This window comes from Pseudorhodoferax sp. Leaf274 (assembly GCF_001422445.1).
Classification (GTDB): Bacteria; Pseudomonadota; Gammaproteobacteria; order Burkholderiales; family Burkholderiaceae_C; genus Pseudorhodoferax.
In genome coordinates this window covers 1-112882 of record NZ_LMNA01000026.1, presented here as the reverse complement: position 1 = coordinate 112882, position 112882 = coordinate 1, and the positions used below count along the sequence as shown (strand labels likewise).

General features: G+C 70.4%; 107 protein-coding genes, 1 other RNA gene and 1 pseudogene (1 of these 109 cut by a window edge). 69 read left to right on the top strand and 40 right to left on the bottom strand.

From position 1 onward, the window contains the following. Nucleotides 1-207, top strand: partial view of an efflux RND transporter permease subunit gene (locus ASF44_RS21230; protein ID WP_056901243.1) — the final stretch only. The gene continues 3033 nt to the left of window position 1, outside the view; 207 of the gene's 3240 nt are visible here — the last part of the coding sequence; its start codon lies off the left edge, out of view; its stop codon occupies nt 205-207. 11 nt (nt 208-218) lie between these two features. Next, nucleotides 219-1634, top strand: a complete 1416-nt coding sequence (locus ASF44_RS21225; protein ID WP_082524947.1) for an efflux transporter outer membrane subunit — start codon at nt 219-221, stop codon at nt 1632-1634. Between the two features lie 268 nt (nt 1635-1902). Here ASF44_RS21225 and ASF44_RS21220 read toward each other — a convergent pair whose 3' ends face one another. Beyond that, nucleotides 1903-2391 carry a hypothetical protein gene (locus ASF44_RS21220; protein ID WP_056901241.1) on the bottom strand — a complete coding sequence of 163 codons (489 nt, stop codon included), beginning with the start codon at nt 2389-2391 and terminating at the stop codon, nt 1903-1905. 119 nt (nt 2392-2510) lie between these two features. Here ASF44_RS21220 and ASF44_RS21215 point away from each other — a divergent pair, with 119 nt between their 5' ends. From ASF44_RS21215 to ASF44_RS21195, 5 genes are read left to right on the top strand one after another with little or no spacing between them, the layout of a single operon-like run. Beyond that, nucleotides 2511-4028, top strand: coding sequence for an amidohydrolase family protein (locus ASF44_RS21215; protein WP_056901240.1), 1518 nt, complete (start codon nt 2511-2513; stop codon nt 4026-4028). 22 nt (nt 4029-4050) lie between these two features. Further along, nucleotides 4051-5142 (top strand): ABC transporter substrate-binding protein, encoded by a 1092-nt coding sequence (locus ASF44_RS21210; protein ID WP_056901239.1) that lies wholly within the window; start codon nt 4051-4053, stop codon nt 5140-5142. A gap of 46 nt (nt 5143-5188) precedes the next feature. Beyond that, entirely contained in the window at nt 5189-6049 is an 861-nt protein-coding gene (locus ASF44_RS21205; protein ID WP_369820951.1) for an ABC transporter permease, read from the top strand. 23 nt (nt 6050-6072) lie between these two features. After that, nucleotides 6073-6858 (top strand): ABC transporter permease, encoded by a 786-nt coding sequence (locus tag ASF44_RS21200; protein ID WP_056901449.1) that lies wholly within the window; start codon nt 6073-6075, stop codon nt 6856-6858. Next, complete coding sequence (locus tag ASF44_RS21195; RefSeq protein WP_082524945.1) at nt 6855-7694, top strand: ABC transporter ATP-binding protein; 840 nt, start codon at nt 6855-6857, stop codon at nt 7692-7694. The genes ASF44_RS21200 and ASF44_RS21195 overlap by 4 nt, the downstream gene beginning before the upstream one ends. Nucleotides 7695-7726: 32 nt before the next feature. Here ASF44_RS21195 and ASF44_RS21190 read toward each other — a convergent pair whose 3' ends face one another. After that, complete coding sequence (locus ASF44_RS21190) at nt 7727-7945, bottom strand: hypothetical protein (RefSeq protein ID WP_056901238.1); 219 nt, start codon at nt 7943-7945, stop codon at nt 7727-7729. 149 nt (nt 7946-8094) lie between these two features. After that, the gene (locus tag ASF44_RS21185; protein WP_056901237.1) at nt 8095-9009 is read right to left on the bottom strand and encodes a LysR substrate-binding domain-containing protein; all 915 of its coding nucleotides are present in this window, start codon (nt 9007-9009) and stop codon (nt 8095-8097) included. A 78-nt stretch (nt 9010-9087) separates the two neighbouring features. Between ASF44_RS21185 and leuC the strand changes: the two genes are divergently transcribed. From leuC to ASF44_RS21170, 3 genes are read left to right on the top strand one after another with little or no spacing between them, the layout of a single operon-like run. Beyond that, nucleotides 9088-10500, top strand: a complete 1413-nt coding sequence (gene leuC, locus ASF44_RS21180) for a 3-isopropylmalate dehydratase large subunit (RefSeq protein WP_056901236.1) — start codon at nt 9088-9090, stop codon at nt 10498-10500. Further along, a complete protein-coding gene (leuD, locus tag ASF44_RS21175) occupies nt 10497-11159 on the top strand; it encodes a 3-isopropylmalate dehydratase small subunit (RefSeq protein WP_056901235.1) in 663 nt (220 codons plus the stop codon). The genes leuC and leuD overlap by 4 nt, the downstream gene beginning before the upstream one ends. After that, nucleotides 11156-12052 (top strand): alpha/beta fold hydrolase, encoded by an 897-nt coding sequence (locus tag ASF44_RS21170; RefSeq protein WP_056901234.1) that lies wholly within the window; start codon nt 11156-11158, stop codon nt 12050-12052. Before leuD ends, ASF44_RS21170 begins: the two co-directional genes overlap by 4 nt. Nucleotides 12053-12056: 4 nt before the next feature. Here ASF44_RS21170 and ASF44_RS21165 read toward each other — a convergent pair whose 3' ends face one another. Continuing rightward, nucleotides 12057-12983 carry an EamA family transporter gene (locus ASF44_RS21165; RefSeq protein WP_056901447.1) on the bottom strand — a complete coding sequence of 309 codons (927 nt, stop codon included), beginning with the start codon at nt 12981-12983 and terminating at the stop codon, nt 12057-12059. A gap of 130 nt (nt 12984-13113) precedes the next feature. On the opposite strand from ASF44_RS21165, the gene ASF44_RS21160 reads away from it, so the two are divergent. Next, nucleotides 13114-13950, top strand: coding sequence for a zinc-dependent peptidase (locus tag ASF44_RS21160; RefSeq protein ID WP_056901233.1), 837 nt, complete (start codon nt 13114-13116; stop codon nt 13948-13950). Here ASF44_RS21160 and ASF44_RS21155 read toward each other — a convergent pair. Further along, entirely contained in the window at nt 13923-15890 is a 1968-nt protein-coding gene (locus ASF44_RS21155) for an ABC transporter ATP-binding protein/permease (protein WP_056901232.1), read from the bottom strand. The two genes, ASF44_RS21160 and ASF44_RS21155, sit on opposite strands and share 28 nt — an antisense overlap. A 71-nt stretch (nt 15891-15961) precedes the next feature. Between ASF44_RS21155 and ASF44_RS21150 the strand changes: the two genes are divergently transcribed. The 10 genes from ASF44_RS21150 (at nt 15962) to ASF44_RS21105 (ending at nt 26586) form a co-directional block, all read left to right on the top strand. After that, entirely contained in the window at nt 15962-16387 is a 426-nt protein-coding gene (locus ASF44_RS21150; RefSeq protein ID WP_056901231.1) for an acyl-CoA thioesterase, read from the top strand. Between the two features lie 108 nt (nt 16388-16495). Then, entirely contained in the window at nt 16496-17371 is an 876-nt protein-coding gene (locus tag ASF44_RS21145) for a branched-chain amino acid ABC transporter permease (protein ID WP_056901230.1), read from the top strand. A gap of 12 nt (nt 17372-17383) precedes the next feature. Beyond that, nucleotides 17384-18460, top strand: a complete 1077-nt coding sequence (locus ASF44_RS21140; RefSeq protein WP_056901229.1) for a branched-chain amino acid ABC transporter permease — start codon at nt 17384-17386, stop codon at nt 18458-18460. Beyond that, nucleotides 18457-19257 carry an ABC transporter ATP-binding protein gene (locus ASF44_RS21135; protein ID WP_056901228.1) on the top strand — a complete coding sequence of 267 codons (801 nt, stop codon included), beginning with the start codon at nt 18457-18459 and terminating at the stop codon, nt 19255-19257. Before ASF44_RS21140 ends, ASF44_RS21135 begins: the two co-directional genes overlap by 4 nt. Next, entirely contained in the window at nt 19254-20051 is a 798-nt protein-coding gene (locus tag ASF44_RS21130) for an ABC transporter ATP-binding protein (protein WP_056901227.1), read from the top strand. Before ASF44_RS21135 ends, ASF44_RS21130 begins: the two co-directional genes overlap by 4 nt. A 2-nt stretch (nt 20052-20053) precedes the next feature. Continuing rightward, a complete protein-coding gene (locus tag ASF44_RS21125; RefSeq protein ID WP_056901226.1) occupies nt 20054-21910 on the top strand; it encodes a long-chain fatty acid--CoA ligase in 1857 nt (618 codons plus the stop codon). A gap of 49 nt (nt 21911-21959) precedes the next feature. Beyond that, complete coding sequence (locus tag ASF44_RS21120; RefSeq protein ID WP_056901225.1) at nt 21960-23117, top strand: ABC transporter substrate-binding protein; 1158 nt, start codon at nt 21960-21962, stop codon at nt 23115-23117. Nucleotides 23118-23162: 45 nt separating this feature from the next. After that, entirely contained in the window at nt 23163-23639 is a 477-nt protein-coding gene (locus ASF44_RS21115) for a CoA-binding protein (protein WP_056901224.1), read from the top strand. Nucleotides 23640-23641: 2 nt separating this feature from the next. Further along, nucleotides 23642-24961: an O-acetylhomoserine aminocarboxypropyltransferase/cysteine synthase family protein gene (locus ASF44_RS21110; RefSeq protein ID WP_056901223.1), complete on the top strand. Its 1320-nt coding sequence runs from the start codon at nt 23642-23644 to the stop codon at nt 24959-24961. Further along, the gene (locus ASF44_RS21105; RefSeq protein WP_056901222.1) at nt 24958-26586 is read left to right on the top strand and encodes an acyl-CoA synthetase; all 1629 of its coding nucleotides are present in this window, start codon (nt 24958-24960) and stop codon (nt 26584-26586) included. The genes ASF44_RS21110 and ASF44_RS21105 overlap by 4 nt, the downstream gene beginning before the upstream one ends. On the opposite strand, the gene ASF44_RS21100 is transcribed toward ASF44_RS21105, so the two are convergent. Continuing rightward, nucleotides 26583-26816, bottom strand: a complete 234-nt coding sequence (locus ASF44_RS21100; RefSeq protein WP_056901221.1) for an ATP-binding protein — start codon at nt 26814-26816, stop codon at nt 26583-26585. The two genes, ASF44_RS21105 and ASF44_RS21100, sit on opposite strands and share 4 nt — an antisense overlap. Before the next feature lie 45 nt (nt 26817-26861). On the opposite strand from ASF44_RS21100, the gene ASF44_RS21095 reads away from it, so the two are divergent. The 8 genes from ASF44_RS21095 to rnk all read left to right on the top strand — a co-directional run bounded on the left by ASF44_RS21095 (nt 26862) and on the right by rnk (nt 33255). Then, nucleotides 26862-27647 (top strand): enoyl-CoA hydratase, encoded by a 786-nt coding sequence (locus ASF44_RS21095; protein ID WP_056901446.1) that lies wholly within the window; start codon nt 26862-26864, stop codon nt 27645-27647. Nucleotides 27648-27679: 32 nt separating this feature from the next. Beyond that, on the top strand, nt 27680-28105 hold the full coding sequence (locus ASF44_RS21090) for a hypothetical protein (RefSeq protein WP_056901220.1): 426 nt from the start codon (nt 27680-27682) through the stop codon (nt 28103-28105). 51 nt (nt 28106-28156) lie between these two features. Further along, nucleotides 28157-29113, top strand: coding sequence for a LysR substrate-binding domain-containing protein (locus tag ASF44_RS21085; RefSeq protein WP_056901219.1), 957 nt, complete (start codon nt 28157-28159; stop codon nt 29111-29113). Between the two features lie 311 nt (nt 29114-29424). Beyond that, nucleotides 29425-30324: an amino acid ABC transporter substrate-binding protein gene (locus tag ASF44_RS21080; protein ID WP_056901218.1), complete on the top strand. Its 900-nt coding sequence runs from the start codon at nt 29425-29427 to the stop codon at nt 30322-30324. 90 nt (nt 30325-30414) lie between these two features. Further along, a complete protein-coding gene (locus ASF44_RS21075) occupies nt 30415-31173 on the top strand; it encodes an amino acid ABC transporter permease (protein ID WP_056901217.1) in 759 nt (252 codons plus the stop codon). A 1-nt stretch (nt 31174) separates the two neighbouring features. Then, entirely contained in the window at nt 31175-31840 is a 666-nt protein-coding gene (locus ASF44_RS21070; protein WP_056901216.1) for an amino acid ABC transporter permease, read from the top strand. 39 nt (nt 31841-31879) lie between these two features. Next, on the top strand, nt 31880-32617 hold the full coding sequence (locus ASF44_RS21065; RefSeq protein ID WP_056901215.1) for an amino acid ABC transporter ATP-binding protein: 738 nt from the start codon (nt 31880-31882) through the stop codon (nt 32615-32617). Between the two features lie 224 nt (nt 32618-32841). Further along, complete coding sequence (gene rnk, locus ASF44_RS21060) at nt 32842-33255, top strand: nucleoside diphosphate kinase regulator (protein ID WP_082524944.1); 414 nt, start codon at nt 32842-32844, stop codon at nt 33253-33255. A 60-nt stretch (nt 33256-33315) separates the two neighbouring features. Here rnk and ASF44_RS21055 read toward each other — a convergent pair whose 3' ends face one another. From ASF44_RS21055 to ASF44_RS21045, 3 genes are read right to left on the bottom strand one after another with little or no spacing between them, the layout of a single operon-like run. Next, nucleotides 33316-34350, bottom strand: a complete 1035-nt coding sequence (locus ASF44_RS21055; protein WP_056901213.1) for a DctP family TRAP transporter solute-binding subunit — start codon at nt 34348-34350, stop codon at nt 33316-33318. Nucleotides 34351-34376: 26 nt separating this feature from the next. Next, nucleotides 34377-35675 carry a TRAP transporter large permease gene (locus ASF44_RS21050; protein WP_056901212.1) on the bottom strand — a complete coding sequence of 433 codons (1299 nt, stop codon included), beginning with the start codon at nt 35673-35675 and terminating at the stop codon, nt 34377-34379. Further along, nucleotides 35672-36211 (bottom strand): TRAP transporter small permease, encoded by a 540-nt coding sequence (locus tag ASF44_RS21045; RefSeq protein ID WP_156374620.1) that lies wholly within the window; start codon nt 36209-36211, stop codon nt 35672-35674. Before ASF44_RS21045 ends, ASF44_RS21050 begins: the two co-directional genes overlap by 4 nt. 115 nt (nt 36212-36326) lie before the next feature. Between ASF44_RS21045 and ASF44_RS21040 the strand changes: the two genes are divergently transcribed. Beyond that, nucleotides 36327-36827, top strand: coding sequence for an ureidoglycolate lyase (locus ASF44_RS21040; RefSeq protein ID WP_056901210.1), 501 nt, complete (start codon nt 36327-36329; stop codon nt 36825-36827). On the opposite strand, the gene ASF44_RS21035 is transcribed toward ASF44_RS21040, so the two are convergent. From ASF44_RS21035 to ASF44_RS21025, 3 genes are read right to left on the bottom strand one after another with little or no spacing between them, the layout of a single operon-like run. Then, nucleotides 36814-37809, bottom strand: a complete 996-nt coding sequence (locus ASF44_RS21035) for a tripartite tricarboxylate transporter substrate binding protein (protein ID WP_056901209.1) — start codon at nt 37807-37809, stop codon at nt 36814-36816. The genes ASF44_RS21040 and ASF44_RS21035 overlap by 14 nt on opposite strands. Before the next feature lie 31 nt (nt 37810-37840). Continuing rightward, nucleotides 37841-38320, bottom strand: coding sequence for a MaoC family dehydratase (locus ASF44_RS21030; RefSeq protein WP_056901208.1), 480 nt, complete (start codon nt 38318-38320; stop codon nt 37841-37843). After that, nucleotides 38317-39543, bottom strand: a complete 1227-nt coding sequence (locus ASF44_RS21025) for a CaiB/BaiF CoA-transferase family protein (protein WP_056901207.1) — start codon at nt 39541-39543, stop codon at nt 38317-38319. Before ASF44_RS21025 ends, ASF44_RS21030 begins: the two co-directional genes overlap by 4 nt. 101 nt (nt 39544-39644) lie before the next feature. Here ASF44_RS21025 and ASF44_RS21020 point away from each other — a divergent pair, with 101 nt between their 5' ends. Next, nucleotides 39645-40538 (top strand): LysR family transcriptional regulator, encoded by an 894-nt coding sequence (locus ASF44_RS21020; protein WP_056901206.1) that lies wholly within the window; start codon nt 39645-39647, stop codon nt 40536-40538. Here the strand turns inward: ASF44_RS21020 and ASF44_RS21015 are convergent. From ASF44_RS21015 to ASF44_RS20965, 11 genes are all read right to left on the bottom strand, one after another. Continuing rightward, nucleotides 40504-42090, bottom strand: a complete 1587-nt coding sequence (locus tag ASF44_RS21015) for a PepSY domain-containing protein (RefSeq protein ID WP_235579295.1) — start codon at nt 42088-42090, stop codon at nt 40504-40506. The two genes, ASF44_RS21020 and ASF44_RS21015, sit on opposite strands and share 35 nt — an antisense overlap. After that, nucleotides 42087-42365 carry a hypothetical protein gene (locus ASF44_RS21010; RefSeq protein ID WP_056901205.1) on the bottom strand — a complete coding sequence of 93 codons (279 nt, stop codon included), beginning with the start codon at nt 42363-42365 and terminating at the stop codon, nt 42087-42089. The genes ASF44_RS21015 and ASF44_RS21010 overlap by 4 nt, the downstream gene beginning before the upstream one ends. A gap of 4 nt (nt 42366-42369) precedes the next feature. Continuing rightward, complete coding sequence (locus ASF44_RS21005) at nt 42370-44748, bottom strand: TonB-dependent receptor (protein ID WP_056901204.1); 2379 nt, start codon at nt 44746-44748, stop codon at nt 42370-42372. A gap of 132 nt (nt 44749-44880) precedes the next feature. Further along, nucleotides 44881-46038 carry a FecR family protein gene (locus ASF44_RS21000; RefSeq protein ID WP_082524943.1) on the bottom strand — a complete coding sequence of 386 codons (1158 nt, stop codon included), beginning with the start codon at nt 46036-46038 and terminating at the stop codon, nt 44881-44883. Nucleotides 46039-46086: 48 nt separating this feature from the next. Continuing rightward, nucleotides 46087-46593 carry a sigma-70 family RNA polymerase sigma factor gene (locus tag ASF44_RS20995; RefSeq protein ID WP_056901203.1) on the bottom strand — a complete coding sequence of 169 codons (507 nt, stop codon included), beginning with the start codon at nt 46591-46593 and terminating at the stop codon, nt 46087-46089. Nucleotides 46594-46715: 122 nt separating this feature from the next. Beyond that, nucleotides 46716-47897, bottom strand: coding sequence for an amidase (locus tag ASF44_RS20990; RefSeq protein WP_056901202.1), 1182 nt, complete (start codon nt 47895-47897; stop codon nt 46716-46718). A gap of 29 nt (nt 47898-47926) precedes the next feature. Next, complete coding sequence (locus ASF44_RS20985) at nt 47927-48937, bottom strand: ABC transporter ATP-binding protein (RefSeq protein WP_056901201.1); 1011 nt, start codon at nt 48935-48937, stop codon at nt 47927-47929. Between the two features lie 451 nt (nt 48938-49388). Beyond that, entirely contained in the window at nt 49389-50447 is a 1059-nt protein-coding gene (locus ASF44_RS20980) for an ABC transporter ATP-binding protein (RefSeq protein WP_369820947.1), read from the bottom strand. A 5-nt stretch (nt 50448-50452) separates the two neighbouring features. Continuing rightward, on the bottom strand, nt 50453-51349 hold the full coding sequence (locus tag ASF44_RS20975; RefSeq protein WP_056901200.1) for an ABC transporter permease: 897 nt from the start codon (nt 51347-51349) through the stop codon (nt 50453-50455). Nucleotides 51350-51363: 14 nt separating this feature from the next. Continuing rightward, nucleotides 51364-52317 (bottom strand): ABC transporter permease, encoded by a 954-nt coding sequence (locus tag ASF44_RS20970; protein WP_056901199.1) that lies wholly within the window; start codon nt 52315-52317, stop codon nt 51364-51366. A 64-nt stretch (nt 52318-52381) separates the two neighbouring features. Then, on the bottom strand, nt 52382-53932 hold the full coding sequence (locus ASF44_RS20965; RefSeq protein WP_369820950.1) for an ABC transporter substrate-binding protein: 1551 nt from the start codon (nt 53930-53932) through the stop codon (nt 52382-52384). Between the two features lie 368 nt (nt 53933-54300). Here ASF44_RS20965 and ASF44_RS20960 point away from each other — a divergent pair, with 368 nt between their 5' ends. Beyond that, a complete protein-coding gene (locus ASF44_RS20960) occupies nt 54301-55590 on the top strand; it encodes a Zn-dependent hydrolase (protein ID WP_082524942.1) in 1290 nt (429 codons plus the stop codon). Here ASF44_RS20960 and ASF44_RS20955 read toward each other — a convergent pair. The 3 genes from ASF44_RS20955 to ASF44_RS20945 form a co-directional block, all read right to left on the bottom strand. Then, the gene (locus ASF44_RS20955; protein WP_304437998.1) at nt 55587-56867 is read right to left on the bottom strand and encodes an FAD-binding oxidoreductase; all 1281 of its coding nucleotides are present in this window, start codon (nt 56865-56867) and stop codon (nt 55587-55589) included. The two genes, ASF44_RS20960 and ASF44_RS20955, sit on opposite strands and share 4 nt — an antisense overlap. Beyond that, nucleotides 56864-57217 (bottom strand): RidA family protein, encoded by a 354-nt coding sequence (locus tag ASF44_RS20950; RefSeq protein WP_056901197.1) that lies wholly within the window; start codon nt 57215-57217, stop codon nt 56864-56866. Before ASF44_RS20950 ends, ASF44_RS20955 begins: the two co-directional genes overlap by 4 nt. Before the next feature lie 114 nt (nt 57218-57331). Continuing rightward, entirely contained in the window at nt 57332-58285 is a 954-nt protein-coding gene (locus tag ASF44_RS20945; protein ID WP_056901196.1) for a LysR family transcriptional regulator, read from the bottom strand. A 120-nt stretch (nt 58286-58405) separates the two neighbouring features. Between ASF44_RS20945 and ASF44_RS20940 the strand changes: the two genes are divergently transcribed. Together ASF44_RS20940 and ASF44_RS20935 are read left to right on the top strand one after the other, a co-directional pair. Continuing rightward, a complete protein-coding gene (locus ASF44_RS20940; protein WP_056901195.1) occupies nt 58406-59395 on the top strand; it encodes a tripartite tricarboxylate transporter substrate binding protein in 990 nt (329 codons plus the stop codon). 4 nt (nt 59396-59399) lie between these two features. Continuing rightward, complete coding sequence (locus tag ASF44_RS20935) at nt 59400-60920, top strand: amidase (RefSeq protein WP_056901194.1); 1521 nt, start codon at nt 59400-59402, stop codon at nt 60918-60920. A 17-nt stretch (nt 60921-60937) separates the two neighbouring features. Here the strand turns inward: ASF44_RS20935 and ASF44_RS20930 are convergent, their stop codons facing one another. Continuing rightward, nucleotides 60938-61759 carry an IclR family transcriptional regulator gene (locus ASF44_RS20930; protein ID WP_056901193.1) on the bottom strand — a complete coding sequence of 274 codons (822 nt, stop codon included), beginning with the start codon at nt 61757-61759 and terminating at the stop codon, nt 60938-60940. A 135-nt stretch (nt 61760-61894) separates the two neighbouring features. On the opposite strand from ASF44_RS20930, the gene pyrC reads away from it, so the two are divergent. The 5 genes from pyrC to ASF44_RS20905 all read left to right on the top strand — a co-directional run bounded on the left by pyrC (nt 61895) and on the right by ASF44_RS20905 (nt 66127). Further along, on the top strand, nt 61895-62938 hold the full coding sequence (gene pyrC / locus ASF44_RS20925) for a dihydroorotase (protein ID WP_056901192.1): 1044 nt from the start codon (nt 61895-61897) through the stop codon (nt 62936-62938). Beyond that, on the top strand, nt 62935-63873 hold the full coding sequence (locus ASF44_RS20920) for an NYN domain-containing protein (protein ID WP_056901191.1): 939 nt from the start codon (nt 62935-62937) through the stop codon (nt 63871-63873). Before pyrC ends, ASF44_RS20920 begins: the two co-directional genes overlap by 4 nt. A gap of 172 nt (nt 63874-64045) precedes the next feature. Continuing rightward, complete coding sequence (locus ASF44_RS20915; protein ID WP_369820946.1) at nt 64046-64636, top strand: DUF3025 domain-containing protein; 591 nt, start codon at nt 64046-64048, stop codon at nt 64634-64636. Nucleotides 64637-64708: 72 nt separating this feature from the next. After that, complete coding sequence (htpX, locus tag ASF44_RS20910; RefSeq protein ID WP_056901190.1) at nt 64709-65581, top strand: protease HtpX; 873 nt, start codon at nt 64709-64711, stop codon at nt 65579-65581. 234 nt (nt 65582-65815) lie between these two features. Continuing rightward, the gene (locus ASF44_RS20905) at nt 65816-66127 is read left to right on the top strand and encodes a DUF4148 domain-containing protein (RefSeq protein ID WP_056901189.1); all 312 of its coding nucleotides are present in this window, start codon (nt 65816-65818) and stop codon (nt 66125-66127) included. A gap of 61 nt (nt 66128-66188) precedes the next feature. Here the strand turns inward: ASF44_RS20905 and ASF44_RS20900 are convergent, their stop codons facing one another. The 5 genes from ASF44_RS20900 to cysK form a co-directional block, all read right to left on the bottom strand. Then, a complete protein-coding gene (locus ASF44_RS20900; protein WP_200930641.1) occupies nt 66189-66806 on the bottom strand; it encodes a flavin reductase family protein in 618 nt (205 codons plus the stop codon). Then, nucleotides 66803-67894 carry an MBL fold metallo-hydrolase gene (locus ASF44_RS20895; RefSeq protein ID WP_082524941.1) on the bottom strand — a complete coding sequence of 364 codons (1092 nt, stop codon included), beginning with the start codon at nt 67892-67894 and terminating at the stop codon, nt 66803-66805. The genes ASF44_RS20900 and ASF44_RS20895 overlap by 4 nt, the downstream gene beginning before the upstream one ends. A gap of 61 nt (nt 67895-67955) precedes the next feature. Next, nucleotides 67956-69638: an NAD(P)/FAD-dependent oxidoreductase gene (locus tag ASF44_RS20890; protein ID WP_056901188.1), complete on the bottom strand. Its 1683-nt coding sequence runs from the start codon at nt 69636-69638 to the stop codon at nt 67956-67958. Nucleotides 69639-69753: 115 nt separating this feature from the next. Beyond that, nucleotides 69754-70788 carry a J domain-containing protein gene (locus tag ASF44_RS20885; RefSeq protein WP_056901187.1) on the bottom strand — a complete coding sequence of 345 codons (1035 nt, stop codon included), beginning with the start codon at nt 70786-70788 and terminating at the stop codon, nt 69754-69756. 86 nt (nt 70789-70874) lie between these two features. After that, nucleotides 70875-71792 (bottom strand): cysteine synthase A, encoded by a 918-nt coding sequence (gene cysK, locus ASF44_RS20880; protein ID WP_056901186.1) that lies wholly within the window; start codon nt 71790-71792, stop codon nt 70875-70877. A 61-nt stretch (nt 71793-71853) separates the two neighbouring features. Here cysK and rnpB point away from each other — a divergent pair. Beyond that, an RNA gene (gene rnpB / locus ASF44_RS22345) (RNase P RNA component class A) lies at nt 71854-72243 on the top strand. A 35-nt stretch (nt 72244-72278) separates the two neighbouring features. Here rnpB and ASF44_RS20875 read toward each other — a convergent pair. Genes ASF44_RS20875 through ASF44_RS20860 form a run of 4 tightly spaced genes read right to left on the bottom strand, consistent with a single transcriptional unit; the run spans nt 72279 to nt 75302 of the window. Further along, the gene (locus ASF44_RS20875) at nt 72279-72998 is read right to left on the bottom strand and encodes an RNA pseudouridine synthase (protein ID WP_056901185.1); all 720 of its coding nucleotides are present in this window, start codon (nt 72996-72998) and stop codon (nt 72279-72281) included. Then, complete coding sequence (locus ASF44_RS20870) at nt 72988-73623, bottom strand: flavin reductase family protein (protein WP_056901184.1); 636 nt, start codon at nt 73621-73623, stop codon at nt 72988-72990. Before ASF44_RS20870 ends, ASF44_RS20875 begins: the two co-directional genes overlap by 11 nt. 7 nt (nt 73624-73630) lie before the next feature. Next, nucleotides 73631-74362 (bottom strand): GntR family transcriptional regulator, encoded by a 732-nt coding sequence (locus ASF44_RS20865; RefSeq protein WP_056901183.1) that lies wholly within the window; start codon nt 74360-74362, stop codon nt 73631-73633. After that, complete coding sequence (locus ASF44_RS20860; RefSeq protein ID WP_235579293.1) at nt 74349-75302, bottom strand: polysaccharide deacetylase family protein; 954 nt, start codon at nt 75300-75302, stop codon at nt 74349-74351. The genes ASF44_RS20865 and ASF44_RS20860 overlap by 14 nt, the downstream gene beginning before the upstream one ends. A 178-nt stretch (nt 75303-75480) precedes the next feature. On the opposite strand from ASF44_RS20860, the gene ASF44_RS20855 reads away from it, so the two are divergent. The 3 genes from ASF44_RS20855 (at nt 75481) to ASF44_RS20845 (ending at nt 80199) form a co-directional block, all read left to right on the top strand. Beyond that, on the top strand, nt 75481-76662 hold the full coding sequence (locus tag ASF44_RS20855; RefSeq protein WP_056901182.1) for an ABC transporter substrate-binding protein: 1182 nt from the start codon (nt 75481-75483) through the stop codon (nt 76660-76662). Between the two features lie 190 nt (nt 76663-76852). Continuing rightward, nucleotides 76853-77731 (top strand): branched-chain amino acid ABC transporter permease, encoded by an 879-nt coding sequence (locus tag ASF44_RS20850; RefSeq protein ID WP_056901181.1) that lies wholly within the window; start codon nt 76853-76855, stop codon nt 77729-77731. Then, on the top strand, nt 77728-80199 hold the full coding sequence (locus ASF44_RS20845; RefSeq protein ID WP_056901180.1) for a branched-chain amino acid ABC transporter ATP-binding protein/permease: 2472 nt from the start codon (nt 77728-77730) through the stop codon (nt 80197-80199). Before ASF44_RS20850 ends, ASF44_RS20845 begins: the two co-directional genes overlap by 4 nt. Nucleotides 80200-80202: 3 nt before the next feature. Here ASF44_RS20845 and ASF44_RS20840 read toward each other — a convergent pair whose 3' ends face one another. After that, entirely contained in the window at nt 80203-81846 is a 1644-nt protein-coding gene (locus ASF44_RS20840; protein WP_056901179.1) for an MBL fold metallo-hydrolase, read from the bottom strand. A 91-nt stretch (nt 81847-81937) separates the two neighbouring features. Here ASF44_RS20840 and dapF point away from each other — a divergent pair, with 91 nt between their 5' ends. From dapF to ASF44_RS20825, 3 genes are all read left to right on the top strand, one after another. Further along, a complete protein-coding gene (gene dapF / locus ASF44_RS20835; RefSeq protein ID WP_056901178.1) occupies nt 81938-82807 on the top strand; it encodes a diaminopimelate epimerase in 870 nt (289 codons plus the stop codon). Further along, nucleotides 82804-83496 (top strand): DUF484 family protein, encoded by a 693-nt coding sequence (locus ASF44_RS20830; RefSeq protein WP_056901177.1) that lies wholly within the window; start codon nt 82804-82806, stop codon nt 83494-83496. The genes dapF and ASF44_RS20830 overlap by 4 nt, the downstream gene beginning before the upstream one ends. A gap of 97 nt (nt 83497-83593) precedes the next feature. Further along, a complete protein-coding gene (locus tag ASF44_RS20825; RefSeq protein ID WP_056901176.1) occupies nt 83594-84520 on the top strand; it encodes a tyrosine recombinase XerC in 927 nt (308 codons plus the stop codon). 15 nt (nt 84521-84535) lie between these two features. Here ASF44_RS20825 and ASF44_RS20820 read toward each other — a convergent pair whose 3' ends face one another. Then, nucleotides 84536-85069, bottom strand: coding sequence for a hypothetical protein (locus ASF44_RS20820; protein ID WP_056901175.1), 534 nt, complete (start codon nt 85067-85069; stop codon nt 84536-84538). 50 nt (nt 85070-85119) lie between these two features. Between ASF44_RS20820 and ASF44_RS20815 the strand changes: the two genes are divergently transcribed. The 23 genes from ASF44_RS20815 to ASF44_RS32595 all read left to right on the top strand — a co-directional run bounded on the left by ASF44_RS20815 (nt 85120) and on the right by ASF44_RS32595 (nt 111033). Continuing rightward, complete coding sequence (locus tag ASF44_RS20815) at nt 85120-86316, top strand: class I SAM-dependent rRNA methyltransferase (RefSeq protein ID WP_056901174.1); 1197 nt, start codon at nt 85120-85122, stop codon at nt 86314-86316. A gap of 57 nt (nt 86317-86373) precedes the next feature. Beyond that, nucleotides 86374-87429: a GTP-binding protein gene (locus ASF44_RS20810; RefSeq protein ID WP_056901173.1), complete on the top strand. Its 1056-nt coding sequence runs from the start codon at nt 86374-86376 to the stop codon at nt 87427-87429. 273 nt (nt 87430-87702) lie between these two features. Then, nucleotides 87703-88308, top strand: a complete 606-nt coding sequence (gene dksA, locus ASF44_RS20805; RefSeq protein WP_082524969.1) for an RNA polymerase-binding protein DksA — start codon at nt 87703-87705, stop codon at nt 88306-88308. 29 nt (nt 88309-88337) lie between these two features. Next, the gene (locus ASF44_RS20800) at nt 88338-89921 is read left to right on the top strand and encodes an STAS domain-containing protein (RefSeq protein WP_056901171.1); all 1584 of its coding nucleotides are present in this window, start codon (nt 88338-88340) and stop codon (nt 89919-89921) included. Between the two features lie 69 nt (nt 89922-89990). Then, nucleotides 89991-90536: an ATP-dependent protease subunit HslV gene (gene hslV, locus ASF44_RS20795; RefSeq protein WP_056901170.1), complete on the top strand. Its 546-nt coding sequence runs from the start codon at nt 89991-89993 to the stop codon at nt 90534-90536. 3 nt (nt 90537-90539) lie between these two features. Beyond that, nucleotides 90540-91898 (top strand): ATP-dependent protease ATPase subunit HslU, encoded by a 1359-nt coding sequence (gene hslU, locus ASF44_RS20790; RefSeq protein ID WP_056901169.1) that lies wholly within the window; start codon nt 90540-90542, stop codon nt 91896-91898. Between the two features lie 282 nt (nt 91899-92180). Next, nucleotides 92181-92615: a division/cell wall cluster transcriptional repressor MraZ gene (gene mraZ / locus ASF44_RS20785; RefSeq protein WP_056901168.1), complete on the top strand. Its 435-nt coding sequence runs from the start codon at nt 92181-92183 to the stop codon at nt 92613-92615. Between the two features lie 9 nt (nt 92616-92624). Next, the gene (gene rsmH, locus ASF44_RS20780) at nt 92625-93566 is read left to right on the top strand and encodes a 16S rRNA (cytosine(1402)-N(4))-methyltransferase RsmH (protein ID WP_056901167.1); all 942 of its coding nucleotides are present in this window, start codon (nt 92625-92627) and stop codon (nt 93564-93566) included. A gap of 94 nt (nt 93567-93660) precedes the next feature. Continuing rightward, nucleotides 93661-93999, top strand: a complete 339-nt coding sequence (gene ftsL, locus ASF44_RS20775) for a cell division protein FtsL (RefSeq protein ID WP_056901166.1) — start codon at nt 93661-93663, stop codon at nt 93997-93999. After that, nucleotides 93996-95738 (top strand): penicillin-binding protein 2, encoded by a 1743-nt coding sequence (locus ASF44_RS20770; protein WP_056901165.1) that lies wholly within the window; start codon nt 93996-93998, stop codon nt 95736-95738. Before ftsL ends, ASF44_RS20770 begins: the two co-directional genes overlap by 4 nt. Continuing rightward, nucleotides 95738-97261: a UDP-N-acetylmuramoyl-L-alanyl-D-glutamate--2,6-diaminopimelate ligase gene (locus ASF44_RS20765; RefSeq protein WP_056901164.1), complete on the top strand. Its 1524-nt coding sequence runs from the start codon at nt 95738-95740 to the stop codon at nt 97259-97261. Before ASF44_RS20770 ends, ASF44_RS20765 begins: the two co-directional genes overlap by 1 nt. Further along, nucleotides 97255-98634 carry a UDP-N-acetylmuramoyl-tripeptide--D-alanyl-D-alanine ligase gene (murF, locus tag ASF44_RS20760; RefSeq protein WP_056901163.1) on the top strand — a complete coding sequence of 460 codons (1380 nt, stop codon included), beginning with the start codon at nt 97255-97257 and terminating at the stop codon, nt 98632-98634. The genes ASF44_RS20765 and murF overlap by 7 nt, the downstream gene beginning before the upstream one ends. Further along, nucleotides 98624-99802 carry a phospho-N-acetylmuramoyl-pentapeptide-transferase gene (gene mraY / locus ASF44_RS20755; protein WP_056901162.1) on the top strand — a complete coding sequence of 393 codons (1179 nt, stop codon included), beginning with the start codon at nt 98624-98626 and terminating at the stop codon, nt 99800-99802. The genes murF and mraY overlap by 11 nt, the downstream gene beginning before the upstream one ends. Beyond that, the gene (murD, locus tag ASF44_RS20750; protein WP_056901161.1) at nt 99799-101613 is read left to right on the top strand and encodes a UDP-N-acetylmuramoyl-L-alanine--D-glutamate ligase; all 1815 of its coding nucleotides are present in this window, start codon (nt 99799-99801) and stop codon (nt 101611-101613) included. Before mraY ends, murD begins: the two co-directional genes overlap by 4 nt. After that, nucleotides 101610-102869 carry a putative lipid II flippase FtsW gene (ftsW, locus tag ASF44_RS20745; protein WP_056901160.1) on the top strand — a complete coding sequence of 420 codons (1260 nt, stop codon included), beginning with the start codon at nt 101610-101612 and terminating at the stop codon, nt 102867-102869. Before murD ends, ftsW begins: the two co-directional genes overlap by 4 nt. Before the next feature lie 73 nt (nt 102870-102942). Further along, complete coding sequence (gene murG / locus ASF44_RS20740; RefSeq protein WP_056901159.1) at nt 102943-104019, top strand: undecaprenyldiphospho-muramoylpentapeptide beta-N-acetylglucosaminyltransferase; 1077 nt, start codon at nt 102943-102945, stop codon at nt 104017-104019. Next, complete coding sequence (gene murC / locus ASF44_RS20735) at nt 104016-105422, top strand: UDP-N-acetylmuramate--L-alanine ligase (protein WP_056901158.1); 1407 nt, start codon at nt 104016-104018, stop codon at nt 105420-105422. Before murG ends, murC begins: the two co-directional genes overlap by 4 nt. Further along, on the top strand, nt 105419-106393 hold the full coding sequence (locus ASF44_RS20730) for a D-alanine--D-alanine ligase (protein ID WP_056901157.1): 975 nt from the start codon (nt 105419-105421) through the stop codon (nt 106391-106393). The genes murC and ASF44_RS20730 overlap by 4 nt, the downstream gene beginning before the upstream one ends. Continuing rightward, a complete protein-coding gene (locus tag ASF44_RS20725; protein ID WP_056901156.1) occupies nt 106390-107178 on the top strand; it encodes a cell division protein FtsQ/DivIB in 789 nt (262 codons plus the stop codon). The genes ASF44_RS20730 and ASF44_RS20725 overlap by 4 nt, the downstream gene beginning before the upstream one ends. A 21-nt stretch (nt 107179-107199) precedes the next feature. After that, nucleotides 107200-108429: a cell division protein FtsA gene (gene ftsA / locus ASF44_RS20720; RefSeq protein WP_056901155.1), complete on the top strand. Its 1230-nt coding sequence runs from the start codon at nt 107200-107202 to the stop codon at nt 108427-108429. Between the two features lie 194 nt (nt 108430-108623). Continuing rightward, nucleotides 108624-109841, top strand: a complete 1218-nt coding sequence (ftsZ, locus tag ASF44_RS20715) for a cell division protein FtsZ (protein WP_056901154.1) — start codon at nt 108624-108626, stop codon at nt 109839-109841. Between the two features lie 78 nt (nt 109842-109919). Beyond that, the gene (gene lpxC / locus ASF44_RS20710; protein WP_056901437.1) at nt 109920-110843 is read left to right on the top strand and encodes a UDP-3-O-acyl-N-acetylglucosamine deacetylase; all 924 of its coding nucleotides are present in this window, start codon (nt 109920-109922) and stop codon (nt 110841-110843) included. A gap of 13 nt (nt 110844-110856) precedes the next feature. After that, nucleotides 110857-111033, top strand: a complete 177-nt coding sequence (locus ASF44_RS32595; protein ID WP_200930640.1) for a hypothetical protein — start codon at nt 110857-110859, stop codon at nt 111031-111033. A 66-nt stretch (nt 111034-111099) separates the two neighbouring features. Here the strand turns inward: ASF44_RS32595 and ASF44_RS20705 are convergent, their stop codons facing one another. Both ASF44_RS20705 and ASF44_RS31985 read right to left on the bottom strand, forming a co-directional pair. Next, entirely contained in the window at nt 111100-112461 is a 1362-nt protein-coding gene (locus tag ASF44_RS20705; protein ID WP_056901153.1) for a homoserine dehydrogenase, read from the bottom strand. 321 nt (nt 112462-112782) lie between these two features. Next, nucleotides 112783-112882, bottom strand: a pseudogene (locus tag ASF44_RS31985) (IS481 family transposase); the annotation flags it as partial.

Sequence of the window (112882 nt, the reverse complement as noted above, 5' to 3'; positions counted from 1 at the left end):
GTGGCCGTGTTCTCCGGAATGATCGGCGTGACCGCCTTCGGCCTGTTCCTGACGCCCGTGTTCTACGTGTTGCTGCGCAAGCTGGCGGGCAACCGGCCGCTGGCGCACCACGGCGAGGTGCATGCGCCCGTGACCGCTGCTGCGCACGGCGGTGGCGGCGCTTCCATCCAGCCGCTGCCGGCCGCACCGCGCCACCCCATCGAATAAGGAGTCCCGCCATGCGATTTCCCAAGACCGTCCTCGTCCCGCTGCTGGCCGCGCTGATCCTGGCCGGCTGTGCCACCGGCCCGCTGCCGGCCACCCCGGCCGAGCACGCGCTGCCCGCCGTGCCCGCCGTCTTCAAGGAAGGCAATGCGCGCTTTGCCACCGTCGCACCGGCCGAACAGGCCGAGCGCGGCGCCTGGTGGCAGGCCTTCGGCGACCCGGTGCTGGGTGACCTGGTCGAACGTGCCGCGGCGCGCAACACCAGCGTGCAGGAGGCCGCGGCGCGGCTGGCGCAGGCGCGCGCGCTGCTGCGCAACGCCGAGGCCGACCGCGCCCCGCAGATCGGCATCGGCGCGGGCGCCCAGCGTGGCGCCGGGGCCGACACGGCGCAGGGCAGCCAGCCTGCCAGCGTGCTGACCGCCAAGGCCAACTTCTCTTACGAGCTGGACCTGTTCGGCCGCCTGGCGCAGGCGCGCGATGCGGCCGGGCTGGACGCCGATGCGCGCGCCGCGCTGCTGCAGAGCACGCGCCTCATGGTGCAGGCCGAGACCGCGCAGACCTACCTCACCCTGCGGGCGCTGGACGACGAGCGCGCCCTGGTGCGCCAGACGGTGGCCGCCTACGACGACACGCTGCGCCTGACGCAGCGCCGCTTCGACGCCGGCGACGTGGCCGAGCTCGACCTCGTGCGCGTGCAGGGCGAGGTGGCGGCCAACGAGGCCGAGGCGCTGGCGCTGGACCGCCGCCGCGCGGAACTCGAGCATGCGCTGGCCGTGCTGGTCGGCGAGGCCGCGTCGAGCTTCCAGCTGGCACCGCAGGACTGGCGCAGCGCGCTGCCGAAGATCCCGGCCGGCGTGCCGGCCGCGGTGCTCGCGCGCCGGCCCGATGTGTCTGCCGCCCAGCTGAGCCTGCAGGCCGCCCAGGCCCGCGTGGGCGTGGCGCGCACCGCATGGTTCCCCGACATCGCGCTGACCGGCGCTGGCGGCTTCGCCTCCACCGACCTGGGCGACCTGTTCAAGTGGTCGGCCCGAGCCTGGGGCATCGGCGCGCTGCTGTCGCTGCCGGTGTTCGACGGCGGCCGGCGCGAAGCCAACTTGCAGAACGCCGCTGCGCAGCTGGACGTGGCCGCCGCCGGCTACCGCGCCCAGGTGCTGGGCGCCTTCCGCGACGTGGAGGACCAACTGGCCGCGCTGCGCCTGCTCGACGAACAGTCGCAGGCCCAGGGCCGCGCCGTGACGGCCGCGGCGCGGGCCTCGGCGCTGTCGGAGACGCGCTACCGCAACGGCCTCGTGAGCCAGATCGAGCTCTTGGACGCGCGCCGCAGCGAGCTGCGCAACCGGCGCCAGGCGCTGCAGGTCAAGTCTGCGCAGTACCAAGCCACCGTGGGACTGGTGCGGGCCCTGGGCGGAGGCTGGGAGCGCGGCGCCTGAAGCCGTTTGCCGCCGGTGCAGCCCGCGCAATGGCCGCACCGGCGACAGGGCTTCAAATGCGAGTTCTTCTCAACTGGGGTAGGATGGCGCCATCGGGAGTGCAGGCGGCACCGCAGGCGCTCCCCACCGGTTTCATCGTGGGGCGACCCGAGGCTTCGGTCTCCAAGGTCGTTTTTTGCTAGCCAACTTCTCCAGGCCAGCCAAGCATTTTTTCCCACGCATGACACAGGCCGCGCCAGGCGGTTTGTGCAGCCCGGCTCCCCTGTCTTTAGCGCCTGTCGCGGAACTGCCGCGGGTCCATGCCGATCTCGGTGCGCCGTACCCGGCCGGCCGGATCGAAGTAGACGTAGAACATCTGGTCCACCATGCCGCCGCGCCAGCGATAGGTCCAGACCGGTCCGTCCCAGCGCCCGACCGCCCCCACGTAGCCCGGCGGGCCGAACTCGCGGTCGATATCGGCCTGGGTCCAGCTGCCGTCCAGCGGGATGCGCGCGAAGTCGTTTTCATTGAGCACCTGGCGCGCCTGCAGCACGCGGCCTGCGGCGTCGATGTCCACCATCACCACCTCCTGGCCCATGGGCTGGAAGCTGTACTGCAGCCGCTCGCCCTGGGTCAGCGGCACGACGCGCGTGGGCTGGCCCCAGCGTGACAGCACCTCGGCACGCGGCATGCCGGGTTTCAGGCTCTCGACGGTGCCGCAGGCAACGAGCAGGGCGGCGAGAAGGGAGGCGCTCCAGCGCAGAAGGGGGTGGGGCATGGTGCCGCGCAGCTTACGTCTTATCCGTTCTGCACGCATGCACATGCGAAAGCCTTCGTTTGCACGGGGCAGACCGGCTTCGAAGATGCGCGGACCGATTCCATCCAAGGAGCACCCGCGTGAACACCCGACTGAACCCCGCCAAGGCTTCGCGTTCGGCCGCCGTCAAGGCCCGGCTGGACCACCCCGTCATCGACACCGACGTGCATGTGAACGACTACGCGCCGGTGCTGGAGGACTATGTCGCCCAGTACGGCGGCCCCCAGCTCGTGGACGCGCTGCGCAAGGCCCTGGGCGGCCGCTTCGTCACGCGCGACGGGGGCGGCAAGGACTGGTACCAGCAGACGGCCGCCGAGCGCGCCCACCACCGCACGCTGCGCGCGCCCTGGTGGGCCCGCGTCACGCGCAACACCTACGACCTGGCCACCTACACCATCCCGGCGCTGCTGTACGAGCGCCTGGCCGAGCAGGGCTCGGACTACTCGGTGCTGTTTCCCAACGACGTGCTGTCGCCGGCCGCGGCCGGCAGCGAGTACCGCCAGCCGCTGCACCGTGCGCTGAACCACTTCCACGCCGACCAGTACCGCGCCTATGCCGACCGGCTGACGCCGGTGGCCGGCATCCCGATGCACAACCCCAAGGAGGCCATCGAGGAGCTGGAATTCGCGGTCAGGACGCTGGGCCTGAAGGTCATCAACATCCCGGGCGGCGTACGCCGGCCGATCCCGGCGATCGCCGAGAAGTACCCGGCCAAGGACCATCCGGAGATCGCCAGGCACGCGACCTACACCGACTTCTACGGCATCGACAGCCCGCACGACTACGACCCGTTCTGGGCCAAGGTGGTCGAGCTCGGCGTGCCCGTGACCACGCACTACGGCAGCCAGGGCTGGACCGGCCGGCATTCCACCAGCAACTACATGTTCAACCACATCGGCCACTTCGCCGATGGCTCGCAGGCGTTTGCCAAGGCGCTGTTCTTCGGCGGCGTCACGCGGCGCTTCCCGGGGTTGCGCGTGGCGCTGCTGGAGGGCGGGGCCGACTGGGGCTCGCATGTGTTCACGCACCTGGTGGACCGCTGGGAGAAGCGCAACCGCGATGCCGTGCGCAACTACGACCCGGCCGCCGTCGATGTCGACCTGCTGGCCGCGCTGTTCGACCAGCACGGCGCCGATCTGCTGCAGGGCCGCGCGGTGGACAAGTCCAGGCTGGTGCGCGACAGCCTGGGCATCTCGGCGCTGCCGCACAGCCGGGAGCCGAACGACAGCGAGATCGACGACTTCGCGCTGGCCGGCATCGAGAGCGTGGACGACATCCGCGCGCGCTGGGTCGATCCGTTCTTCTTCGGCTCCGAGGCCGACGACCGCACCGTGGCCGCCGCCTTCAACCACCGCGTGCATCCGGGGGGCGTGAAGATCAACGCGATCTGGTCGTCCGACGTGGGCCACTGGGACGTGCCCGAGTTCACCGAGCCGCTGGCCGAGACCTGGGACCTGGTGGAGCAGGGCGTGATCTCGGCGCAGGACTTCCGCGCCTTCACCTTCGGCAATCCGCTGCGCTTCTACACCGAGGCCAATCCCCGCTTCTTCGACGGCACGGCCGTCGGCCGCAAGCTCGACCTGGCGCCCGCCGCCTGATCCCGATTCCAAGGATTTCCGCATGTTCTTGACGACACGACTCGTGAAGGGCTGGGCGCTCGCGCTGGCCCTGTTCGGCGCGCTGGCGCCTGCCCACGCCGCACCCGAGGTCATCCGCATCGGCGTGGCCACGGCCGGCGGTGGCGATCCCGTCACCTGGGGCGGCTCGCCCGGCGGTGTGGCGCGCAGCCAGCAGTGGCTGGAGGAGGAGTTCAAGGGCTCGGGCACCAGGATCGAATGGCTGTTCTTCAAGGGCGCGGGGCCGGCCGTCAACGAGGCGCTGTCCAACAAGCAGATCGACTTCGCCTACCAGGGCGACCTGCCCTCGCTGGTCGGCCGCGCCAATGGCCTGAACACCAGGCTGCTGCTGGCCAGCGGCACGCGCAACAACCTGTACGTGGTGGTGCCGCCGAAGTCCGACATCCAGTCGATCAAGGATCTCAAGGACCGCAAGGTCTCGATCTTCCGCGGCACCAACGGCCACCTGGTCGCCATCAACGTGCTGGCCGCCAACGGCCTGGCCGAACGCGACATCAAGGGCGTGAACCTGGACACCGGCAGCGCGCAGGCGGCGCTGGTCTCCAGTGGCGTGGACGCGGCCTTCGGCGGCAGCGAGTGGTTCAAGGTGCGCGACCAGGGCCTGGCGCGCGTGGTCTATTCCACCCAGGGCCAGGACCCGGCGTACACGCGCCAGGCCGCGCTGCTGGTGCATGGCGAATTCGAGAAGGCCAACCCGGCCGAGGTGCAACGCGTGGTCGACGTGTTCGTGCGCGCCGCCAAATGGGCATCGGACGAGAAGAACCGCGACGAACTGTTCGCCATCTGGGCCAAGAGCGGCACGCCGGTCGCGTCGTACAAGGCAGAGTTCGAGAACCAGTCGCTGGCCGAGCGCAACACGCCGCTGCTCGACGCCTTCCTGCTCGCGCGCTACAAGGCCGTGGTCGACGATGCGCTCAAGCTCAAGCTGATCCGCCGCAGCGTGACGGTGGACGACTGGTTCGAGCCCAAATACCTGCGCGCAGCGCTCAAGAAGCAGGGCCTGGAGAACCATTGGACGGCCTACGACGCCAAGGGCAAGCCGGTGGGGGGCAGCGCGTCCGTCGCCGCACGCTGAGATGGGTGTCGAGCAGACCTTCGTGCCGCTGCTGACGGGCGGCGCACTGACCGCGCCATCGCTGCCGACCCCGGCCGCGCCCCCGTCCACGGCCGCCGTGCCGCGCACGCCGCCTGGGGTGCGCAAGGCGCCCCTGGCGGCTCCCGCGCGCCGCGGCGACGCGCTGCTGCCCTGGCTGCTGCCGGCCGCGCTGCTGGGGCTGTGGTTCCTGGGTGCGGCCCAGGGCTGGATCTCGCCGCAGGTGCTGCCGCCACCGCAATTCGTCTGGGAGACGCTGCGCGACCTGGCCACCAGCGGCGAGCTGTGGATGCACGTGTCGGCCAGCCTGCAGCGCGTGGTGGTCGGTTTTGCGGCCGGTGCGCTGCTGGGGCTGGTGCTGGGCTCGGCGATGGGCCTGTCGCGCAGCGTCGAGGCGTACCTGCTGCCCACCTTCAACGCCCTGGTGCAGATCCCGGTGCTGGGCTGGCTGCCCTTCGTGCTGCTGCTGGTGGGCATCGGCGAGCCGCTCAAGTACATCCTGATCGCCAAGGCCGCGTTGGTGCCGGTGGCGCTCAACACCTTGCAGGGCTTCCGCCAGACGCCGCAAAGCCTGCGCGAGGTGGGCCGGGTCTACGGCTACAGCCCACGCCAGCAGGTGCTGGAGATCGTGCTGCCACATGCGCTGCCGACGCTGTTCACGGGCCTGCGGCTGGGCTTCACCAAGGCCTGGCTGTCGCTGGTGGTGGTCGAGCTGGTGGCCTCCAGCGAAGGCTTGGGCTACCTGATCGTCTACGGCCGCCAGCTGTTCCAGCTCGACCAGGTGATGGCCGCGGTGATCGTGGTCGGCGCCATCGGCTACGCCATCGACCGGGGTCTGGACTGGGCCGAGCGCCGCGTCGCCAGCGGCCGGCCGGGAGCGGCGCGGTGAGCGGCACCGTCGAACGTGCCGAGCTGGCCACGCTGGCGCCGCTCAAGCCGCAGGCCGCCGGCCGCTGGCGTGGGTGGGTGCTGCCGGTGGCGGCCATCGCGCTGTGGTGGCTGGCCGCGCGCCTGGAGCTCGTGAACTCGGCGCTGCTGGTCGCACCCGGCAAGGTGCTGGCCACGGCCTGGGAGCAGGTCGAGACCGGGCGGCTGTGGCGCGCGCTGTCGGCCAGCCTGGCGCGCGAGGCCACGGGCTTTCTGATCGGCACGCTGGGCGGGCTGGTGCTGGGCGCGTTCCTGGGCCTGTCGCCGCTGTTCAACCGCATCGTCGGGCCGAGCTTCAACACCTTCAAGCAGATCTCGCTGTTCGCCTGGATCCCGCTGATCTCGGTCTGGTTCGGTCTGGGCGATGTGGCCAAGGTGGTGTTCCTATCGCTGGCTGCACTGGTGCCGGTGGTGGTCAACACCTGTGACGGCATCCGCACCACGCCCAAGCCCTTGCTGGAGGTGGCGCGCGTCTATGGCTTCACGCGTTGGCAGACCGTCACCCAGGTGGTGCTGCCGGCCGCGCTGCCGGCCATCTTCACGGGCGTGTACCTGGCGCTGATCTACTCGTGGCTGGCCACCATCGGCGCCGAGTACCTGCTGGTGGCCGGCCGCGGCATCGGCAACACGCTGGTCGAGGGCAGCGAGCATTTCCGCATGGACCTGGTGCTGTTCGGCATGGTGGTCATCGGTGCGGTGGGTTGGGGCATGAACGCCAGTGCACGCGCATTGGAACGGCGGCTCGGCCGCTGGTTGGGGAGAACATCTTGAGCGACACGGTCATTTCCGCGAACGAACTGCACATCCGCGGCCTGGGCAAGCGCTACGCCAGCACGCAGGCGGAGGGCGGCGAGCTGCAGGTGCTGCAGGACATCGACCTGCACGTGCCGGCCGGGCGCTTCGTCAGCATCGTCGGCGCCAGCGGCTGCGGAAAGTCCACGCTGCTGCGCCTGGTGCTGGGCCTGGACGACCAGTACGAGGGCCGCATCGAACTCGACGGCCAGGCGATCTCGGGCACCGGCCCGGAGCGCGGCATCGTGTTCCAGGACCACCGGCTGTTCCCCTGGCTCAACGTGGAGCAGAACATCGCGGTCGGCCTGCGCAATGCGCCGCTGACGCCGGCCGAGAAACGCGAGCGCGTGGCCGAGCATGTGGCGCTGGTGGGACTGGAGGGCTTCGAGCAATCGTGGCCGCACCAGATCTCGGGCGGTATGGCGCAACGCGTGGCCATCGCGCGCGGCCTCGTGAACCGGCCGCGCGTGCTGTTGCTGGACGAGCCCTTCGGCGCGCTCGACGCGCTGACGCGATCGCGGCTGCAGAACGAGCTGCAGCGCATCTGGCAGGCCGAGCGCATCACCATGCTGCTGGTCACGCACGACGTGGAGGAGGCGGTGTTCCTGGGCGATCGCGTGGTGGTGATGCAGCCGCACCCGGGGCGCATCCGCCGCATCGTCGACGTGGACCTGCCGCACCCGCGCCACCGCAGCGACCCGCGCTTCATCGCGCTGCGCGACGACGTGCTGGCCGACTTCCTGGAGCCCGGTGCGCTGGCGGTGGAGCGGCCGCCGGTGCCGGTCGGCCCGGGCGGCTGGCGGCTGGCCTGGTGAGCGCTGCCGGCGGCAGTGCCGGCACCTGACAGTCAGCGGCGCGCCTTGCGCTTGGCGGCTGGTTTCGCCGCCGGCTTGGCCGTGGCGCCGGTCCAGAAGTCCAGCACGCTGCGGGTCGCTTCCGTCTGCGTGGTGGCCAGCTGCCGCTTGGTGGCTGCCGTCGCCTGGCCACGCGCACTTCCCACGGCCTTGTTGGCTGCGCTGAGCCACATGCTCATCATGGGGTTCTTCTTCGTCCAGGGATTGCGCATGGGATGCTTTCGGGGTGGGGAGACACACCGGCCAGCATCTGCGCAAAGAGGCCGCGAGGCGCCGGGCCGCAACGCCGTGTCGGCGTGGTTCTCCGCCTACGCGGGGCGGCGCGCCGTCCGTTGCCGTGCGGCGACTGGCGGGCGTGCACTCACCAGCCACCGTCGCCATCGCGGCGGTGGGGCTCGAACGCCGCGAGCAGGAAATCCACGAGTGCACGTGTCTTGGCCGACAAGTGGCTGCGCGTGGGAAACACGGCGTGCACATCGGCGGCCGGCAGGGCCCATTCCGCCAGCACCGGCCGCAGCCGGCCCGAGCGCAGCAGCGGTGCCACTTCCCAGAGCGAACGCATCAGGATGCCGTGGCCGTCCAGCGCCCAGCCCACCACGCTCTCGCCGTCGTTGGCCGCCAGCGGGCCGCGCACCTTGACCTTCTCCGCCCGCCCGCCGCACTGCAGCTGCCAGGTGCCGAAGGTCTCGTCGTGCTCGCGGATGAACAGGCAGGCGTGGCGCGCCAGTTCGCGCGGATGCGCTGGCGTGCCGGCCGCGGCCAGGTAGGCGGCCGAGGCGCACAGCACGCGCCTGTTGCGCGCGAGCAGCCGCGCGGTGAGGTTGGAGTCGGGCAGTTCACCGAGCCGGATCTGCAGGTCCAGGCCCTGGCCGACCAGGTCGACCGGCCGGTCCGTCAGTTGCAGCTGCAGCTCGACGGCCGGGAACTGGCGGGCGAAGCCGGACAGCGCGGGCGCAATGTGCTTGCGGCCGAAGCCCAGCGTGGCGGCCACGCGCAGCAGGCCGGCCGGCTTCTCGCTGCTGCCGGAGACGGCCCGCTCCAGCGCTTCCAGGTCGGCCAGCACGCGCGCGCCTTCGACGAGGTACATCTCGCCCTCGGGCGTGAGGCCGATGCGCCGCGTGGTCCGCTGCAGCAGGCGCACGCCGAGCCGGCGCTCGATGGCGGCCAGCCGCTTGCTGACCGCGGCCGGCGTGTTGCCCAGCTCCTGGGCGGCCCCCGTGAAGTTGCCGGCCTTGACCAGCTGCGAGAAGAAGGCGAGGTCGGTGATCGCGCTCATTGGTGAGTTTCCGGTAATGAAACCTGTGATGGCGGTGCGCATTATTGTTCCGGAGCTCAGCAGTACGATGGCCGGGCCATGCACCCACGCACCCTTTACCGCAAGCTCGTCGACAGCCACACCGTGGCCGCGCTCGACGACGAGAACATCCTGCTGTTCTGTGACCTGCACCTCATGAACGAGTACACCAGCCCGCAGGCCTTCGCGGGCCTGGCCGAGCAGGGCCGCGGCGTGGCCATGCCGGGCCAGAACGTGGCCGTCGTGAGCCACATCATCCCCACGCACCCGGGCCGGGTCCGCGTGATCGCCGACGCCGCGTCGGCGCTGCAGGCCAGCAACCTGCACCACAACTGCACGCGCTTCGGCATCCCGCTGTTCGACACCAACGATGCGCTGCAGGGCATCGAGCACGTCATCGCGCCCGAGCACGGCATGGTCCGCCCCGGCATGGTCATCATCTGCGGCGACAGCCACACCACGACCTACGGCGCGCTCGGTGCCCTGGGCTTCGGCATCGGCACCACCGAGGTCGAGCATGTGCTGGCCACGCAGACGCTGGCCTACCGCGTCGCGCGCAGCATGCACATCCGCATCGACGGCGAACTGCCCGCGGGCAGCACGGCCAAGGACCTGGTGCTGGCCGTGATCGGCCGCATCGGCGCGCAGGGCGCGCGCGGCTGCGTGGTCGAGTACGGCGGCAGCGCCGTCGATGCGCTGTCCATCGAGGCCCGCTTCACGCTGTGCAACATGACCGTGGAGGCCGGCGCGCGCGGCGCGCTGGTGGCACCGGACGGCAAGGCCATCGACTACGTGCTGGCCCGCGCACCCGAGCTGGCCGCGCACCGCGCGGCGGCGCTCGCGGCCTGGCAGGAGCTGCGCACCGACGCGGGCGCCGTCTTCGACGTGGAGCACCGCTTGAACGCCCGCCAGATCGCGCCGCAGGTGAGCTGGGGCACCAGCCCCGACCAAGTGGTGCCCGTCGACGGCCATGTGCCGCAGCTGGCGGACCTGCCGGCAGGCCCCGCGCGCAGCAGCGCGCAGCGTGCCATGGCCTATGCCCGGCTGCCGGCCGGCGCGGCCATCGCCGGCACCCCCATCCAGCACGTGTTCATCGGCTCGTGCACCAACGGGCGCATCGAGGACCTGCGCGCGGCGGCTGGCGTCGCGCGCGGCCGCCAGGTGGCCGCCGGCGTGCGGGCCATGGTCGTGCCGGGTTCGGGCGCCGTGAAGGCGGCAGCCGAGGCCGAGGGGCTGGACCGGGTGTTCCTGGCGGCCGGCTTCGAGTGGCGCAATCCGGGGTGCTCCATGTGCCTGGCCATGAACGACGACGTGCTGGCCGAGGGCGTGCGCTGCGCATCCACGACCAACCGCAACTTCGAAGGGCGCCAGGGCCGCGGCGCCATCACCCACCTCATGGGACCGGCCATGGCCGCGGCGGCGGCCGTGACGGGCCGCATCACCGATGTCCGCACCTTGGAGCTTCTGGCATGACCGCACACCTTCGCATCCAGGGCCGCGCGGCCGCGTTGCGCACCGAGAACCTGGACACCGACCAGATCATGCCCAAGCAGTTCCTGCGCGGCATCGACAAGTCGGGCCTGAAGGAAGGCCTGCTGTACGACCTGCGCTTCGACGCGCAGGGCCGGCCGCGGCCGGACTGCGTGCTGAACCGGGCCGACGATGCAGGCGTGACGGTGCTGGTCGGCGGCTCCAACTTCGGCTGCGGTTCCAGCCGCGAGCATGCCGTCTGGGGGCTGCAGCAGTTCGGCATCCAGGCCATCGTGGCGCCCAGCTTCGCCGAGATCTTCCACGCCAACGCCATGAACAACCGGCTGCTGCTGGTGGCGCTGCCACCCGCGCAGGTCGCGCAGCTCATGGACGACGCGGACGACCCGGCGGCCAACGCCGTCGACATCGACGTGGCCGCGCAGACCCTTGCCAGCCGCAGCGTGCGGGCCCGCTTCGACCTGCTGCCGCGGCACCGGCGCATGTTCCTCGAAGGGCTGGACAGCATCGGCCTGTCGCTGACCTACCGCGCGCAGACCGAGGCCTTCGCGCAGCGGCACTGGGCGCAGCAGCCCTGGCTGCGCGATGTGGCATCGCGCACGCGCCAGCGGCTGGATGGCGGCGTCGCTAGGATCGCACCATGAACGACACCCCCCTGTTCCCGGGCTTCCGTCCGCACCTGGCCGAGGTCGGCGAGGGCATCCACATCCACGCGGAGGTGGGCGGCGACGGCCCGCCGCTGCTCCTGCTGCACGGCCACCCGCAGACGCACGCGATCTGGCACAAGGTGGCGCCGCAGCTGGCCGAGCGTTTCACGCTGGTGCTGGCCGACCTGCGTGGCTACGGCGGCTCGTCCAGGCCGGCCGGCGATGCCGACCACGCCAACTACAGCAAGCGCACGATGGCGCGCGACATGCTGCGGCTCATGCAGTCGCTGGGCCATGCGCGCTTCGATGTGCTGGCGCATGACCGTGGCGCACGCGTGGCGCACCGGCTCGCGGTCGACCATGCCGCTGCCTTGCGCCGCCTGGTGCTGCTGGACATCGCGCCCACGCTGGCCATGTACGAGCAGACCACGGAGGCCTTCGCGCGCGCCTACTGGCACTGGTTCTTCCTGATCCAGCCCGCGCCGCTGCCCGAGCGGCTGATCGAGGCCGACCCGGGCGCCTACCTGCGCGATGTGATGGGCCGGCGCAGTGCGGGGCTGGCACCGTTCGATCCGCGTGCACTGGCCGCCTACGAGGCCGGCCTGCGCCAACCGGGTGCGGCCCATGGCCTGTGCGAGGACTACCGCGCCTCGGCCGGCATCGACCTGGAGCACGACCGCGCCGACCGCTCGGCCGGCCGCAAGCTCACGGTGCCGCTGCTGGCGCTGTGGGGCCAAGAGGGCGTGGTGCAGCGCTGCTTCGATCCGCTGGCCGAATGGCAGCGCGTGGCCGACGACGTGCGCGGCCGGCCGCTGCCCTGCGGCCACTACATCGCCGAAGAGGCGCCGCAGGCGCTGCTGGACGCGGTGCTGCCGTTCCTGGCGCCGTGACCGGCTACAGCTGCAGGCAGATCCCCACCAGCCCCAGCAGCACCAGCGCCAGGCCCCAGCGTTCGCCCGCGCGCAGCTTCTCGCGGAAGATGCGGCGCGACACCAGCAGGCTGAAGAACACCTCGACCAGGCCCAGCGTGCGCACGTCGGCAGCGGGCTGGATCGCCATGGCCGTGAACCAGCCGATCGAGGCCAGCGCGCCCATGGCACCGGCCAGGATGGACACGCGCCACACGCGCGCCGTGGTGGCCAGGGCCACCGGATCGCGCGCCGCGAGCCAGCCGCCCAGCAGCAGGCTTTGCAGCAGCTGCGCCCACAGCACACCCCAGCCACCGATCAGCCAGGGCGCCACGTCGGTCATGGACAGCGCCGCACCGCGAAAGCCCACCGCCGACAGCGCGAAGCACGCGCCCGAGGCCACGCCGTAGAGCACGGCCTGGCTGCCGCCGCTGGCCGCCGTGCCGCCCGAAGCACCCACCCGGGCCGGCAGCGACAGCAGCACCACGCCCAGCGTGGCCAGCAGCATGGCCAGCGCGGCCAGCCAGGTCGGCACCTCGTGCAGGAACAGCGTGGAGAACAGCGCCACCTGCAGCACCTCGGTCTTGGAGAACGCCACGCCGACGATGAAGTTGCGCTGCTGCATGGCCTTGAGCAGGCAGGCCGTGGCCAGCAGCTGGGCCACGGCGCCCACGGCGACCCAGCCGAAGTAGCCGGCATGGAAACTGGGCACCTGCCGGCCCGACAGCTGCTGCGCCAGCGCCACGAACAGCAGCGCGAACGGCAGCCCGTACAGGAAGCGCGCCAGCGTGGCGGAAAGCAGGCCGGCCTGGCCCACCAGGCTGCGCTGGGCCGCGTTGCGCACGGTCTGCGCCAGCGCGGCGGCCAGCGTGATCGGGATCCAGGCCCAGGCGGGAAGAAGGGGGATGTCCATGGTGGGCCGGCGAGCGTAGCGCAGAACCCGCGGGCCCATGCCTCGTGCTTGGCGATGCGGGCCATCGCTCCAAAGCTTGAAATGCGCGCCCGCGCCTCCAGCTGCGCAGATCCAAGTCCTTGCGCCACCGATGCCCACGCTGTCCCAGTCCCTGTTCGGCGCCGTCCTGCTCGGCGCGCTGCTGGCCGTGCTGGGCATTGCGCTGGCCCCGGCCTGGCGGGCCTGGCGCCGCCGGGCGCTGGCGCGCCAGCCGTTTCCCGCGCCCTGGCGCCGCGTGCTGGCGCGGCATGTGCCCCAGGTGCGGCGGCTGCCGGCCGACCTGCAGCTCCGGCTCAAGCAGCGCATGCAGGTGTTCATCGCCGAGAAGCCCTTCATCGGCTGCAATGGCCTGGTGGTGACCGAGGCCATGCGCGTGGTGGTGGCGGCCCAGGCCTGCCTGCTGCTGCTGGGGCGGCCCGACGGGCATTTCGACAACCTGCGCCAGGTGCTGCTGTACCCGGGCGCCTTCCTGGTCGAGCGGGTGCAGCACAGTGCCGGCGGCGTGCTGCGCGACGAGCGCCAGGTGCTGGCCGGCGAATCCTGGTCGCAGGGCCAGGTGGTGCTGTCATGGGACGACGTGCTGGCCGGCGCCGCCGATCCCGCGGACGGCCGCAACGTGGTGGTGCACGAGTTCGCGCACCAGCTCGACCAGGCCGATGGCCAGTCCAACGGCGCGCCGCCGCTGCCGCGCGGCATGAGCGCGGCGCGCTGGACGCGCGTGCTGCAGGCCGAGTTCGACCAGCTGCAGCGGCAACTGGCGGCGGGCGAGGCCAACCTGCTGGGCGACTACGCGGCGACCAACCCGGCCGAGTTCTTCGCGGTGGCGTCCGAGGTGTTCTTCGAGCAGGGGCCGCAGCTGGCGGCCGGGCGCCCGGCGCTGTACGCCGAGCTGCAGACGTTCTACGGCGTCGATCCGACAGCCTGGTGAGCGTCGCCGGCCTGCGCCGGCTCGTTCTGCTGCAACGCCCACATGCGCGCATAGCGCCCGCCGGCCGCCAGCAGCTCGGCGTGCGTGCCGCGCTCGGCGATGCGGCCAGCCTCCATGACCAGGATCTCGTGCGCATCGACCACCGTGGACAGCCGGTGCGCGATGACCAGCGTGGTGCGCCCGCGCGCCACCGACTGCAGCTCGGCCTGGATCGCCCGCTCGTTGGCCGAGTCGAGCGCCGAGGTGGCTTCGTCGAAGATCAGGATCGGCGGGTCCTTGAGCAGCGCGCGCGCGATGGCCACGCGCTGCTTCTCGCCGCCCGAGAGCTTCAGTCCCCGCTCGCCCACCATGCTCTGGTAGCCCAGGGGCATGGCCGCGATGAAATCGTGGATGCGCGCAGCGCGTGCCACAGCCTCGATCTCGGCCTGGCTCGCGCCGGGCCGGCCGTAGCCGATGTTGTAGGCGATGGTGTCGTTGAACAGCACCGTGTCCTGCGGCACGATGCCGATGGCCTGGCGCACGCTGGCCTGCGTGACGGCGCGGATGTCCTGCCCGGCGATGCGGATGCTGCCGCCGCCGGCGCCGGGCCGCCCCAGGCCGGCGGCAGCCTCAGCGGAGGGCCGCGCACCAGGGGCCGCGGGCACGCGTGGGGGCAGCGGGCTGATGTCGTAGAAGCGGAACAGCAGCCGCGCCAGCGTGCTCTTGCCCGAGCCCGAAGGGCCGACCACGGCGACGGTCTTGCCGTCCGGGATCTCCAGGCTCACGCCGTGCAGGATGGGCCGGGCCGGGTCGTAGGCGAAATCGACGTTCTCGAAGCGGATGCCGCTGCCGCGCGTGGTGTCCAGCGGCAGCGCGCCGGGCGCGTCGGCGATCTCGCGCTCGCGCTCCATCAGCGTGAACATCTTGTCCAGGTCGGTCAAGTTCTGCTTGATCTCGCGGTACAGCACGCCCAGGAAGTTGAGCGGGATGTACAGCTGGATCATGAAGGCGTTGACCATGACCAGGTCGCCCAGCGTCATGCGGCCTTCCACCACGCCCTGGGTGGCGCGCCAGAGCATCAGCACCAGTGCCACGGCGATGATGAGCTGCTGCCCGGTGTTGAGCATGGACAGCGTGCTCTGGCTCTTGAGCCGCGCGCGGCGCAGCCGTTCCAGGCTCTCGTCGTAGCGGCCGGCCTCGTAGCGTTCGTTGCCGAAGTACTTGACGGTCTCGTAGTTCAGCAGCGAATCGATGGCGCGCGTGTGGGCGGTGGAATCGAACTCGTTGACCTGCTTGCGGAACTGCGTGCGCCACTCGGTCACCGTCACCGTGAAGGTGATGTACAGCACCAGCGCGGCCAGCGTGATCCAGGCGAACCAGGCATCGAACTTCACGGCCAGGATGGAGAGCACCAGCGCCACCTCGACCAGCGTGGGCACGATGCTGTAGAGCGAATAGGAGATCAGCGACTCGATGCCGCGCACGCCGCGCTCGATGTCGCGCGTCATGCCGCCGGTCTGGCGTTCCAGGTGGAAGCGCAGCGACAGCGCATGCAGATGCTCGAAGGTCTGCAGCGCGATGGTGCGCGCCGTGCCCTGCGTGGCCTTGGAGAACACCAAGTCGCGCAGTTCGGCGAACAGCGAGGTCGACAGGCGCAGCAGGCCGTAGGCCAGCAGCAGCCCCAGCGGCACGACCAGGATCGCGGCCGGGTCGCCGGGCTTGATCGTCATCGCGTCGATGAGGTTCTTGAGCAGCACCGGCACGCCCACGTTGGCGAACTTGGCGCCCAGCATGAAGGCCAGCGCGAACACCACGCGCCACTTGTACTGCCACAGGTAGGGCAGCAGGCGGCGCAGGGTGGCCCAGTCCGAGCGGGGTGGGGCGGCAGGGGCCGCAGGCGCGGCGGGCGCGTTCGGGGCGTTCGGGGCGTTTGGGGGCGTGGCGGGGGCGTAGGAGCGCATGGGGGGCTGGCAGACTCGCGGACTCGCGGACAATGGAAGGCGTCGTTCTCGTTCTGCGGAGATTGTCCCGGATGTCCACCGATCCAAGCGCCCCCGTCCACCTGCCCACCGACATGGAGCTGGTGCTCAAGGTCATTCCCATGCCCGCGGACACCAATGGCAACGGCGACATCTTCGGCGGCTGGGTCATGGCCCAGGTCGACCTGGCCGGCGGCGTGCTGCCGGCGCGGCTCATCGTCGGCAAGTTCGCCACCGTGGCCGTCAACGAGTTCATCTTCAAGCAGCCCGTGCGCGTGGGCGACCTGCTGTCGTTCTTCGCCGCCATCACGCGCGTGGGCAAGACCTCGGTCACGGTGCAGGTGGAGGTCTACGCCGAACGCCGGCACGCCGAGCAGCGCTACGTGAAGGTGACCGAGGCGCGGCTGACCTACGTGGCCATCGGCGACGACGGACGCCCGCGCCTGGTGCAGCCCACGGCGGCCCCAGTGCCCGACTGACCCAGGCAAACCCCTAGACCGGGCTCCGTGGCCCGGCACATGCGGAACAACCCTGAGCGCCGTTGCCCCCGGCGCGGCTATAAACCCGGCACAACAAACGGGGGCCGGGTGCAGTTTCTCCAACTGGTGATCAGTGGCATCGCGCAGGGCTGCATCTATGGCCTGATCGCGCTCGGCTTCGTTCTCATCTACAAGGCCACGGAAACCGTGAGCTTCGCGCAGGGCGAGCTCATGATGCTGGGCGCGTTCGGCGGCTTCGCCGCGATGACCTGGCTGGGCCTGTCGTTCTGGGTGGCGGTGCTGTGCGCGGTGGTGGCCGTGGCCCTGCTGGGCATGCTGCTCGAACGCGTGGTGGTGCGGCCCATCCTGGGCCAGCCGGCCTTCTCCATCGTCATGCTGACCATCGGCATCGGCTACGTGGCGCGTGGCCTGGTCACCATGGTGCCCGGCATCGGCACCGAGACGCACACGCTGCCCGTGCCCTACAAGGACGAGATCTACCGGCTGGGCGGGCTCGTGCTCAACGCCGAGCAGCTGGTCGTGATCGCGGCCACGGGCGCACTGTGCGCCGTGCTGTTCGCGCTGTTCCGCTACAGCAAGCTGGGCATCGCCATGCAGGCGTCTTCGCAGAACCAACTGGCGGCCTACTACATGGGCATTCCGGTGCGCCGGCTCAACGGCCTGGTCTGGGGGCTGGCGGCGGCGGTGGCGGCGCTGGCCGGCCTGCTGCTGGCGCCCATCACCTTCGTGCACGCCAACATGGGCTTCATCGGGCTCAAGGCCTTTCCGGCGGCCGTGGTCGGCGGCTTCGGCAGCCTGCCCGGCGCCATCGTGGGGGGCGTGCTGATCGGCGTGGTGGAGTCGCTGGCCGGCTTCTACCTGCCCGACGGCTTCAAGGACACGGCCGCCTACATCGTCGTGCTGCTGATGCTCATGGTGCGGCCCAACGGCCTGTTCGGCGAACGCCTGCGCAAGAAAGTCTGAGGGCCCGGCACGATGCGCTTTCTCTTCAAGACCGGCTATGCCCAGGACATCGCCCTGGCCAAGCACGAGGGCCACCGCTTCTGGTATGGCCTGCTGCTCGTGGCCATGCTGCTTGCGCCGCTGGCCCTGCCCGAGTACTGGCTGGCGCAGCTGACCTTCGTGCTGATCTACGGCATCGCCGGCCTGGGGCTGATGCTGCTGTCGGGCTTCACGGGCCAGTTCTCGCTGGGGCATGCGGCCTTCCTGGGCGTGGGCGCCTACACCCAGGGCGTGCTGACCAACCTGGGCTGGCCGTTTCCGCTGGCCATGGCCATGGCGACCGTGCTGGCGGCGGCGGTGGGCGTGGTGGTGGGGCTGCCGGCGCTGCGCGTGAAGGGCATCTACCTGGGCATGGCCACGCTGGCCTTCGGCGTGATCGTCGAGGAGGTTCTGGCGCGCTGGGAGAGCGTGACCGGCGGCAACGCCGGGCTGCACATGAAGGCGCCGGCCATCGGCAGCTACAAGCTCGACAGCGGCGAGGGCTTCTACTTCCTGTGCCTGGCGCTGGCGGTGCTGGCCACGTTGGCCATCCTGAACCTGCTGCGCGCGCCGACCGGGCGGGCCTTCGTCGCGATCCGCGATTCCGAGGTGTCGGCGCAGAGCATGGGCATCCACCTGGCGCGCTACAAGACGCTGTCGTTCGCGCTGTCGGCGGCGCTGGCCGGACTGGCCGGGGCGCTGTACGCGCACAAGATCAGCTTCCTGTCGCCCGACCAGTTCAGCGTGCTGCAGTCCATCGACCTGTTGCTGATGGTGGTGATCGGCGGCCTGGGCTCGGTGCACGGCGCCTTCCTGGGGGCGGTGTTCCTGATCGCCATGCCGCAGCTGATCGCGCTGGGCAAGGGCTACCTGCCCGAGGCCATCGGCATGGCGCCCGGCCTGCAGGGCTTCGTCTACGGCCTGGTGCTGATCGTGTTCGTGCTGTTCGAGCCGCTGGGCCTGTATGGGCGCTGGCTCAAGATCCGCACCTACTTCGCGATGTTCCCGTTCTACCGCAAGGGCATGTTCAAGCGGCAGAAGTCGTTCCAGAAGTCGGAGCGCCTGAAATGAGCGCGGTACCGCTGCTGCAGGTCAAGGAGGTCGGCATGCGCTTCGGTGGCGTGCTGGCCGTCAACCGCGTCGGCTTCGAGGTGCACGAGGGCGAGGTGTTCACCCTGATCGGCCCCAACGGCGCGGGCAAGACCACGGTGTTCAACCTGATCAGCCTCATCTACACGCCGACCGCGGGCGAGATCCTGTACCGCGGCGAATCGCTGACGGCGCAGCCCGCGCACCGCATCGCCGCGCTGGGCATCGCGCGCACCTTCCAGAACATCGAGCTGTTCGAGCACGCCACCGTGCTGCACAACCTGCTGATCGGCCGCCACACGCACCGGCAGACCGGCTTGTGGGGCGACCTGCTGTTCACGCCGCGCGCGCGGCGGGCCGAGCTCGATGCGCGCGAGAAGGTCGAGCGCGTGATCGACCTGCTGGACCTGCAGCACCACCGCGATTCCATGGTGGCCGGCCTGCCCTACGGTGTGCGCAAGGTGGTGGAGCTGGCGCGCGCGCTGTGCACCGAGCCCCGGCTGCTGCTGCTGGACGAGCCCTCTTCAGGCCTCAACGTGGAGGAGACCGACGACATGGCCTTCTGGATCCAGGACATCCGCGACGAGCTGGGCGTGACCGTGCTGATGGTGGAGCACGACATGTCGCTCGTGTCCAAGGTGTCCGACCGCGTGCTGGCCATGAACCAGGGCGAGGTGCTGGCGCTGGGCACGCCGGCCGAGGTGCAGGCCGATCCTGCGGTGGTGGAGGCCTACCTGGGCTCCGTCGACGACGTTGCGACGCTGAGGCGAGCAGCATGAGTGAGGTTCCACCCCCCGTCAGCGATCAACCCGTCCTGAAGCTGCTGAACGTGGAGAGCGCGTACGGGCCGATCAAGGCCATCCGCGGCGTGAGCCTGCAGGTGCGGCGCGGCGAGATCTCCACCGTGCTGGGCAGCAACGGCGCGGGCAAGACCACCATCCTGAAGACCATCTCGGGCATCCTCGATCCGCGCAAGGGTTCGATCGAATTCAAGGGCGAGGACATCACGGCGCAAGACCCCGCCTTGATCGTGCGCCTGGGCCTGTCGCACGTGCCCGAGGGCCGCGAGGTGTTCCCGCTGCTGAGCGTCCGCGACAACCTGGCCATGGGCGCCTACACGCGCAGCGACCGCGACGGCGTGGCGCGCGACCTGGAGGCGGTGTTCGGCTACTTTCCCATCCTGCGCGAGCGCGCGGCGCAGGACGCCGGCCTGCTGTCGGGCGGCCAGCAGCAGATGCTGGCGATCTCGCGCGCGCTGATGGCCGCGCCCGACCTGATCCTGCTGGACGAGCCCAGCCTGGGCCTGTCGCCCAAGCTGACCAAGGAAATCTTCGAGATCGTGGTGCGCATCAACCGCGAGCGCGGCACCACCTTCCTGCTGGTCGAGCAGAACGCCAACATGGCGCTGAACGTGGCCGACTACGGCTACGTGCTGGAGAACGGCCGCATCGTGCTGGAAGACACCTGTGCCCGGCTGCGCGAGAAGGACGACATCAAAGAGTTCTACCTCGGCATGAAGGAAGCCGGCGTGCGCGGCGAGCGGCGCTGGAAGAAAAAGAAGAACTGGCGGTAAGGATGGCAAACCTCTGGGACCTGTCGCACATCCAGTCACGCACCGACATCATGGTGCCGGGCGAGACCATTTCCGCCATGTTCTGGGCTGCCGTCGCCCAGCGCGGCCCCGAGACCTGGCTGCGCCAGAAGGCGCTCGGCATCTGGCGCAGCCACAGCTGGGCCGACGTGGCGCAGGGCGTGCGCGAGATCGGCCACGGCCTGCTGGACCTGGGCTTCGCGCCGGGCGACACGGCCTCCATCCTGTCCAACACCGTGGTCGACTGGGTGCTGGCCGACCTCGCCGTGCTGTGCGCCGGCGGCGTGGCCAACGGCATCTACCCGACCGATGCGGCCAGCCAGGTGCACTACCTGTGCGAGGACTCGCGCACGCGCGTGCTGTTCGTGGAGGACGACGAGCAGCTCGACAAGGCGCTGCAGGTGCGCGCGCAGCTGCCCCACCTGGCCCAGATCGTGGTGTTCGACATGGAAGGCCTGCGCGGCCTGGACGACCCCGATGTGCTGAGCCTGGCGGCGCTGCGCGCGCGCGGCCGTGCCCATGCCGCGGCCCACCCCGGCCTGCTGGAGCAGCGCTCGGCCGCGTGCCGGCCCGAAGACCTGGCCATCCTGGTCTACACCTCGGGCACCACCGGCAAGCCCAAGGGCGCCATGCACAGCCACCGCGCGCTGGTGTACGCCGCGCGCGGCTACAACACGCTGGTGGCGCAGGACGCGACGGACGAGCGCATGTGCTTCCTGCCGCTGTGCCACATCGCCGAGCGCATGGGCGGCGAATACTCGGCGCTGTACACGGGCGCCAAGCTCAACTTCGTCGAGAACCCGGAGACCGTGCCCGAGAACGTGCGCGAGATCGCGCCCACCGTGTTCACGGCCGTGCCGCGGGTCTGGGAGAAGTTCTACTCGGGCGTGACGATCGCGCTCAAGGACGCCAGCCGGCTGCAGCAGGCCGCCTACGGCTGGAGCATCGCCGTGGGCCAGCGCATCGCCGACGACGTGCTGGCCGGCCGGCCCGTGGCCTCTGGCGACAAGCTGCGCTTCCGCCTGGCACGCTGGCTGGCGCTGGACAACGTGCGCAAGCTGATCGGCATCCACCGCGCGCGCTACCTCGTGACGGGCGCGGCGCCGATCTCGCCCGACCTGGTGCGCTGGTACCTCGCGCTGGGCGTGCCCATGCTGGAGGTCTGGGGCATGACCGAGACCTGCGGCGCCGCCACCGGTGTGCCGGCCGCGCGCATGAAGCCCGGCTCCATCGGCCCGGCCGCGGGCTTCAACGAAGTGCGGCTGGACCCGGCCACGGGCGAGATCCTGGTGCGCGGCCCCAACGTGTTCATGGGCTACCTGAACCTTCCCGAGAAGACCGCCGAGGCCATCGACGCCGAGGGTTGGCTGCACACCGGCGACGTGGGCACGGTGGACGCCGAGGGCTACTTCCGCATCATCGACCGCATGAAGGACGTGATCATCACGGCCGGCGGCAAGAACATCACGCCCAGCGAGCTGGAGAACGAACTCAAGTTCTCGCCCTACATCACCGACGCGGTGGTGATCGGCGACCGCCGGCCCTACCTCACGGCCATCGTGATGGTCGACCAGGAGAACGTGGAGAAGTTCGCCCAGGACGCCGACGTGCCGTTCAGCAACTACGCCAGCCTGACGCGCGCGCCCGAGGTGCTGGCGCTGATCCAGCGCGAGTTCGACCGCGTCAACGCCAAGTTCGCGCGCGTGGAGCAGATCAAGAAGTTCTTCCTGCTCGAGACGCAGCTCAGCGCCGAGGACGAGGAACTGACCCCGACCATGAAGCTCAAGCGCAAGCTCGTGGAGAAGAAATACGCCGAGCGCATCGAGGCCCTGTACCACTGACGGCTGCCAACGCCGCTGAACGCTTTCACAACCGCAAGGAGACCCCGCCATGCACGCACGCATCCCATTGGTTCTTGCCGCCGCACTGGCGCTGCCCGCCGCCTGGGCGCAGCAGCAGGGCGTGAGCAAGACCGAGATCCTGGTCGGCACCATCCAGGATATGTCCGGCCCGCTGGCCGGCTACGGCAAGCAGGCGCGCAACGGCATGCTGCTGCGCGTGGAGGAACTCAACGAGCAGGGCAGCGTGCACGGGCGCAAGCTCAAGCTGCTGGCCGAGGACAGCGGCTACGACCCCAAGCGCGCGGTGCTGGCGGCGCAGAAGCTCGTGAACCAGGACAAGGTGTTCATCGTCGCCGGCCACCTGGGCACGGCGCAGAACCTGGCGGCCATGCCGGTGCAGTTCGACAAGAACATCGTCAACTTCATGCCGATCACGGCCGCGCGCGAGATGTACGAGCCGCTGCACAAACTCAAGTACTCTTTCGCCGCCACCTACTACGACCAGATCCGCATGGCGCTGCCGGGCCTGGCCAAGGAGAAGGGCGCCAAGAAGATCTGCACCATCTACCAGGACGACGACTTCGGCCTGGAGGTGCAGCGCGGCGCCGAGGCCGCGCTCAAGGCGATGAACATGGAGCTGGGCGAAAAGACCAGCTTCAAGCGCGGCGCGACCGATTTCTCCTCGCAGGTGGCGCGCCTGAAGGCGGCCAACTGCGACTTCGTGGTGCTGGGCACCATCATCCGCGAGACCATCGGCACCATCGCGGAGGCGAAGAAGACCGGCTACTTGCCGACCTTCTTCGCCTCCAGCGCGGCCTACACCGACCTGATCCACAAGCTGGGCGGCAAGCCCATGGACGGCATGTACGCCACCATGACGGTGCTGCACCCCTACCTGGACGAGGCCTCGCAACCGGTGCGTTTCTGGGCCAACAAGTACAAGACGCGCTTCAACGAAGACCCGACCGTGTTCTCGGTCTACGGCTACAACATCATCGACCAGCTGGTCCAGGCGCTGCAGAAGACCGGGCCCAACCTCACGACCGACAGCTTCGTGAAGACCATGGACACCATGCGCTACGAGCCCGACATGTTCGGCAGCGCCGGCAGCGACTACAGCCCGACCAAGCACCTGGGCAGCACGGCCTCGCGCCTGTCGCAGATCCAGGACGGCCGCTGGAAGGTGGTGTCCGACTACGTCAAGTAGCGCACGCTACAGTGGCGCGGCCCCACAACCAGGAGACCGCGCCCCATGGCGGACGACATCAGCACCCTGCGCCGCATCCTGCACCAGCACCGGCGCATCGCCGTGGTCGGCCTGTCGGCCGAATGGCACCGGCCGAGCTACTTCGCGGCCGGGTACATGCAGCAGCATGGCTACACCATCTTCCCGGTGAACCCGCGCTATGCCGGCGGCGAGGTGCTGGGCCGGCCCTGCGTGGCCAGCCTCGCGGACCTGGCTGAACCGGTGGACATGGTCGACGTGTTCCGCCGCACCGAGGACGTGCTGCCGATCGCGCAACAGGCCATCGCCATCGGCGCCAAGTGCCTGTGGCAGCAGATCGGCGTGGTGAACGAGACGGCCGATGCGCTGGTGCGCGCGGCCGGGCTGGACAGCGTGATGGACCGCTGCGTGAAGATCGAGCATGCGCGGCTGTTCGGCGGCCTGCACTGGGCCGGCGTGAACACGCGCGTGGTCTCGGCCAGGCGGCCGCTCTACAGGGGCTGAACGTGGCAGACCACATCTTCCAGCCCGAGACGCTGGCCATCCACGCGGGCCAGATACCCGACGCGGCCACGGGCGCCCGCGCGCTGCCCATCTACCAGACCACGAGCTTCGTGTTCGACAGCGCCGAGCATGCGGCCGCGCTGTTCAACCTGCAGACCTTCGGCAACGTCTACTCGCGCCTGTCCAACCCCACGGTGGCGGCGCTGGAGGAGCGTGTGGCCGCGCTGGAAGGCGGCCGTGCGGCCGTGGCCAGCGCCTCTGGCATGGCGGCCGAAGCCATGGCCTTGATGACCATCCTGCAGGCCGGCGACCATGTGGTGGCGGCCGGCGCGTTGTACGGCGGCACGGTGACCATGCTGGCGGTGAATCTGAAGAAGTTCGGCATCGAGACCAGCTTCGTCGATGCCACCGACCCGCAGGCCTTCGCCGCCGCCATGCGGCCGAACACGCGCGCTGTGTTCGCCGAAACCCTGGGCAACCCCAGCCTCACGGTGCTGGACATCGCCGCCGTGGCGGAGGTGGCGCACGCGCACGGCGTGCCGCTGGTGGTGGACAACACCGTGCCCAGCCCCTACCTGTGCCAGCCGCTCGCGCTGGGGGCCGACATCGTCGTGCACTCGGCCACCAAGTACCTGGCCGGCCACGGCACCACGCTGGGTGGCGTGATGGTGGAGAGCGGCAGGCCGCACGGCCATTTCGCCTGGAACAACGGCAAGTTCCCTGGCATGACCGAGCCTTCGCCGGGCTACCACGGCGTGAAGTTCCACGAGACTTTCGGCGACTTCGCGTTCACGATGCGCGCGCGCATGGAGACGCTGCGTGTCTATGGCGCGGCGCTGTCGCCGATGTCGGCCTGGCAGATCCTGCAGGGCGTGGAGACGCTGCCGCTGCGCATGGAGCGCCATTGCAGCAATGCGCTGAAGGTGGCGCAATTCCTGAAGGGCCATCCGCGCGTGGGCTGGGTCAACTATCCGGGCCTGCCGGAGCATCCGCAGCATGCGCTGGTGCAGCGGCAGATGCGCGGCATCGGCGGCGTGCCCATGGCCTCGGGCCTGCTGGCCTTTGGCGTGCAGGGCGGCATGGCGGCCGGCGTGCGCTTCATCGAGGCGGCTCAGTTCATGAGCCACCTGGCCAACATCGGCGACACGCGCACGCTGATCATCCACCCCGCCAGCACCACGCACCGGCAACTGGAGCCCGAACAGCAGGTCGCTGCCGGCGTGCTGCCCGACATGGTGCGGCTGTCGGTGGGGCTGGAGCACATCGACGACATCCTGTGGGATCTGGACCAGGCGCTGCACGCTTCGAAGGAGACGGCATGAACATCTACGAGCAGGACCTCGGCAAGAACCCGGCGAACCACGTGGCCCTGTCGCCCATGAGCTTCGTCGAGCGCACGGCCGAGGTGTTCGGCGACCTGCCGGCCGTCATCCATGGCCAGCGCCGCTACACCTGGGCGCAGGTGCACGAGCGTTCGCGCCGGCTGGCGGCGGCCCTGCGCGCGGCCGGCGTGGGCCGCGGCAGCACCGTGAGCGTGATGCTGCCCAACACGCCCGAGATGGCCGAGGCGCACTACGCCGTGCCGGCCCTCAACGCGGTGCTGAACACGCTGAACACGCGGCTCGACGCCGAACTGCTGGCCTGGCAGATGCACCACTGCGAGGCCCAGGTGCTGATCACCGACACCGAGTTCGCGCCGGTCATGGCCAAGGCGCTCGCGCTGCTGCGAAGCCAGCATGGGCGCACGCCGCTGGTCGTCGACGTGGCCGACAGCGAGTACGCGGGCGAGCACCGGCGCCTGGGGGCGCACACCTACGAGGAATGGCTGGCCTCCCATGCGCCGCTGCCGCGGCTCGACGGCCCGCAGGACGAGTGGGACGCCATTGCCATCAGCTACACCAGCGGCACCACGGGCGACCCCAAGGGCGTGGTCACCCACCACCGGGGTGCCTACCTGAACGCGGTCAGCAACGTCGTCACCTGGACCATGCCGCAGTTTCCGCGCTACCTGTGGACGCTGCCGATGTTCCACTGCAACGGCTGGTGCTTCCCGTGGACCGTGGCGCTGCAGGCCGGCGTGCACGTCTGCCTGCGCCGCGTGGAGGCGCCGGCCATCCTGGCGGCGATGCGCGACCACGGTGTCACGCACTACTGCGCCGCGCCCATCGTGCACGGCCTGATCGTCAACGCCGACGCGGCACTGCGCGAGGGCGTGTCCGGCGTGCGCGGCATGGTGGCAGGGGCCTCGCCGCCGGCCGCGATGATCGAGGGCATGGCGAAGATCGGCTTCGACATCACGCATGTCTACGGCCTGACGGAGGTCTACGGCCCGGCCAGCGTGGCCGCCAAGCGCGCCGCCTGGGCCGACGCCGACACCGCAGAGCAGGCCCGCCTGAACGGCCGCCAGGGCGTGCGCTACGCGCTCCAGGAAGGCATGACGGTGCGGGACCCCGGCACGCTGGCGCCGGTGCCGGCCGACGGCGAGACCATGGGCGAGATCATGTTCCGCGGCAACATCGTCATGCAGGGCTACCTCAAGAACCCCGCGGCCACGGCCAAGGCGTTCGAGGGCGGCTGGTTCCACACCGGCGACCTGGCGGTGCTGGAGGGCGACCGCTATGTCCGCATCAAGGACCGCAGCAAGGACATCATCATCAGCGGCGGCGAGAACATCAGCTCCATCGAGGTCGAGGACGTGCTGTACCGCCATCCCGCCGTGCTGGCCTGTGCCGTGGTGGCCAAGCCCGATCCGCGCTGGGGCGAGACGCCGGTGGCCTACGTCGAGGCCAAGGCCGGTGCACAGGTCACGGCCGAGGAACTGGTGGCGCACTGCAGGGCCCACCTGGCCGGCTACAAGGTGCCGCGCGACATCCGGTTCGAGGCCATTCCCAAGACGTCCACCGGCAAGATCCAGAAGTTCGAGCTGCGCCAGCGGGCCAAGGCTTAGTCGGCGGCCGTCCGTTCCATGCGGATCGCGTCGAACGGGCAGGCGACGAAGCACAGCGCGCAGCCGGTGCAGCCGGCGCTGTCGTGCAGCACCGCGTTCTTGCGTCCCCAGCGCTGGCCGCCCGGCACCTGCAGCGACAGCACATGCGGCGGACAGGCGCCCACGCAGCGCCCGCAGCCGGTGCAGCGGTCCGGCGCGATCGCGGGCAAGGCCTTGGGCGTGGCGGGCATGGCGGCATTGTGGTGGCAGACTGCGGTGCCTGGCTGGAGACGACCATGACCCGTTCGAACGATCACACCGCCGCGCTTGTGCTGCGCCACCAGGACGCCAGCGGCGTCCGCACCCTGACGCTGAACCGCCCCGATGCCTTCAATGCGCTGAGCGAGGCCATGCTCACGGCACTGCAGGCCGAGCTCGATGCGGCGGCCGCCGACGACACGCTGCGCGTGCTGGTCATCGCCGCGGCCGGGCGCGCCTTCTGCGCCGGCCACGACCTCAAGGAGATGCGCGCCGAGCCCTCGCTGGCCTACTACCAGCGCCTGTTCGCGCAGTGCACGAAGCTGATGCTGGCGGTCCAGAAGCTGCCCGTGCCCGTGATAGCCCAGGTGCAGGGCATCGCCACGGCGGCCGGCTGCCAGCTGGTCGCGATGTGCGACTTGGCCGTGGCCGCCAGCGACGCGCGCTTTGCCGTCAGCGGCGTGAACCTGGGGCTGTTCTGTTCCACGCCCAGCGTGGCCCTGTCGCGCAACCTTCCGCGCAAGGCAGCCTTCGAGATGCTGGTGACGGGCGACTTCATCGGCGCCGAGGAAGCGCGCGCCAAAGGCTTGGTCAACCGTGTCGCGGCGCCCGAGTCCCTGGCCGACGCCGTGGCCGGGCTCGCGGCCAGCATCGTGGCCAAGCCGCAGGTCGCGCTGGCCATGGGCAAGGCCTTGTTCTACCGCCAGTTCGAGGTGGGCATGGCGGCCGCCTACCAGGACGCCGGCGCCACCATGGCCTGCAACATGATGGATGCCGCGGCCCTGGACGGGGTACAGGCCTTCATCGACAAGCGCCGGCGCTGAGGGCACCCAGGCGGGCGGCTATGCTCGCCCCGATGGAAACGAGCGAAGCCGCCCTGCTGGGGCGCGAATGGACGGCGCTGCACCGCGATTGCGAGGCCAGCGAGCGCAGTGCCCTGTGGATCAAGCTGGCCGCCGTGGCCTTGACGGCCGTGGCCGTGGCCCTCAACTTCGATGCGGTGCTGGCCATCGTGCTGGTCGGCGTGTTGTGGGTGCAGGAGGCCGTCGTGCGCACCGGCCAGGCGCGCCTGGTCGACCGGCTGCTGCGCGTGGAGGCCGTGCTGCGCGACGTGGCGGCCGCCCCGCGCGCGGCCTGCCAGCTGTATTCCGACTGGCTCGCCACACGCCCGGGCGCGCTCGGCTTGCTGGCGGAGTACCTCGCGGCCGCGGTCCGGCCCACGGTCGCCTTCCCGTATGCCGTGCTGGTCGTGTTGCTTTGGGCGCTTGCCGTCATCGAATAGGCCGGCCTGTGCTGCGCGATTGGCGCGCTGTCTCCGTTCCATAATGCTGCGATGGAGACCAAGTGGCTCGAAGATTTCGTGAGCTTGGCCGAGACGCGCAGTTTCAGCCGCTCGGCCCAGCTGAGGCATGTGACGCAGCCGGCGTTTTCGCGCCGCATCCAGGCGCTGGAAGCCTGGGCCGGCACCGACCTGGTGGACCGCAGTTCCTACCCCACGCGCCTGACGCCGGCCGGCGAGACGCTCTACACCCAGTCGCTGGAGATGCTGCAGGCGCTGCAGAGCACGCGCGCCATGCTGCGGGGCCACAACTCCGCCGGGCAGGACGTGGTCGAGTTCGCCGTGCCCCACACCCTGGCATTCACCTTCTTTCCGGCCTGGGTGACCAGCCTGCGCGAGAAGTTCGGCCCGCTCAAGAGCCGGCTCATCGCGCTGAACGTGCACGATGCCGTCATGCGCCTGGTGGAGGGCAGCTGCGACGTGCTGATCGCCTACCACCACAGCTCACAGCCGTTCCAGTTGGCCGCCAACCGCTACGAGATGGTCAGCCTGGGCCGCGAGGTCATGGCGCCCTATGTCAAGGCCGATGCCGATGGCGCGCCGCTGCACCAGCTGCCCGGGCGGCCGGGCCAGCTGCTGCCTTACCTGGGCTATGCGCCGGGCGCGTACATGGGGCAGATGGTCGACATGCTGCTCAAGCAGTCGCCCACGCCCATCCACCTCGACCGGGTCTACGAGACCGACATGTCCGAAGGCCTGAAGGCCATGGCCCTGGAGGGGCACGGCATCGCGTTCCTGCCGTACAGCGCGGTCAAGAAGGAGCTGCGCGCGCGCCGGCTGGTCAGCGCCGCGCCGACTGGCATGCCCGGCATGGAGATGACGCTGGATGTGCGCGCCTACCGCGAAAAGCCCGGCGCCCATGCCGTGCCCAAGCGCTCCGCGCAGGCCCTGTGGACCTACCTGAACGAGACGGCCGGCGCGCGCGCTGGCGACGTCCAGGGTGCCGGGTGAGGGTTATTCGTTTCTTGCATCCGGCTGCGTTCAATCGGCATTGGCTGGAACAGGCGCGCCGCCTTTACAGTCCGCGGCGCTGCAAACAGCCCTTGGCACTGGCATACAAGCTGCTAGGCATGTTGCGCATGCGGACACCAAGACCTTTTTCAGATGACAGCTGCGGCACCAAGACCGCGCATGGAGACAGTGTGACAGGTAGTTTTTCACGCGATGCATTGCACCGGCATGGGGCATGCGGGTATTTCCGCTGACCTCCGGTTACCGGTTTAAGGTCTTATTTCCCCTTTCGTTTTCTTAGGAGAGTTTGAATGAAGAAGCACATCCTCGCCATCGTGTGTACGGCACTGGCAGCCGGCGGCGCAATCGCACAGAGCAACGACACCTTGGCGAAGATCAAGTCCAGCGGCAGCATCAGCCTGGGCGTGCGTGACTCCTCGGCCCTGTCGTACACGCTGGGCAATGGCAAATACGTCGGCTTCCACACCGAGATGGCCGAACGCATCACGGCGGATCTGTCCAAGCAGGTCGGCAAGCAACTCAAGATCGAGTACACGCCGGTGACCTCGCAGAACCGCATTCCGCTGGTGCAGAACGGCACGGTCGACCTGGAGTGCGGCTCCACGACCAACAATGCCACGCGCGCCAAGGACGTGGACTTCGCCTACAACACCTACATGGAAGTCGTGCGCACGGCGGTCAAGACCAGCTCCGGCATCAAGGACCTGAAAGACCTCAACGGCAAGACCGTGGCCGTCACCACCGGCACCACCTCGGTCCAGCTGCTGCGCAAGAACAAGCGCGCCGAAGGCGTCAACTTCAAGGAAGTCATGGGCAAGGACCACGCCGACAGCTTCCTGCTGCTCGAGTCCGGCCGTGCCGATGCCTTCGTGATGGACGCCTCCATCCTGGCGGCCAACATCTCGAAGTCGCGCAACCCCAAGGACTATGCGATCGTCGGCCCCGAACTGTCGGTCGAGCCCATCGCCTGCATGGTGCGCAAGGGCGATACGGCGTTCCTGAAGGCCGTCAACGACAGCATCGAGCGCCAGATCAAGGACGGCTCGCTGGCCAAGCTGTACGACAAGTGGATGGTGCAACCCGTGCCGCCGGCCAACGTGGCACTGGGCCTGCCGCTGTCCGAAGCCACCAAGGCTGCCTGGGCGAACCCGAACAACAAGCCTGCAGAAGACTTCGTCACCAAGGAATAACCACCGGCCGACACACAAACGCCCGCCCGCCGTGGCGGGCGTTTGTTGTTTCTGGCGCAGTACATCGGACAACAGCAGCGAGGAGAGCCCATGGGTAATTGGGATTGGCAGGTGTTCTGCAAGGACACCATCGAGGGAACGGCGGTGCCCGGGTGCTACGGCACGGGGGACACGTACACCTACCTCAACTGGATCATCTCCGCCTGGGGCTGGACCGTTTCGGTCGCGCTGTCCGCGCTGGCCGTGGCGCTGGTCGTCGGTTCCCTCATCGGCATCCTGCGCACGCTGCCCAACAGCCCGGGCTGGGTGCGCTTCGGCAACGCCTGGGTCGAGCTCTTCCGCAACATCCCGCTGCTGGTGCAGATCTTCCTGTGGTACCACGTGGTGCCCGCCATCTTCACGTCCATGCGCGACGTGCCACCCTTCATCCTCGTGGTGCTGGCGCTGGGCTTCTTCACCTCGGCGCGGATCGCCGAGCAGTTGCGCGCCGGCATCCAGGCCCTGCCGCGCGGCCAGCGCTACGCAGGCATGGCGGTCGGCTTCACGACCTGGCAGTACTACCGCTACGTGATCCTGCCCATGGCCTACCGCATGATCCTGCCGCCGCTGACCAGCGAGTCCATGAACATCTTCAAGAACTCCTCGGTCGCGTTCGCGGTGTCGATCGCCGAGCTGACCCAGTTCGCCATGCAGGCCGGCGAGGAAACCGCCCGCCCGATCGAGATGTACCTGGGCGTGACGGTGCTGTACGTCATCTCGGCCATGATCATCAACCGCATCATGGCCTTCATCGAGAAGCGTGCGCGCGTGCCGGGCTTCGTGGCCGCTGGCGGAACCGGAGGCCACTGACATGAATCTCGACTTCGGCTTCTACAACTGGGCCGTCATCACCGACTTCGTGCTGAAGGGCTTTTACTTCAGCGTGTTCCTGACGGTCGTGGCCACGCTGGGCGGCATCTTCTTCGGCACCTTGCTGGCGCTGATGCGCCTGTCGGGCAAGAAGTGGCTGGACGCGCCGGCCGCCTTCTACGTCAACGGCATGCGCAGCATTCCGCTCGTGATGGTGATCCTGTGGTTCTTCCTGATCGTGCCGTTCATCATCGGGCGGCCCATCGGCGCGGAGATGTCGGCCATCGTCACCTTCATCGCGTTCGAGGCCGCCTACTTCTCGGAGATCATGCGCGCCGGCATCCAGTCGATCCCGCGGGGCCAGGTCTTCGCGGGCTTGGCCGTGGGCATGAGCTACAAGCAGAACATGACGCTGGTGATCCTGCCGCAGGCCTTCCGCAACATGCTGCCGGTGCTGCTGACCCAGACCATCATCCTGTTCCAGGACACGTCGCTGGTCTACGCCATCGGTGCCTACGACATGCTCAAGGGCTTCGAGGTGGCCGGCAAGAATTTCGGCCGGCCGATCGAGTCCTACCTGCTCGCCGCGGTCGTCTACTTCGTGCTGTGCTATGCGCTCTCCTGGCTGGTCAAGCGCCTGCACAAGAAGATCGCCATCATCCGCTGAACAAGCCCCCCATCTGGAGAAATCAAAATGGCTGAAAAAATGATCGAGATCAGCAACGTGTCCAAGTGGTACGGGCCGGTGCAGGTGCTCAACAACTGCAACGTGAGCATCAACAAGGGCGATGTGGTCGTCGTCTGCGGCCCCTCGGGTTCGGGCAAGTCCACGCTGATCAAGACCGTCAACGCGCTGGAGCCGATCCAGAAGGGCGAGATCACCGTCAACGGCATCAAGGTCACCGATCCCAAGACCGACCTGCCCAAGCTGCGCTCCAAGGTCGGCATGGTGTTCCAGCACTTCGAGCTGTTCCCGCACCTGTCCGTCACCGAGAACCTGACGATCGCGCAGATCAAGGTGCTCGGCCGCAGTGCCGACGAGGCCAAGACGCGCGGCCTCAAGATGCTGGACCGCGTGGGCCTGATGGCGCACAAGGACAAGTTCCCCGGCCAGCTCTCGGGCGGCCAGCAGCAGCGCGTGGCGATCGCGCGCGCGCTGTCGATGGACCCCATCGTGATGCTGTTCGACGAGCCGACCTCGGCGCTCGACCCCGAGATGGTCGGCGAGGTGCTGGACGTGATGGTCAGCCTGGCCAAGGAAGGCATGACCATGATGTGCGTGACGCACGAGATGGGCTTCGCGCGCAAGGTCGCCAGCCGCGTGATCTTCATCGACGTCGGTGGGCGTATCCTTGAAGATTGCTCCAAGGAAGACTTCTTCGGCAACCCGGATGCCCGCCAGCCCCGGACCAAGGACTTCCTGAACAAGATCCTGCAACACTGAGCGCCGCCCCCATGCACCTGGTCACACGCCCCCTGTACCGCTGCCTCGCAGCGCGTGCGGCGGCGCGTGCGTGCCAGGAGCCGGCCGGCCGCCCCAGCCCCATGGTGGCGGGCCGAAAGCCCGCCGCACACTCCTGAGCCCGGCGAACCTTCCTCTCCTTCTTCGCCACATCGGATCGCCGGGCTTCCACCCGGCTTTTTCTTTTTCCGAACCAGGAGTGTGAAATGAATGTTGTGTCCACTGCGGCGGCGATCCGCACCTTGAGCGAACTCGACCATGTGCGCGTTGCCAAGCTGGTCGATGCCGGCAACCCCGCACATGCGGGCGTGCAGGCCCTGCTCGATAACGCGGATCTGGTGGCGCCGACCGACATGGCGCCCGACGTCGTGACCATGCGCTCGCGTGTGCGCGTGGCCGATGCGTCCGGTGCCGGGCCGCGCGAGCTGACGCTGGTCTACCCCTCCGAAGCCGATGCCACGCAGGGGCAGGTCTCGGTGCTGTCGCCGATCGGCACGGCGTTGCTGGGGGCCAAGGTGGGCGAGATGGCGCAATGGGCGCAGCCCGATGGCCGGGCCGCCGCACTGCAGGTGCAGGCCCTGCTGTTCCAGCCCGAGGCCAGCGGCGATTACCTGCGCTGAAGCGCTCGCCGGGCGGCGGCCCCTGCGCCGGGCCGCTGCCGCCGGTGGTGGCCCGGTGCCTTACTTCGGCCGCGCCGCGATGGCCTTCTCGGCCTTGTCCACGAGTCCGCTGCCGATCTGCGCCTTCCACTTGGTATAGACCGGCCGCGTGGCCTTGACGAAGGCGTCACGCTCGGCGGCGCTGAGCTGGGTCACCGTCACGCCGAAGCCGGCGATGTCCTTGAGCAGCGGCTTGTCGGCCTCGACCAGGCCCTTGCGGGCCAGCGCAACTTCTTCCTTGCCGGCGTCCAGCGCAGCCTTGCGCACGATGTCGCGGTCCGCCGGCGTCCAGGACTCCCAGATCTCCTTGTTGACCACGAACACCAGCGGATCGGCCATGTAGCCCCAGGTGGTCACGAACTTCTGGCCCATGTTGTGCAGCTTGAGCACGGGGAACATGAACAGTGGGTTCTCCTGCCCGTCCACGGCGCCGCTGGCCAGCGCGGGCTGGGCATCGGCCCAGCTCATCTGCGTGGGGTTGGCGCCGAGTGCCGTGAAGGTGTCCGCGAACAGCGGCGAGCCGACCACGCGCAGCTTCATGCCCTTGAGGTCTTCCGGCGACTTGATCGGCCGCTTGGAGTTGGTGATCTCGCGGTAGCCGTTCTCGCCCCAGGCCAGCGGCACCACGCCGGCCTTCTCCAGCCGCGCGAACAGGTCCTTGCCGACCTCGCCCTGCGTCAGCGCGTCGACGGCCGCGTAGTCGGGCATCAGGAAGGGCAGCGAGAACAGGTTCAGTTCCCTGACCTGCGGCGACCAGTTGATCGTGGAGCCCACGGCCATGTCGATCACGCCCTGGCGCAGCGCGCTGAATTCGCGCGTCTGGTCGCCCTGGATCAGCGAGACGCCCGGGTACAGCTTGATGTTGATGCGGCCCTGGGTGCGCTCCTTGACGAGATCGGCCCAGATCTTGCCGGCCATGCCCCAGGGCGTGGGCGGGCCCAGCACCAGCGAGAGCTTGTACTCGGCCTTGTAGTTCTGCGCGGTGGCGGAGACGGAGAAGGTGCCGAGGGCGGTGGCGAGGGCAGCCAGCGCGAGCAGGGAGCGGCGGAATTTCATGGACAGGTCTCCTTGGGTTGGGAACATCAATAGCCGAGCTTGGCCGGCAGCCACAGGGCCAGTTGCGGCCAGGCGATCACCGCCACCATGACCAGGAACATGGCGAACAGCATCCAGCCGACCCAGCGCACGGTCTCCTCCATGCGCACCTTGGCGATGCGGCAGGACACCATCAGGTTGACGGCCAGCGGCGGCGTGAACTGGCCCAGCGCGACCTTGAGCGTGAGGATCACGCCGAACCACACCGGGTCCCATTGGTAGTGCTGCACGATGGGCCACAGCAGCGGCACGAAGATCAGGAAGATCGACACGCCGTCCAGGAACATGCCCACCGTGATCAGCAGCAGGATCAGCAGCGCCAGCACGCCGTACTCGCCCAGGCCCGAGTTCACGATGGCCGTGGCCACCGGGTCGATCACGCCCAGCGTGGACAGCGAGTACGCGAAGATGCCGGCCAGCGACACCACGAGCAGGATCACGGCCGACAGCTCGCCCGACTCGCGCAGGATGGGGAACAGGTCGCGCACGCGGATCGTGCGGTGCACCGCCATGCCCACGAACAGGCCGTAGAACACCGCCACCACGGCCGCCTCGGTCGGCGTGAACCAGCCCATGCGCATGCCGCCCAGGATCAGCACCGGTGCGGCCAGGCCCCAGATGGCCTCGCGGAAGCTCTGCCAGAAGGCCGGACGCGGCAAGCTGGATTCCAGCTGGCCCATGTTGTGGCGCCGCGCCATCCAGACCGCCGGCACGATCAGCGCCAGGCCGGCCAGCACGCCCGGGATCATGCCGGCCGCGAACAGTGCCGGCACCGAGGCGCCCGGCACCAGCACCGAATAAACGATGAACGCCACCGAGGGCGGGATCAGGATGTCGGTGGCCGCGGCGGCGCCGACCACGCTGGCCGAGAAAGCCGGCGGATAGCCCGCGCGCGACATGGCCGCGATCATCACGGCGCCCACGGCCGCCGCGTTGGCCGGCCCCGAGCCCGAGATGCCGCCCAGGAACATCGCGACCACGATGGCCACCAGCGGCAGCATGCCCGGCCCGCGGCCGACGATGGCGATGGCGAAGTTCACCAGCCGCAGCGCCACGCCCGATCGGTCGAAGATCGAGCCGACCAGCACGAACATCGGGATCGCCAGCAGCGGGTACTTGCCCAGGCCCGCGTAGAAGTTCTGGGGCACGGCCAGCAGGCCGAACCACTGGGCGTCGGCATTGGCCAGCGCGATGCAGGCGGCGCCGGCCAGGCCCAGGGCGGCCCCGATGGGCACGCCCGCGAGCATCATGAGGACGAAGCCCGTGAACAGCAGGGTGGCGATCACGAGCCGTCTCCGTCCGTCCCGGCTGCCGCGCGCCCGCGCCGGATGAACAGGCCGACTGCGCGCAGCCCGATGGCCGTGCAGACGATGGGCAGCCAGACCGAGTACCACCACTGCGGCACGCCGATGCCGGGCGACGTCTCCTCGAAGCGGAAATCGTCCCAGACCACGCGCACCGACAGCGCCGCGATCAGGAAGAACAGCAGCGCCACCATGAGCGCGCCGAACTGCGCCAGGCGCCTGCGCCGCGCCATGGAGCCGGCCTCGCTGAAGTATTCGATGCGGATGTGCCGGTCGCGCGCCACGGCGGCCGAGCCGGCCACCATGGCCAGCAGGATCATGAGGAAGACCGAGAACTCCTCGGTCCAGGCGAAGGAACTGTCGGTGAAGTAGCGCACCAGCACGTTGGCGAAGGTGATCAGCGCCAGCGCGGCCATGATCAGCACGGTCAGCCAGTCCTCGATCTTCAGGGGTACGCGCGTCGGTTCGTCGGTGGGGGGCGGACCGTCGGGCAGGCCCGGGTCGTTCTCAGGAGGCATGGAGGCGAAGGGATGGAAAACAAAAGCCGCCGGCCACACGGGCCCAGCGGCATGGGCGCGGATCATAGGTGCGCGTGTTGCACTGCCGCATGGGGACTTTCCTTAGGATCGGCACATGCACAACACCTTGTCCGTCCAGCCGCTGACCGCGGCCGCCTTCGCCCCGTTCGGGACTGTCATCGAGGTGCCGGCCGGCGCCACCGGCCGCCCCATCAACGGCGGCACGTCGCAGCGCTTCGACCTGCTGGCCGACCTGGCCCTGTCCGCCGAAGGCGGCCGCGCCATGCTGGCGCTGTTCCGCGCCCAGGCGCGCAGCTTCCCGCACGCCGTCGACGAGCTCGAGCGCCACGCGCTGGGCAGCCAGGCCTTCGTGCCACTGGGGCAGCGGCGCTTCGTGGTGGTCGTGGCGCCTGCCGCGCCCGCGCCCGACCTGGCCGCACTGGCGGCCTTCGTGACCGACGGTGCGCAGGGCGTGGTGCTGGCGCCGGGCACCTGGCACCACGCCCTGCTGGCCGTGGATGCGGGCGACTTCGTGGTGGTGGAGCGCGCGGCTCAGGCGGTGGACTGCGACGTGGTGCGTTGGGAGGGCAGCATCCCAGTCGTCATTCCAGCGTGACGCCGCTCGCCTTCACGACCGTGGCCCAGCGGCCCAGTTCCTTGCGCAGGTAAGCGCCGTATTCGTCTGGCGTCGAGCCCAGCGGCTCGGCGCCTTGCACGGCCAGCCTGTCGCGCACATCGGCGCTCTTGAGCGCCTTGTCGACCTCGGCGTGCAGCCGCTGCACCACGGCCGCGGGTGTGCCCGCGGGCACCATCAGGCCCTGCCAGGCGCCGGCCTCGAAGCCCGGCATCACGGTCTCGGCCAGCGTGGGCACCTCGGGGAACAGCGCCATGCGCCTGGCCGTGGTCACGGCCAGCAGCTTGATGCGCTTGTCCTTCACGAAGGTCATGACCGAGTTGATGGTGTCGGTCATGAACTGGATCTGCCCGGCCGCCAGGTCGACGTCTGCCGGCGCGCTGCCCTTGTACGGCACATGCGTGGCCACGATGCCCTGGGCGCGGACGAATTGGTAGGCCGCGAGGTGCGTCACGTTGCCGTTGCCGGCCGAGCCGTAGGACAGCTTGTCGGGATGCGCCTTGGCATAGGCCACGAACTCGGCCACCGTGTTGGCCGGCACGCTGGGGTGCACCACCAGCGCCAGCGGCACCACGGCCGTGAGCGCCACGGGCGCCAGGTCGCGCAGCACGTCGTAGCTCAGGCTCTTGTAGAGCGAGGGGCTCAGCGTGATGGACGAGGTGTTGTAGAGCAGCGTGTAGCCGTCGGCCGCGGCCTTGCTGACGGCCGCCGCGCCGATGTTGCCGTTGGCGCCGGCCCGGTTGTCGACCACGATGGGCTGGCCCATCTGCTCGGACATCTTCTGCGCGAGCACGCGCGCCACCAGGTCGGTCGGCCCGCCGGGCGGGAAGGGCACGACCATGGTGATGGGCTTGGCGGGGTAGGCGGCCTGGGCTTGGGCGGCGCCCCAGGGCGCCAGCGTGGCGGCCAGTGCGGCAGCGAACGAGAGGGCGAGTGCGGTGCGGCGTGTGGATGGGATGTGCATGGTGTCTCCGTAGTTGGGGGGGGCGTGCCGCTCAGGCCCTGCCGGCCAGCAGCCGCGTGGCGGTATAGGTCATCACCAGCACGCCACGCTGGTTGAACACGTCGATGCGCGAATCGACGACGGCGCGGCCGCTCCTGGACGTGGGGCGGATGCCGGTGACCTCGATCTGCGCCTCGATGGTGTCACCCACCAGCACGGGCGCGAGGATCTTCTGGTGCAGCTCCAGCATCGCCAGGCCCGTGCCCTGGATCATGGTCTGCAGGATGAAGCCCTCGATCAGCGCATAGGTCAGCGCGCCCGGCACCGGCCGGCCGGCCATGGCCGCGCCCTCGTAGCCGTCCTCGATGAAGATGGCCTCCAGCATGCCGGTCACGCCGATGAAGTTGACGAGGTCGGTCTCGGTCACCGTGCGCGCGAAGGTGCGCAGGCGCTGGCCGAGCTGCAGGTCCTGCCAGACATAGCCCTGGCCGAGGCGGGGCAGGCTGCGGTCGATGGCGGTGGGGGTGTTCATGCGGTGTCTCCTGGGGGGTGGCCTGGGGTGTTCCTCGGCACGTGCTCCCGGGCGGCGCCCTGGTCGAGCAGGGCCTGGATCTGCGTGGCGCCGAGGCCGGCCCGCGCCAGTTGATCGCGCGTGTGCTGGCCCAGCCGCGGCGGCATCGCCACCGGCACGCGCCGGCCGTCGAAGCGCACGGGCGCGCCCGGAAAGCGCAGCGTGCCGAGCGTGCCGTCCTGCACGGTCTCGAAGAAGCCGGTGGCGGCCAGGTGCGGGTCCTGCGGCAGCTCGTCCAGCCGCGCGATCGGGGCCGCCGGAATCTCGAGCCGCTCGCAGGTGGCGAGCCAGTGCGCGGTGTTCTCGCGCACCACGTAGGTCGATGCCAGCTCCAGCAGTTCGGCGATGTGGCGCGTGCGGTTGGCGATGCCGCGAAAGCGCGGATCGGCCGCATGCTGCGGCGCGCCGACCTCGCCGAAGAAGCGCTGCCAGTGCAGGTCGGTGTACGGCATCATGGCCACGTGCCCGTCGGCCGTGCGGTAGGGCCGGCGCCAGGGTGCCAGCACGCGCGGATAGCCGGGCGCAGACAGGGGCGGCTCGAAATGCTGGCCGTAGAAGTGCTCCACGAGGTTGAAGCCCACCATCGACTCGAACATCGGCACCTCCACCAATGCGCCCTCGCCGGTGCGCTCGCGCTGCCACAGCGCGGCCAGGATGGCGTGGGCCGCCACATGGGCGCAGGTCTTGTCGGCCGCGATGGTCGGCAGGTAGCGCACCTCTCCGCTCTGGCGCGCCATGAGGTCCGCCAGGCCGGACATGCCCTGGATCACGTCGTCGTAGGCCGGGCGGCCCGCGTACGGCCCGGGCAGGAAGCCGAGCAGGCTGGCGTAGACCAGGCGCGGAAAGCGCGTGCGCAGCGTTCCGGGGTCCAGGCCCAGCGCGGCCAGCTTCTGCGGCCGCATGCTGTGCATGAACACGTCGGCCGTCGCGAGCAGCGCCTGCAAGGCCTCCTGCGCGGCCGGCTGCTTCAAGTCCAGCACCACGCTGTGCTTGCTGCGGTTGGCGCCCAGGAACATGGCGGCCATGCCGTCTTCGCGCGCCGGGCCGGTGTGGCGGGTCGAATCGCCCTCGGGCGGCTCGATCTTCACGACCTCGGCACCGTAGTCGGCCAGCAGCTGGCTGGCCAGCGGGCCGAAGACCACGCTGGACAGGTCCAGCACGCGCAGGCCCTTGAGCGGTGCCATCGTTTCGTCTCCATGACATGGGCAATGGGCGCGGATTGTTCGGCGGCCGCTGCGTCGCGTCTAATATTTCTTTTCCTGCCTGTGATAGCACGCCTGTATCAATGGACTCCCGACAACTGCGCCACTTCGTCGCCGTGGCCGAAACGCTGAACTACCACCGTGCCGCCGAGCAGCTGCACATGTCGCAGCCGCCGCTGTCGGCCTCGATCCGCAAGCTCGAAGAGCAACTCGGCGTGCAGCTGTTCGAGCGCACGCGCCGCGGCACCGCGCTGACGGCCGCGGGAACCGCGGCACTCGAGGACGCGCGCCGCGCGCTGTTCCACACCGAGCAGTTCGGCCGCGTGGCCGCCGCCACCGCGCGCGGCGAGGCCGGCAGCCTGCGCATCGGCTTCGTCGGCTCGGCCACCTACGCGCTGATGCCGCAGGTGATGCCGGTGTTCCGGGCGCGCTATCCCGAGGTGCAACTGGTGCTGGCCGAATCGACCACGCGCCGCCTGCTGGAAGACGTGCAGCAGGGCCTGCTGGACGCCGCGCTGCTGCGCTTTCCGCTGGTGCGCGCGCATGGCGCCCAACTGTTGCCGGTCGAGCGCGACCGCTTCGTCGCGGCCCTGCCGGTGACGCACCGCCTGGCCCGGCGGCGCCGCATCGCGCTGGAGGAGCTGCGCGACGAGCCCTTCGTGATCTTCGGCGCCGAGGCCGTGCCGGGCCTGCACGCGATGGCGCTGCTGGCCTGCCAGACGGCTGGTTTCGTGCCCCGTGTGCAGCAGGAGGCCGTGCAGGTGCAGACCGTGGTGAGCCTGGTCGAGAGCGGCCTGGGCGTGGCGCTCGTGCCATCGGTGGCCGCGCGGCATGCCACGCGCAGCCTGGCCTTCCGGCCGCTGCATGGCCCGGGCGCCGACACCGAGATCGGCATCGCCCTGGCCTGGCGCGCAGAACGCGAAACGCCGGCGGCGCGGCGCTTCAGGGAGACGCTGCAGGGCCTTGTGGTCGCGTGACGCTGCGCCGGCGCGCGAGCCTGGTGGCGAGGCCGGCGAACGCAAGGCCCAGGGCCAGCACCGCGAGGTCGAAGCCGGCCAGTGCCCAGTCGCCCTGCGGCAGCGAAACACCCAGGTGCCGCGCCGTCGTCAAGGCGTTCAACACAGGAAGCAGGGCGAACGCAGCTGCCGCCAGCCAGGCCTGTTCCAGCCAGCCCCTGGCAGCGGGGCGGAGCGCCGCATGCAGCAGCAGCGCGGCCCAGGCGATGAACAGCACGTGCAACTCCCAGTCACCGCGCCCGGCCAGATCGGTCGGCAGCAGGCGGTTGGCCCAGAAGCAGGTGGCCATGGCGACGGGCAATCCGACGATGGTGCCGACGTTCAGGCGCTCCACCATGCGCAGGCCGGGGTGTGCCCGCGCGCGTTCCTGCTCGGCACGCTGGCGGCGCTTGGCCGTCCACAGCACCAGGCCCGTCGCGACCATCGCGCATCCGAGCAGGCCGGCCACGAGGTACAGCGCGCGCAGCGCCGGGCCGGCGAACAGGCCCTCGTGCAAGCCGAGCACGAGATCGCGGAAGGCCTTCGGGCCGGAACTCCAGCGCGGCCGCGACGACAGCAGCGCGCCGCTGGCACCGTCGTAGGTGAAGAGGTCGGCGGCGCGCAGCGGGCCGGCAGCGAAGTCGCCGACCACGGTGATGCGCGCCGCCGCGTCGCCGGGGTGGTCGAACTCCAGCTGCGTGACGGGCGCGCCCGCCAGCCGGCGGCGCGCGTCGGCGAGCAAGCTGTCCAGCGCCACCATCGGCACCGGGCGGTCCGCAGCGTCCATGCGCGCGGGCGCAGGAAACACCTCCTCCAGGAAGGCCTGGTTGCCTTGCGCGCCGGGCCCGTACCACCCTACGGCGGCCAGCGGCATGAACGAGAACATCAGGAAGACCAGCCCCGAGTAGGTGATCATGAGCTGGTAGGGCAGCGAGACGACGCTCGCGATGTTGTGCGCATCCAGCCACGAGCGCTGGCCCTTGCCCGGGCGGAAGGTGAAGAAGTCCGTGAAGATGCGCCGGTGCACGACGATGCCGGTGACGATGGCCACGAGCATGCACATCGTCGCCACCCCGACGATCCATTCCGCAACCGGAATCGGCAGGTAATGCAGCATCCAGTGCATCTGGTACAGCGCCTGGCCGCCGCCGGTCTGGCGTGCGGCGAACGCTTGTCCGGTGGCCGGGTCGAGATAGGCCGCGCCTGCCGGGGCCGGGTCCGCCGGCGCGCCGCGCCAGGTGACGCGCAGGTAGGGTTCGTTGCGGTCGACCGGGATGGAGATCGTCCAGCGGCGCGCGCCGGCTGCGTGCGTTGCGAGGTATGCCAGGCCCGTGCGCGCTGCCTCATCGGCACGCAGCGGGACGCTGGCTGGCGGCAGTTCCGGGCGCATCCACCGGTCGATCTCGGTGTCGACATAGCCCAGCGTGCCGGTGACGAACATGAAGTACAGCAGCCAGCCGAACAGCAGGCCCATCCAGGTGTGCAGCCACGCCATCGCCAGGCGCAGGGCCGGCTGCAGCAAGGGGCCGCTCACAGCACGGCCCAGGCGGCCAGCGCGGCGCAGGCCAGCGCGATGGCGAGGCCCGCCCACGCCACGGCTGCACTGCGTGCCGCGAAGGCCCACATCACGGCGGCGGTGTACACGGCGAAGCTCGCCTCCATGGCCGCGAGCGCCGCGTCGACGCGCGCCATCGGCCACAGCGCCGCGAAGGGCACCGGCAGCACGCTGGCCAGCAGGTAGCCGCCCACGGCCGCGGCCAGTGCGCGCGACGCGATCGCCAGCGCGCCCGAACCCTGGGCCTTGCCCACAGGATCAGAAGTCGGCGGTCAGCGACACCAGCAAGGTGCGCGGCGCGCCGACCGTCAGGCCTTCGCGCGCGGCCGAGAGCCAGTAGTTCTTGTTGGCCACGTTCTCCATGGTGGCGCGCAGCGTGATCGGCACGGCGCCGGTCGAGAAACGGTAGCGGGCGCCGAGGTCGAAGCGCGTCCACGCGGGCAGGCGTTGCGTGTTCGCCGCGTCGACGTACTGTGCGCTCGTGCGCACGGCGCGTGCCGTGAGGGTCAGGCCTTCGAGGAAGCTCGCGTCCCATTCGCCGGCGGCGTTGAGCTGCAGCTTCGGCGTCGCGGGGGCGGTGCGGCCGTCGTTCTCGCCGCCTTCGGTCCTGTCGAGCTTGCCGTCGGTGTAGGCGGCGCCCCCCAGCAAGCGCAGCCCGGCCATGGCCTGGCCTTGCGTGAGCAGTTCGACGCCGCGGTTGCGCTGCAGGCCGTCCATGCCGAAGCGCTGCGTGGCCGGATTCAGGAAGCCGTTCGGGCGCTCGATCTGGAACACGCTCAGCGTCGTGACGAAGTTGCCCGCGTCGTACTTGGCGCCGACCTCGTGCTGCTTCGACTTGCCCGGCGCGAAGATCTCGCCGGCGTTGGCGGCACCGGTGGGCGCCGTCGGGCCCTGGCTCAGGCCTTCGATGTAGTTGCCGTAGAAGGAGAGCGCCGGGCTCGCCTTGAAGAGGACGGTGGCGACCGGCGTGACGGCGGACTTGTCGTAATGCGTCGTGACGGCACCCGTCGCGCCGTTGAACGACGTCGTCTCGACGCTCTGCCGGCGCGCGCCCAGCGTGACCTGGAAGCGCCCGTCGTCGAAGGACACCGTGTCGACCAGAGCCACGCTGCGCAACCGCGTTTCGCCGACCTTCGGGATCGGGCCCGCCAGCGCAATGTTGGGGCGCGGGTTCGGCGTCGGGTCGTAGATGTTCGAGCGGATCAGCGCACCCGTGGCGCGCAGCGTGCCCTGGTCGAGGTTGTAGGTGCTCAGGCCGAGCACCGGCTCGTGGCGCAGCGCGCCGGTGCTTAATTTGCCGCGGATGCCGGCTTCGGCCGTCGTGGTGTCGACGTACTCGTCGAGCCGCGCGGGGCGCGACACGATGTCGCCTTCGGTGTTGAGCATCAGCGAGCTGGTCTGCAGGCTGGCGAAGTCGTAGGTCTGCCGGCCCACGGCGCCATAGACCTTGACGTCCGGCGCCACGTCGACCTCCGCGCGCACCAGGGCCGAGGTCTCCTTCGCCTTCCAGAAGGTCCACTCTTCCAGGAAGTTGCGCTTGGCGTCCGGCGCCGGGCCGACCGCGATGCCGGCCTCCGGCGGAAACAGCAGGCTGCTGCGCGCGCGCGTGGTGCGGTTCTGGTGGTTCAGGTCGGCCTCGATGCGGAAGCGTTCGCCCTGGAGATCCAGGCCCAGCGTGACCGCGTCGAGCTTTTCGCTGGAGTGGTCCACGGGCGTGTCGCCCGAACGGTGCAGCGCGTTCACGCGCACGCCGAGTTGCTGGTCGGCGCCGAAGCGGCGGCCCAGGTCGAGGTGCGTGCCGAACTGGCCGTCGTCGATGGTAGAGAGCGTGACGCGGTTGAGCGGCGTGGCGCCGGCACGCTTGGGCACCAGGTTGACCGCGCCGCCGACCGAGCCGGCCGGCGCCATGCCGTTGAGCAGGGCGTTCGGGCCGCGCAGCACCTCCACGCGCTCCACGCCGATCAGCGAACTGGCGTTGCGGGGCGACAGGCCGTACAGGCCGTTGAAGGACACGTCGTAGTTGAACAGCGTGAAGCCGCGGATGTTGAACTCGTCGCGGCCGGCGCCGCGCGCATAGGTGTTGCGCACCGAGGGGTCGTTCACCAGGATGTCGCCGATGTTCTGGGCCTGCTGGTCCTCGATCAGCTGCGCGGTGTACTGCGTGACGCTGAAGGCGGTGTCCATGGTGTCGCGGTTGCCCAGCAGGCCGGCGCGGCCGCCGCGGGCGGTCTGGCCACCCGCATAGACCGGTGGCGGGGCGGCGGCATCGGCGGCGGCCTTCACCTCCACCGTGGGCAGGGCGGTGCCGGTGTTCGCCGCGCGGACGATGACCGCGCCTTGCTCGACCACCCCCACCAGGCCGCTGCCGGCGAGCAGGCGGTCCAGCGCTGCACGCGGTGTGAGCTGGCCGGAGACGGCCGGCGCCGTCTTGCCCGCCACGAGCGCGGCCGGGAAGCTCATCTGCAGGTTGGCCTGGCGTGCCAGTTCGTTCAGCGCCTGGGCCAGCGGCTGCGACGGGATGGCGATGGCGACGGGTGCTGCCGCCTGCGCAGCGGCCGGCGGGGCGGTGGCCGCCAGGGCTGCGGCGACAGCCGCGGCCAGTGCCAGGGGAGCGAAACGGAAACGCGCAGTGCGCATGGTGGAGACTCCTCGACGGTGTTGGAATGCCGGGCGGCTGCGTGCTGCGCAGGCCCTTGTCACCGTTGAAGACGCGCCGCCGGCCGGAATCCTCAGGTCGCGGCAGAACTTTTTTGGGAGTGGCGCGCCTGCTCAGCGCGCCACGATGTCGGTGACGTCGCCGGCCGGCACCAGGCGCACCGGCAGGATCTCCGGCAGCGCACGCGCGAAATGCTGGAACTGCCGCAGGTTGTAGCTGCCGCCCACCGGCAGCGCGGCGACGGCGGGGTCGCGCACCACGAGCCCGGTGCGGCCGTAGCGCTCGAACTCGGCCAGCGCCTCGTGCAGCGGCGTGTGCTCGAAGCTGATGCGGCCGCTGCGCCAGGGCGCGATCGCGGCCGTGGCCACCGGCGTGGCCGGCCCGAGGCGGCCGTCCTGGCCGGCGGTGACCATGAGGCCGGCGCCCAGTTCGACCGACGCCTGTGCCGCTGCCGCTGCATGCTCCGGGCCGCCCGGCGTGATGGACGACACCCGCACATGGCCTTCCTCGACCGACACCACGGTCTTGCCGGCATCGATGCCCGAGGCCGTGTGCCGCACCGAGAAGCGCGTGCCCACCACCGTGATGCGCAGCGGGCCGGCCAGCACATGGAACGGCCGCGCGGGGTCGGCATGCACGCTGAACATGGCCTGGCCGTGGTCCAGGCGCACCTCGCGGTGGCCGCGGTAGAGGCGGGCTTCCAGCCGGGTGGCGGTGTCCAGTTGCAGCGCGCTGCCGCCGGACGCGGCATCGGGCAGCGTGACCGACCGCTGCTGCCCACGTTCCGTGGCAAAGGTTTGCACGAAGGTCGGCTGCTGCTGCCAGCGGTCCCAGCCCAGCCAGCCGCCGCCGACGGCCAGCGCCAGCAGCAGGGCGATGGCGGCGTGCGGGAACAGGCGGCCCCCACCGGTCCACCAGCGCGTGGCCTCAGGCACGGGCGGCCGCGGCGGCGCGGCGAGACGCGCCGGCCGCACGGGCAGTGCCGCGCGCAGGGGCGCGACCTCGCCCTTCGGCAACTGGCCGACTTCGCCGAAGGTCTCGTCCATGTCCGCCAGCGCGTCCGCGTGGCGCGGGTCGGCACCGAGCCACTCCTGCAGCTCCGCGTTGCCGCGGGCATCGAGGCCGTTGCGGCGGCGCGCGGCCCAGGTGGCGGCCGCGACATCCAGCGGGTCCTGCTCGCGCGCGAAGGCGTCGAACTCGCGCGCGTCAGCATCTTCATCGGCCGCTGCGCGGTGATGGGGCGGATGGGCGACGGGCGAGCTCAGGCGCATGGCAACTTGTGAAAAGGCCTGCCAATGTAGACGCAGCAGCCGGGGCGATCACCCACCCTGCCGGCCTTCGCGCAGTTGCCGCGCGCAGAGCTTGCACGCCACCATGGCCCGGACGATGTGCTTTTCCACCATGCTGGCGGAGATGCCCATGTGCTGGCCCACCTGCGCATGGCTGAGCCCGTCGAACACGTGCAGCACGAAGGCCTCGCGGCAACGCGGGGGCAGGGCTTCGATGGTGGCCACGTAGGCGCGCACCACCTGCATCGCGGCCAGTGCCTCCTCGGGTTGCAGGTGCGCGGGGGCATGGGGCTGTTCGTGCTCGGCCAGCGCATCCAGGTCGTCATGCCGCCTGACGGCGGCGCGGCGGTGGCGGTCGACGAGCAGGTTGTGCGCCGTGCGGTAGAGCAGGGCGCGCATGTCGACGATGGCCTGCCCTGCATGCTGCACCGCCAGCACGCGCACATAGCTTTCCTGCGCCAGGTCTGCCGCGGCATCGCGGTCGCGCACCTGGCGGGCGAGGAAGTTCAGCAGTTCGCGGTGGTATCGCTCCAGCAAGGCTCGGCCCGTGACGGTTGCCCATTCCCGCAGCGGAGCGACTGGCCGCGGCCGGGCTGTGGCGTGGGTGGATAAGAATTGTTCTTATTGTCACCGAATCACGCCGACCCCACCCGCACGCTTCAGCCCGGCGCGATCCGCTCCGCCAGCGCGAGCAGCGAGCGGTCCGACCCCGCCGGCCCCAGCAGCGACAGCCCCAGCGGCGCGCCCTCGCGCTGCGCCAGCGGCAAAGAGATCTGCGGAAAGCCCGACAGCCCGGCCAGGCACAGCATCTGGATCGCGCGGTTGCGGTAGGTCTCCAGGCCCGCTTCGCCCTCGCTGCGCAGCGGCGCGATGTCGGGCATGGTGGGCATGACCAGCACGCCGTCCTGGCCGAGCAGCGTGGCCAGCCCGCCGCGGAACTTCTCGCGGAACGCGCGCGCGGCCTGCACCTGGGCGTCGGTCACCTCGCGCGACCAGGCGAAGCGTTCGGCCACCCCCGGCCCAAGCGGCGGCGCGAAGCGCTCGATCAGCGGGCCGTCGGTCAGCCAGGCCTCGCGCGCCTGGACGTAGCGGAAGTTCCAGTACATCGCGTCCCACGATTCCATCGCCACGCGGCAGTCGGCGGCCTGGCCGAAGGCCTGCTCGACACGGGCCACCGCTGCGGCCAGCGCGTCGGCCACGGACGCCTCGACCAGCGACCAGACATCGGTGGGGCGCAGCAGCCGCAGCTTGGCCGGCAGCGGCGCCGGGTCGTCGCCCAGCAGCACGGCGCCCACGCGCGCGAAGGTCTGTGCGTCGCGTGCGAACCAGCCGCAGGTGTCCAGGCTGGGCGCCAGGTCCAGCGTGGCCTCCAGGCTGATGCGGCCGTGCGTGGGCCGGATGCCGTACAGCCTGCAGTGGTTGGCCGGCGCGCGCACCGAGCCGCCGGTGTCGCTGCCCAGCGCGAAGTCGCAGAGCCGGGACGACACGGCCGAAGCCGAGCCCGAGGACGAGCCGCCCGTGATGCGGTCCGGCGCCGCGCCGTTGATGGGCGCGCCGAAGTGGGCGTTGTTGCCGTTCATCGAGAACGCGAGTTCGTCGGTCACGGTCTTGCCGACGAAGCGCGCACCCGCGTCCAGCAGCTGCTGGACCACGGGCGCGTTGCGTGTCTTGATGCCCGACATCGCCAGCACGATGGGGCTGCCGCCGCCGGTCGGGTAGCCGGCCACGTCGTACAGGTCCTTGACCGCGAAGCTCAGGCCGCTCAAGGGGCCGGTGTGCGCCGCGGGAACGGGCACGTCGGGGTACGGGACGAAGGCGTGGGCGGGGTCGTGCAAAGGCATCGTTGCGGTTTCCGGTGTGAGGGGGGTGTTCAGCCGACGGTCGCGGGCGCCAGCGCGGCCACGGCGTCGGTGCGCAGGCAGCGTGCACGGTGGCCCGGTGCAAGGGTCACGGGCTCGGGCCGGGTCTGCAGGCAGGCCGCCTCGGCCAGGCTGCAGCGTGCCGCGAATGCGCAGCCTGCCGGCAGCGCAGCCAGGTCGGGCGGCGCGCCGGCGATGGTCTCCAGCCGTGCGCCCTTGGCCAGCGCGCCGTGCGCGCGGCTCTTGAGCAGGGCCACGGTGTAGGGGTGGCGCGGCGCGCGGATCAGCTCGCGCGCCGTGCCTTCCTCGACGATGCGGCCGGCATACATCACGGCGATGCGGTCGGCCACCTCGACGGCCGCGCCGATGTCGTGCGTGACGAACAGCACCGACAGGCCCAGGTCGCGCTGCAGCTCGCGCAGCAGCAGGAGGATCTGGATCTGCACGGTCGCGTCCAGCGCGGTGGTGGGCTCGTCGGCCAGCAGCACCTGCGGCTTGCAGGCCAGGGCCAGCGCGATCATGGCGCGCTGGCGCATGCCGCCCGACATCTCGTGCGGGTAGGCCTGCAGCCGGCGCTCGGGGCTCGGGATGCGCACGCGCTCGAACAACGCCAGCGCGCGCTGGTGGGCCTCGGCCTTGGACACGCTCTCGTGCCGGCGGATCGACTCGACGATCTGCGCGCCCACCGGGTAGACCGGGTCCAGCGCCAGCAGCGGCTCCTGGAAGATCATCGAGACCATCTTGCCGCGGTAGTCGGCCAGTTCGCGGTCCGACATGGCCAGCACGTCGCGGCCGGCCACGCGCACCTCGCCCGTGACCTGGCTGCGCCGCGGCGGATGCAGGCGCAGCAGCGTGCGCAGGGTCACGCTCTTGCCCGAGCCGGATTCGCCGATCAGCGCGACGACCTCGCCCTGGCGCAGGTCCAGGCTCACGCCGTTGACGGACTGCACGGGCTTGCGGCCGCCGGTGAAGGTGACGTGCAGGTCGCGCAGGCGGACGAAGGGTTCTGCGGTGGTGTTCATGCGGCTGTCTTTCTGCTGTCGTCGTTTTTTTGCGTGACGCGCGAGGGTGGCGGCCCCAATGGCAGGCGGCGCAGACACGCGTTCTCCGGGGCACGCTCGCGCGCGCTGTGGGCGGCTGAAGAAGGGCGGGCTCGCCCGCCGATGGCGCGGCTTGCGGGCCATCTCTGGGCCGCGAATGGCCCCTGCGCCCGCATGTCAGCACCGCCTGCCTGACGTCGGGCTTGTGCGAAGGCGCACGACCGGCGCGTCCGCGCTCGTGCGTCACCGTCGTGTCGGGCGGTGACGGTGGGCCTGCGGGCGCAGGCCCCATCCGCGACGGCGATGCGCGCTTCTGGCGCGCCGCCGGTGTTCAAGCGCGTGTGTCCCGCAGGCCACTGCCGGTTTCCGCGAGCGTGGGCCGTAGAACGCAGGCACGCTGCCGCCGCCTGGGCGCCATGCCAAAGAGGGAGGCTCATGCCAGCTGCGCCAGTGGATGCCCGCTGCCGCGTTGATGGATCAGGCACGCCACCGACTGCTCCGCGCGCGCCACACGCTGCGGTTCGGTGCGCGAGCAGACCGCCGCCGCCTGCGGGCAGCGCGGGTGGAAGCGGCAGCCACTCGGTGGATCGATCGGGTTGGGCGGGTCGCCGGCCAGCGGCACTTCCATGGTGCGGTTGTCCGGGTCCATCGACGGCATGGACGACAGCAGCGCGCGCGTGTAGGGATGGGCAGGGTCGTCGAACAGCGCTTCCGACGGGCCGACCTCGGCCACCTTGCCCAGGTACATCACCATCACGCGGTCGCTGATGAAGCGCACCACGTTGAGGTCGTGGCTGATGAACACATAGGTCAGGCCGAACTCGGCCTTCAGGTCCATGAGCAGGTTCAGCACCTGCGCCTCGACCGACTTGTCGAGCGCCGAGACGGCCTCGTCCAGGATCACCATGCGCGGCTGCAAGGCCAGCGCGCGCGCGATGTTCACGCGCTGGCGCTGGCCGCCCGACAGCTCATGCGGGTAGCGCTCGGCGAAGCGGCCCGGCTCCAGGCCCACGCGGGCCAGCAGGTCGCGCGCACGCGCCACCGACTCGCGCGTGGACACGCCGTGCACCTGCGGGCCGAAGGCGATGGAGTCCTCGATCGTCAGGCGCGGGTTCAGCGAGGCATAGCTGTCCTGGAACACCATCTGCACCTGGCGCCGGAACTCCTTGAGCGGCAGCTCGCGGCTGCCCACCGTGCGCCCGTCGAACACCACCTCGCCCGCGCTCGGGGCGATCAGCTGCATGAGCAGCCGCGCGGTGGTCGACTTGCCGCAGCCGGACTCGCCGACCACGCCCAGCGTCTCGCCCTTCAGGACCTCGAAGTCCACGCCGTCCACGGCGCGCACCACCTTGCGTGGCGCGCCGGGCAGTGCGCCGCCCTTGAGCGCGAAGTGTTTCGTGAGGCCGCGGATCGTCAGCAGCGGCTGGGCCGGGCCGCCGATCTCGTCGGCATGCTCCAGCGTCGCGGCGGCGGCTTGCAGTTCGGTCGTCATCGCGTTCACCCCTTGTTGTCCATGGCCGTGCGCAACCCGTCCGAGAGCAGGTTGAACGAGATCGAGGTGATGAAGATCATCACGCCTGGCAGCGCGGCGATCCATGGCTGCACGTAGATGGCGGTGCGCAGCGTGTTGAGCATCAGGCCCCACTCGGGCTCGGGCGGCTTCACGCCCAGGCCCAGGAACGACAGGCCCGAGGCCAGGATCATCGACACCGCGATCAGGCTGGTGGCGTACACGAAGATCGGCCCCAGCACGTTGCCCAGCACGTGCACGCGCACGATGGTGAAGGCGTTGGCGCCCGAGGCGCGCGCGGCTTCCACGTAGTCGCGCCCGCGCACCTGCGTGGTCACGGCCTCGGCCACGCGCGCGATCTGCGGGATGAACACGATGGTCAGCGAGATCAGCGAGTTCAGGATGCCCGCCCCCAGCGCGCCCGACAGCGCAATCGCCAGCAGCACCGAGGGGAAGGCGTAGAACACGTCGATGGTGCGCATGATCACGCTGTTGACGGCGCCGCCCGCATAGCCGGCCACGATGCCGATGATGGCGCCGAACACGAAGGCGAACAGCACCGGCGTGATGCCGATGAAGAGCGACAGCCGCGCACCCACGATCAGGCGCGAGAGCATGTCGCGGCCCAGCTCGTCGCTGCCCAGCGGGTACCCGCTGGTGCCGATGGGCTTGAGCCGGTTCAGCATCGAGGCCTGGTAGGGGTCGGCCGGCGCGACCCAGGGGCCGAACACGCCGACGGCGATCAACAGCAGCACCACGCAGGCGGCGCCCACGGCCACCGGGTCGCGCCGGAAGCGCAGCCAGACCGAGGCCCAGTAGCCGCGCGAGCGCTGGGCCGGCAAGGGCTCGACGGTCGCAATGGAGGGGGAGAGGACGGCGGACATGGTTCTTCTCCGTTTCAGCCGCGGGCGATGCGCGGATCGAGCAGCGTCTGCACGATGTCCACGATGAGGTTGAGCACCACGAAGAACATGGCCAGCACCAGGATGGAGCCCTGCAGCAGCGGCAGGTCGCGCTGGAAGATGGCCGAGTTCAGCAGGAAGCCGGTGCCGGGCCAGGAGAACACGGTCTCGATCAGGATAGAGCCGCCCAGCAGGTAGCCCAACTGCAGGCCCATGACTGCGAGCGCGGTCGGCGCGGTGTTCTTGACGATGTGGCAGAACACGCCGAAGTGCGTGAGCCCCTTGGCGCGCAGGCCCAGCACGAACTCCTGCTCGAGGATGTCGGCCACCAGCGCGCGCACCGTGCGCGCGATGATGCCCATGGGGATCACCGACATGGTGATGGCCGGCAGCACCAGGAACTGCAGCTGCTCCCAGTTCCATGTCCAGTCGCCCGATCCGGTCGGCCCCGCGCCGGTGGCCGGCAGCCAGCCCAGGATGGACGAGAACACGATCACCATGACCATGCCCAGCCAGTAGTGCGGCACCGACACGCCCAGCACCGAGATGACCGAGGCCGCGCGGTCGATCCACGAGCCACGGAAGTAGCCCGCCACGAAGCCGAACAGGCAGCCGAAGACGAAGCCGATGGCGGTGGCCACCACGGCCAGGCGCAGCGTGTTGCCGACGGCCTTGATCACCTCGCCCGCGACGGGGCGGCTGGTGGCGATGGACGTGCCCAGGTCGCCCTGCAGCGCGCGCCAGACCCAGCTGGCGAACTGCTCGGGCAGGCTGCGGTTGAAGCCGTACAGCTCACGCAGCTGGGCCTGCAGATCGGCCGAGGCGTCCGGCGGCAGGATGGAGACGAGCGGATCGCCCGGCGCGAGATGCACCAGCGCGAAACACACCAGGGCCACCCCCAGCATGATGGGAATGGCGTAGACGATGCGGCGCAGGATGTAGGCAAGCATGGGCGTGGCTGGCTGGGAGGCTGGCGAGGAAGCGCCCGACCCCTCACGGGCCGGGCGGGCGGACTCAATCCATCGTCATCGTGGCGATGTCGATGAACCAGCTCTTGGGCTGCACCACGTTCTTGACCTTGGCCGACATGGCGCGCGGGCCCACGTCGTGCGCGATCCAGATGAAGGCCGCGTCGTCGACCAGGTGGGCGTGCAGCTTGGCCAGAGCGGCGTCGCGGCCGGTGTCCTCGAACGTGGTGCGCGCGTCGGCGATCAGCTTGTCGACCTCGGCGTTGCCGTAGTAGCCCCAGTTGTTGGAGACCGGCGGGAAGGTCTTGGTCGAGGAGAAGCGCACCATGGCGAAGAACGGGTCCATGGCCGCGAAGCTCACGTTGATCGCGTTGCTGCCGTTGGCGGTCGCGTCCTTCACGCCGCGGCGCCAGTTCGTGAACAGCGTGTTCCACTCGATCACGTCGAACTGCACGTCGAAGAAGCATTGCTTGAGCGACTGCTGCACGAACTCGTTCATCGGCAGCGGCTGCATCTGGCCCGAGCCCGAGGCCGAGATCTGCACCTTCACCTTGAGCGGCTTGGCCGCCGTGTGGCCGGCCTGCGCCATGAGCGCCTGGGCCGCCTTCACGTCGTACTTAATGTCGAACTTGGGGTTGCCCCACCACGGGTGGCCGGGCGGCACCGTGCCCTTGGGCTCGGCCATCATGCCGCCCAGGAACTGCTTGAGGCCCGCGCGGTCCACGCACAGGTTGGCGGCCTGGCGCACGCGCTTGTCCAACCAGGGCGAGCCTTCGGCGAACGACAGCTGCCAGGGCCACACGTGGGGCTGGGCGTTGGAATAGATCTTGTAGCCGCGCTGCGTGATCTGCGGCATGGCGTCGGGCGAGGGCGCCTCGATCCAGTCGACCTGGTTGCCCAGCAGCGCGGCCGTGCGCGCGTTGGCTTCGGGCATGGGCAGCATCACCACCTTGTCGATCTTGGGCGTGCGCTTGGGGTCCCAGTAGGCCTTGTTGGCGGCCACCTCCAGGCGCTCGCGCGCCACGAAGCGCGTCATCTTGAACGGGCCCGTGCCTGAGGCATCGGAGGCGAACGCGGTCCAGGCCTGCTTGGCGCGCTCGGCCGGGTCGGCCACGCTGGCCGGCACGGCCTTGAGCTTGGCGTCCCAGTGCGCGGGCGAGGCCATGAACAGGTTGGTCAGGTTCAGCGGCAGGAAGGAGTCGGGCTCGCTCGTCGTCAGCTCCACCGTCATGTCGTCGATCTTGCGGGCCGAGACCAGCGTGGGCATGCGCGAAGCCGTCACGCCGACCTGGCTGGCGTCGAAATGCGGGGCGGCCTTGTCGAGCACCTTGCGCACGTTCCAGACCACGGCGTCGGCGTTGAAGGCCGAGCCGTCATGGAACTTCACGCCGGGGCGCAGCTTGAAGGTCCACTTGGTCTTGTCCTTGGCGTCCACGGCCCAGCTGGTGGCCAGGCCAGGGATCAGCACGCTGGGCGCGTCGGCCTTGGACAGGTCCCAGTGCGTCAGCGCGTCGTACATCGGGATGCCGGTGAAGCGGTTGCCTTCGAACCCCTGGTCGGGCTGGCCCAGCGTGCGCGGGATGTCGGCCGCGGTCATGGCGATGCGCAGCGTCTTCTCCTGCGCCTGGGCGGTGCCGGCCAGCGACAGCAGGCACAGTGCGGCGCCGGCGGCCACGGACTTCAGCGCGAAGGAAGGGGAGGCAAGGTTCACGTGGGATCTCCTGGGGAGGGTGGGGCGGTGGATGAAGGGATGACAGTCCGGATCGGTTTAGCAAACGGTGTGCCAGGTGTGCTGCAAGGTATCGACAATCGATTTTGTTGTTGATGAATTGAATTGTTGTGCATCGAAAGTCAGTCAATTAATATTGATTGCATCGATGTCCGGTCCGTTTATTGCTTCGACAGGCCGGTCTGCCAATTCGCGCTTTCCCCCTGGCGTTCATTCCCCACTTTGGAGCACGCAGCATGGATTCGTCCGTTCTCACCCCTTCCGCCGCGCACGTCGGCACCGTGGCCACCGACGGTCTGCGCATCGACGGTGCGCGCCTGTGGCGCTCGCTGATGGACCTGGCCCGCATCGGCGCCACGCCCAAGGGCGGCGTGTGCCGCATCGCGCTGACCGATGACGACCGCCTGGGCCGCGACCAAGTCGCCGACTGGTGCCGCGCCGCCGGCCTGGATGTGCGTGTGGACGAGGTCGGCAACATGTTCGCGCGCCGCGCAGGCACCGATCCGCAGGCCCGCGCCGTGGCCACGGGCAGCCACATCGACACCCAGCCCTCGGGCGGCAAGTTCGACGGCAACTTCGGCGTGCTGGCCGGGCTGGAGGTCATGCGCACGTTGAACGACCGCGGCATCGCCACGCGCGCGCCGCTGGAGGTGGTGGTCTGGACCAACGAGGAGGGCACGCGCTTCACGCCGGTCATGATGGGTTCCGGTGCATTCGCGGGCGTGTTCCTGCCCGATTTCGTGCGTGCGCAGGTCGATGGTGCGGGCCTGTCGGTCGGCGGCGAACTGCGCCGCATCGGCTACCTGGGCCCGCAGCCCTGCGGCGAGGTGCCCGGTGGCGGCTATGCCGCGTACTTCGAGGCCCACATCGAGCAGGGCCCGGTGCTCGAAGATGCCGGCCTGCCGATCGGCGTGGTCAGCGGTGCGCTGGGCCAGCGCTGGTTCGACGTGACCGTGACCGGCATGGACGCGCATGCCGGCCCCACGCCCATGGCGCTGCGGCGCGACGCCATGCTGGGCGCGGCGCGCATGGTCGAGGCCGTGAACCGCATCGCGCTGGACGAGGCCCCCCACGGCCGCGGCACGGTGGGCCACATGCAGGTGCTGCCGAACTCACGCAACGTGATCCCGGGCCAGGTGCAGTTCTCGGTCGACCTGCGCAACCTGACGGACGACGGCCTGGACCGCATGGAGGCTGCGCTGCGCACGCGGCTGGTCGAGATCGCCGGCGACACGCGCGTTGCCGTGGACCTGCGCCAGGTGGTGCAGTTCGACGCCTGCCATTTCGACGCGGCCTGCGTGGCCAGCGTGCGCAACGCCGCCGGGCAGCTGGGCCTGGCGCACATGGACGTGGTCAGCGGCGCTGGGCACGACGCCGTCTACGTGGCGCAGGTCGCGCCCACCGGCATGATCTTCGTGCCGTGCAAGGACGGCATCAGCCACAACGAGATCGAGGACGCGCTGCCCGAGCACATCGAGGCCGGCGCGAATGTGCTGCTGCTGGCGATGCTGGAGCGGGCGGGCTAAGCACCGAATCGCGCCGGCGCATAGGGCGCCGGATCGACCAGCGGCGCGACGCCATCGATCAGCTCGGCCAGCAGCCGGCCGCTCGCCGGCCCCAGCGTGAAGCCCTGGTGCGCGTGGCCGAAGTTGAACCACAGGCCGCGGTGGCGCGGCGCTGCGCCGACGACGGGCAGCATGTCCGCCGTGCAAGGGCGCGCGCCGCGCCAGGGCGTGGCCTCCACCGGCTGCGGCAGGTCCAGCAGCTCGCGCGCGGCGGCCTCGGCCCCGGCCATCTGCCAGGGCGTGGCGGCGGCATCGCGCGGCGCGAACTCGGCGCCGGTGGTGACGCGCACACCGCGCTGCATGGGCGCGACGACCAGGCCGCGGTCTGCATCCAGCCAGGGCATGCTGGGCACGGGGCCGCCCGTGTAGTGGCGGTGGTAGCCGCGCTTGACGAACAGCGGCAGGCGGTAGCCCAGCGGGCGCAGCAGGTTGTCGGCCCAGGGGCCCAGCGCGACCACCGCGTGCTCGGCATCGAGCGGGCCGTCGGCGGTCTGCAGCGACCAGCCGGCGCCGTTGCCGTTCTGGCGCAGGCTGCCGGCATCGGCCTGCACGATGCGCCCGCCCAGCTGCGTGAAGTGGGCGGCGTAGCGCGCGACCAGCGCGCCCGGGTCGCGCACGGCCCAGGGCTGGGGCCAATGGATGGCGCCCACCAGCCGCGCCTTGAGCGCCGGTTCGGCCGCCGCCAGTGCGCCGGCGTCCAGCGCGGTGTGCTGCACGCCATACGCGCCGCGCAACCGCTCGGCGCGGGCCAGCGCTTCGTCCATGGTGGCGGCCGTGCGGAACACCCAGCGGTAGCCCGTGCGCAGCACCAGGTCTTCCGCACCGGCGGCGGCGATCAGCGGCGCGTGTTCGGGCGTGGCGTGCGCGATCAGCCGGGCGTACGCCTGCGCGATGGCCGGGTAGTGCGCCGGCCCGGATGCCTGCCAGTAGCGCGCCAGCGGGCCGGCGAGGCGGGGCATGGCCGCGGCGTGGTAGTTGACGTCGATGCCCCGCTTGAAGGCCACGCGCAGCAGCTTGCCCGCGTCGCGCGGAAAGGCGTAGGGCTCCACGGCCTCCTGCTGGATCAGGCCGGCGTTGCCGTACGAGGTTTCCTCGCCCGGCGCGCGCCGGTCGGCCAGCACGACGGCGTGGCCGCGCAGGGCCAGGTGGATGGCGGTGCAGGTGCCGACCATGCCGGCGCCCAGGACCAGCACGCTGCTGCGCGCTGAAGCGCGTGCGGGCGGCCGGGCGTTCGTCACGACGGCAGCGCCGCGATGGCGGTCAGCTCGAGGCGGGCGCCCGGCAGCACGAGGTCGGCGCGCACGGTGGTGCGTACCGGGCGGGGCTCGCCGAAGGCCGCGGCGTAGACGCGGTTGAACTCGGCGAAGTCGGTGGCGTCGACCAGGTAGGCCGTGATCGACACCACGTCGGCCAGGCCCAGGCCCTCGCCCTGGAGCGTGGCTTCGATCCGGGCCAGCGTCAGCGCGGTCTGCGCGGCGATGCCTTCGGGCACGCTGCCATCGGGCGACAGCGGCAGCTCACCGGAGAGGAACAGCAGCCCGTGGCTGCGGCGGGTTTTCGAGAAGGGCAGGGCAGGAGGCGTGGACATCGGTTCTGCGTTTCGGGGTTGCGGAAAGGCCGGACCGATTGTGTCGCCGGGCGCGGCGCGCACCAATGCTGCAACGGGCAAGCCTGCGTTGCCATCGGCGCAACGCTGTGGCGGTCAGCGCGCGACGTCCAGGGCTTCGCGCAGGTGGTCGACGAAGGCCCGTGCGGCATCCGGCAGGTGCCGCCCGGCCATGGCCTGCACTTCGAAGTGGCGCTCGTTCATCTCGCGGTCACGGAGCGGCACGGCGGCGACGATGCCGCTGTGCAACTGTTGGCGCAGTGCGAGTTCGCCGCAGAACGTCACGGCCTGGGTGTGGGCCACGTACTGGATCAGCGGGTACAGGTGGTCGCTGGTGATGGTCGCGTCCAGCGCCAGGCCCTGGCGGCTGGCGCTGATGTCCAGCAGCTGGCGCAGCGTGGAACTGGCCGCGGGCAGCGCCAACGGGTAGGCCACCAGCTGCGACAGGGCCAGCTGGCTGCGCGCCGCCAGGGGATGCCCGGCGCCGACGATGGCCAGGATGGGTGCCGGGTGCCGCAGCACCACGTCGATGCCGCGTTCCGAGCGCAGCGACACCGTCACGCCCAGGTCCGCCAGGCCCTCGCGCACGCGCCGGCTCACCTCGCTCTGCACCGACATGTCCAGCGTGAAGCGGATGCCCGGGTTGCGCTGCTGGAACTCGGCCACCAGCCGCGGCAGGAACTCGTAGGCGAAGCCCTCGGTGGCCACGATGCGCACCTCGCCCTGGCGCAGTCCGCGCAGGCCCAGGATGTCGTCGGCCACGCGCTCGATGTCCAGCCAGGACCGGCGCGCGTGTGCCGCCAGCAGTTCGCCGGCGCTGTTGAGCACCATGCCGCGCGCGCGGCGTTCGAACAGCAGCGTGTCCAGCTCCTGCTCGAGCCGGCCGATCTGGCGGCTGACGGCCGAGGGCGCCACCTCCAGCCGCGCCGCGGCCTCGGTGACCGAGCCGGCCCGCGCGACCTCCAGGAAGTGGCGCAGCGCCACCTCCTGCAGCACGCGCTGGTTCAGGCCGCGGCGTGCGCGCGGGCGGCGGGTGGTGGACGAGGGCATGGCACTGGCCTTTGCTTGCGTTGCGACATGGGCAATGAAGGTTTCACATCATTGTGCTTGCTGCACGGCTACGGCGTTTCTACGATGCAGCCATCCCTCCGCAAACCAAGGTTTCGCCCCATGTCCCTCGCCTCCTTCTCCCGCCGTGCGGCACTGGCCGTGGCCGGCCTGTCCACCGTGCTGGCCGCGCTGCCGGCGCTGGCCGAGAGCGTCTATCCCAGCAAACCCATCACGCTGGTCGTGCCGTTCCCGCCTGGCGGCAGCGCCGACACCGTGGGCCGGCTCATGGGCCAGCAGTTGTCCGAGGCGCTCGGCCAGCCCGTCATCATCGACAACCGGCCCGGCGCTGGCACGGCCATCGCCGCCGGCCTGGTGGCCAAGGCGCCGGCCGATGGCCACACGCTGCTGATCAGCTCGGGCTCCACCTTCACGGCCAACCCGGCGATCCGCACCAACCTGCCGTACGACGCGGTCAAGAGCTTCGACCCCATCGCCGTGGTCGCGCGCATTCCGCTCATCGTGCTGGCCAACACCGGCGTGCCGGTCAACAACGTCAAGGAGTTCGTGGCGGCGCTGCGCGCCACGCCCGACAAGTACGCCTACGCCTCGTTCGGCTCGGGCTCGACGGCGCACTTCACGGGCGAGATCGTGCTGCGCGCGGTCGGCGCCAAGATCCTGCACGTGCCCTACAAGGGCAGCGCGCCGGCCATGACCGACCTGATCGGTGGCCAGGTGACGTTCTCGGTGGACACCGTGACGGCCGCGCTGCCGCAGCTCAAGGCTGGCAAGGTCAAGGCCATCGGCGTGACCACGGCCAAGCGTTCCTCGCAGTTGCCCGATGTGCCCACCTTCGCCGAGGCCGGCTACCCCGAGATCGATGCCGACACCTGGATCATGGTCGTCGCGCCCAAGGGCACGCCCGCGCCCGTGCGCCAGAAGCTGGAGAGCACGCTGGCCCGCATCGTGGCCATGCCGGCGGTCGCAGCCCAGTTGCGCGCCAACGGGGCCGAGCCGCTGTTCTCGGGTTCCGCAGCGTCTGCCACACTGATCGAGAAGGAGCTGCCGCTGATGCGTGCGATTGCTCAACGTGCCGACATCCGCCCGGATTGACACCATGCTCGTCGAAACCTCCGCCGTCGAACTGCGCCGCCTGATCGGTGCCCGCCAGCTCTCGCCCGTCGAGCTGCTGGAGGCCTGCATCGCGCGCATCGAGCAGTTGAACCCCTTCGTCAACGCCGTCACGGCCACCTCCTACGAACGTGCACGCGCCGAGGCGCGCGCCGCCGAGCAGGCCGTGCTGCGCGGCGAGCCGCTGGGCCTGCTGCACGGACTGCCGCTGGGCGTGAAGGACCTGGAGCCCACGGAGGGGCTGTTGTCGACCGCCGGCACGCCCAGCCTGCGCAACCACGTGCCGGCGGCCGACATCGAGCTGGTGCGCCGGCTGCGCGCGGCCGGCGCCATCGTGGTCGGCAAGACCAACGTGCCCGAGATGGGCGCGGGCGCCAACAGCCGCAACCCGGTCTGGGGGGCCACCGGCAACCCGTTCGACCCGAACCTCAACGCCGGCGGTTCGTCGGGCGGCTCGGCCGCCGCGCTGGCGCTGGACCTGCTGCCCGTGTGCACGGGCTCGGACACCGGCGGCTCGCTGCGCATCCCCGCGGCCAAGTGCGGCGTGGTGGGGTTCCGGCCCTCGCCAGGCGTGGTGCCCAGCGTGCGCAAGCCGCTGGGCTTCTCGCCGATCTCGGTGGTCGGCCCGATGGGCCGCGACGTGGGCGACGCCTGCCTGCAGCTGGCCGCATCGGCCGGGCCGCATGCCGGCGACCCGCTGAGCTACCCGCTGGACCCGCTGGCCTTCCTGCAGCCGGCGCCGCTGGACCTGTCGCGCCTGCGCGTGGCCTGGACGGAGGACTTCGGCAGCTGCGATGTCGACCCCGTGGTGCGCCGCGCCATGCGCGCGCGCATGGCAGAGATGCGCGGCCTGTTCGCCGCCTGCGACGCGGTGCGTTTCGACGACCTGGGCGACGTGCACCGCTGCTTCGACGTGCTGCGCGCCGAGGCCTTCGTCGCCGGCATGCGCGAGACCTATGAGCGCGACCCGGCCAGCCTGGGGCCCAACCCGCGCGCCAACTACGAGATGGGCGTGCGCATGAGCCTGCTGGACGCCGCCTGGGCGCAGACCGAGCAGACGCGCATCATCCAGCGGTTCCAGCGCATCTACCAGGACTACGACCTGGTGCTGGCGCCGACCACGCCGGTCTCGCCCTTCCCATGGACGCAGCCCTACGCGGCCGAGATCGACGGCCGGCCGCAGGAGAACTACTACCGCTGGCTGGCGCTGACCTACGTCACCACGCTGACCACGCACCCGTCCATCACGCTGCCCTGCGGCGTGGACGAGCGGGGCATGCCATTCGGCTTGCAGGTGGTGGGCGCGTTCCGCGGCGACCTGCGTCTGCTGTCGGCCGCGCAGGCGATGGAAGGCGCGTTCGCCAGCCGGCCCACGCTGCGCCGCCCGCGGCCGGACATTGCGCGGCTGCGCCCGGCCGAGCCGGCGCTGGACTCCATCGTGACCGCGCCGCCGGACGACCGCTGCGCGCACCGGCCCAGCACGGCAGGGGCGGCCTCGGTCGTCTGAAGGCCGTCAGGACGCCGTCAGAACGCAATCGTGCTGGAGATCGCGCGGGCGCACTCGATCAGCATCGGCGCTAGCTTCTTGCGCGCGTCCTCCATGGTCCAGCGGCTGGTCGGGGGCGACAGGTGCAGCGCGCCGACCGGCAGGCCCTGGCGGTCCACCAGCGGCGCGGCCAGGCCCATGTCGCCCAGGAACAGCTCTTCGCAGTTGGTCGCGTAGCCGACCTGGCGGCACTGGCGCACCTGCTCGACGATGGCATCCACGTCGGTCAGCGTGTACTGCGTGCGCGCGGCGCGCTGCGAGGCCTCCAGGATCTGGCGCACCTGCTCGTCCGGCAAGGTGCTGAGCCAGGCCCGCCCGCAGCTGCTGCAATACATCGGGATGCGCATGCCCACGGGCGTGAACACCGGGATGTGCTTGGAGGTGGTCAGCTGCGCGAGGTACAGCATGTCCTGGCCCACGGGCTCGGTCACGTTGGCGGTCTCGCCGCTGGCGTGGGTCAGCTGGGCCAGGTAGGGGTGCGAGACCTGCACGAGCGGGTGGCCCACCAGGTAGTTGGCGCCGATCTCCATGGCGCGCGGCAGCAGCTGGAAGCGCCGCGTGCGCGGGTGCTTGCCCACATAGCCCAGCACCTGCAGCGTGTGCACGGTGCGCTGGGCCGAGCCCTTGGTCATGCCCGTGAGTTCGGCCAGTTCGGCCAGCGTCAGCGTGCGGTGCGAGGCGTCGAACGCGCGCAGCACGGCCAGGCCTTTTTCGAGCGATTGGTTGAACAGGGGGTCGGCCGGCCTGGCCTCGTCCGGCTCGGGGGCAGGTGTGGGGGCGGGTTGCTTGCGTGTTGCCATCGGTTCTGTGCCCGCACCGCCAGGTCGCATCGATGTTCCGACTTGGTGCATGCGTTCAAGCTGTTGTGAATATCGATGATCGATTCTATGGATGCAAGGCATCCGGTGCCCGCCGCGATGGGAGAATCCGCCCCCATGCACGCAACCACCGACACCCTCACGCTGACCCGCCCCGACGACTGGCACCTGCATCTGCGCGATGGCGAGGTGCTGCGCACGCTGGTGCCGCACAGCGCGGCGCAGTTCGCACGCGCCATCGTCATGCCCAACCTGCGCCCGCCCGTCACCACGGCCGAGCAGGCGCTGGCCTACCGCGGCCGCATCCTGGCGGCCGTGCCCGAAGGCGCGGCGTTCGAGCCGCTCATGACGCTGTACCTCACCGACCAGATCGCGCCCGAGGAGATCCGCCGCGCGCGCGCGGCCGGCGTGGTGGCCGCCAAGCTCTACCCGGCCGGCGCCACCACCAACAGCGATTCCGGCGTCACCGGCCTGCGCACGGTCTACCCGGTGCTGCAAGCCATGCAGCGCGAGGGCATGCTGCTGCTGGTGCACGGCGAGGTGACCGACCAGACGGTGGACCTGTTCGACCGCGAGGCCGCCTTCATCGACCAGCAGCTGATCCCGCTGCGCCGCGACTTCCCCGAACTGAAGATCGTGATGGAGCACATCACCACGCGCGAGGCCGCCCAGTACGTGGGCAGCGCCGACGCGCACACGGCCGCCACCATCACGGCGCACCACCTGCTCTACAACCGCAACGCCATCTTCACGGGTGGCATCCGGCCGCACTACTACTGCCTGCCCGTGCTCAAGCGCGAGACACACCGCGTGGCGCTGGTCGAGGCGGCCACCAGCGGCAGCCCCAAGTTCTTCGCCGGCACCGACAGCGCGCCGCACGCGTCCCACCTCAAGGAGCACGCCACGGGTTGCGCCGGTTGCTACACCGCGCACGCCGCGCTGGAGATGTACGCCGAGGCCTTCGACAAGGCCGGCGCGCTCGACAAGCTCGAAGGCTTCATGAGCCTGCATGGCGCGGACTTCTACGGCCTGCCGCGCAACCAGGGCACGGTGACGCTCCAGCGCGAGGAATGGACCGTGCCCGACAGCTATGTCTATGGCGAGGCCAACCTCAAGCCGTTGCGCGCCGGTGAGACGCTGCCGTGGAAGGTTGTCGCATGAGCGCGGGCACGGTGGTCCCGTCCGGCCCGGTGGCCCTGCTGATCGACGCCGACAACCTGTCGGCACCGGAGATGGTGGCCCAGGCACTGCGGCACCTGACGCAGCTGGCCGGCCCCGTCGGCATCCGCCGCGCCTACGGCAGCGCCGAGAACCTCAAGGGATTGTCCGGCGTGCTGCGCGAATTCGCGTTCCACCTGTGCGTGAACCTGCCGCTGGCCAAGAACACCACCGACATGGCGCTGGCCGTGGACGCCATGGACCTGTGCGCCCGGTATGCGCCCGGCGTGCTGGCCATCGGCACGGGCGACGCCGACTTCGCGCCGCTGGTGCTGCGGCTGCGCGAGCGCGGCGTGCGCACGGTGTGCTTCTCGCAGGCCAACAAGATGTCGCCCGAGGTGCACGGCTTCTACGACGAGGTCGTGCTGCTCGGTGCGCGGCGCAGTGCCGCGGCCAGCGTGGTGGCCAGCGTGCTGCCGGTCGCTGCGCCGGCCGCGGCGCCCGCTCCGGCCCGCAAGACCGCCGCCCGGAAGACGCCGGCGCGCAAGACGGCGGCCAAGTCCGTGGCCGAGGCGGCGCCCGCGCCTGCCCCGGCTCGCGTGCCCGCACCGCCGCCGTCGCCTGCACCGGCGCCTGTGCCTGCATCGCCGGCGCCGGCACCGGCGCCCGAGCCCGCACCGGTCTCGGCGCGCGCGGCGGCCGCGGCCGCCAAGGAGGCCGAGCTCAGCGAACGCGTGCAGGCCCTGCTGCGCGAGATGCCGGGCGTCACCGAAGGCCACGAGGTCGACTTCGGCGAAGTCGCCAAGCGGCTGCGCGAAGCCAAGCTATTGGGCCGCCAGGCCGTGATGTCCAAGTTCCTCAAGAAGCATGTGCCGGGCGTGGAACTGACGCCGCAGGCGCAGCCGCGCAAGCTGCGCTGGGCACCCGGCCCGGCGTGATCCCCGACTGGTCCCGGCCCTGGCTGCAGCCCTATGCCGCCCAGGGCCGCCAGCTGGCGCAGGCCATGCGCCAGGGCTTGCCTCTGTACGCGGCGCTCAACGCCGTCGCCGGCCCGGCGCAACCGCGGTTCGTGCCGCAGCAGTCGCTGCCGCCGGGCCAGGCTACGAGGCCTTGCTGCACGCGCAGCGCGAATGCCCCACGCGCGAGAACCTGCACGACCTGTTCAACGGCCTGGCCTGGCTGCACTTTCCGCGCACCAAGTGGCGGCTCAACGCGCTGCACGCCGCCGAGATCGCCCGGCGGGGCCAGGGTCCGCGGCGCGGCCCGTTGCGCGACGCGATGACGCTGTTGGACGAGAACGGCGCGCTGCTGTTGGCCCCACATGGCATGTGGGATGCGCTGCGTGCGCGCGACTGGCGCGGCCTGTTCGTCACGCGCCGCGGCCAGTGGCGCAAGGCCCGGCTGCTGGTCTTCGGCCATGGCCTGCTGGAGCAGCTGCAAACACCGCGCAAGCCGCTCACCGCCCATGTGCTGGCGGCTCCCCAAGCTCTTGAATCGATAGCGGACATCGACCGCTGGCTGGCCGCTGCCATCGACGGCCCGGCCTGGGCGGAGAAGCCTTTCGCTCCGCTGCCGGTGCTCGGCGTACCGCTCTGGTGCGCAGGGAACGCACACGAATCCTTCTATGATGACCCGCTTGTTTTTCGCCCCGCCCCAGGTTCAGACGTACGAGAACAAAGGACATTGCCAGGCGCGGCTTGAGGTTGTGCACACTGCCCCCATGTGTGCAGCCGTCACCCACTTTGATTGTTGAAGGGCGCCCCCGGAGAACCCATGAAACGCATTGCCTTGTTTGTCCTCACCAACCTCGCCGTCGTGGTGGTGCTGGGCGTTGTCGCCAGCCTGCTCGGCGTCAACCGCTTCCTCACGCCCAACGGGCTGAACCTGGGCTCGCTGCTCGGCTTCGCGCTGATCATGGGCTTCGGCGGCGCCATCATCTCGCTGCTGATCAGCAAGCCCATGGCCAAGTGGGCATCGAAAGTGCAGGTCATCGACGGCACGGGTTCGGCCGACGAGCGCTGGATCGTCGAGACCGTGCGCCGCTTTGCCGACAAGGCCGGCATCGGCATGCCCGAGGTCGGCATCTTCGAGGGCGATCCGAACGCGTTTGCCACCGGCGCCTTCAAGAACTCGGCCCTGGTCGCGGTGTCCACTGGCCTCCTGCAGAACATGACGCGTGAAGAGGTCGAGGCCGTGATCGGCCACGAGGTCGCGCACATCGCCAACGGCGACATGGTCACCATGACGCTGATCCAGGGCGTGATGAACACCTTCGTGGTGTTCCTGTCGCGCGTGATCGGTTACGCGGTGGACAGCTTCCTGCGCAAGGGCGACAGCGAGAACTCCGGCCCCGGCATCGGCTACTGGGTCACCACCATCGTGCTGGACATCGTGCTCGGCTTTGCCGCCGCCATCGTCGTGGCCTGGTTCTCGCGCCAGCGCGAGTTCCGTGCCGACGCCGGTGCCGCGCAACTCATGGGCCGCAAGCAGCCCATGATCAACGCACTGGCCCGCCTGGGCGGCGTGCACACGGGCGAGCTGCCCAAGAGCGTGGCGGCCTTCGGCATCGCCGGTGGCATCGGCCAGCTGTTCTCGACCCACCCGCCGATCGAACAGCGCATCGCCGCGCTGCAGAACGCGCAGTAAACCCGGCGTCGCGCCGGCATGCGAGCCGCCTTCGGGCGGCTCTTTTCATGGGCGCTTTGTTTCTGATGCGGAAACGATCCATTGCCTGGCGCCCGGTTTTTCTTTCGGCCTCCCACTTCCACAATTCAACCCATCGATGAGACGCACACAAGACGACTCATCGAGACGAAGACGGACATGGGGTCCGGCTCCGCCGAATGAGCCATTGCATCCATCGCCTGAAAGGAATCCATCATGAACAAGTTCATCGCCTCCGCCCTGATCGCCGCCGCAACGTTCGCCGCCGCCCCCAGCTTCGCTGGCGACAACATCAGCGGTGAAGTCGGTTACGTGCCGCAAGTGAGCAGCGCCAAGAGCAGCCTGACCCGCGAAGCCGTGCGTGCCGAATACCTGCAGGCCGAACGCAACGGCACGCTGCCTGAAGTGGGCGAAGGCGCCGACATCGGTGCCGTGGCCACCGCCAAGAGCAACCTGACCCGCGACGCTGTGCGCGCCGAAGCTGTCTATGCCGTGCGCCACGGCCAGCAACTGGGCGGCGAAGTCTGAGCTTCGTCTTTCCCATGCAAAGAGCCGCCCTCGGGCGGCTCTTGTCGTTGTGGGCCCTGGATCAGCGCGGCCTGCGCATCAGGAACTTCTCGCCCAGCCCGAAGTAATCGGCCGGGCCGCCGCCGCGCAGGATGGGCTGGCCGGCGGCCGTGTCGTAGATGCCGTCCTTGAGCAGCGCCCGCGCGATGTGCACCTGCACCACCTCGCCCAGCACCAGCCAGGTCTCCACGGCACGGCCGTCGGCGCCTTGCAGCTGCACCAGCTGCGACAGCTTGCACTCGAAGGCCACGGGGCTCTCGCCCACGCGCGGCGGTGCCACGCGTTGCGAGGCGACGGGCGTCAATCCAGCCAGTTCGAACTCGTTCACGTCGGGTGGCACGGCGGCGCAACTGGCGTTCATCTGCTCGGCCAGCGGGCGCGTGGCCAGGTTCCAGACGAACTCGCCGGTTTCCTCCACATGCGCCAGCGAGTCCTTGCGGCCGATGCTGGCGAAGCCCACGATGGGCGGCACGTAGTTGAAGGCGTTGAAGAAGCTGTAGGGCGCCAGGTTCACCAGGCCCGCCTTGCTGCGCGTGGACACCCAGCCGATGGGCCGCGGCCCGACGATGGCGTTGAACGGGTCGTGCGGCAGGCCGTGGCCCAGCCGCGGTTCGTAGGAGTGCAGGTCGTCGTGGATCATGGGATGGCCTTGGGAATGCGCGGCGGCAGCCGCAGGGTTTCGCCGATGGCGGTGACGCAGAAGTCCTGCGGCGTCAGGCCCGCGGCCTGCAGCATCTCGGCCAGCTTGCGCGGCGGTTCGTCCAGCGGCTCGTTGGTCAGCTTGAAGGTGCCCCAGTGGATGCCCAGCGAGCGCTTGGCCCCGAGTTCCTGGTGGATGCGCACCGACTCCTCGGGGTTCACGTGCTGCGGCGCCATGAACCAGCGCGGCTCGTAGGCGCCGATGGGCAGCAGCGCGAGGTCGAAACCACCGCCGCTCGCCGTGCTCTGGCGTTCGGCGAAATGCGCGCGCGTGTCGATGAAGTTGTTCGGCGAGTAGCCCGTGTCGCCACCGAAGTACAGGTGCAGGTCGGGCGCCAGCACCGCGAAGCCGCCCCACAGCGAGGCCATGCGGTCGCCCAGCGTGCGCGAGGACCAGTGGCGCACGGGCGTCAGCGTGACCTCCACGCCGCGCAGCTGCGCGGTCTGCCACCAGTCCAGCTCCACCACGTCGGCGATGCCGCGGCGCGCGAACCAGGCCTTCAGGCCCAGCGGCACCACGAACAGCGGCGGGCCGCCGGCCTGGCGCGCGAGCGCCTGCACGGTGGCAACGTCGAGGTGGTCGTAGTGGTTGTGCGAGACCAGCACCAGGTCGATGGGCGGCATGTCCTGCGGCGCGATGGCCGGCGGCTGCGCGCGCTGCGGCCCGCTGAACGTGAACGGCGAGGCGCGGTGGCTGCAGTGCGGGTCGGTCAGCAGGTTCACGCCGCCGAACTGGGCGAGCACGGTGGCGTGGCCCAGCCAGGTCGCGGCCGGCGCGAGTGCACCGCCGCGGTTGCGCGCGATGAAGTCGAGGTCGGCGGGCTGGGTGGGCGTGGGCTGCGCGGCGGCCTGCTGTTCGCGCCGGGCCTGCCACTGCCAGCGCAGCACGTCGGCCAGGCCGCGCGGCTCGAACGGCTCGGTGTTGCGAAAACGGCCGTCGGTGCCGCGCGGCGCGCCCAGGCGCACTGGCGTACCGTCGGCTTCGCCTGCGGCGCGCGCCTGCCCGGGGCGGCCCGGCGCGGCGCTCATTGGAGTTGCTTCGCGCTGCGCGCTGCGGTGCCCCGAGCACCTTGGGGCGGCCCGGCGGTGCTCATGCGGGTGCCAGTGCGCGGGCCACGGCCTCGGCCACCTTGAGCCCGTCCACGCCGGCCGACAGGATGCCGCCCGCGTAGCCCGCGCCTTCGCCGGCCGGGTACAGGCCGGACAGGCCCACGCATTGCAGCGTGGCGGGGTCGCGTTCGATGCGCACGGGCGCCGAGGTGCGTGTCTCCACGCCGGTCAGCACGGCGTCGGCCAGGTCGTAGCCCGGGATCTTGCGCGCGAAGGCGGGAAAGGCCTCGCGCATGGCGACGATGGCGTAGTCGGGCAGCACGCCGCCGAGGTCGGTCAGGTGCACGCCAGGCTTGTAGCTGGGCTGCACCTCGCCGAACCGGGTGGACGGCCTGCCGGCGAGGAAGTCGCCCAGCAACTGGCCTGGCGCGCTGTAGTCGCTGCCGCCCAGCACGAAGGCCGCCGATTCCAGCCGGCGTTGCAGCTCGATGCCGGCCAGCGGGTGCGGCTGGCCCTGGGCCGATGCGGGAACGTCGATGTGCTGGTACTCCGTGGGGAAATCCGCCGGCGTGATGCCCACCACGATGCCCGAATTGGCGTTGCGCTCGGCGCGCGAGTACTGGCTCATGCCGTTGGTGACCACGCGGCCGGGTTCGCTCGTGGCCGCGACCACGGTGCCGCCCGGGCACATGCAGAAGCTGTAGACCGATCGGCCGTTGCTGGCGTGGTGCACCAGCCGGTACTCGGCCGCGCCCAGGTCCGGGTGGCCGGCGTGGCGGCCCCAGCGCGCACGGTCGACCAGGCTCTGCGGGTGCTCGGCGCGAAAGCCGATCGAGAAGGGCTTGGCCTCCATGGGCGCACCGCGCGCATGCAGCATCTCGAAGCTGTCCCGCGCGCTGTGGCCCAGCGCCATGACCACGTGGTCGGCGCGCAGCTCCGACGTGGCACCGCTGGCCTGGTTCAGCACCACGAGTCCGCGCACCTGGCGGCCGTCGGGGCCGTCCTGCACCGTGAGGTCGACCACCTTGTGCTGGAAGCGGATCTCGCCGCCCAGCGCGATGATGTCGGCGCGCATGCTCTCCACCATCTTCACGAGCCGGAAGGTGCCGATGTGCGGGTGCGCCTCCCACAGGATTTCTTCGGGCGCGCCGGCCTTGACGAATTCCTCCAGCACCTTGCGGCCCAGGAAGCGCGGGTCCTTGATCTGGCTGTAGAGCTTGCCGTCGGAGAAGGTGCCGGCGCCGCCCTCGCCGAACTGCACGTTGGATTCTGGATGCAGCTCGCGTTTGCGCCACAGGTCCCAGGTGTCCTGCGTGCGCTCGCGCACGGCCTTGCCGCGCTCCAGCACGATGGGGTTCAGGCCCATCTGCGCCAGCGCCAGCGCCACGAAGATGCCGCACGGGCCAAAGCCCACGACCACGGGGCGCAGCGCGGGCGGCTGCGCGAGCCGCACGGGCGGCTGCCAGGCCATGTCGGGCGTGGCCGACACATGCGGGTCGCCCTGCAGGCGGGCCAGCACGGCGGCCTCGTCCTGACCTTCGGCCAGCGCGGCATCGACGATGTAGACGCGCAGCAGCTCGGCCTTGCGCGCGTCGAAGCTGCGCTTGAAGACGGTGTGGCTGGCGATGGCGCCGGGCGGCAGGCCGAGCTTGGCGGCGATGGCAGCGGGCAGGGCGTCCGCGGCATGGTCCAGCGGCAGCTTGATTTCGGAGAGGCGGATCATGGTGTGGCACGGCCCGTGGTGATCGGGCGGAGCAGGGGAGGCGGTCGATGATACGGGGCCGGCCCCGCTGTGCGATGCGCGTGCGACGTGCGGGTACGTTTGGCGCCGCGCCGGTTCAGCCGCGCTGCTCGCGCAGCCACTGCTTGAAGAATCGCGGGTCTTCCAGCTCGGCCCGCTCCCACTGGTAGTAGGCGATGTTCTGCTGCAGCGCGCGCGCCTGCTCGCGGATGGCGCGCGCCATGCGCGTGGCGGTCGGCTCGGCGCCGTGGCCCAGGCCCAGCTGCGTGCGAAAGCCGCGCTCGGTGTCGGCGGTCTCCTGGCGCAGCTCGTCCAGCTGCTCGGCCAGCACCGCGTTGTAGCGGCGCAGCGCGACCTCTCCCATGGCGGCGATGCTGCGCGTGTCGATCTGCTCGATCTCCAGCTGCAGCTGCAGCAGGTCGAGCAGGTTGCCGGCGCCGTAGGCCACGTTCACACGCTGCATCAGTGCGGTCTTGCGCGCGCGCTGGGCGTCGTCGGGCTCGCGGTCGGGGTGCAGCGCGCTGGCCAGCTTGCGGTAGACGGCGCGGACGGTCTGGCTCGCGTCCTCGGCTTGCGGCGCGGCCGTCATGCGCTGGCGCCGGCTGGCGGCCTTGTGCTGCGCGCGCTGGCGTTCGCGCTGTCGGGCGGTGTCGGATTGGGCGGCTTCCATGCGCTCCCACTGCGCCATCCAGTCTTCGTCGCCGGCGGGCGCGGGCGCCGCGGTGGTGGCCGGTGGCGCATCGGCCTGGTCGTCGTCCGCGGTGTCCGCGTCTTCGGCATCTTCGGCGTCCTGGTGCCGGGCATGGATGGCGCGCAACTCCGGCTCGTCGCCCTGGCGCAGCAGGCTGGCCGCCAGGTCGCGCACCAGCGCATGCAGGATCTGCAGATCGGTGCGGCCCAGCTCGCCGGCGTGGGCCGCCTGGTCCAGGAACCGCAGCAGGTCCAGGTCGATGGCGCGCTGGCTGGTCAGCAGCGGCGCGAGCGCCTGGGCCTGCTGCTGGTGGAAGTCACGGCTGGCCTGTTGCCAGCGCTGCAGCAGCGCGCGCTGCGCGGCGATGGCGTCGGTCAGGCGGTGGAACTCGAGCAGCTGCGGTGGCTGGCCGCGGTCGGCGGTGGTGACGAGGTCAGCCACGGCTCAATGCCCGAACAGGCCCAGCAGATCGTCCGCGCGCTGCTGCGCCTGCGGACGAGCTTGCTCAGTGCGGCCCGGCGCGTTGCTCATGCGGGCAGGAAGCCCTCGATCGACAGGTAGCGCTCGCCCGTGTCGTAGTTGAAGCCCAGCACGCGGCTGCCGGCCGGCAGTTCGGGCAGCTTCTGCGCGATGGCCGCCAGCGTGGCGCCGGACGAGATGCCCACCAGCAGGCCCTCCTCGCGCGCGCAGCGGCGCGCCATCTCGCGCGCGGGCTCTGCGTCGACCTGGATCACGCCGTCCAGCAGGCTGGTGTCCAGGTTCTTCGGGATGAAGCCGGCACCGATGCCCTGGATCGGGTGCGGCGAGGGTGCGCCGCCCGAAATCACCGGCGAGGCCACGGGCTCGACGGCGAAGACCTTGAGTTGCGGCCATTGGGCCTTGAGCACGCGCGCGCAGCCCGACAGGTGGCCGCCCGTGCCCACGCCCGTGATCAGCACGTCCAGGCCGTCCGGAAAGTCGGCCAGGATCTCCTGGGCCGTGGTGCGCACGTGCACGTCCACGTTGGCCGGGTTCTCGAACTGTTGCGGCATCCAGGCGCCGGGCGTGCTGGCCACGATCTCCTGGGCGCGCGCGATGGAGCCCTTCATGCCCTTCTCGCGCGGGGTCAGCTCGAAGCTGGCGCCGTAGGCCAGCATCAGCCGACGGCGCTCGACCGACATCGAGTCGGGCATCACCAGCACCAGCTTGTAGCCCTTGACGGCTGCCACCATGGCCAGGCCCACGCCGGTGTTGCCCGAGGTCGGCTCGACGATGGTGCCGCCGGGCTGCAGCTGGCCGGATTTCTCGGCATCCTCGACCATGGCGAGTGCGATGCGGTCCTTGATCGAGCCGCCCGGGTTGCTGCGCTCGGACTTGACCCAGACCTGGGCCTGGCCGCCGAACAGGCGGTTGATGCGGATGTGCGGCGTGTTGCCGATGGTTTGCAGGACGTTGTCGGCTTTCATGGCGTCTCCCTTGGGTTGGGCAAAAAAGGGCATTCTGGCGCACTGCGATAATGCCCGCCGTGAAGCCCGCCAGGCCGCCGCTGGTGCAATCTGAAAAGACGACGCTTGCGTCGGGCCGAAAGGCCGCACTGGAGGAACGTCCGGACTGCACAGGGCAGCGTAGGAGCTAACGGCTCTCCACCGCGAGGTGAGGATCAGAGCAACAGAGACGAGTCCCGGGGGAGTGCCGCAAGGTAGACCACCGGGGGTGAAACGGGCAATCTCTACGCGCAGCAATACCAAATAGGCCAGCCACGCAAGCAGGGCAACCTCTTGCGACCTTGTGGCTCCGCAAGGAGAGCTGGCGGGTAGGTAGCACCGAGCCGTCTGGCGACAGACGGCCCAGAGGAATGGCGGTCACACCGGGGGCGACCCCGGTGCACAGAATCCGGCGTATCGGCGGGCTTCACACTTTTCGAACATGGCCGCGCCCCCGAGGGCGACGGTTCAGAAGCGCTCTTCGGGCAGCAGATAGCGCCATTCGCCCGGCGCCATGCCGGCCAGCGGCACCCGGCCCAGGCGGATGCGGCGCACACCCATGACCTGCAGCCCGGCGCGCGCGCACATGGCGCTGACCTGGCCCGGTTGGGGGCCCTTGATGGCGAAGCGCAGCACCGTGCGACCTTCGCGCTGCGAGCCGACGCTCACGCGCGCGGGGCGCATGCCCTGCAGCGCCTCGGGCGTGACCTCGCCCTGCACCTCGACCTGCAGCTCGTGCTCCAGGATGCCGGCGTCCTCGACCAGCTTGCGCTCGATGCCGTGCACCTGCGTGAACACCACCAGGCCGCTGTCCCGTGTGCCGAGCGGGGCCACGCAGTGCTGGTCCAGCAGATGCCGGGGCAGCGGCCGCAGGCCCGAGCGGTCGGTGTCGCTGCGGCGTGCGCCGGCCAGCGGCGCGGCGGGGTCGATGTCCATGCCGGCTGGCTTGTGCAGCACCACGGTGACCGGGGGCACCGGCTGCGGCGTGGCGTTCTTCTCGATCTCCACGCGCTGCGCCGGCAGCACCCGCAGCTGGGGCGACAGCGCGACCGTGCCGTCGACGCGCACCACGCCGTTGTCGATCAGCAGTTCGGCGTCGCGGCGCGACCAGCCGCCCTGGGCGGCCACGCGCTTGGCCAGGCGCACGCCCTGGGTGTCGTCGTCGGGAAGATCGGATTCAGATTTCATCGATGGGTGTGGTCGTGGCCGGCGCGCTGGCACTGCCCTCCAGCGAGAAGCGCTCGCGCGTGTTCACGTAGAAGCTGGCACCGAAGCGCGCGACCGGGAAGTAATCCTGCAATCGTACGCGCCAGGTGTCGGTGTCGATCAAGCCCTCGCGCGCATGCAGCCAGCGCACCTGGCCGATGAAGATCTGCCGGCTGGTGGTTTCCAGCAGCTCGTGCAGCGTGCACTCGAAGGCCACGGGCGCCTCGACGATGCGCGGCGGCTGCACCACCTTGCAGGGCGCGGTCGTCAGCCCCACGGCCGCCAGCTCGCTCACCTCGGCCGCGAAGTTCTCGCCGCAGCGGTGCATCTGCCGGGCCATCGCCTCGTCGCTGATGTGCACCACGAACTCCTTGCTGGCGACGATGTTCTGCGCCGTGTGCTTGAGCGCACCGTCCTGCAGCCGGTTGATGCTGACCATCACGATGGGCGGCTCCTCGCCCAGCATGTTGAACATGCTGAACGGCGCGGCGTTGACCACGCCGTCGGCGTTCACGGTGGTGATCAGCGCGATCGGCCGCGGCACGATCAGGCTGGCCATGAGCTTGTAGCGCTGGTATTCGGTGATGGCGGAAAAATCGATGTCCATGGTGTTCCTAGCCCAGGCCCAGCATCTGGCCCAGTGATTTCTCGGACTGCGGGCGGTCCAGGTGCAGCCGCTGTTCCAGGTCGAGCAGGTGCTCGTTCATGAGCTTGATCGCCTTGGCGACCTCGCCCTTCTCGATGTGGTCGACGATGCGCGCGTGCTCGTCGTGCTCGCAGGCGGCGTTGCCGGGCGGCTCGTACAGCGCCACGATCAGCGAGCAGCGCGAGATCAGCTCGTGCAGGTAGCGCTGCAGCACCTCGTTGCCGGCGACCTCGGCCAGCCGCATATGGAAGGCGCTGGCCAGCCGCGCCCACGCCGGCTGGTTCTGCTGGTGCAGCGTGGCGTGCTCCTCGCGCAGCTGGCGGCGCAGGCCGGCCAGCTCGGCCTTGGTGATGCGGGCTGCGGCCAGCGGCAGGATGGCGGCCTCCAGCAGCCGGCGCGCCTCGAAGATCTGGCGCGTCTCCTGCACCGTGGGTTCGGCCACCACGGCGCCGCGGTTGGGCCGCAGGTCGACGATGCGGTCGTGCGCGAGGCGTTGCAGCACCTTGCGCACCACGGCGCGGTGCACGCCGAACAGGTCCGACAGGCCCTGCTCGGGCAGCTTGGTCCCTGGCGTGAGCCGCTGGCTCATGACGCTCTCGAACACCGCGTGGTAGATGCGGCCCTCGGCCTCGTTGAGGCCGGTGACGGGCGCTGGCGCGGCCGGCGCGGCGGCCGCCGTGCCGCGGCTACGCGTGGCCATGCGGGTCGAGCTCCTGCATGTGGGCGGCGATGGCGCCGGGCGTGGTCCACCAGATGCCGCCGGCGTCACGTGCCCGCGCGATGTGCTCCAGCGCGCGGCGCAGATGGCGCAGCCGGTAGGGCTGGCCGACGATGTAGGGGTGCAGCGCGATGCCCATCACCAGCGGCTGCGCGCGCGACTGCGCCAGCATCTCGTCGAAGTTGTCGATGACCATCTGCGCGAAGTCCTTCGCGTCCATCTGCCGCGCCATGATCATCGGAATGTCGTTGAGCTCCTGCGGGTAGGGCACGGACCACAACGGGCCGTCCTGCGTGGCCATGCGCACGGGCTGGTCGTCGTGGCACCAGTTCAGCGTGTAGCCGTAGCCGGTGGCGGCCAGCAGGTGCGGCGTGGCCGGGCTCTCGGAGATCCAGGGCGACAGCCAGCCCTGCGGCGCCACGCCGCTCTCGCGCGCGATGCGGGCGCGGCAGTCGGCCAGCAGCCGGCGTTCGGCAGCCGGGTCCATGGCGGCCTGCTGCTCGGCATTGGTGTGGCCATGGGCGATGAGTTCGTCGCCGCGCGCGGCGCAGGCCGCCACGAGCTCGGGGCAGTGGTCGTACAGCGCGGTGTTGAGGATGGCGCCGGTGGACAGGCCCAGCCGGTCGAACAGCTCCAGGCAGCGCCAGGCACCCACACGGTTGCCATATTCGCGCCAGGCGTAGTTGAGCACGTCGGGGTGCGGCGCCACGGGCCCCAGGCACGCGCCCAGGCCGTCGCCGAACGCGAAGTGCTCCAGGTTGAAGCCGATGTAGACCGCCAGGCGCTGGCCGCCGGGCCAGTGGAAGTCGGCGCGCCGGGTGATGGCCGTGTAGCCGAACAGCCCATGGTGGGGCAGGGCGCGCTCGGCCAGCGGGCCTGCACTGTCGAGGTGCGAAAAGGATCGGGTTTGGTGCAAGGGCATGGTGCGTGGCGCGCTCTGTTGCGCCTGGCAAGGCCGAGCAATTATGGTGCCTATCTGTGCCTTGGATTGTCGACAATCCAGTTTTGTCTTTGGTGTCAATGTGCCGATGGCTTTGCTGCCAGACGTGGCATGGAGCTTGCAAAAGGCGTCCGTCCTTGTTCATCTGACGGAGAAACCCATGCCCCTGCTTCGCCGCTCCCTGCTCTCGCTGGCCGCGACTTCCCTGACGGCGCTGGCCGCGCTGTCCAGTTCCCAGGCCTTCGCCCAGGAGACCATCAAGATCGGCCTGGTGACCGCGCTGTCGGGCCAGTCGGCGCGCGCCGGCGAGGCCATCACGCGCGGCATGGCCGTGGCCATCGACGAGATCAACGCCAAGGGCGGCCTGCTAGGCGGCCGCAAGCTCGAACTGGTGCGCCGTGACGACGAAGGCAACCCGGCCAAGGGCGTGGTGGCCGCGCGCGAGCTGATCTACAAGGAGAAGGTGGCCGTGTTGTTCGGCGGGCTCGACACGCCGGTGTCCATGGCCATCGTGCCGATCGCCAACCAGGAGAAGGTGCCCTTCATGGGCCCCTGGGCGGCCGGCACGCCGATCACCAAGAACGGCGCCAACCCCAACTTCGCGTTCCGCGTGTCGGCGGTGGACGAGATCGTCAACAAGGCCATGCTGCAGTACGCGCAGAAGACCTTCCAGTCGGCCAAGCCCGCCATGATCCTGGTCGACAACCCCTGGGGCGAGTCGAACGAGAAGGGCCTGGTGGCCGCGCTGGCGGCCAAGAACATGAAGGCCGCGGGCATCGAGAAGTTCGACGGCAACGCGGTGGACGTGGTGCCGCAGCTGGCCAAGCTCAAGGCCGCCGGCGCCGACACGCTGTTCCTGGTCGGCAACGTGGGCCCCTCGGCCCAGGTGGTCAAGTCGCTGGACCGCATGGGCTGGAAGGTGCCGGTGGTCTCGCACTGGGGCCCCGCGGGCGGCCGCTTCACCGAGCTGGCCGGCCCGAACGCCAAGAGCGTGCACTTCGTGCAGACGTACAGCTTCTTCGGCAAGCAGACGCCGGTGGGCGAGAAGGTGCTGGCGGCGCTGAAGGCCAAGTACCCGGACATCAAGGGCCCGGACGACGTGACGCCCGCCGTCGGCGTGGCCAATGCCTATGACGCGGTGCAGCTCAGCGCGCTGGCCATCGCCCAGGCCGGCAGCACGCAGGGCGATGCCGTGCGCCAGGGCTTCTACAAGATCGGGCGCTACGAGGGCTTGATCAAGACCTACGACAAGCCGTTCACGGCCGAGGTGCACGACGCGGTGAGCGAGAACGACTACGTCTGGGCGCAGTTCATCGACAACAAGATCCTGCCTGTGCAATGACCCACCCCCGTTTGGACTTCTCACTGCGTGTAGAAGTCCCATACCCCCTCAAGGGAGCGCCGCGAGCGGCCTGGCAGAGCCAGTTCCGCCGCGTCTGCTGGCATGGCCTGCTCCGCGGCCTTCGGGCTCGCTGCTGGCGCAGGTCGCCGGATCCGGTGCTGGCGGCGCAGGGTGTTGTGGGGCGCGCGCCATGCTGCTGATCTCCGCCCTGGTCAGCGGCCTGGGGCTGGGCGCCATGTACGGGCTGATCGCGCTGGGCTTTCACATCACCTACGCGGTGTCGGGCACGGTCAACTTCGCGCAGGGCAGTTCGATGATGCTGGGCGCGGTGCTGACCTGGGTGTTCTCGCAGTCCATGGGCTGGCCCATGCCGCTGGCGCTGGCCGTGGCGCTGGCGGCCTGCGCGGTCTACGGCATGCTGGTGGAGTTCGTGGCCGTGCGGCCGTTCGTGCGGCGCGGCTCCAATGCCTGGCTGATGTCCACCGTGGCGCTGGGCATCGTGCTGGACAACCTGGTCATGCACGGCTTCGGCAAGGAGCCGCGCAGCCTGCCTTCGCCCTGGGCGCAGGCGCCGATCACGCTGGGCGATGCGGCGCTGGGCGTGTACCCGCTGCAGCTGCTGATCCCGGTGGTGGGCCTGGCGCTGGCGGCCGGCCTGCATTGCGTGGCGCGCCGCACGCGCTGGGGCGTGGCCGTGCTGGCCGTGCAGCAGAACCGCGATGCGGCGCGGCTCATGGGCATCCCCGTCAAGCACGTGGTGCTGCTGGCCTTCGCGCTGTCGACCCTGCTGGCCGGGGTGGCCGGCGCGTTGGTGGCGCCGCTGTTCAACGTGCATGCCGACATGGGCACGCTGTTCGGGCTCAAGGCCTTCGCGGTGGCCATCCTGGGCGGCATCGGCAGCGCCTGGGGGGTGATGCTGGCCGGGCTGGTGTTCGGCGCCGGCGAGGCGCTGGTCACGGCGACGCTGGGCTCGGGCTACACCCAGATCATGATGTTCTCGCTGGTGATCGTGGCGCTGGCGCTGCGGCCCGATGGTCTGTTCGGCCGCGCCGAGGTGAAGAAGGTATGAAGTCTGTCGTCTCACCCACGGGCTGGGCCGCGTGGGTGCTGTTGCTGGCGGGCGCGCTGGCGCTGGCCGCCACGCTCAACGGGTACTACGTCTACGTGCTGGCCAACGTGGCGCTGCTGGCCATCGTGGGCATCGGCATGAACGTGCTGTTGGGCCTGGCGGGCCAGGTGTCGTTCGGCCATGTGGGGTTCTATGCGCTGGGCGCTTACGCGGTGGCGGTGCTCACGACCAAGGCCGGGCTGTCGTTCTGGCTGGCCTGGCCCATCGGTGTGCTGCTGGCCGGCGCGGTCGGCCTGCTGCTGGCGGTGCCGGCGCTGCGCGTGAAGGGGCCGTACCTGGCCATGGTCACGATTGCCTTCGGTTTCATCGTCGAGCATGGTGCCGTGGAATGGCGCGGGCTCACGGGTGGGCAGAACGGCATCATGGGCATTGCCGCGCCTGCCCTGTTCGGCCTGGCGGGCGAGCGTGCCGTGGCTGCGCTGGCGGTGCTGGCCTGCGCCGTGCTGGTGCTGCTCTACGCCTGGCTGGACCGCAGCGCCTGGGGCGCGGCGCTGCGCGCGGTGCGCGACAGCGAGGTGGCCAGCGAATCCATCGCCATCGCGCCGGTGCGCGTGAAGGCCGTGGCGTTCGCGCTGTCGGCCGCGCTGGCGGGGCTGGCGGGCGGGTTGTTCGCGCCGCTGTCGGGCTTCGTCACGCCACAGACCTTCGGCATGCTGCAGTCCATCCTGTTCGTGCTGGTGGTCATGGTGGGCGGCGCCGGCGCGGTGGCCGGGCCGCTGATCGGCGCGCTGGTCGTGGGCCTGCTGCCGGAACTGCTGGCCGGCATGGAGGACTGGCGGCTGCTCTTCTTCGGCGCGCTGTTGCTGGTGGTGCTGTGGGCTGCGCCGCTGGGCGTGGCCGGGCTGTTCGCGGGTTGGCGGCGCAAGCCGGCCACGGCGGCAGCGCCCGTCGCGGCGCAGCCGCTGCCGCGCGGGCCTGCGCGCGGTGTGCTGCGCGTGCAGGGCCTGGGCCGGCAGTTCGGCGGGGTGCGGGCCGTGCACGACCTGGGCTTCGAAACCGTCGGCGGCGGCGTGACCAGCCTGATCGGCCCCAACGGCGCCGGCAAGACGACGGTGCTGAACATGCTGAGCGGCTTCTACAAGCCCAGCGCCGGCAGCTTCAGCCTGCACGGCAAGGACCTGCAGGGCCGCCCGGCGCACCAACTCGCGCGGGCCGGCATCGCGCGCAGCTACCAGACCTCGCAGCTGTTCGGCAGCCTCAGCGTGGAGGACAACGTGGCGCTGGGCCTGTGCCGTGGCCGCCTGGGCTCGCCGCTGGCGGCGCGGCGCTTCCATGCGCCGGCGTTGCGCCTGCGCGCCCGCGCGCTGCTGGCGCAGTGCGGCTACGCCGGCGCACCGGGCGCGCCCGCCGCCGACCTCGCGCACGTGGACAAGCGCCTCGTGGAGATCGCCCGCGCGCTCGCCACCGACCCGCAGGTGCTGCTACTCGACGAGCCGGCCGCCGGCCTCTCGCGCGAGGACAAGACGCGCCTGGCCGCGCTGCTGCGCGCGATCGCCGACAGCGGCATCGGCGTGGTGATCGTGGAGCACGACATGGCGCTCGTGATGGACCTGTCGGACCGCATCGTCGTGCTCGACGCCGGCCAGCGCCTGGCCGACGGCACGCCGGCCATGGTGCGGGCCGACCCGGCCGTGCGGCGCGCCTACCTGGGCGAGGCGGGCCTGCAGGGCGCCGTGGCGGCGCGGCCTGCGCCGCCCGCGAGCGAAGAGGTGCTGGGCATCGGCGCGCTGCAGGCGGGCTACGGTGCCGAGCCCGTGCTGCACGGCGTGGCACTGTCCGTGCGCGCGGGCCAGATGGCGGCGCTGCTGGGCGCCAATGGGGCCGGCAAGTCCACGCTGATGCGCTCGCTGGCCGGGCTGCACCGGCCGGTGGCGGGCGGCATCCACCTGAACGGCCGCGAACTGGCCGGGCTCGGCGCCGAACAGATCGCTGCGCTGGGCCTGGTGCTGGTGCCGGAGGGGCGCCAGGTGTTCCCCGAACTCAGCGTACTGGACAACCTGCGCCTGGGCGCCTTCCTGAAGCCCGCAGCGTGCGAAGCGCGTGTGGAAGACATGCTGCAGCGCTTCCCGCGCCTGCGCGAGCGCCTGCACCAGCGCGCGGGCCTGCTGTCGGGCGGGGAGCAGCAGATGCTGGCCATCGCGCGCGGCCTCATGGCCCAGCCCCAGGTGCTGCTGCTGGACGAGCCCTCGCTCGGCTTGGCGCCCAAGGTCATCGAGGACCTGTTCGCCGTGCTCTCGCGCCTGCGTGACGAGCGCATGACCCTGCTGCTGGTGGACCAGATGGCGGGGCTGGCGCTGTCACTGGCCGACCACGCCTATGTGCTGGAGTCGGGGCGCATCGTGGCCCAGGGGAGTGCGGCCGAGTTGCTGGCCGACGGGGCACTGATGCGGGCGTATCTGGGGGAGTGAGCGTCAAAGTGCCTGGGTGGCGCGGATATGTTCCACATGCGCAAGCATGGACCGCTCGGCCACCGGCCACATCGCCGAAGGCACGTCGTCGTAGGCCATCGCCACCCAGTCGCGCATGCTGCCGGCTGGAACGGCGCGCATGGCCTTGAGCACCTTGGCCTCGCGCGCCAGCCGGTGCGCCTTCAGCTTGGCAATGGCGCCCGGCGCGTCGCCCAGCACGTAGCCGTGGGCGGGCAGGATGAAGTCGATGCCGTGGGCTGAGCAGGCGGCGGCCAGCCTGTCGAGCGATGCCAGGTAGTGCCCCATGTCGCCATCCGGCGGGTCCACCACGGTGGTGCTGCCGTTCAGCACGTGGTCACCGCTGAACAGCAGGGCGTCTTCCTCCAGCACCAAACAGACATGGTTGGCGGCGTGGCCGGGCGTGAAGACGGCCTGGAGCGTGTGGGTGACGCCGTCGCCCTGCAGCACCAGCCGCTCGCCATCGACCATCTCGCGGTCGGGCGTGAACCGGCTGGCCGGGCGTGCGGTGGGCCGCGAGGCCAGGCCCAGCACGGGCGGGCGCGGCCGGCCTGCGCGTTCCACGCGGTCGGCCAGCGGCTGCGCGCCGGGCGAATGGTCGGCGTGCGAATGCGTGCAGACGATGGTGCGGATGTCGCCGCCCGCCGCCGCGCACAGCCTGTCCAGGTGGGCTTCGTCCAGCGGGCCCGGGTCGATGGCGATGTAGCCGCTGGCGGCGTCGCCGACCAGGTAGCTGTTGGTGCCGGGGCCGGTCATCACGCCCGGGTTGCCACAGGTCAGGCGCTGCACGTTGCGCAGCAGGGCGGTGGGGCGGTCGTGCTGCCAGTCGAGCGCGTGGAGCAGTTGGCCATCGGGGCACACCATGGCCAGTTCGCCGAAGGCCGTCTCGTGCTCCATGTAGCGGGCTTCGGCGCCGTTCAGCCAGCCTGCGCGCGGGCACGAGGTCCACAGCGGCTTCTCGCCGGCACAGGCGGCGAGCACGGCGTCGACCGTGGCGTAGGCCTGCAGCCGCTGCAGCGTGCGGATGGTCGGGAAGATGATCTCGAACTGGCCGGCCGCGTGCCGTGCCAGCGCGTCGGCCGGGCGCACCCAGCAGGGCTCGAACTGCTCTGCCTCGTCCGCCACCGGCTCCTGGCCTTCGGGCATGCGCGCGACGAGGAAAGGCACGTCGAAGCGCTTGGGCAGGTCGCGGTCGGTGGTCCAGTGCGCCAGCACGAAGACCTGGTCGGCCGCGAGCAGCAGGCCCTGGGCGGCGCACTGCGGCAGCAGCGGCGCGTGGCGGTCGAGACGGGCGGCGTCCTCGGCGCCGGCCCATTGGCCGTCGGCACGGCGCGCCAGCAGCACGCCCAGTTCCTCGAAGCTCTCGCGCACGGCGGCGATCGCCTGCGTGAGCCGCGCGTCGTCCTGCCCGGGCCGCCGGCTGGCCTGGGCGTGGGCCGCGTGGTCGGCCGCGTCGACGGCGCCGCCCGGGAACACGAAGGCGCCCGGCGCGAAGCTGGCCGTCAGCGCGCGCCGCGTCATCAGCACCTCGATGCCGTCCGGCGTGTCGCGCAGCAGCAGCACGGTGGCGGCGGGGCGCGGCACGACCGGGTCGCGCTGCGGGTGGAGCAGTTGGCTGGAGCGTGGCATGGCGCGGATTCTGCCGGCTGCCTCGGATTGGTGCTCGCGGGACTGTCCCGCAGGCTACAAGGCCACCGCACGCCCGCGATAATCCGCGCCCATGCGAATCCGATTCACCAAGATGCACGGGGCCGGCAACGACTTCGTGGTGCTGGACGAGACGCGCGGCCGGCTCGGCCTGCGCGAGGACCAGTACCGTTTTCTCGCCGACCGGCATTTCGGCGTGGGCGCCGACCAGATCCTGACCGTGCGGCCGTCGACCGGCCCCGGCGTCGATTTCGAGTACGTGATCCACAACGCCGATGGCGGCGAGGTGGAGCAGTGCGGCAACGGCGCGCGCTGCTTCTTCCAGTACGTGCGCGAGCACGGCCTGACCGACCGCGACGCACTGCGCGTGCAGACCGCCGCCGGCGTGATCGCCCCGTCCATGGGGCTCGACGGCCGCGTCACCGTGGACATGGGCCCGCCCGTGTTCGAGGCGGCCCGCGTGCCCTTCGATGCGGCCGGCCTGTCGCCGCAGGGCGCGAGCCCGGTCGGCCCCTGGAAGCTGGCACTGGGCACCGAGGCCGACAGCCCCACGGTGGAACTGGCCGTGCTGTCCATGGGCAACCCGCACGCGGTGCAGCGCGTGGACGACGTGGACAGCGCGCCCGTGGCCGTGCAGGGCCCGCTGGTCGAGCACCACCCGCGCTTTGCCAACCGCGTGAACGCCGGCTTCCTGCAGGTGCTGGACCGGCGCAAGGTCAAGCTGCGCGTGTACGAGCGCGGTGCCGGCGAGACGCTGGCCTGCGGCACCGGCGCCTGTGCGGCCGTGGTGGCGGGCATCCAGCAGGGCTGGCTCGACAGCCCGGTGGACGTGCACACGCGCGGCGGCGTGCTGACCATCGCATGGGACGGCGTGGGCACCGCGGTGCGCATGACCGGCCCGGCCCAGACCGTCTTCGAAGGCGAGATCGACATTCCGCAATGAACCACACCATGAACGCCAACAACCCGATCACCGAAGACGACATCGCCAACTTCCTGATCCACACGCCGGCCTTCTTCGAGCGCCATGCCGAGGTGCTGACGGCCGTGCAGATGACCAGCCCGCACGGCAACCGCGCCGTGAGCCTGCAGGAACGCCAGGCCGAGATGCTGCGCGAGAAGATCAAGGGCCTGGAGCACCGCATCATGGACATGGTGCGCCACGGCAACGAGAACGTGCTGATCGCCGACAAGCTGCAGCGCTGGGCGCGCAGCCTGCTGCGCACCCGGGCGCCGGCCGAGTTGCCTCAGCGCATCGTGGCCGAGGTGCAGAGCCAGTTCGGCGTGCCGCAGGCCGCGCTCAAGGTCTGGGGCGTCTCTGGCGACTACGCCGGCCACGGCTTCGCCCAGGGTGTCAGCGACGACGCCATGAGCTTCGCCTCGTCGCTGACGGCGCCGTTCTGCGGCGTCAACCCCGGTTTCGACGCCGTGCAATGGCTGCCCGAGCCGGCCCAGGCCATGTCGGTGGTGCTGATGCCGCTGCGCGTGGGCGAGCTCAACAGCACCGAGCCGGCGTTCGGCATGCTGGTGCTGGCCTCGCCCGATCCGCAGCGCTTCGAGTCCGGCATGGGCACGGACTTCCTGGAGCGCATCGCCGAACTCGCGAGCGCCGCGCTGTCGCGGCTGCAGTAGCGCGCGATGCAACCAGCCCCACGCTTCCCCGCTGCACGAGGTGCGCTGCCCACCGAGGGCGCGCGCCGGAGGCTTCGGGCGGCCGGGCGCCCCTGACATGGACGATGCCGCGCTGGTCGAGCGCTACCTCGCCTACCAGCGCGTGGAGCGCCGCCTGGCCGCGCGCACGCTGGCGCTGTACCAGGCCGACCTGGCCAAGCTGCGCGCCCACGCCGATGCGGCCAGGCTGGGCCTGCTGGCCGTGCACAACGCCCACATCCGCCGCTGGGTGGCCCAGATGCACAGTGGCGGCCGCAGCGGGCGCGGCATCGCGCTGATCCTGTCGGGCTGGCGCGGCTTTTACGCCTGGCTGGGCCGCGAGAGCCTGGTCGCCGCCAACCCGGTGCAGGATGTGCGCGCACCCAGGTCCGGCAAGCCGCTGCCCAAGGCCCTGGGCGTGGACGAGGCGGTGCAGCTGGCCGAGTTCAGCAGCGAGGCCGACGACCCCTGGCTGGAAGCGCGCGACGCGGCCATGGTCGAGCTGCTCTACGGCGCGGGCCTGCGCGTGGCCGAACTGACCGGGCTGGACGTGCGGGCCGGCCCGCAGGCGCGCGGCTGGATCGACCTGGACGCCGGCGAGGCCCACGTGCTGGGCAAGGGCAGCAAGCGGCGCAGCGTGCCGATCGGCGCCTCGGCGGCGAGTGCGCTGCGGGCCTGGCTCGCGCTGCGCGGCGATGGCGCCGCGCTGAACCCGGCCCTGTTCGTCGGCCGCCATGGCACGCGGCTGACCGCGCAGTCGATGTGGCAGCGCCTGCGCCGGCGCAGCCAGCTCGCCGGCCTGGCCACGCCCGTGCATCCGCACATGCTGCGGCACTCGTTCGCCAGCCATGTGCTGCAGTCCAGCGGCGACCTGCGCGCCGTGCAGGAGCTGCTGGGCCACGCCAACATCAGCACCACCCAGGTCTACACGCGGCTGGATTTCCAGCACCTGGCCAGGGCCTACGATGCGGCCCACCCGCGGGCGCGGCGCAAGCCGGGCGGCTGACGCGGCCCCACCCTCTCAGGCGCCGGGGGGCGGCTGCAGCACCCGGCCATCGCCCACGAAGGCGTCGCCCACCATCATGCGAAAGGGCGTGCCCGGCGGCAGCAGCGGCAGCGCCTTGTGCGGCGCCAGGAATTCGACGGCCGCCGCGCGCTTCTCGCCCCGGCGGAAGGTCTCGCCTTGCGGCATCAGCCAGCGCATCTGAAAGCCCTGGTTGCCCACCACCAGGACGCAGCGGTGCTCGCCGGCTTTCACCGGGCCGTCTTCGGCAGGGATCGAGGCCGGGCGCAGCGTGAATTCGACCAGCGCCTGGGGCTGGAAGGCCTGGTCGGCGGCGAAGCCCTCGGGCGCAGGCGGCGGCTTGCGCAGCAGCTTGCCGTAGCCCCAGCCGATGATGCTGCCGATCACGGGCAGCCACAGCAGCATCATGACGGTGCTGACATCGTGCACGGTGGAGCCGGGCGCGGCCCGGTGCCGGACCAGGGCGGCGATGGCGGCCGTGCACAGCAGCAGGATCACGATCAGCCGGCGCCGGGATTGGATGGTGGTCATGCCCGCAGTATCGGTCCGCAGGGGCAGGCCAACGGCGACAATCCGCCCCAATGAAAACCATCCGCCTGCGCGAGGGCAAGGACAAGTCCTTGCTGCGCAAACATCCCTGGGTCTTCGAGTCCGCGATCGCGCGTGGCGGTGCCGATGCCGGCGAAACCGTGCGCGTGGAGGCAGCGGACGGCCGCTTCCTGGCGTGGGCCGCGTTCAGCCCGGCCTCGCGCATCCGCGCCCGGGCCTGGAGCTTCGACGAGGGCCAGCGCATCGACGCGGCCTTCCTGCGCGAACGGCTGGCCCAGGCCATCGCCGCGCGCCAGCGCTTCGACATCCGCAGCGACGGCGTGCGCCTGGTGCACGGCGAATCCGATGGCCTGCCGGGCCTCGTGGTCGACCGCTATGGCGACACGCTGGTGGCGCAGTTCGGGGCGGCCGGTGCCGAGCGCTGGAAGCAGCCGCTGGCCGATGCGCTGTGCGACCTGACCGGCCTGTCGCGCCTGTACGAACGCTCGGACGCCAGCGTGCGCGGCCTCGAAGGCCTGCCCGAGGCCACCGGATGGCTGCGTGGCGAGGGCGCCACCGAACGGACGATCGCCGAGCACGACTGGCGCCTGACGCTGGACATCGCCACCGGCCACAAGACCGGCTTCTATCTGGACCAGCGCGACAGCCGCAAGCTGTTCGCCGACACCGTGGCGCGTCTGGGCAGCCAGCGCGTACTGAATTGCTATTGCTACACCGGCGGCTTCACCGTGGCGGCGCTGGCCGGCATGCGCGCGGCGGGCGTGGCCGGGCATGTGACCTCCATCGATTCGTCCGGCCCGGCGCTGGCGCGCGTGCAAGCGCATGTGGCGCTGAACGGCTTCGCGGCCGACCAGTCCGACTGCCTGGATGCGGATGTCAACGCCTCGTTGCGCCGTTTCGGGGCCGAGGGTCGGCGCTTCGACGCCATCGTGCTGGACCCGCCCAAGTTCGCGCCCACCGCCGCCCACGCCGAGCGCGCCGCGCGGGCCTACAAGGACATCAACCGGCTCGCGCTGGCCCTGCTGGAGCCGGGCGGCGTGCTGTTCACGTACTCCTGCTCGGGCGGCATCCCGGCCGACCTGTTCCACAAGATCGTGGCCGGCGCCGGCATCGACGCGGGCGTGGACGGCTACATCACCCAGCGCATGGGCGGCGCGCCCGACCACCCCATGACCATCCATTTCCCCGAAGGCGAGTACCTCAAGGGCCTGGTGGTGATGCGGCGCTGAACAAGGGCATCGCAAGCTCTTTAAACTTCCCGCCTTTCGTCGTTAGCGAGATTCCCCATGGCCCTCATTCCCGCCACCATCCTGACCGGTTTCCTCGGCTCCGGAAAGACCACGCTGCTCAAGCGCGTGCTGACCGAGGCCCACGGCCAGAAGATCGCCGTCGTCGAGAACGAGTTCGGCGAAGAGAACATCGACAACGAGATCCTGGTCTCCGAGCCGGGCGAGCAGATCATCCAGCTCAACAACGGCTGCGTGTGCTGCTCGATCCGCGAGGACCTGCGTTCCACGCTGGCCATGCTGGCCGAGAAGAAGCGCAAGGGCGAGCTCGACTTCGAGCGCGTCGTCATCGAGACCACCGGCCTGGCCGATCCCGGCCCTGTGGCGCAGACCTTCTTCATGGACGACGAGATCGCCGAGAGCTACCTGCTGGACTCGATCCTGACGCTGGTCGACGCCAAGCACGCCGCCACCCAGCTCAACGAGCGCCAGGAGGCGCGCCGCCAGGTGGGCTTTGCCGACCAGATCTTCATCAGCAAGACCGACCTCGTGGCCAAGGACGAAGTCGATGCGCTGGTCCACCGGCTCAAGCACATGAACCCGCGCGCGCCGCACAAGGCCGTGCATTTCGGCGAGGTGGCGCTCAGCGAGGTGTTCGACCTGCGCGGCTTCAACCTCAACGCCAAGCTGGACATCGACCCCGACTTCCTCAAGGAAGACGACCACGGGCACGACCACCATGACCACGAACACGGCGAGCACTGCGACCATCCCTCGCACGCACATGAGCACGGCCATGGCCACCACCACCACACGGACGACGACGTCAAGAGCTTCGTCTTCCGCGCCGACCGGGCCTTCGACCCCGCCAAGCTGGAGGATTTCCTGGGCGCCGTGGTGAACATCTACGGCGCCCGCATGCTGCGCTACAAGGGCGTGCTGCACATGCAGGGCAGCGAGCGCAAGGTCATCTTCCAGGGCGTGCACCAGCTCATGGGCAGCGACCTGGGCCCGGCCTGGGCCGAGGGCGAGGCGCGCACCAGCAAGATGGTGTTCATCGGCATCGACCTGCCCAAGGACATCTTCCTGCAGGGCCTGGAGCAGTGCCTCGTTTGACCCGGTCGCGACAAAGTTTCGCGCCAGTGCGGAAAAGCGGTCTATTGCGGGTATAAACCGTGCCGACGTTGTGGGCGGTAGCTGGACCTGCCTGGTGCCGGAATCGCTGGCACCGGGTTCCGCCAACCTGCATGGAGGCGCCGAGTGAAAGAACCATCCGCAAAGACCAAGGCTGCGGCCAAGCCGCAGGAGGCGCCTGCACCGGCCGCAACCACCGCTGCCAAGAAGGCCGTGAAGGCGCCCGCACCCGCCGTGGTGCCAACGGCTGCACCCATGCCCGCCCGGGCCGGCAGGGTTTCGCGGCTCTCGCAAATCACCGTACCATCCATGGCCCCCGCGGTGGCATCGACCGCCGCCAAAGCAAGTTTTCTGCAAGAGATGTCTTCCCCCATGATCGCTCCGCCGCCCTCCGCTGCTGTGTCCAAGAAGGACCCCAAGCTGGCCAACAACTGGAAGACCAAGTCGGCCGAGGAATTGACCGATGCCGAAGTGCTCTCCATGCCCGATGCGGAGTACATGAACGAGAAGCAGCAGGCCTTCTTCCGCCTGAAGCTCGTCGCGCTCAAGCAGGACATGCTCAACAACGCCGGTGAGACCACCGAGCACCTGCGCGAGGACACCGTGGTCGTGCCCGATCCGGCCGACCGCGCCACCATCGAGGAAGAGCACGCCCTGGAGCTGCGCACGCGCGACCGCGAGCGCAAGCTGCTCAAGAAGATCGAGCAGTCCATCGTGCGCATCGATGCCGGCGATTACGGCTACTGCGACGAGACCGGCGAGCCCATTGGCGTCGGCCGCCTGCTGGCGCGCCCCACGGCCACGCTGTCGCTGGAGGCACAGCAGCGCCGCGAGCTCAAGCAGAAGATGTTCGGCGACTGAGGCTGCAGCACCGGACGCACGCCCTGTTCATGGCCCAAGACGCGCCACCGCCCGGCGGACTGCTGTCCAAGGTCGTCAAGTTCGTTCGCAACCCGACCGTCAATTGGTCCGAGCTGGACCAGCTGGACGAGCGTGACAGCCAGTACAACAAGCATGTACTGAAGGAGATGATCGAGCGCAAGCGCGCGAACGACTTCGTGCGCAAGCGCGAGTTCGACCAGCTGCGCAAGCTGCGCCAGCGCACCGCCCTGGGCGTGCCCCCAGCGCCGGCGGCGCTCGACGACTCCGGCTTCTTCGACAGCAGCCAGCCGGCCGGTGCCGGCCATCGCGAAGGCACGCTCAAGAAGATCGACGAGATCGAGGCGCAGATGGCGCGCCAGCAGTGGCAGCACCCGCGCGATGGCGCCGCCGCACCCCAGTTTTCACCGACCGTCAACGCCGCGCCGCAGCCGGCCGAAGACCGCGTCACCGATTTTGCGGCCACCGACATCCAGCCGCGCGAGGCCATGCTGGCCGACGCACCGGCCGAAGACATGCTGCCCGACGTGGACTGGTCGCTGGGTGCGTCTGCCCAGGGCGGCGACGTCATGGCCGATCCCGGGCTGGAGGAGGCCGCGATCCGCTTTGCCAACGGCGACGACGCCGGCTGCGAGGCCGCACTGCTCGCGCTGGCCGAGGCGCAGACGCCGGGGCCGGTGGCCCTGCGTGCCTGGGCCGCCTTGTTCGACCTGTACCGGGCCACGGCGCAGCAGGGCCGCTTCGACGCCATGGCCATCGATTTCAGCGTGCGCCACCACCGCCCGGCGCCCGGCTGGTTCCCGATCGGCATGCCGGACCGCGCTGCCACCGGCCCGGCCGCCCCCGGCGCCGAACTGGCCTGGGTGTCGCCCGCCCTGCTCGAGGCGGCGCAGGTCAGCGCGCTGGCGGTGCAGCTCGCCGGGTTCCGTGGCGAGACCGTGCAACTGGACTGGACCGCGCTCGACGCCGTGCAGCCGCTGGCGCTCGGCCCCCTGGCCGACCTGCTGTCGCAGCTGGCGAGCCTGCCGCTGCGCGTGTCGGCGCGGGCCGGCGTGCGGCTGGACCAGCTGCTGCGCCACCACACCGTGTCGGGGCAGCGGACGCAGGCTGCCGCCTGGTGGCGCCTGCGCCTGGCCTGGTTGCGGCTGACACAGCGGCCGGAAGAGTTCGACCTGGTCGCGCTCGACTACTGCATCACCTACGAAGTGGCGCCGCCCCCCTGGGAGGATGTGCGTTGCAGTTGGGTCGCCGCCGATGCGGCCGGCGCCCAGGCAGGCCGGGCGCCGTCCGGCCAGGCCGCCGCGCCTGGCGGGCCGGCGCCTGCCGTCCGGCTCGCGGGCGTGGTGGCCGGCGATGCCGCCGGTGCGCTGGCGTCCATCGGCGTGCAGCCGTCGGGCGGCATGCCGCTGGTGGTGGATTGCGCGCAGCTGGTGCGCATCGACTTCGCGGCCGCGGGCTCGGTGCTGAACTGGGCTGCCGCCCAGCAGGCTGCCGGCCAACAGCTGGAGTTCCACGGGTTGCACCGGCTCGTTGCCATCTTCCTGCACGTGATCGGCCTGTCCGACCACGCCAAAATCCTGCCGCACGACCGCTGAAGCGGCTTTGCCGGCCAGCGCCGTGCGCGGGCCGCTTGTTTTTCACGCATCCAACCCCAGGTCCATACGATGGAGCAATTTCACGGAACCACCATCGTCAGCGTGCGCCGCGCGACGCCGCAGGGCATGCAGGTCGCCATCGGCGGCGACGGCCAGGTCACGCTGGGCAACATCGTCGTCAAGGGCTCGGCCCGCAAGGTGCGCAAGCTGCACCAGGGCAAGGTGCTGGCGGGCTTCGCCGGTGCCACTGCCGACGCCTTCACGCTGTTCGAGCGCTTCGAGGCCAAGCTGGAGAAACACCAGGGGCAACTGACCCGCGCCGCCATCGAGCTGACCAAGGACTGGCGCACCGACCGCGTGCTGCGCCGCCTGGAGGCCATGCTGGCCGTGGCCGACCACACGGCCTCGCTCATCATCACCGGCAACGGCGACGTGCTGGAGCCCGAGCACGGCATCGTGGCCATCGGATCGGGCGGGGCCTATGCACAGTCGGCCGCCATCGCGCTGCTGCAGAACACCGAGCTCTCGGCCGAGGACATCGTGCGCAAGTCGCTCGGCATCGCGGGCGAGATCTGCATCTACACCAACATGCACCACACGGTAGAGGTGCTTTAAGCCATGTCTTCGATGACCCCCCAGGAGATCGTCTCCGAACTCGACCGCCACATCGTCGGCCAGCGCGATGCCAAGCGCGCCGTCGCCATCGCGCTGCGCAACCGCTGGCGCCGCCAGCAGGTCGAGGAGAAGCTGCGCGTGGAGATCACGCCCAAGAACATCCTCATGATCGGCCCGACCGGCGTGGGCAAGACCGAGATCGCGCGGCGCCTGGCCCGGCTGGCCGATGCGCCCTTCATCAAGGTCGAGGCGACCAAGTTCACCGAGGTCGGCTATGTCGGCAAGGACGTGGACTCCATCATCCGCGACCTCGTCGATTCGGCCGTCAAGCAGACGCGCGAGCAGGCCATGCGCAAGATGCGCACGCGGGCCGAGGATGCCGCCGAAGAGCGGGTGCTGGACGTGCTGCTGCCGCCGGCGCGCGTGCCGGCCACCGATGCGTCCTTCGGTTTTTCCGCAGGCAGCCCGGCCGAGAAGCCGGCCGACAGCACGGCGCGCCAGGCCTTCCGCAAGAAGCTGCGCGAGCACCAGCTGGACGACAGGGAAATCGAGATCGACGTCGCCGACGCCAAGCAGGCCCTGGAGATCATGGGCCCGCCCGGCATGGAGGAGATGACCGAGCAGTTGCGCGGCATGTTCAGCCAGATGGGCCAGCAAAAGCGCAAGACGCGCAAGCTGCGCATCGGCGAGGCCATGAAGCTGCTGACCGAGGAAGAGGCCGCCAAGCTCGTCAACGAGGAAGAGATCAAGCTGGAGGCCGTGCACAACGCCGAGCAGAACGGCATCGTCTTCATCGACGAGATCGACAAGGTCACCTCGCGCAGCGAGGGCAATGCCGGCGAGGTCTCGCGCCAGGGCGTGCAGCGCGACCTGCTGCCGCTGGTCGAGGGCACCGCGGTGACCACCAAGTACGGCGTGGTGCGCACCGACCACATCCTGTTCATTGCCTCGGGCGCGTTCCACCTGTCCAAGCCCAGCGACCTGATCCCGGAACTGCAGGGCCGTTTCCCGATCCGCGTGGAGCTGCAATCGCTGTCGGTGCAGGATTTCGAGGCCATCCTCACGCAGACCCATGCCTCGCTGGTGCGCCAGTACCAGGCGCTGCTGGCGACCGAGAACGTCACGCTCGAGTTCACGCCCGAAGGCGTGACGCGGCTGGCCCACATCGCCTACGAGGTCAACGAGCGCACCGAGAACATCGGCGCGCGGCGTTTGTCCACGGTGCTCGAGCGCCTGCTGGACGAGGTCAGTTTCGAAGCGGCGAAGCTGGGCGGAGAGACCGTCGTGGTCGACGCTGCGTATGTGAACGCCCGGCTCGACGCGCTCAGCCGCGACGAGGATCTGTCGCGTTATATTCTGTGAACCGCGTACCAGGCGGCACCTGTGTATGCAGCCAGTGGGTTGAAATCGGCAAGCTCAACACGTACATTGAATATTCGTGCTAAGTGCTTCATTTTTAACGATTTTTACTCTTTTCTGGCGCTGCGATTCTGCTAGCTAAGTCGTTGATTTGATTACAAAAATGCGGGCCACCCATCGGGTGGCCTGATCGTTTGGTGCTACAGTGGGAATCAGTGCAAATTTGTGGGGAAAAGGGGCTGTTTTGGCCCAATTTCCTCCGCACGAACCCCAAGGTGGTGCGCGGTGTTTCAAGGGCCTTCGTCGCTCAGTCTCGATGCAAAGGGTCGGCTATCCATGCCGACCCGGTATCGTCCTGCGCTCGAATCGGAGGCCGGCGGCAAGGGCGCGCTGACCATCACCCGCCATCCGCACGGCTGCCTGATGGTCTTTCCGCGGCCCGAGTGGGAGACCTTCCGCGCGCGCATCGCCGTCCTGCCGGCCGACGCCCACTGGTGGAAACGCATCTTCCTGGGCAATGCCATGGACGTCGACATGGACGCCAGCGGCCGCGTGCTGGTCGCGCCCGAACTGCGCGAGGCGGTCGGCATCACCAAGGACACCATGCTGCTGGGCATGGGCAACCACCTGGAGCTGTGGGACAAGGCCACCTACCAGGCCAAGGAAGCCAAGGCCCTGGAGGGCCCGCCGCCCGAGGCATTCAAGGACATTTCCTTCTAAGGGCCGGCGGTGGAAACCTCATGGATTCACACCACCGTCTTGTTGAACGAAGCCGTCGATGCTCTTTTCAACAAGCAGGCGCAGCCCGCAGACGGCGCGGCACGCACCTACGTGGACGCGACCTTCGGCCGCGGCGGCCACAGCCAGCTGCTGCTGTCGCGGCTTCAGCCGCAGGACAGGCTGATCGCGTTCGACCGGGATCCCGAGGCTGTCGCGGCGGCCGCGCAGATCGCTGATGCGCGCTTTTCGATCCGGCACGAGGCCTTCCATGCCCTGGGCGAGCTGCCCGAGGGCAGCGTGGCCGGCGTGCTGATGGACCTGGGCGTGAGTTCGCCCCAGATCGACGACCCGGCGCGGGGTTTCAGCTTCCGTGCCGATGGACCGCTGGACATGCGCATGGACACGACGCGCGGCGCTAGCGTGGCCGAATGGCTTGCCACGGCCGACACCACAACCATCGCGGAGGTGATTCGTGACTATGGCGAAGAACGGTTTGCTGTTCCGATTGCAAAGGCGATTGTTGCTCGCCGACAAGAACGGGGCCCTGTTTCAACCACCGCCGAGCTGGCCCAACTCGTGGCTGGCGCGGTCAAAACCCGCGAGCCGGGCAAGGACCCTGCAACGCGCACATTTCAGGCTCTTCGGATTCACATCAACGCCGAGCTTGAAGAGCTGCAACAGGCGCTGAGCGCGGCGCTGCGCGTGCTCGCGCCGGGCGGCCGGCTCGCGGTGATCAGCTTTCATTCGCTGGAAGACCGCATCGTCAAGCAGTTCATTGCGCGCCATGCCAAGGAGGTGGTGGACCGCCGCTCGCCGGGCTGGATGCTGGGCCAGAGCACGGCGATGCCGCTCAAGGCGCTGGGCCGGGTGATGCCCTCGGCCGCCGAGGTCGCGGCCAATGCACGTTCGCGCAGCGCAGTCATGCGCGTGGCCGAGAGGACGGCGGCATGAGCGGCGCGAAGTTCTGCCGCCGGCCCGCCCCCGTGCGGAGCGCGACCCCCTCGGGCGGCTGCGCAGCGAACACAGCGACAAGCGTGGAGGGCCTATGACCCGGCTCAACCTCGTCCTGCTGCTGGCCGTCATGGCCAGCGCCATGTACCTCGTGCGCACGCAGTACGAGTCGCGCAACCTCACGGTGCAGCTGGACCGCGAGACCCGGCTCGCGCGCCGGCTCGACGTGGAGTTCGACCGCCTGCAGGTCGAGCGCCGGGGCCAGGCCACGCCGCTGCGCGTGGAAAAGCTGGCCAAGGAGCAGCTGCAGATGCGCACCACCACGCCGGCCATCACGCAGTACGTCAGCGCCAGCACCGGCGTGCTGATCCCGCTGCCCGCGCCCGCCGCATCGGCGGCATCGGCGCCGCAACGTCCAGGAGTCCGGCGATGAGCCGCAACAGCCGTAGCGTGCGCTACACCTCCAGCCCCCTGCTCGCGGGCAAGACGCCCGTGTGGCGCAGCAAGTTCGTCGTCGCCGCACTGGCGCTGGGCTTCCTGGGCCTGACGGCGCGCGCGGCCTACATCCAGGTCATCGAGAACGATTTCTTCCAGCGCCAGGGCAAGGTGCGCTTCATGCGCACGCTGGAACTGCCGGCCAGCCGCGGCCGCGTGCTGGACCGCAACGGCCTGCTGCTCGCCGGCAGCGTGGTCGCCGCCAGCATCTGGGCCATTCCCGAAGAGGTGGACCGCGACCCCGCCAGGCTGCGCCAGCTGGCCAAGCTGCTGGACATGCCGATCGCCGACCTCAACAAGCGCCTGGAAGACGAGGACAAGACCTTCGTCTGGCTGCGCCGCCAGGTCGACGCGCCCATCGCCCAGCAGATCATGGCGCTCAAGATCAAGGGCATCCACGAGCGGCCCGAGTACAAGCGCCACTACCCCGAGGGCGAATCCGCCGCCCACGTGGTCGGCTTCACCAACGTGGAAGACCAGGGCCAGGAAGGCGTGGAGCTGGCCTTCCAGCACGAGCTGCTGGGCAAGGCCGGCTCGCGCCGCGTGATCAAGGACCGCCTCGGCCGCGTGGTGGAGGACATCGGCGACGAGGTGCCGCCCTCCGACGGGCGCGACATCCAGCTGTCCATCGACAGCAAGGTGCAGTTCTTCGCCTACCAGAAGCTGCGCGACGCCGTGGCCCAGCACAAGGCCAAGGCGGGCAGCGTGGTGGTGCTCGACGCCGTCACGGGCGAGGTGCTGGCGCTGGCCAACTACCCGAGCTACGTGCCCGACCAGCGCCGCAACCTGACCGGCGAGCAGCTGCGCAACCGCGCCATCACCGACACCTTCGAGCCCGGCTCGACCATGAAGCCCATCACGGTGGCGATGGCGCTGGAGGCCGGCCGCGTCACGCCGCAGACCACCATCGAGACCGGCCCGGGCCGTTTCCAGCTCGGCGGCTTCACGATCAGCGACACGCACAACTACGGCACGCTGACGGTGGAGGGCGTGATCCAGAAGTCGTCCAACGTGGGCGCGCTCAAGATCGCGCAGAAGATGAGCCCGCACGAGATGTGGGACACCTTCACGGCGCTGGGCTATGGCCAGAAGCCGCAGGTGCAGTTCCCCGGCGCCGTCACGGGCCGGCTGCGCCCGTGGAAGAGCTGGAAGCCCGTGGAGCAGGCCACCATGGCCTATGGCTACGGCCTGTCGGCCTCGCTGTTCCAGATGGTGCAGTCGTACACGGCCTTCGCGCACGACGGCTCCATCATCCCTGTCACCATGCTCAAGCACAGCGAGCCGGCCGTCGGCACGCAGGTGTTCTCGGCCAAGAACGCGGCTGCCGTGCGCCACATGCTGCAGATGGCGGCCGGCCCCGGCGGCACGGGCCAGCTGGCGCAGACCGTCGGCTACTCGGTCGGCGGCAAGTCGGGCACGGCGCGCAAGCAGGCCGGCAAGGGCTATGCGGTCGGCAAGTACCGCGCCTGGTTCACCGGCATGGCGCCCATCGACAAGCCGCGCATCATCGTCGGCGTGATGGTGGACGAGCCCAGCAACGGCACCTTCTACGGCGGCACCGTGGCCGCACCGGTGTTCAGCGAAGTCGTGCAGCAGACGCTGCGCATGATGGGCGTGCAGCCCGACATGGCCGTCAAGCCCCAGGTGGTCGCCACCACCGTGGAGGAGTCGTTCTGATGCATGTGCCGGCCAGCATCGCCACCGTGCAGGACTGCGCAGCCTGGCTGCGTGGCCGCGTCACGGGCGTGCTGCACACCGACAGCCGACAGGTCGGCCCGGGCGACGGCTTCATCGCCTGGCCGGGCGCCGCCACGGACGGCCGGCGCTTCGTGCCGCAGGCCCTGGCCCAGGGCGCGGCGGCCTGCCTGGTCGAGCGCGAGGGCAGCGAGGCCTATGGGTTCACCGGCGATGCCGTGGCCGCGTTCGAGGGCCTGAAGGCCGGTTCCGGCCCGATCGCCGCGGCCTACTACGAACAGCCTTCGCGCTCGCTCGACCTGCTGGCCGTGACCGGCACCAATGGCAAGACCTCCACCGCCTGGTGGCTGGCCCAGGCCCTCACGCAGGCGCAGCAGGCGGCCGGCATCGCGCCGCGCGGCTGCGCCGTGGTCGGCACGCTGGGCACGGGCGTGCCGCCGGCCGTGGTGTCCACCGGCATGACCACGCCCGACCCGGTGCTGCTGCAGGCGCGGCTGCGCCAGTTCGTGGACACGGGCCTGTCGGCCTGCGCCATCGAGGCTTCGTCGATCGGCATCGCCGAGCGACGGCTGGACGGCACGCACATCCGCCTGGCCATCTTCACGAACTTCACCCAGGACCACCTGGACTACCACGGCAGCATGGCCGCCTACTGGCAGGCCAAGGCCGCGCTGTTCGCCTGGCCCGGGCTGCAGGCCGCGGTCGTCAACGTCGACGACCCCTACGGCCGTGGCCTGGCTGACCAGTTGGCGTCCGGCGCGCTGGACCTGTGGACCGTGTCGGCGCAGGGCGCCGCGCGCCTGGCCGCCACCGACATCGGCTACGAGGCCGGCGGCCTGGCCTTCACGGTCCGCGAAGGCGCCGAAAGCGCCCGCCTGGCCACGCCGCTGATCGGCCAGTACAACGTCAACAACCTGCTGGGCGTCATCGCCGCGCTGCGCGCGCTGGGCTTCGCGCTGCCGGCGGCGGTTGCGGCCTGCGCCGCGCTGCTGCCGGTGCCGGGCCGCATGGAGCGCATCGCGCCGGACGGCCAGCCCCTGGTGGCCATCGACTACGCCCACACGCCCGACGCACTCGAACAGGCGCTGCACGCCCTGCGCCCGCTGGCCCAGGCCAGAGGCGGCCGGCTGTGGTGCGTGTTCGGTTGCGGCGGCAACCGCGATGCCGGCAAGCGCCCGCTCATGGCCGCCGTGGCCGAGCGCGCCGCCGACTGCGTGGTCGTGACCAGCGACAACCCCCGGCAGGAAACCCCGGAGAGCATCATCGAGCAGATCCTTGCGGGCCTGGCCCACCGTCGCGAAGCGCGTGTGCAGGCCGACCGCGCGCGCGCCATCGCCGAGACCCTGGCCCAGGCCGCCGCCCACGACGTGGTGCTGCTGGCTGGCAAGGGCCACGAGACCACCCAGGAAATCGCCGGCGCCAAGCTGCCGTTCTCCGACCGCGAGCAGGCCGAGGCCGCGCTGGCGGCCCGCGCCCCGGTGGCTGCCGGAGGTGCCGCATGCTGAACCTGCGCCAGGCCCTGGCCTGGATTCCCGGCGGCCAGCTGCATGGCGACGGCGCCGTGCGCTGCGCCCGCGTGCACAGCGACACGCGCACGCTGGCCGCGGGCGACCTGTTCGTCGCCATCCGCGGCGAGCGTTTCGATGCCAACGACATGCTCGCCCAGGCCAGGGCCTGCGGCGCCACGGCCGCGCTGTGCCTGCGCGGCGCCAGCGGCGGCTTCGCGGCGCATGGCCTGCCCTGCATCGAGGTGGACGACACCATCGCCGCGCTGGGCCAGCTGGCGCGCGGCTGGCGCGCCCAGTTCATGCTGCCGCTGGTGGCCGTGACCGGCAGCAACGGCAAGACCACGGTGACGCAGATGGTCGCGGCCATCCTGCGCGCGGCCGCCGGCGATGCCGCCTTCGCGACCCAGGGCAACCTCAACAACGACATCGGCCTGCCGCTCACGCTGCTGCGCCTGCGCGCCGGCCACCGGCTGGGCGTGGTCGAGCTCGGCATGAACCACCCGGGCGAGATCGCCCAGCTGGCCGCCATCGCCCAACCCACCGTGGCCGTGGTCAACAACGCCCAGCGCGAGCACATGGAGTTCATGGCCACCATCGAGGCCGTGGCGCGCGAGAACGGCAGCGTGATCGCCGCGTTGCCGCCCACCGGCACCGCCGTGCTGCCCGCCGGCGACACCTACCTGCCGCTGTGGCGCGAGATGGCCGGCGCGCGCCGCGTCATCACCTTCGGGCTGGCCCCGGATGCGCAGGTCCGCGCGGACGAGCCGCGCTGGTCCGACAGCGCCTGGCAGGTGCGCGTGCACACGCCGCAGGGCGGCTTCGCGTTGCGCCTGCGCATCGCAGGCCGGCACAACGTGCAGAACGCGCTGGCCGCCACGGCCTGCGCGCTGGCGGCGGGCGTGCCCATCGCCTCCATCGCCGCCGGGCTGGCCGCGTTCGAGCCGGTCAAGGGCCGCTCGCGTGCGCTCGCGCTGGCCGCAGGCCGCACGCTGGTGGACGACAGCTACAACGCCAACCCCGATTCCGTGGCCGCAGCCATCGCCGTGCTGGCCGCGTTGCCGGGCCCGCGCCTCCTGGTGCTGGGCGACATGGGCGAGGTCGGCGACGCCGGCCCACAATTCCACGCCGAGGCCGGCGCCCAGGCGCGCGCGGCCGGCATCGAGCACCTGTTCGCGCTGGGTGCGCAGAGCGCTGGCGCGGTGGCCGCCTTCGGCGCCGGTGCGCGGCATTTCGACGACGTGCAGTCGCTGATCGGCGCGGCGCGTGCGCTGCAGCCTGAGCTGGCCAGCGTGCTGGTCAAGGGTTCGCGCTTCATGAAGATGGAGCGCGTGGTCGGGGCACTGCAGCAGGAGGGCATCCATGCTGCTTAGCCTGGCCCAATGGCTGCAGACGCTGTCGCCGGAACTGAGCTTCCTGCGCGTGTTCCAGTACATCACCTTCCGCGCCGTGATGGCCGCCATGACGGCACTGGTGATCGGCATCGGCATGGGCCCGGTCGTGATCCGCAAGCTGCGCGAACTCAAGATCGGCCAGCCGATCCGCGGCTACGGCATCGAGGCGCACCTGGCCAAGAGCGGCACGCCGACCATGGGCGGCGTGCTGATCCTCCTGTCCATCGCACTGTCCACGCTGCTCTGGTTCGACCTGTCCAACCGCTTCGTCTGGATCGTGATGCTGGTCACCTTCGGCTTCGGTGCGATCGGCTGGGTCGACGACTGGCGCAAGGTGGTCCGCAAGGACCCCGAGGGCATGCGCTCGCGCGAGAAGTACCTGTGGCAGTCGCTGATCGGCCTGGTGGCGGCGGTCTACCTGGTGTTCTCGATCTCGGAGAGCTCCAACCAGCGCGTGTTCGAGCTGTTCACGGCCTGGGTGCAGTCCGGCTTCGACCTGAACCTGCCGCCCAAGGCCGGCCTGCAGGTGCCGTTCTTCAAGGAAGTCAGCTACCCGCTCGGCGTGCTGGGCTTCGTGGTCCTGACCTACCTGGTCATCGTCGGCGCCTCCAACGCGGTGAACCTGACCGACGGGCTGGACGGCCTGGCCATCATGCCGGTGATCCTGGTGGGCGCGGCGCTGGGCCTCTTTTGCTACGTCACCGGCAACGCCGTGTTCGCCAAGTACCTGCTGCTGCCCAACATCCCGGGCGCGGGCGAGCTCATGATCTTCTGCGCGGCCATGTCCGGTGCGGGCCTGGCCTTCCTGTGGTTCAACGCGCACCCGGCCCAGGTCTTCATGGGCGACGTGGGCGCGCTGGCGCTGGGCGGCGCGCTGGGCACCATCGCGGTGATCGTGCGCCAGGAGATCGTGCTGGCCATCATGGGCGGCATCTTCGTGGTCGAGGCGCTGTCCGTGATCATCCAGGTCAGCTGGTTCAAGTACACCAAGAGGAAGTACGGGCAGGGCCGGCGCATCCTCAAGATGGCGCCGCTGCACCACCACTTCGAGAAGAGCGGCTGGAAGGAGACGCAGGTCGTCGTGCGCTTCTGGATCGTGACCATGCTCTTGTGCCTCATCGGCCTGTCCACGCTGAAACTTCGATGAAGCACCTGCAAGACCTCTCCGTGCTGATCCTGGGCCTGGGTGCGTCCGGCCTGGCGATGGCGCGTTGGTGCGCCGCGCATGGCGCACGCGTGACCGTGGCCGACACGCGCGAAACGCCGCCGCAGCTGGCCCAGCTGCAGGCCGAGCTGCCGCAGGTGCGCTTCGTCGCCGGGGCCTTCGGCGCCGCGCTGGTCGAGGGCCAGGACGTGCGCGCCGTCTACCGCTCGCCGGGCCTGTCGCCCGCGCAGCTGGCGCCGGTGCTGGACGCCGCGCGCGCCATCGGCCTGTTCGTCGGCGGCGAGCTCGACCTGTTCGCGCAGGCGATCAAGGACCTGCGCGACGCAGACGTACCCGCCGAAGCCCAGGCCGAAACCGAGGCCGAGGCCGAAGAGGCTCCGGCGCAGCAGGAGCCCGAGCCCGCGCAGGCAACGGACCCCATCCACGCCGAGCCGTCCGACGACACCGCGCCTTCTGAATCGGCCCCGCCGCCGGCCGCGCCCGTGCCGGCCGACGACGACGACGCCAGCCTGCCGCCCATCGCGCCGCCGCCCGTCGAGACCGGCTACCGCCCGGCCGTGCTGGCCATCACCGGCACCAACGGCAAGACCACCGTGACCTCGCTGACGGGCCAGCTGGTCGAGCGCGCCGGCAAGAGCGTGGCCGTGGCCGGCAACATCGGTCCCACGCTGCTGGACACGCTGGCCGCACGCCTCGCGGCCGACGACCTGCCCCAGGTCTGGGTGCTGGAACTGTCCAGCTTCCAGCTCGATGCCTCCAGCCAGTTCGAGCCCACGGCCGCGACCGTGCTCAACCTCACGCAGGACCACCTGGACTGGCACGGCAGCATGGCCGCCTATGTGCAGGCCAAGGCGCGCATCTTCGGCGCGCACACGCTGATGCTGCTCAACCGCGACGACGCGCTGGTGATGGACCTGCTGCAGAACGCTCAGCCCCCAGGCCCGGGCTCCGCCCGGTCCGTCTCCCGAGGGGAGCAGGGCGGCTTGGGGCGGCCCGGCGCCGCCCTCCGGGCCGCCAAGGGCTCCAAGGCCAAGCCCGTGCCGCGCGACTACCAGAGCTTCGGCGCCGAGCTGCCGCAGCGCCCGGGCGACTGGGGCCTGGAGGTGGTCAACGGCATGGCCTGGCTGGTGCGTGCGCGCGAGAGTGATGGCCTGAAGCGGCGCCGCTCCGAGGCACCCGAGGAGCTGACGCTGCAGCGCCTGATGCCGGCCGACGCGCTGCGCATCCGCGGCCGCCACAACGCCACCAACGCGCTGGCCGCGCTGGCGCTGGCCAATGCCGCGGGCTGCGCGCTGGCGCCCATGCTCTACGGCCTGCGCGAGTACCGCGGCGAACCGCACCGCGTGGAGCCCATCGCCATCGTCGAGGACGTCGAATACTTCGACGACAGCAAGGGCACCAACGTGGGCGCCACCGTGGCCGCGCTGAACGGGCTGGGGGCCGAGCGCCGCGTGGTGCTGATCCTGGGCGGCGAGGGCAAGGGCCAGGACTTCGCGCCGCTGGCCGCGCCCGTGGCCGCCTTCGCGCGCGCGGTGGTGCTGATCGGCCGCGACGCGCCGCTGATCCGCGCCGCCCTGGCCGACGCCGGCGTGGCGCTGCACGATGCCGGCGCGATGGACGAGGCCGTGCGCCTGGCCGCCGGGCGCGCCCAGCCGGGCGATGCCGTGCTCATGTCGCCGGCCTGTGCCAGCTTCGACATGTTCCGCAACTACGAGCACCGCGCCGAGGTCTTCCGCGCCGCGGTGGGCGTGCTGGCCGACGCCGCGGGCGTCGCCATGGAAGGATCGCCATGAATCTGCCGTCGCTGCGCCTGCCCAACTGGTTCCGCGGCCTGCCGCAGGCCGCGGCCGACGCGCTGCCCGTGCGCCTGGGCACGGGTGGCTACGCGCAGACCCGTGCCACGCCCATGCGCGTGCTCGGCTTCGACCAGGCCCTGCTGTGGGTCTGCGTGGCGCTGCTGGCCTGGGGCCTGGTGATGGTGTATTCGGCCTCCATCGCGATGCCGGACAACCCGCGCTTCAAAAACTACACGCAGACGCACTTCCTGATCCGCCACGCCATCGCCATCGCCGTGGCCTTCGTCTTCGCGCTGCTGGCCTTCCAGGTGCCCATGCAGACCTGGGAGAAGTACTCCGGCTGGCTGTTCGTGTTCTCGGTCGCGCTGCTGGTGCTGGTGCTGGTGCCCTTCATCGGCAAGGGCGTGAACGGTGCGCGCCGCTGGATCTCGGTGGGCATCATGAACTTCCAGCCGTCCGAGCTGGCCAAGCTGGCGGTGGTGTTCTATGCCGCCGCCTACATGGTCCGCAAGATGGACGTGAAGGAAAACTTCTGGCGCGCCGTGCTGCCCATGGGCGTGGCGATCGCGCTGGTCGGCGTGCTGCTGCTGCTGGAGCCCGACATGGGCGCCTTCATGGTGATCGCCATCGTCGCCATGGGCATCCTGTTCCTCGGCGGCGTCAACGCGCGCATGTTCTTCCTGATCGCCGCCGTGCTGCTGGTGGCCTTCAGCCTCATGATCCTGACGTCCGAGTGGCGGCGCGAGCGGATCTTCGCCTACCTCAACCCCTGGGACGAGAAGCACGCGCTGGGCAAGGGCTACCAGCTCTCGCACTCGCTGATCGCCATCGGCCGCGGCGAGATCTTCGGCGTCGGCCTGGGCGGCAGCGTGGAGAAGCTGCACTGGCTGCCCGAGGCGCACACCGACTTCCTGCTGGCGGTGATCGGCGAAGAGTTCGGCCTGGTCGGCGTGGTCTGCGTGATCGCGCTGTTCTACTGGCTGATCCGCCGCATCATGCACATCGGCCGCCAGGCCATCGCGCTGGACCGCGTGTTCTCCGGCCTCGTGGCCCAGGGCATCGGCGTGTGGATGGGCTTCCAGGCCTTCATCAACATGGGCGTGAACCTGGGCGCGCTGCCCACCAAGGGGCTCACGCTGCCGCTCATGAGCTTCGGCGGCTCGGCCATCCTGCTCAACGTGGTGGCCATCGCGGTGGTGCTGCGCGTGGACTACGAAAGCCGGCAGCTCATGCACGGGGGGCGAGGACTATGAGCGCAGTGCCGGGCCGCCCCAAACAAGCTCGCTCCCGCCTGGCGGGACAGGCCGCAGGTCGAAGGGTGCCTCAATGAGCCATCTGGTCGTCATGGCGGCGGGAACGGGCGGGCACGTGATTCCGGGCCTGGCGGTGGCGCGCGAGCTGCAATCGCGCGGCTGGACCGTCAGCTGGCTGGGCACGCGCACGGGCATGGAGAACCGCCTCGTGCCGCCCTCGGGCATCGCGCTGGACACCATCGGCTTCTCGGGCCTGCGCGGCAAGGGCCTGGTGCACACGCTGACCGGCGGCATGCGCATGCTCGGCGCGTTCTGGTCCTGCCTGCAGATCCTGCGCCGGCGCCGTGCCGACGTGGTGCTGGGCATGGGCGGCTATGTCTGCTTCCCGGGCGGCCTGATGGCCGCTGCGCTGGGCAAGCCGCTGGCCCTCGTCAACGCCGACGCGGCACTGCTCATGAGCAACAAGGCGCTGCTGCCGGTGGCCGACGCCGTGGCCTTCGGCTTCGACGGCCCGGACGTGGCGCGCGTGAAGAAATCGCAGGTCACGGGCAACCCGGTGCGCCGCGAGATCGAGGCCTTGCCCCTGCCTGCCGAACGCTTCGCCGGCCGCAGCGGCCCGCTGCGCGTGCTGGTCGTCGGCGGCAGCCTGGGCGCGCGCGTGCTCAACGAATGCCTGCCCCAGGCGCTGGCGGCCATGGACGCTGCCCAGCGGCCCCAGGTGCTGCACCAGTGCGGCCAGGGCAACGACGCGGCCGTGGCCCAGGCCTATGCACAGGCCGGCGTCACCGCCCGGGCCGTGCCCTTCATCGAGGACATGGCCCAGGCCCTGGCCGAATGCGACGTGGTGGTCTGCCGCGCCGGCGCCATCACCGTGAGCGAACTGTGCGCGGCCGGCGTGGCGGCGGTGCTGGTGCCGCTCATCGCGAGCACCACCTCGCACCAGCGCGACAACGCACAGTGGCTGGCCGGCCATGGCGCCGGCATGCACCTGCCGCAGGCCGAACTCAACCCGGGCCGGCTGGCGCAGCTGCTGGCAGGGCTCTCGCGCGACGCACTGCAGGCCATGGCGGCCCAGGCGCGCGCATTGGCAAAACCCCAGGCGGCCGCACGCGTCGCCGACCAGATCGAAGCATTGGCTCCCCGCGCATGAAGCACGCCATCCGTCATATCCATTTCGTAGGCGTGGGAGGTGCCGGCATGAGCGGCATCGCCGAGGTGCTGCGCAACCTGGGCTACCAGATCTCGGGCTCCGACATGTCCGACAGCGCCACGCTGCGCCGGCTGGCCGGCCTGGGCATCCAGACCTTCACCGGCCACGATGCGGCGCACGTGGCCGGCGCCGATGCCGTGGTCACCTCGACCGCCGTGCAGGCCGACAACCCCGAGGTGCAGCAGGCCCGCGCCATGCGCATCCCGGTGGTGCCGCGCGCGCTGATGCTGGCCGAACTGATGCGCCTGAAGCAGGGCATCGCCATCGCCGGCACGCACGGCAAGACCACCACCACCAGCCTGGTGGCCAGCGTGCTGGCCGAGGCCGGGCTGGACCCGACCTTCGTGATCGGCGGCAAGCTCAACAGCGCGGGCGCCAATGCCAAGCTGGGCAGCGGCGACTACATCGTGGTGGAGGCCGACGAGTCCGATGCCTCGTTCCTGAACCTGCTGCCGGTGATGGCGGTGGTGACCAACATCGACGCCGACCACATGGAGACCTACGGCCACGACTTCGGCCGGCTCAAGGGCGCCTTCGTCGACTTCCTGCACCGCATGCCGTTCTATGGCACGGCCATCCTGTGCACCGACGACGCGGCCGTGCGCGAGATCGTGCCCCAGGTCACCTGCCCGATCACGAGCTACGGCTTCGGCGAAGAGGCCCAGGTGCGCGCCGTGGACGTGCGCGCCGTCGGCACGCAGATGCACTTCACGGTGCTGCGCCGCAACGGCGTGACGCTGCCGGATCTGCAGGTGGTGCTGAACCTGGCCGGCCGCCACAACGTGCTGAACGCGCTGTCGGCGATTGCCGTGGCGGTGGAGCTCAACGTGCCGGACGCGGCCCTGCTCAAGGCCCTGGCCGAGTTCCGCGGCGTGGGCCGGCGCTTCCAGAGCTACGGCGAGCAGCCGGCCGAGGGCGGCGGCCATTACACCGTGATCGAGGACTACGGCCACCACCCGGTCGAGATGGCCGTGACGCTGGCCGCCGCGCGCGGCGCCTATCCGGGCCGGCGCCTGGTGCTGGCCTTCCAGCCGCACCGCTACACCCGCACGCGCGACTGCTTCGAAGACTTCGTGAAGGTCATCGGCGAAGCCGACGCCGTGCTGCTGGCCGAGGTCTACGCCGCCGGCGAGACGCCCATCGTGGCGGCCGACGGCCGTGCGCTGGCGCGCGCGCTGCGCGTGGCCGGCAAGGTCGAGCCGGTGTTCGTGGACGACATCGGCGCGATGCCGGCCGCGATCCGCAGCAATGCGCGCGATGGCGATGTGGTGCTGTGCATGGGAGCCGGGTCCATCGGCGGCGTGCCGGCGAAAGTGGTGGAGTTGGCGGGGGTGACGGCATGAGCACGGGTTTGGCAGCCAGCATGGGCAAGGTCGCGGTCCTGATGGGCGGCAGTTCGGCCGAGCGCGAGATCTCGTTCCTGTCGGGCAACGGCGTGCTGGACGCGCTGCGCCTGGCCGGTGTCAACGCGCACGCCTTCGATCCGGCCGAGCGCGGCCTGCACGAGCTGAAGACGGCGGGCTTCGCGCGCTGCTTCATCGCGCTGCACGGCCGCCACGGCGAAGACGGCACAGTGCAGGGCGCGCTGGAACTGCTGGGCATTCCCTACACCGGCTCCGGCGTGATGGCCTCCGCCATCGCCATGGACAAGGTCATGACCAAGCGCATCTGGGAGGCCTGCGGCCTGCCCACGCCGCGCCACGTGGTCCTGCAGCCCGGCGAGCAGGCGCTGGCCGACGTGCGGCAGGTGCCCGACGCGCTGGGCCTGCCGCTGATCGTGAAGCCGCCGCGCGAGGGCTCGTCCATCGGCGTCACCAAGGTGCAGGGCTACTCGCAGATGCTGGACGCCGTGCGCCTGTCGGCCCAATACGACCCCGACGTGCTCTGCGAGGAATTCGTCGAAGGCGAGGAAGTGACCTGCGCCGTGCTGGGCACGGGTGCCGGCGCCCAGGCGCTGCCCGTGATCCGCATCCAGGCGCCCGAGGGCGCCTACGACTACCAGAACAAGTACTTCACCGACGAGGTGCGCTACCTGTGCCCGAGCGGCCTGCCGCCGGCCGAGGAAGAGGAGATCCAGCGCATCGTGCTGGCGTCCTACCGCGCGCTGGGATGCCGCGGCTGGGGCCGCGCCGACCTCATGATCCGCGCCAGCGACCGCAAGCCCTTCCTGCTGGAGATGAACACCTCGCCCGGCATGACCGGCCACTCGCTGGTGCCGATGGCCGCGCGCGCGAGCGGCATCGCCTACCCCGACCTGTGCCTGCGCGTGCTGGCCCTGGCCGCGCTGGATTCCCCGGGAGCCGCCGCCGCATGAACGCCACGCTGCCAGCGCCGATGGACGTCAAGCTCATGAACATCACCGCGTCGGTGCTGTTCCTGCTCTTTGCCGGCCTGTCGCTGGGCGCGCTGTGCCTGTGGGTGCTGCGCCAGCCGGTGTTCGCGCTGGGCGGCATCGAGGTGCGCGGCGACGTCACGCACAACAACGCCCTCACGCTCAAGGCCAACGTGGCGCCGCATCTGCGCGGCACCTTCTTCACGGTGGACCTGGACGAAACGCGCAGCGCCTTCGAGGCCGTGCCCTGGGTGCGCCGCGCCACCGTGCGCCGCGAGTTCCCGAACCGGCTGGGCGTGACGCTGCAGGAACACCAGGCGGCTGCCTACTGGGGTCCGGAGAGCGGCTCGCAGCTGCTCAACAGCTTCGGCGAGGTGTTCGAGGCCAATGTCGACGAGGTGCACCGCAGCGACCTGCCGCGCCTGTTGGGGCCGGACGGCGAGTCGGACCAGATCCTGGGCATGTACCGCACGCTGGCGCCAATGTTCGACCCGCTCGATGCCGAGATCACGCAGCTGGAGCTCACGGGCCGCGGCAGCTGGCGTGCGCTGCTGGATTCGGGCGCGGTGGTCGAACTGGGGCGCGGCACGCCCGAGGAGATCACCGAGCGCATCGCGCGCTTCACGAAGACCGTGGCCACGGTGGCGGGCCAGTACGGCCGCAAGGCGGACGCGCTGGAGTCGGCGGACCTGCGCTACCCGACCGGCTATGCCCTCAAGCTGCGCGGCGTGACCACGGTCACGACGGTGGTGCCCAAACGCAAATGACGCCAAACAACAGGAACTGACATGGCGAAGGAATACAAAGATCTGGTGGTGGGGCTGGACATCGGCACGGCCAAGGTAATGGCCGTGGTGGCCGAGGTCATGCCCGGGGGAGAGCTCAAGCTGGCCGGCTTCGGCGTGGCGCCCAGCAATGGCCTGAAGCGCGGCGTGGTGGTGAACATCGACGCCACCGTGCAGAGCATCCAGCAGGCCTTGAAGGAGGCCGAGCTCATGGCCGACTGCAAGATCGCCCACGTCTACACGGGCATCACGGGCAGCCACATCCGCGGCATCAACTCCTCGGGCATGGTGGCCGTGAAGGACCGCGAGGTCACGCAGGCCGACGTGGCGCGCGTGGTCGAGACGGCCAAGGCCATCAACATCTCCACCGACCAGCGCCTGCTGCTGGTGGAACCGCAGGAGTTCGTGATCGACGGCCAGGACGTGAAGGAGCCGATCGGCATGAGCGGCATCCGGCTCGAGGCCAAGATCCACATCGTCACGGGCGCGCAGAGCGCCGCGGAAAACATCATCAAGTGCGTGCGCCGCTGCGGCCTGGACGTGGACCAGCTCATGCTGAACCCGCTGGCCTCCAGCCTGTCGGTGCTGACCGAGGACGAGCGCGAGCTGGGCGTGGCGCTGGTGGACATCGGCGCCGGCACCACCGACGTGGCGATCTTCACGGGCGGCGCGATCCGCCACACGGCCGTCATCCCGATCGCCGGCGACCTGATCACCAGCGACATCGCCATGGCGCTGCGCACGCCGACCAAGGACGCCGAGGACATCAAGGTCGAGAACGGCTGCGCCAAGCAGCTGCTGGCCGACCCCGACACCCAGGTCGAGGTGCCCGGACTGGGCGACCGCGGCCCGCGCATGCTGAGCCGCCAGGCGCTGGCCGGCGTGATCGAGCCGCGCGTGGAAGAGATCTTCTCGCTCGTGCAGCAGGTCATCCGCGAGTCGGGCTTCGAGGAGGTGCTGTCCTCCGGCATCGTGCTCACGGGCGGCAGCGTGGTCATGCCCGGCATGGTCGAGCTCGGCGAGGACATCTTCTTGAAGCCCGTGCGGCGCGGCGTGCCCAAGTATTCGAGCGCGCTGGCCGACATGGTGGCGCAGCCGCGCGCGGCCACCGTCATGGGCCTGCTCGAGGAAGGCCGCGTGGCGCGCATGCGCGGCTACAAGGTGGCACAGAAGGCGGGCTCGATGAAGACCGCCATGGGCCGTGTCAAAGACTGGTTCATCGGAAACTTCTGAGGCCCGGCCATGTCGCACCGTTCACTGCAACCCCGCTGGCCCGCGCGGCTGGCCCGCGCCGGTCCCTGGCATGCCGGGATTGGCGAGCGATGGCGAAGCCCGCACCCACCCCCGCAGCGAAGACACAAGAGCACCTAGAACGTCAGAACACCCCAGGCAACTGCAACATTTTTTAAAGATTGAAGGAAAAGAACATGCCCATCGAAATGATCGAAGTCGAAGAGTTCAACCTCGGCACCCAAATCAAGGTCATCGGCGTCGGCGGCGGCGGTGGCAATGCCGTGGAGCACATGATCGGCTGCGGCGTGCAAGGCGTGGAGTTCATCAGCGCCAACACCGATGCCCAGGCCCTCACGCGCACCGCGGCGCACAAGACCATCCAGCTCGGCACCACGGGCCTGGGGGCTGGCAGCAAGCCCGAGAAGGGCCGCGAATCGGCCGAGGCCGCCATCGACGACATCCGCCAGAGCATCAGCGGCGCGCACATGCTGTTCATCACCGCCGGCATGGGCGGCGGCACCGGCACCGGCGCGGCCCCCGTGATCGCGCGCGTGGCCAAGGAGATGGGCATCCTGACCGTGGGCGTCATCACCAAGCCCTTCGACTTCGAAGGCCCCAAGCGCATGTCCAATGCCGACGCCGGCCTGGCCGAGCTCGAAGCCAACGTCGACTCGCTGATCGTGGTGCTGAACGAGAAGCTGCTCGAAGTGATGGGCGATGACGCCACGCAGGACGAGGCCTTCGCCCATGCCAACGACGTGCTCAAGAACGCCGTGGGCGGCATCGCCGAAATCATCAACGTGCCCGGCCATGTGAACGTCGACTTCGAAGACGTGCGCACGGTGATGGGCGAGCCCGGCAAGGCCATGATGGGCACGGCCCTGGCCGCCGGCCCGGACCGCGCGCGCATCGCCGCCGAGCAGGCCGTGGCCTGCCCGCTGCTGGAGGGCATCGACCTGTCCGGCGCCAAGGGCGTGCTGGTGCTGATCACGGCGGCCAAGGGTTCGCTCAAGCTGTCCGAATCGCGCCTGGCCATGAACACCATCCGCGCCTACGCCTCGGCCGAAGCGCACGTGATCTACGGCACGGCCTACGACGAAAGCCTCGGCGACCAGATCCGCGTGACCGTGGTCGCGACCGGCCTGGCGCGCAACCAGCGCCGCGTGGCCCCGCCCCTGCAGGTGGTGCAACGCAACGGCACCGACGGCCAGGGCTTTGCGATCCCCACGCTGAACATGGCCAGCGCGGTGGCCGGCCACGGCAGCGTGCAGCCCGACTACGAGTCGCTGCGCGGCCCGGCGGTCTGGCGCACGCCCAACCGCACGCAGGCCACGGCGCGCGTGGACGCGCTGTCGTCCGGCGGCATGGACGATTACGAGATCCCCGCGTTCCTGCGCAAGCAGGCCGATTGATCTTCGCAATGCGGGCCATCGCCAAGGCGATGGCCCTGCAGGGCGAAGGCAAGCACCATGCCCTTTAAAATCATGCCCATGCTTGCGCAACGCACCCTCAAATCCATCACCAAGGCCGTGGGCGTGGGCCTGCACAGCGGCCAGCGGGTGGAGCTGACGCTGCGCCCGGCCCAGCCCGACACCGGCATCGTGTTCCGCCGTGTCGACCTGCCCGAACCCGTGGACATCCCGGTGACGGCGCAATCGGTCAGCGACACTCGGCTGGCCTCCACCATCGCCAATGGCAGCGCCAAGGTGCACACCGTCGAGCACTTCATGTCGGCATGCGCCGGCTTGGGCATCGACAACATGTACGTGGACATCAGCGCCGAAGAGGTGCCCATCCTCGACGGCTCGGCCGCGTCCTTCGTGTTCCTGCTGCAGAGCGCCGGCATCGAGATGCAGCGCGCGCCGCGCCGCTTCATCCGCGTCACGCAGCCGGTGGAAGTGCGCGAAGGCGAGGGTGCCAACCTCAAGTGGGCGCGTCTGGAGCCGTACCACGGCTTCAAGCTCAGCTTCGAGATCGAGTTCCACCACCCGGCCGTGGATTCCACGGGCCAGCGCGTGGAGTTCGACATGTCTTCCGACTCCTACGCGCGCGACATCGCGCGTGCACGCACCTTCGGTTTCACCAAGGACGTGGAGATGATGCGCGCCAACGGCCTGGCCCTGGGCGGCGGGCTGGACAACGCCATCGTGATGGACGACTACAAGGTGCTCAACAGCGACGGGTTGCGCTACGACGACGAGTTCGTCAAGCACAAGATCCTGGACGCCATGGGCGACCTCTACATCGTCGGCAAGCCGCTGCTGGCGGCCTACAGCGCCTTCCGTTCGGGCCATGCCATGAACAACAAGCTGCTGCGCGAGCTGCTGGCCCATCCCGAGTGCTACGAGATCGTCAGCTTCGACGACGAGCGCAAGGCGCCCAAGGGCTTCGCCCAGCCGGCGCGGGCCTGGTGAGGCCCTGCGGCCGATGCTGCTGTTCCGCTGGGCGATCTTCTTCCTGCTGCTGGCCGCGGGCGTGATGTTCGCGTTCTACGCCGGCACTGGCCGGCTGCACTACCGGCGCTGGGGCCTGCTCACGCTCAAGTGGACGGTGCTGGCGGCACTGGGGTTCTTCGTCGTGCTGATCCTCGAGCGCATCGCCTGAGGCCGGCCGGCGCCGGGGCTGGCGCTGCCGACGTTTCTTCGCACGCCATCCTGGCGGGCAGCCGCTTCAGGCTGCGAGCGGCTCCACATGCAACGCCGTCACGTCGCCCGCCACGGCCCGGTGCGTGCGCAGCTTGTCCAGCACGCCGTCCACATGCTCCTGCAGCACGGTGTCCGTCAGCACCAGCCACTGCGCGCCCTGGTGCGCGGGAAGGTCGGCCAGCACCGCGCTGCGCGGCGTGAGGCCTTGCGCGGCGAGCCAGGACCGCAGCGGTTCTGCATCGCTGGCGCAGCGCAACGGCACGCGCAGGTAATGCGCGCTGCGCACTGCGGCGTGGGGCAGCACCGGCAGTGCGCGCATGGCATGGGCATGGAAGCCGCGGTGCGGCACGCGTTGCGCAGGCTGCGTGCCGGAGAGCCGGGCCACGTCGACCAGGTCGGCGATCACGGCCGATGCCGTCGGCTCGGAGCCGGCGCCTGCGCCGTAGTACATCGTCACGCCCGATGCATCGCCGTGGACCACGATGCCGTTCATGGAGCCGTGCACGTGGGCGAGCAGCTGCGCGTCGGGCACCAGCGCCGGCTGCACCCGCACCTCCAGGCCATCGGGCCGGCGCCGGGCGATGCCCAGCAGCTTGATGCGGTGCCCCAGTTGGGCGGCGCAGTCCATGTCCAGCGACTGCAGGTGGCGGATGCCCTGGACCTGGACGTCGGCAAAACGCACTGGCGTTCCGAAGGCGTTGGCGGCCAGCAGCGCCATCTTGTGCGCCGCGTCGATGCCGTCGACGTCGAAGCTGGGATCCGCTTCGGCGTAGCCCAACGCCTGTGCCTGGGCGAGCGCCGAGCCGAAGTCCAGGCCCTCGTCGCGCATCTTGCTGAGGATGAAGTTGGTCGTGCCGTTCACGATGCCGGCGACCCAGCCGATGCGGTTGGCCGTGAGGCCCTCGCGCAAGGCTTTGACGATGGGGATGCTGACCGCTACCGCGCCCTCGTAGGCCACCGCCACGCCCTGGCGGCGCGCGGCCTCGAAGACCGCATCGCCATGGACCGCCAGCAGGGCCTTGTTGGCGGTGACCACGTGCTTGCCGTGCGCGATGGCGGCCAACACCCAGTCGAGCGCCGGCCCGGTGCCGCCGGCAACCTCGACCACCACGTCGATGTCGGGATGCGTGGCAACCTCGAACGGGTCGCGCGTCAGCTGGACTCCCGCGCCGACGATGCCCGCCGCCCGCGCCAGGTCGCGCGCGGCCACCATGGTCACCGCGATGGCGCGGCCGGCGCGCCCGGCGATCTCCGCCTGGTTGCGTGCCAGCACGCGGAAGGTGCCGCTGCCCACGGTGCCGATGCCGATCATGCCGACGCGCAGCGGCTGTTGGGCGGGCGGGGCAGCGGATTGCGGAAGCGGGGCGGGGAAGGGATCGCGGTACATGGACAACTCCAGACGGAACAAAAAAACCCAGCTGCCAGGGCTGGGTTCTCGTTGGGTTCGGGAGCGAGGACACCAGGTGGCTGCCGGAGCGGCCACCTGCGCGTGCTCAGGTGGCCGCGACGGTCATGGTGGTAATCATGCGAGCCTGCAAGGCCAGTCCGCGGGCGTCCGCCAGCAGCTGGCCGCGGTGGGCGCTGTGGTGGGCTCGGGGCAGGGCTTGTAGACGCATGGGCGCGCAAGTATAGCCAGGGGGAGTCGGTGTGGCGGCGTGCCAGGTGCGGTGGCCCGTTCAAGCCAACGGCGATGCCGGGCAGGGCAGGGCTAGCTGTAGTTTCTCAGGACGTTGTTCCCGTCAAAGCCGAGTCTGGAGGCGGGAGGTTGGTGCGAGACGGCGGAGTGCGGCCGATGGAAGTTGTAGTGC

Coding starts and splice junctions, on each gene's coding strand:
- ASF44_RS21225 (WP_082524947.1), top strand. CDS start 219: ATGCGATTTCCCAAGACCGTCCTCGTCCCGCTGCTGGCCGCGCTGATC.
- ASF44_RS21220 (WP_056901241.1), bottom strand. CDS start 2,391: ATGCCCCACCCCCTTCTGCGCTGGAGCGCCTCCCTTCTCGCCGCCCTG.
- ASF44_RS21210 (WP_056901239.1), top strand. CDS start 4,051: ATGTTCTTGACGACACGACTCGTGAAGGGCTGGGCGCTCGCGCTGGCC.
- ASF44_RS21190 (WP_056901238.1), bottom strand. CDS start 7,945: ATGCGCAATCCCTGGACGAAGAAGAACCCCATGATGAGCATGTGGCTC.
- ASF44_RS21185 (WP_056901237.1), bottom strand. CDS start 9,009: ATGAGCGCGATCACCGACCTCGCCTTCTTCTCGCAGCTGGTCAAGGCC.
- leuC (WP_056901236.1), top strand. CDS start 9,088: ATGCACCCACGCACCCTTTACCGCAAGCTCGTCGACAGCCACACCGTG.
- leuD (WP_056901235.1), top strand. CDS start 10,497: ATGACCGCACACCTTCGCATCCAGGGCCGCGCGGCCGCGTTGCGCACC.
- ASF44_RS21170 (WP_056901234.1), top strand. CDS start 11,156: ATGAACGACACCCCCCTGTTCCCGGGCTTCCGTCCGCACCTGGCCGAG.
- ASF44_RS21165 (WP_056901447.1), bottom strand. CDS start 12,983: ATGGACATCCCCCTTCTTCCCGCCTGGGCCTGGATCCCGATCACGCTG.
- ASF44_RS21160 (WP_056901233.1), top strand. CDS start 13,114: ATGCCCACGCTGTCCCAGTCCCTGTTCGGCGCCGTCCTGCTCGGCGCG.
- ASF44_RS21155 (WP_056901232.1), bottom strand. CDS start 15,890: ATGCGCTCCTACGCCCCCGCCACGCCCCCAAACGCCCCGAACGCCCCG.
- ASF44_RS21150 (WP_056901231.1), top strand. CDS start 15,962: ATGTCCACCGATCCAAGCGCCCCCGTCCACCTGCCCACCGACATGGAG.
- ASF44_RS21140 (WP_056901229.1), top strand. CDS start 17,384: ATGCGCTTTCTCTTCAAGACCGGCTATGCCCAGGACATCGCCCTGGCC.
- ASF44_RS21135 (WP_056901228.1), top strand. CDS start 18,457: ATGAGCGCGGTACCGCTGCTGCAGGTCAAGGAGGTCGGCATGCGCTTC.
- ASF44_RS21130 (WP_056901227.1), top strand. CDS start 19,254: ATGAGTGAGGTTCCACCCCCCGTCAGCGATCAACCCGTCCTGAAGCTG.
- ASF44_RS21125 (WP_056901226.1), top strand. CDS start 20,054: ATGGCAAACCTCTGGGACCTGTCGCACATCCAGTCACGCACCGACATC.
- ASF44_RS21120 (WP_056901225.1), top strand. CDS start 21,960: ATGCACGCACGCATCCCATTGGTTCTTGCCGCCGCACTGGCGCTGCCC.
- ASF44_RS21115 (WP_056901224.1), top strand. CDS start 23,163: ATGGCGGACGACATCAGCACCCTGCGCCGCATCCTGCACCAGCACCGG.
- ASF44_RS21105 (WP_056901222.1), top strand. CDS start 24,958: ATGAACATCTACGAGCAGGACCTCGGCAAGAACCCGGCGAACCACGTG.
- ASF44_RS21100 (WP_056901221.1), bottom strand. CDS start 26,816: ATGCCCGCCACGCCCAAGGCCTTGCCCGCGATCGCGCCGGACCGCTGC.
- ASF44_RS21095 (WP_056901446.1), top strand. CDS start 26,862: ATGACCCGTTCGAACGATCACACCGCCGCGCTTGTGCTGCGCCACCAG.
- ASF44_RS21090 (WP_056901220.1), top strand. CDS start 27,680: ATGGAAACGAGCGAAGCCGCCCTGCTGGGGCGCGAATGGACGGCGCTG.
- ASF44_RS21085 (WP_056901219.1), top strand. CDS start 28,157: ATGGAGACCAAGTGGCTCGAAGATTTCGTGAGCTTGGCCGAGACGCGC.
- ASF44_RS21080 (WP_056901218.1), top strand. CDS start 29,425: ATGAAGAAGCACATCCTCGCCATCGTGTGTACGGCACTGGCAGCCGGC.
- ASF44_RS21075 (WP_056901217.1), top strand. CDS start 30,415: ATGGGTAATTGGGATTGGCAGGTGTTCTGCAAGGACACCATCGAGGGA.
- ASF44_RS21070 (WP_056901216.1), top strand. CDS start 31,175: ATGAATCTCGACTTCGGCTTCTACAACTGGGCCGTCATCACCGACTTC.
- ASF44_RS21065 (WP_056901215.1), top strand. CDS start 31,880: ATGATCGAGATCAGCAACGTGTCCAAGTGGTACGGGCCGGTGCAGGTG.
- rnk (WP_082524944.1), top strand. CDS start 32,842: ATGAATGTTGTGTCCACTGCGGCGGCGATCCGCACCTTGAGCGAACTC.
- ASF44_RS21055 (WP_056901213.1), bottom strand. CDS start 34,350: ATGAAATTCCGCCGCTCCCTGCTCGCGCTGGCTGCCCTCGCCACCGCC.
- ASF44_RS21045 (WP_156374620.1), bottom strand. CDS start 36,211: ATGCCTCCTGAGAACGACCCGGGCCTGCCCGACGGTCCGCCCCCCACC.
- ASF44_RS21040 (WP_056901210.1), top strand. CDS start 36,327: ATGCACAACACCTTGTCCGTCCAGCCGCTGACCGCGGCCGCCTTCGCC.
- ASF44_RS21035 (WP_056901209.1), bottom strand. CDS start 37,809: ATGCACATCCCATCCACACGCCGCACCGCACTCGCCCTCTCGTTCGCT.
- ASF44_RS21030 (WP_056901208.1), bottom strand. CDS start 38,320: ATGAACACCCCCACCGCCATCGACCGCAGCCTGCCCCGCCTCGGCCAG.
- ASF44_RS21025 (WP_056901207.1), bottom strand. CDS start 39,543: ATGGCACCGCTCAAGGGCCTGCGCGTGCTGGACCTGTCCAGCGTGGTC.
- ASF44_RS21020 (WP_056901206.1), top strand. CDS start 39,645: ATGGACTCCCGACAACTGCGCCACTTCGTCGCCGTGGCCGAAACGCTG.
- ASF44_RS21005 (WP_056901204.1), bottom strand. CDS start 44,748: ATGCGCACTGCGCGTTTCCGTTTCGCTCCCCTGGCACTGGCCGCGGCT.
- ASF44_RS21000 (WP_082524943.1), bottom strand. CDS start 46,038: ATGCGCCTGAGCTCGCCCGTCGCCCATCCGCCCCATCACCGCGCAGCG.
- ASF44_RS20990 (WP_056901202.1), bottom strand. CDS start 47,897: ATGCCTTTGCACGACCCCGCCCACGCCTTCGTCCCGTACCCCGACGTG.
- ASF44_RS20985 (WP_056901201.1), bottom strand. CDS start 48,937: ATGAACACCACCGCAGAACCCTTCGTCCGCCTGCGCGACCTGCACGTC.
- ASF44_RS20980 (WP_369820947.1), bottom strand. CDS start 50,447: ATGACGACCGAACTGCAAGCCGCCGCCGCGACGCTGGAGCATGCCGAC.
- ASF44_RS20975 (WP_056901200.1), bottom strand. CDS start 51,349: ATGTCCGCCGTCCTCTCCCCCTCCATTGCGACCGTCGAGCCCTTGCCG.
- ASF44_RS20970 (WP_056901199.1), bottom strand. CDS start 52,317: ATGCTTGCCTACATCCTGCGCCGCATCGTCTACGCCATTCCCATCATG.
- ASF44_RS20965 (WP_369820950.1), bottom strand. CDS start 53,932: ATGACCGCGGCCGACATCCCGCGCACGCTGGGCCAGCCCGACCAGGGG.
- ASF44_RS20960 (WP_082524942.1), top strand. CDS start 54,301: ATGGATTCGTCCGTTCTCACCCCTTCCGCCGCGCACGTCGGCACCGTG.
- ASF44_RS20950 (WP_056901197.1), bottom strand. CDS start 57,217: ATGTCCACGCCTCCTGCCCTGCCCTTCTCGAAAACCCGCCGCAGCCAC.
- ASF44_RS20945 (WP_056901196.1), bottom strand. CDS start 58,285: ATGCCCTCGTCCACCACCCGCCGCCCGCGCGCACGCCGCGGCCTGAAC.
- ASF44_RS20940 (WP_056901195.1), top strand. CDS start 58,406: ATGTCCCTCGCCTCCTTCTCCCGCCGTGCGGCACTGGCCGTGGCCGGC.
- ASF44_RS20935 (WP_056901194.1), top strand. CDS start 59,400: ATGCTCGTCGAAACCTCCGCCGTCGAACTGCGCCGCCTGATCGGTGCC.
- ASF44_RS20930 (WP_056901193.1), bottom strand. CDS start 61,759: ATGGCAACACGCAAGCAACCCGCCCCCACACCTGCCCCCGAGCCGGAC.
- pyrC (WP_056901192.1), top strand. CDS start 61,895: ATGCACGCAACCACCGACACCCTCACGCTGACCCGCCCCGACGACTGG.
- ASF44_RS20920 (WP_056901191.1), top strand. CDS start 62,935: ATGAGCGCGGGCACGGTGGTCCCGTCCGGCCCGGTGGCCCTGCTGATC.
- htpX (WP_056901190.1), top strand. CDS start 64,709: ATGAAACGCATTGCCTTGTTTGTCCTCACCAACCTCGCCGTCGTGGTG.
- ASF44_RS20905 (WP_056901189.1), top strand. CDS start 65,816: ATGAACAAGTTCATCGCCTCCGCCCTGATCGCCGCCGCAACGTTCGCC.
- ASF44_RS20900 (WP_200930641.1), bottom strand. CDS start 66,806: ATGATCCACGACGACCTGCACTCCTACGAACCGCGGCTGGGCCACGGC.
- ASF44_RS20895 (WP_082524941.1), bottom strand. CDS start 67,894: ATGAGCGCCGCGCCGGGCCGCCCCGGGCAGGCGCGCGCCGCAGGCGAA.
- ASF44_RS20890 (WP_056901188.1), bottom strand. CDS start 69,638: ATGATCCGCCTCTCCGAAATCAAGCTGCCGCTGGACCATGCCGCGGAC.
- cysK (WP_056901186.1), bottom strand. CDS start 71,792: ATGAAAGCCGACAACGTCCTGCAAACCATCGGCAACACGCCGCACATC.
- ASF44_RS20875 (WP_056901185.1), bottom strand. CDS start 72,998: ATGAAATCTGAATCCGATCTTCCCGACGACGACACCCAGGGCGTGCGC.
- ASF44_RS20870 (WP_056901184.1), bottom strand. CDS start 73,623: ATGGACATCGATTTTTCCGCCATCACCGAATACCAGCGCTACAAGCTC.
- ASF44_RS20865 (WP_056901183.1), bottom strand. CDS start 74,362: ATGGCCACGCGTAGCCGCGGCACGGCGGCCGCCGCGCCGGCCGCGCCA.
- ASF44_RS20860 (WP_235579293.1), bottom strand. CDS start 75,302: ATGCCCTTGCACCAAACCCGATCCTTTTCGCACCTCGACAGTGCAGGC.
- ASF44_RS20855 (WP_056901182.1), top strand. CDS start 75,481: ATGCCCCTGCTTCGCCGCTCCCTGCTCTCGCTGGCCGCGACTTCCCTG.
- ASF44_RS20850 (WP_056901181.1), top strand. CDS start 76,853: ATGCTGCTGATCTCCGCCCTGGTCAGCGGCCTGGGGCTGGGCGCCATG.
- ASF44_RS20845 (WP_056901180.1), top strand. CDS start 77,728: ATGAAGTCTGTCGTCTCACCCACGGGCTGGGCCGCGTGGGTGCTGTTG.
- ASF44_RS20840 (WP_056901179.1), bottom strand. CDS start 81,846: ATGCCACGCTCCAGCCAACTGCTCCACCCGCAGCGCGACCCGGTCGTG.
- dapF (WP_056901178.1), top strand. CDS start 81,938: ATGCGAATCCGATTCACCAAGATGCACGGGGCCGGCAACGACTTCGTG.
- ASF44_RS20830 (WP_056901177.1), top strand. CDS start 82,804: ATGAACCACACCATGAACGCCAACAACCCGATCACCGAAGACGACATC.
- ASF44_RS20825 (WP_056901176.1), top strand. CDS start 83,594: ATGGACGATGCCGCGCTGGTCGAGCGCTACCTCGCCTACCAGCGCGTG.
- ASF44_RS20820 (WP_056901175.1), bottom strand. CDS start 85,069: ATGACCACCATCCAATCCCGGCGCCGGCTGATCGTGATCCTGCTGCTG.
- ASF44_RS20815 (WP_056901174.1), top strand. CDS start 85,120: ATGAAAACCATCCGCCTGCGCGAGGGCAAGGACAAGTCCTTGCTGCGC.
- ASF44_RS20810 (WP_056901173.1), top strand. CDS start 86,374: ATGGCCCTCATTCCCGCCACCATCCTGACCGGTTTCCTCGGCTCCGGA.
- dksA (WP_082524969.1), top strand. CDS start 87,703: ATGCCCGCCCGGGCCGGCAGGGTTTCGCGGCTCTCGCAAATCACCGTA.
- ASF44_RS20800 (WP_056901171.1), top strand. CDS start 88,338: ATGGCCCAAGACGCGCCACCGCCCGGCGGACTGCTGTCCAAGGTCGTC.
- hslV (WP_056901170.1), top strand. CDS start 89,991: ATGGAGCAATTTCACGGAACCACCATCGTCAGCGTGCGCCGCGCGACG.
- hslU (WP_056901169.1), top strand. CDS start 90,540: ATGTCTTCGATGACCCCCCAGGAGATCGTCTCCGAACTCGACCGCCAC.
- ftsL (WP_056901166.1), top strand. CDS start 93,661: ATGACCCGGCTCAACCTCGTCCTGCTGCTGGCCGTCATGGCCAGCGCC.
- ASF44_RS20770 (WP_056901165.1), top strand. CDS start 93,996: ATGAGCCGCAACAGCCGTAGCGTGCGCTACACCTCCAGCCCCCTGCTC.
- ASF44_RS20765 (WP_056901164.1), top strand. CDS start 95,738: ATGCATGTGCCGGCCAGCATCGCCACCGTGCAGGACTGCGCAGCCTGG.
- murF (WP_056901163.1), top strand. CDS start 97,255: ATGCTGAACCTGCGCCAGGCCCTGGCCTGGATTCCCGGCGGCCAGCTG.
- mraY (WP_056901162.1), top strand. CDS start 98,624: ATGCTGCTTAGCCTGGCCCAATGGCTGCAGACGCTGTCGCCGGAACTG.
- murD (WP_056901161.1), top strand. CDS start 99,799: ATGAAGCACCTGCAAGACCTCTCCGTGCTGATCCTGGGCCTGGGTGCG.
- ftsW (WP_056901160.1), top strand. CDS start 101,610: ATGAATCTGCCGTCGCTGCGCCTGCCCAACTGGTTCCGCGGCCTGCCG.
- murG (WP_056901159.1), top strand. CDS start 102,943: ATGAGCCATCTGGTCGTCATGGCGGCGGGAACGGGCGGGCACGTGATT.
- murC (WP_056901158.1), top strand. CDS start 104,016: ATGAAGCACGCCATCCGTCATATCCATTTCGTAGGCGTGGGAGGTGCC.
- ASF44_RS20730 (WP_056901157.1), top strand. CDS start 105,419: ATGAGCACGGGTTTGGCAGCCAGCATGGGCAAGGTCGCGGTCCTGATG.
- ASF44_RS20725 (WP_056901156.1), top strand. CDS start 106,390: ATGAACGCCACGCTGCCAGCGCCGATGGACGTCAAGCTCATGAACATC.
- ftsA (WP_056901155.1), top strand. CDS start 107,200: ATGGCGAAGGAATACAAAGATCTGGTGGTGGGGCTGGACATCGGCACG.
- ftsZ (WP_056901154.1), top strand. CDS start 108,624: ATGCCCATCGAAATGATCGAAGTCGAAGAGTTCAACCTCGGCACCCAA.
- lpxC (WP_056901437.1), top strand. CDS start 109,920: ATGCTTGCGCAACGCACCCTCAAATCCATCACCAAGGCCGTGGGCGTG.
- ASF44_RS32595 (WP_200930640.1), top strand. CDS start 110,857: ATGCTGCTGTTCCGCTGGGCGATCTTCTTCCTGCTGCTGGCCGCGGGC.
- ASF44_RS20705 (WP_056901153.1), bottom strand. CDS start 112,461: ATGTACCGCGATCCCTTCCCCGCCCCGCTTCCGCAATCCGCTGCCCCG.